This window comes from Kibdelosporangium philippinense (genome assembly GCF_021390435.2).
Classification (GTDB): domain Bacteria; phylum Actinomycetota; class Actinomycetes; order Mycobacteriales; family Pseudonocardiaceae; genus Kibdelosporangium; species Kibdelosporangium philippinense.
This window is the reverse complement of sequence record NZ_JAJVCN010000002.1, coordinates 628,116-740,290: the sequence shown is the minus strand read 5'-3', so window position 1 is coordinate 740,290 and position 112,175 is coordinate 628,116. Positions and strand designations below refer to the sequence as shown.

The window sequence follows — 112,175 nt, the reverse complement described above, 5'->3', positions numbered from 1 at the left end:
GCTGGGCGAGGTGGATCACGAGACGTATTTGGCGCACATCGTGGAACAAGCCGAGGGCCTGAAGGCCGCGGCGATCGAGGCCGGGCCGTCTGCACCGGTCCCCACATGTCCAGAGTGGACGGTCCGCGACCTGGTCGAGCACATCGCACAGGTACACAACATGGTGACCGAGGGCCTGAAGCTGTCGCCGGGAGACCAGCGGCCACCCCGAGCAGACCTTCCCGCTGACTGGGACTCGTTGCTCGCCTGGTGGGACGCCAAACGTATCGAGATGGTGGCGGGGCTTGGCGCGGACGACCCGGCCAAGCAAGCCTGGAGCTTCGTCCCCCACATGGGAACGCTCGCCTGGTGGGCCCGTCGCCAAGCGCACGAGACAGCGATCCACCGCCTGGACGCCGAACACGCGAAGTCGGAAAAAGTCCCGACGCTCCTGTTCAACTCGGAACTGGCCGCGGACGGGATAGACGAAGCTCTGGCGACCATGTCGGTCTACCGAGCCCGGGCCAAACGTCCAGAGGTGACGGTCGCGGGAACACTGCTCGTCCATGCAGCCGACGCAGGCAGAACCTGGCTGCTGCGCGCGTATGACGGAGTAGTCGAAGTCGGCCCAGTCGAAGATGCGGCAACCGACGCCGACGCAACCCTGGCAGGAACAGCGGACGCGGTATACCGAGCGGTCTGGAAGCGCCCAAGTCATGCGATTTTCAACGGCCGCTCCGACATGATGCAAGCAGTGAACGGAGGCTGAAAGAATCTCCGGTCATGACCCAGCCTGAACGCCGGTACGTGATCACCTTCGGCTGCCCGGACAGGACCGGCATCGTCGCGCGAATCTCCCAGTTCCTAGCGCACGCAGGCGGCTGGATCGTGGAGGCGGCGTACCACACGGACCAGGACACGGGCTGGTTCTTCACCCGCCAGGAAGTGCTGGCATCCTCGCTGCCGTTCGGCATGGACGCCCTTCGTGCCCAGTTCGCCGAGGTCGCCGCGGAGCTTGGTGGCGAGTGGACCGTGACCGACACCGGAGAGCGCCGCCGGGTGGTGATCCTGGTGTCGAAGGAAGCCCATTGTTTGTACGACCTACTGGGCCGGGTGGCGTCCGGGGAGCTGGACGTAGACATCCCTGCCGTGATCGGCAACCATGCTTCGCTGGCAGGAATCACTGAGGCGCACGGGATTCCGTTCCATCACGTCGAGTTTCCCCGTGATGGCAAGGAAACTGCTTTCGCTGAGGTCTGTTCCCTTGTAGCTTCACATGATCCGCACGCGATCGTGCTGGCTCGGTTCATGCAGATCTTGCCTGTGGAGCTGTGCACGGAGTGGGCTGGGCGGGCGCTGAACATCCATCACAGCTTCCTGCCTTCTTTTGTTGGCGCGAAGCCTTATCACCAGGCCCACTTGCGCGGGGTGAAACTCGTTGGGGCCACTTGCCATTACGTGACCGCGGAGTTGGACGCGGGGCCGATCGTCGAGCAGGACGTGATCCGAGTAGGCCACGCCGACAGCATCCCCGACATGGTCCGAAAAGGCCGCGACATCGAAAAGGTCGTCCTGGCCCGAGGACTGCGCTGGCACCTGGAAAACCGCGTCCTGGTCCACGGAAACAAAACCGTCGTGTTCTAGCAGGTCAGCCCTCGTGAGTGGTTAGCAGGGTTAGAACACGCGTAATCACTCACGACAGGCCTTAGGTGGGTTGACCCACCGGGCGGGCGGCCAACCGGATTTCACGTCCGATCATGACCCCACGCTATCCAGCCATTCCGCAGTCCGCAGCACTGTGTTCGTCAGGCTGCCCACATTCTCGATCCGGATCTCCACGGTGTCGCCGGGCGCCAGGTTGAAGTCCAGCTCGGGCACAATCCCGGTCCCAGTGGAAAGCACCACACCATCCGGGAACCGCATGAAAGACGTCAGATACGGCACCAAGCCCGCAGCGGGCCGGTGGAACGACGAAGTCGACGTCCGCCCCTCAAAGACAACCGCTCCCGCCCGGTACACCCACATCCCGATCTCCAACGCGGCAATGTCGGTCAACCACACCGGCACGATTCCCGAAGACACCGAGCAGCTGCCCGCATAGATCTTCGCCTGGGGCAGATACAGCGGATTGTCACCTTCGATCGACCGCGAGCTCACATCGTTGACCACGACATACCCAGCGATTTCACCGAAAGCGTTGATCACGAGCCCGAGCTCCGGCTCCGGCACGTTGATCGCCGAATCCTCACGGACCGCGATCGGCTGTCCATCAGTCACCACACGCCATGCCGGTGCCTTGAAGAACAACTCGGGACGTTCGGCCTCGTAGATGCGGTCATACACAGTCGGCTCGGTGGTTTCCTCAACCCGGGCGTCCCGTGACCGCGAGTAGGTCACGCCCGCTGCCCAGACTTCCGTCAGGCCGTCCAGTGGGGCGAGCAGTCGGACACTTTCGGCGGGAATCTCGGCGCTCGCCGTCGCCACCATCTCGCGCATAGTGTCCACTCGGACCCGCAGCAGGTCCGCGATGCGCCACTCGCCGGGCAGGCGCTTGATCACCTCGCCTTCGTCGAGTCCGATGTGGATTTGACCGGTCTGATCGGTGAACCTGACCACGCGGGTGCGAATGTTCTCCACGTCGCGAGCGTAACGTGAAACTTTCCCGCAGCGCCCCGCTCGCAACGGCCACATATGGACGTGACCAGCGTAGAGGGGGTGTCCGTGCGGGTGCCGACCGATCATGCGGCCGTACTCGACAGCGGGCTGTGGCAACGAGGGGACGAGGCCGCGTTCGGCGTGCTCTTCGAACGCCATATCCAGGCCGTCTGGAACTACTGCTACCGGCTGACCGCCTCTCAGTCACTGGCCGAAGATCTTGCCGCGGAGACGTTCTACATCGCCTGGCGCAAGCGCTCGGAAGTCACGTTGGTCCGCGACAGCGCGCTGCCTTGGCTCTACACGGTCGCCGCGAACCTGGTCCGCACGGAACGCCGCAGGTTGGGGCGGTTCTCCCGGGCCGTGCGCCGGGTGCAGCTCGAAGTGGTGCCTGACCATGCCGATCTCGTCATCGATCAACTGGCCGACACGCAGCGGCTGCGCGAGGTTCTGCAAGCGATCGCCAAGTTGCCTCGGGCTGAGCACCGCGCGGTCCAGCTTTGTCTGTTGGGCGACGTGTCCACGGCGGATGCCGCTGAAGTCCTGGGGGTTACCGAGTCCACGGTCCGTGCCAATCTCACCAGGGCGCGAGCGCGACTGCGGGCGACGCTGGAGGAGACGTCATGAGCCACATCGACCTGCCGCCATACGGGCCGATTCCCGATGACGTCCGTGACCGCATCCGCCGCAAGGTGCAGCGCCGGATCCGCAAGCCGCGGTACCGCACACCGGTTGGCGTCGCGGCTGCCGTCACGTTGCTCGCGGCGGGCGCGCTGGTTATCACTGACAAACCCGACGGTCCAGTCGAACTGGCCATGCCGACGCCCGAGAGTGTCGCGATGGACCGTTGCTGGGCCGCGATCCAGAAGTCCGGTGAGACCGGCCGCTACCCGCACCGCGACCAGTGGCGCGTTGCCGTAACCCACGCCTCGGTGAACAGTCCGGTCACGGTCGTTGGCATCACCAGCGACGCACCGCCGTTCTTCTGCCAGACAACGGAAACGACCGTCACGGTGTCGGCTCCAACGACCGAGCCGAGGTACGCGAAGGGCACCAAGACAGCCGCTCTGCTTTTCGACGCCAACGGGATCGTCGCCGGTGTGATGGGCCCGGGTTGGCCTGCTGCCCGCATCTACCAGCCCCCGCGCCCGCCCGGGTTCGTGCTCAACGAGCAAGGCATGTTCATTTACCTCGCTGCGACGCATCTGGACGGTCCGGTGCTGGTCAAGCGGGCTGAGCGGGACAATCGTTTCCCTGAGGGCGAGCCGCTGCCGGACATTGAGCTGCCGCTGCCGCAAAACCCCGCCGTGACCGTGGTCGACCGGCCCGCGCCTGCCAAGGACCGCACCTCGGAACGAGGTGCGGAGCTTGACCAATGTCTCGCTGAATCCACGAGCAGCGGGCTGCAGAGCGCGGGATCCTTCGGCCCGGGTGCGCAGGTGACCAGGGACGGGGCGGTTCAGACGATGGCCCGCAGTGAGACGTGGATCGCGAGCTGCTCTCTGCAGGGTGTTCGTGAGGCTGGCTCGCACACCGGCCGTTTCCTGCTCGGCGCCCCCTTGTCGGTGATCAACCCGGAGGTGCCGATCGGGGTCGACACCGGTTTCCTCTACACCGGGAACAAGCCACTGGCGACATTGGGCGGAACTGTGCCCGCGCGCACCAGGAGGATGCAGATCGACTGGGACGGCAAGGCCACGGCATCGGCCGACATCGCCAACGCGACATTCCTGGTGATCGTGCCGGATGGGGTGCCTGCCAACAGCCGCACCCCACCGACGGTGCAGCTGTTCGACATCAACGAAACGATGTTCCACTCCGGGCCGCTCCTGCGCTACCTGCAGCCGAAGTAAGCTGCGCCAATGCGGACCGAGATCACCGACCTCGCCACGTTGCGCGAACACCGTGCGGCCGGGCTTGACCTGCGCGATGTCGTGCTCATCGGGCTGGATCTGACCGGTGAGGACGATCTGCTCCGTACTGCGATGGACGGCGCCGTGCTGCTGGGGTGCGAGCTGTCGAGCAGGACGCGCCGCCAGGCTGAAGCGGCCGGAGCGTTGATTTTCCCGGACATCCCTGACCTGCCGTATCGCGTCTACCGGACCACGCTGTACACCCCGGCCGAGCTGTTCGCTGGCTTCGACCCGGCGCGTCCTGAGTCCTATGCGGACACTCCGGACGCGCGGATCTACCAGCACAGCAGGGAACAAGGCCGCCTGCCAGATCCCTTGCACGCGTTGGCGGAACGGCTGCACGACCATTCGATCACGTCAGCGCTCGGTGAAACGCTTGCGGCGCAATCGAATCCGCCAGTCGCAGTGATGGGTGGACATGCGCTTGCTCGTGACTCCGCTGGCTACCTCGCCGCGATGCGCCTAGGCGCCGCGTTGGGCCGCGCGGGATTCACAGTGCTGACCGGCGGCGGTCCCGGTGCCATGGAAGCGGTGCCGTACGGCGTGCGCGCGCCGGACCACATCGACGAGTTGCACGCTGAGCTGGCCAAAGCGCCGCGGTTCGGCGAGGGCGCCGGAGAGATCGGCCGATGGCTCGCCGCCGGGCTCGCCTGCGAGGTTCCCGATTCACAACCGCTGACCATCGGCATCCCGACGTGGTTCTACGGGCACGAGCCGCCGAACCCAGCATGCCATTGGCACGCCAAGTACTTCGCGAACTCGGTGCGTGAAGACGGCTTGCTGACCGTGGCGACTGGCGGAGTCCTGTACACACCGGGCAGCGCGGGCACGGTCCAGGAGGTTTTCCAGGACTACACGCAGAACCACTACATGTCGGTCGGTCCTGCGGCGCCGATGGTGTTCCTGGACAAGGATTTCTGGACCTCGGACGTGCCCGCCGCGCCGTTGGTGCAGCAACTGGCGCGCGGGCGTGACGCGGAACAGTGGATTCTCGTCACCGATGACGTCGACGAAGCCGTGGATCTGCTCCAGAAGTACTCAGCGGCCTAGGTTTTCGACAACCTCGGCACCGGTCAGCTTCGCGAGCACGTCGCCGGGGATGAGCAGCTTGCTGCCCCGGATTCCGCTGCCGATCACGAGTTCAGGCGCGGCTGCGACGGCCGCGTCGATCAACAACGGCCAGCCGTCCGGCAGGCCGACTGGCGTGATCCCGCCGTACTCCATGCCGGTCAGCTCGACCGCGGTGTCCATTGGCGCGAACGACGCTTTGCGCACGTCAAGCCGCTTGCGCACCACTCCGTTGACGTCGGCACGGGTCGTCGCGAGCACGAGGCACGCGGCAAAACGCTCCTCACCTGCGCGCTTTCCTGCGACGACGACACAGTTCGCGGACGCTTCCATCGGGGAGCCGTAGGCCTCGCAGAACTGCGCGGTGTCGGCGAGGTCCGGGTCGATCTGCACGACCCCGACGCGGGCGACGTCGTTCGGGTCGAGGGCAGCGAGCGCGGTGGCGACGGGCGCGGCAAGCAGATCGGTCCGGTCAGTGGCCTTCTCGACCTGCAACGAGCCCGCGATTGTCCAAGTCATGCCCGCCAGGCTACTTGCAGCAAAGCACGCAGCTGAGCCCGGTGAGTGATCAACGGCGCCGTCGAATCGAACACTTCGAGCTGTCCCTTGGCGAACGCGGCCGCCACCTGTTCGGCGATTTCAGCCGGGTGCAGCGGATCGCCAACCGCGCTGATCACCAGGGTCGGCGCGGTGACGTGCCGCAACGCTTCCCGATCGACAATGGGGAACTGCGGCGCCAGCTCGTCGATCGCCGTGGTCAACCTGCGCATTGCCTTTGCCCGCGCTTGCACGTAGTCACCCAGTGCGTAACCGGTCGGCAAAGTTTTGGCGATCTCGTCCTCGCTGGTCTGCTTACGCAGCACCGCTTGCACCTCGGCCGCGCGTGGCTGGTCGAGAACAGCGGGCAGCAGCAGGGCGATCCGGTCGAACCGGTCCGGATTCTCGGCCGCGATCCTGGTCAGGACGGCCGCGCCGAGCGAAACGCCAATGGCTTTCTGGGCTTTCACCTCGTCGGCGATTTTCAGGACGTCCGCGGCGATGGTTTCGTAACGCCAGTAGCCTTCCGGCGCGTCCGGCTCATCGCCGTGCGACGGCAGCGTGACCACGACACGGGTTCCGGGCAGGCCGGACGCGGGAATCCGCGCTTCTCCTGGTGTCGCGCCAAGACCTGGGACGACGATGGTGACCGGGTTGCCCGATCCGTATGCCTGCCAGCTCACCACCGGTTGCCGCGCTGCACCTCGATCAGCCTCGGCCGCACGTCCACGATGTAGACCAGCACCGCGACAAGTCCGGCGATCCAGAACATCATGGTGAAGTCGGCGAACGAGAACAGCGCGAGCGCCACCGCGCCACCGCCGGTGATGCCGAGCCATGCCGGTTTCGTCATCCGGTCGATCGCCTGGAAGGCATCGGCACGCTGGAGCAGGGCGTGCACGAACGCGAACACACCGACTGGGATCGCTGCCCAGTTGATGGCCATCACGATGTAAAGGGCAATGTTCGGCACGTTGTCAGACTACGTTGCCGCGCGACGCTATGACCACATGGTCAAGACTTGGCAAAGGCCACCCGGATTTCCACTGAGTGAATTTCTTCGCGTTCGTCCAGGTCAGACCAGCGGCCAGCGGTAGCCTCCGGCGGGTTCGTCGAGCCAGAGTTCCTGGTGTTCGCCATCCACTGAGACGCCGAACCGGGCGCGCCGCGGCTCGCCCAGCGTCTGCCACAGGTCGTAGGCCTGCTCGATTTCGTCCCACAACCTGCGCGGGCCCGACTGCACAACGTAATCAGTCTCGTGCCGTACCCACGAGCCGTCCGGATGCGTCAGCAGCACGCATCTCGCGGCGCCAGCGGCGTGTACATCGGGCAGCTCCAGACCCGCGAAGAACTCGAACGGGCTGGTCGGGCTGATCACCCCGGCAGGCAAGGCCGTGGACCGTGAACTGCCTGGCGCGTCGGGCTCCGGCCACGCGACCTCGTGGGTCTGCGGCGCCCTCAGCGGCATGAAACGACCGTCGTCAGCAAGCACTTTGCCTTCGCCTGTGGCTCCTTCGCCCGCGATGATGCGCACCAGCCCAGCTCCGAGCGGACGGCTGAGCGTGGTCACCACGATGCCGCCCGGACGGGTTTGTTCGAGCCACGCCAGCGGGATTCGCGGGACCGCGCACGTGCACAGGACGCGGTCGTAGGGCGCGCCTTGCGGGTAGCCGTTGACTCCGTCCGTCACCGCACAGGTCGGATGCAGACCGCATTCGGCAAGGCGCCGTTCCGCCGGTCCGGCGAGCGACTCGTCAATGTCTATTGTGGACACAAGGTTGTCACCTTGGCGTACGCACAGCAGCGCCGCGTTGTAGCCGGTGCCGGTACCGACTTCGAGAACGCGGTGATTTTCCTCGGCCAGCAAGGCTTCCAGCATCACCGCCATAATGGTCGGCATACTGGAGGAACAGGTCGGCGCGCCGTAGACAGGCCCGTCGTTGCGCGCGGCCGCCCACCTCGAACTGTCGCCGTCGAGCTGCGTGACGAGCACGCGATCGGCGTAGATCTGAGTCAGCCAGTCCTCGTCACCTTCCTCGACCGCCTGCCATCGACCGGCTCGCGCCTGGAAGTAGCGCGGCAGGAAGGCGTGCCTCGGGACGGTCAGGAAGGCGTCCCGCCAGCTGACGTCGGTGAGCGTTCCGTTGCGGATGAGCGCACGGACGAGCCGGCTCCGCAGTCGCGCCGCGGTGCCTTCCACATCCGCTTTCACGCTCATCGCCCCTCACTGTAGCCCGGTGTGACCGACCCCACCGATGAAGTGCAAGCACCCCGCTTGCAATAGCTAGCACTCCGGCCTACCGTGGGATGTGTCGAGAGGAGGTGGCCAGGAGTGACAGACGAACACCAGTCGCCGATGGACAAGGTCGCCGATCTCGGCCGGGACATCGGTGAGTACATCAAGCAGCAGCGCAGCAACGCGAAGATCTCGTTGCGCCAGCTCTCGAAGCTCGCCGGCGTGTCGAACCCGTACCTGAGTCAGATCGAGCGGGGCCTGCGCAAGCCAAGCGCGGAGATCCTGCAGCAGATCGCCAAAGGCCTGCGGATCTCGGCCGAGGCGCTGTACGTGCAGGCAGGGATTTTGGACCTGCCGACCGGGGGCCCGGTCGCCGACGCGATCAGGGCCGACGAAGAACTGAACGAGCGTCAGAAACAAGTGCTGCTTGACGTCTACGAATCCTTCCGCAAGGAAAACGCAGCACTGCGTTCAACAGCTTTGGGGTCCACAGTGGATAAGTCCGATGTGGACAATACGAAACCCACTGAGGAGTGAGTGACATGACCCGTCCGAACGCTGAAGACGTGCGCAAGGCCGTCGAGCCCGTCCGCACCTCGCTGCTCGCCGCCGTTGGCGCTGGCGACCTGGTGGCCAAGACCGTGATCGACGCCGTCGGCAAGGCCCGCTCGGGTGCCGAGGCCGCCGCCGAGCAGGCCCGCGAGGCCGTGCAGAACGTGCCAGGCGACGTGAACTCGCTGCGCTCGAAGCTGGAGCCGGCCGAGCTGCGCAAGGCGATCGAGGAGTACACCGAGGCAGCGGTGAACCTCTACAAGAAGCTGGCCGAGCAGGGCGAAGAGGCCGTCGCGAAGTTCAAGGACCAGCCGCAGGTCAAGAAGGTCGTCGACCAGCTGGAAGACGCCATCGCCCAGGCTCAGGCGCGCGCCGGTGACGTCGCGACGGATGCCCGCGAGCTGGCCGAAGAGGTGCTCGCCAAGGTGACCCGCAAGACCCGCTCGGTCGGCGAGAAGACCGCCCGCGAGGTCCAGAAGTTCGCCGACGAGACCGCCGAGGCTGTCGAAGACCTGGGTGACGAGGTCGCCCACGAGGTCCGCAGCACCAGCCGGAAGGTCGCCAACCGCACCGCACCGGCCCGCAAGCCGGCCGCGACCCGCAGCACCACGACCACCACGAAGACCAACGCCGCCAGCAAGACGACCCAGAAGTAATCCTGGCGAGTCAGCAGAGCGTCACACGATCGGAAAGCCCCGGCTGCCCCTCGGCCGGGGCTTTCCGCACGTCAACCCTCGTGAGTGGTTATCCGCGTTCTAACGCGGATAACCACTCACGAGTCGCACGCTGGGAGTTTCCCCCGGACCCAGTCGGCCACTTCCCGAGCTGTCTCCTCGACTGGTTTGCCAGTCGTATCAAGCAATCGCATGGGCGGCTTCATCGTCGCTGCCTCGCGCCGGACCCAGTCGTTGAACTCGAGCATCTCGTCGATCCGAGGCTCGTCCCATTCGCGCCAGGCCGGGCGCGCCCGCAAGCGCTCGCGCATCACCGCCCGGTCGCAAGTCAGCGCCAGGTAATGAATGTCCCCGATCAACGGCCGCTCAGGAATTTCCTCGAACTGCACGGGGACCACCGTCCCGCACAACACAACCGGCCTACCGCTCTGATGGATCATCCCGACCATTCGCAGCCATGTTGACCGGAAGAGCTGGAAGTCGTTGTGCGGGTCGCGCAGACCAGCCGTCCACAGGACGTCTTGTTCCAGCACAATCACTTGGTCGCCGAGCAGGGGCGTGAGCAGACGGCTGACCGTCGACTTTCCTGTCCCGCTCGGGCCAGTCAGGGCGAACATCGGCAACCGCAGGAACGGTTGCCGATGGCCACATTCCGCGCAGACCAGCACAGCTTCATCGGCCTGGACCGCGGGCGCGTCCATTCGCGCGCCGCAGCCCATGCAGATTTTCAGGTCCACCGGCGCTTTGATCAGTCGAACAGCTCTTCCAAGAAGCTCTTACGCTTGCGCTTGTGCCCATAGCCGTGGCCACCGTGACCGCCGTACGGCGGCGGCGAGTCGCCGCGGTGTCCGTAGCCGCCGCCGTAGGGCGGTGCCGAGTCTTTGTAGCCTCCGTGACCACCGCGGTAAGGCGGGGCCGAGTCGCCGCGGTACATGGGCGGCGGGGCAGCGACGGGCGGAGGCGCCGCGTACTGCTGCTGATAGCGCTGTTCGGCGGCGAGGATCTGCTCCAGCTCGCCACGGTCGAGGAAAATCCCCCGGCAGCCCTGGCACTGGTCGAGGTGGACGCCACCACGGTCGACGGTCTGCATCGCGTTCTGACACTTCGGGCAAATCACACCGCCCACACTACTTATGGTCGAAGCCGCATGCGCGATCCCGGCCACAATCCACACATAGATGCAGCAGGTTGTGTGGTCAGCGCACATGGCCCTCACCCCGTGGGACACCTAGCGTGAACAGGCATGAGCAGTGGCGTACCTCACACAGCGCTCGTCACGGGCGGGGCACACGGGATCGGTTTGGCGTGCGCCCGTGCACTCGCCGCCAATGGCGCGAAGGTGCACATCGCTGATCTTGACGGGCGGGCGGCCAAGGCCGTCGCCGACGAGATCGGCGGCGAGGCGCACGAGGTCGATCTGGCCGAAGGCGTCGATGACTTGCCCGAAAACGTCGACATCCTGGTCAACAACGCCGGCTTGCAGCACGTCGCGCCGATCCACGAGTTCGATCCCGCGAAGTTCGCGCTGCTACAGCAAGTCATGGTCACCGCGCCGTTTCTGCTGATCCAGCGGTCCCTGCCGCACATGTACGAGCGCGGCTGGGGCCGGATCGTGAACATCTCCAGCGTGCACGGGGTGCGGGCGAGCGCGTTCAAATCGGGTTACGTCGCCGCCAAGCACGCTCTGGAAGGGCTGAGCAAAGTCGCTGCCCTCGAAGGCGCGCCGCATGGCGTGACCAGCAACTGCGTCAATCCCGGCTTTGTGCGGACTCAGCTGGTCGAAGGCCAGATCGCCGCGCAGGCGCAGACACACGGAATCAGCGCGGACGAGGTCGTCGAGCAGGTCATTCTCGACCGCACCGCGATCAAGCGCCTGATCGAACCGCAAGACGTCGCCGACGTCGTGCTCTGGCTGTGCGGCCCGCACTCCAGCCACGTCACCGGCACCTCCATCGCGATGGACGGCGGCTGGACCGCCAGTTGAGGAAGGTGTGGCCAATGACGACCACCAGCCCTGGCTCGTTACGCAAGATCATCGGCGCCAGCATGATCGGCACCACGGTCGAATGGTATGACTTTTTCCTGTACACCTCGGCCGCGACGCTGGTCTTCAACAAGGTGTTCTTCCCGACCTCCAACCCGACCAACGGCATCCTGCTGTCGCTTGGCACGTACGCGCTCGGTTTCGTCGCCCGGCCGCTCGGCGGGCTGGTGTTCGGCCATTACGGCGACCGGCTCGGCCGGAAGAAGCTGCTGGTCATCAGCCTGCTGATGATGGGAGTCGCGACCTTCCTGATCGGGCTGCTGCCCAGTTACGCCACGATCGGCATCGCCGCGCCGATCCTGCTGACGGTCCTGCGACTGGTACAGGGTTTCGCGATCGGTGGCGAGTGGGGCGGCGCCGTGCTGATCGTGTCCGAACACGGATCGGCTGACCGGCGCGGCTATTGGTCATCCTGGCCGCAGGCAGGCGTTCCCGCGGGAAACCTGCTGGCCACGGCCGTACTGGCGATTCTGGCCGCGACGCAGTCCGACGAGGCTTTCCTGGCCTGGGGCTGGCGGATCGCGTTCCTGCTGTCCGCTGTGCTCGTGCTGATCGGGCTGTGGATCCGGATCAGTATCGAGGAGTCGCCGATTTTCCTTGACGCACAAGCAAAAGCGGGTGACAAGCCAGAGAAGGCGCCGATCGTCCGGGTCTTGCGGCACAACTGGCGCGAGGTGCTGATCGCGATGGGCGCCCGGATCGCGGAGAACGGCACGTACTACATCATCACCGGATTCCTGCTGGTGTACCTGACAACCGAGCTCGGGATGTCCCGGTCCACCGGGCTCAACGCGGTCGTGATCGCGTCGGCCGTGCACCTGGTCTCGATTCCCGTGTGGGGCGCGTTGTCGGACCGGGTCGGCCGCCGTGGCGTGTACCTGTTCGGCGCGATTGGCCTTGGTGTGTGGGCGTTTGTGTTCTTCGCGATGCTGGATTCCAAGTCGTTCTGGGTGATCGCGCTGGCCGTGACGCTCGGTCTGTTGTTGCACGGCGCGATGTACGGGCCGCAGGCCGCGTTCTTCTCCGAGCTGTTCGACACCCGTGTGCGGTACTCGGGCGCGTCGATCGGGTACCAGCTCGCGTCACTCGGCGCAGGTGCGGTGGCCCCGTTGATCGCGACCGCGTTGCTGGTCGATACAGGTTCGGTGCTGCCGGTTTCGATCTACGTCGCGGCGATGTGCCTGATCACGGTGGTCGCCGTGGTGCTCGCCAGCGAGACGCGGGGCAGGCATTTGGGACAGGATGACGTGCGTGCGAGCGTATCGGGAACTGCTTGAGCTGCTAGCCGACAGCGCGGATGGCACTGAGCTGGCCAAGCTCGCCGCCACCCGCGCTGTCGGTCTGTCGCCGGACCAGGCCGCGCAGTGGGAAGCCGCGACCGAGGCCGCGCTGCGCGTCCGGCACAAGCTGCTCGCGCACCAGCGCCGCGAAACCGAACTGTCCGCGCTGGTCGACACGGCCAATGACCTGGCGCGATTGCGTGACCCGGAAGCCGTGTTGCAGCAGATCGTGCACCGGGTGCGGTTGCTGCTCGGCGTCGACGTGTCGTACCTGACCATGAACGACTCCGCTGGCGGCCAGACGTACATGCGGGTCACCGAAGGTTCGGTTTCCGCGCTGTTCCAACAACTTTCGCTGGGCATCGGGGATGGGCTCGGCGGTTTGGTCGCGCAGAGCGGACTACCGTACGCGTCGCCGGACTATCTGTCCGATCCGCGGTTCAAGCACACGAACGCGATCGACACGGCGGTCCGCGAGGAAGGCCTGGTGTCGATCATCGGCGTCCCGCTTACGTTGGGGCGCAGGGTGATCGGCGTGCTGTACGCGGCCGATCGCGCGGCGCGGACATTCTCGCCGGAGGAAGGCGCTTTTCTGTCGTCCTTGGCCGACCTGGCCGCGATCTCGATCGACAACGCGCACCTGCTGGCCGAAACCCGCAGGGCCAACTTGTCGATCAGGCGCGCCGGGGAGGTCCACGACCAGCTCACGGCGCTGGTCCTGCGTGGCGCGGACTTCCAGTCGGTCGCCGCGGCGGTCGCCCAAGTACTCGATGGCGGGATCGTGCTGCACGACGCGGCCGGGGTCGAGCTGGCGTGCGTCGGCATGTCCGTCGCCCCGCCCGCACAAGCGACAGCTCGGGCGCACGCCAGTGGCCGTGCGGTGTCCCAAGGGGACATTTGGGTGTGCGCGGTCCTGGCCGGACCGGAACTTCTCGGCAGTTTGGTACTGACCCGGCGGCCCGCGTTGAGCGACGAGGACCGGCTGTTGTTCGAGCGCGCGGGCCAGGTGACAGCGCTGTTGCTGCTGCTCAGGCGGTCCGTCGCGCAGGCGGAGGAGCAGGTGCGCGGCGAGTTGCTGACGGACTTGCTCACGGCGCCCGACCGTAATCCTGGTGCCTTGATCGCGCGCGGCCGTCGGCTTGGCGTGAATCTCGCCGCGCCGCACAGCGTCCTGATCGCGCATGCGGACGGCGTCTCCCGCGGTCGTCTCGCCGCAGCCGCAACGGGTCAAGCGGCATTGGTAGGTGTGCACGCGGAGCAGGTGGTGTTGCTGACGCCCGATGCCGACCCAGACAAAGTCGCGCAAGCACTTACCGCGGCCGTTGGATGCCCAGTGACCGTCGGCGCGGCCGGGGCTGCGACCGGACCCGTCGAACTGGCCGCGGCCTACGCGGAAGCCGGTCGTTGCTTGCGCGCGCTGCGCACGTTGGGGCTGGACGGAACCGGTGCTTCCTTGTCCGGCTTGGGTTTCGTCGGGGTCCTGCTCGGCGACCGGGCCGACGTCGCAGGATTCGCCCAACGCACTTTGGGTCCCGTGCTTGACTACGACGCGCGCCGCGGCACCGAGCTGGCCCGGACCCTGCGAACGTACTTCTCTTGTGGCTCAAGCCTGACAGCCACGAAAGAGGTGTTGCACGTACACGTGAACACGGTGGTGCAACGGCTCGACCGGATCGCGTCACTGCTCGGGCCGGATTGGAATACACCCGACCGCGCGCTGGAGATCCAGCTTGCCCTGCGGATACTGACAATCAGCCGGTGAACGTGTACTCAGTGGACATCGTGCCCATCTTCATGGTGTAACTGCCGTGCCCCTTGGCGTTTTCCAGCTCGCCGGTGCCCGTTGCCGGCACGATCTCGAAGGTCCCGGTGACGCCTTCGGCGTTGAAAGTGTTGGTGGTCCGCAGGATCACGGTGCCCTTCTTGCCATCGATGGTGCCGGTGAAGAGCTCGGCCCCGGTCGCATTGCCGGACCCGTCGGCCGTGTACATCAGCAGACCGGCGGATTTCCCTTCGCCGTCAAGGATTCCGGCGTACCGGAAGGTCATCTTCGCGTCGCCGATCTTGGCGCCGTCCTCGGCCCCGGCGTACACGCTCTCGTCCCATGCGGTGCATTCGAAGGTGTTCATGGGGTTGAGCATGCCTGCCGTACCTGACAGTTTCTGTCAGGTACCTTGAAGTTTCTCGATGGATATTCGTGCGGCCTCACTGCTGCGCTGGGTGTACTCGAGGATTATCCGCAGCTCAGCGTCGGTGAAGTGCTCGTAGACCGCACGCCACGGCTCGGCTGGCATCAGAGGTGCGATCCGGTCTATGGCCTCTTGGGTGTGCCGCACGATCGTCCGCCGCCGGTCGCCGGGGTCACGTTCACGCTCGATCAACCCGGCCCGTTCCATCCGGTCGAGGGCCGCGGTGATGGCTCCGCCTCTGGTGAGGCCCGCGCGCTCAGCCAGTTGCCCGGCGGTCAGCGGGCCAGCCAACTGCAGGATGTTCAGGCAGTTCAGGTCGGATGTGTTGATGCCAAGCCGATTGGCAACGGTTTGGCGGAAAAAGACGCCTCGACCAGCGGAAATGCGTGCGGCGTTCTCGATGGCGCGTTGGATCGCCTGATCGTTCCGTTCCACCTGCCCATCCTCTCTCGTTGACACGATCCCTTCCTCCGCTTAATCTCTCGACTAGCGAGAGGTTTACTTCCTAAGCAACTCTAATTTAGAGTCAAGTCTATGCGCGTACTCATCGTGGGAGCGGGAACCGGCGGCCTGTGCCTGGCGCAACGCCTGCATGGAGCGGGAATCGACGTGGCCGTGTTCGAGCGCGACCGCACCAGAACCGATGGCCTGTTCGGCTACCGGGTCGGGATCTCCCCGGACGGTTCACGTGCCCTGCGAAGTTGCCTGCCCCGGCCGCTGTTCGAGACCTTCAAAGCGACCGCGGCCATCACGCCGAAGTACACCAACTTCGTGACCAAGCAACTGGGCGAGTTGTTCTCGGCAGGCGGCCCGGCGGACGAAGACCTGCTGGCACCAGTGGATCCGGAAGCAGGCGAACGATCCGTGAGCCGGATGACGTTACGCCAGATCCTGCTGAGCGGCCTTGATGTGCACTTCGACAAGAAGTTCCAGCGATACACCCAAAACCCGGACGGCACCGTGACCGCGCACTTCGCCGACGGCACCGAGGCCACCGGCGACCTGCTTGTCGGCGCGGACGGAACTTCCTCCAATGTCCGCAAGCAATACCTGCCGCACGCCAAGCTGGTCGAAACCGACCTGTTCGGCGTAACTGGAAAGCTGCCGTTGAACGACGAAACGCGCGCATTGTTGACGCCGCAGATGCTGCGCGGAGTGACGATGGTGTTCGCACCCAAGGGGATCAACGCGATCTTCCACGTGATGGAGTTCGAGTGGCAGCGCGGCCAAACCGATCCCGAACTGGTCAAGGCGTGGCCGGGGATGACGTTCGACAACACGCGTGACTACATCATGTGGGGCTTCGGCTCACATCGACGGCTGCTGCCGCCGGAATTCATGTCCATGCCCGGGCCTGCTTTGCACCACCTGGTGCTGCAACGAACGAAATCCTGGCACCCGAACCTGCGCACGCTGTTCGAGCTGGCCGACCCAACTTCTTGCTTCCCCTTGAACATTCGTATGTCCGAGCCTGTCGAGCCGTGGCCGAGTTCGACCGTGACCCTGCTCGGCGACGCGATCCACACCATGACGCCTGGGCTTGGCGTTGGCGCGAACACCGCCCTGCGGGACGCTCAGATCCTTGGCGACAACTTGGTTCGTATGCCGGTTCTTGACGCAGTCGCCGACTACGAGCGTCAGATGCATGGCTACGCATGGGATGCAGTCGTGAAGTCACGCGCGCGGTTCAACGGGAACTCGCTGGCGTACAAACCGGTCATTGGCCGTGCGGGATTGGCCTTGATGCGGACCGGAATGCGGGTGGTGAACCATGTCCGGCCGTTGAAACGCAGGATGCTGCGGGCGGAACTGAAGAATCGTGACCATGCGCGACAAGAGGCCTGATCAGGTGACATGTCTGGCGGGTCGCGCGTCAAACGTCCAGCCTGAAAGACATGAGGGAGGTATTGGACGAGCTGGGGGTCTCACCAGAGGCGCTCGTGCAACAACACGGGGCGGATCTCGACGAACTGGGGTACTGCAGGTTCGACGAGTTCATCGACGCGCGCGTGACCGGGGAGATGATCGGGGCGATCACCCGGTTGCTCGAAGGCAGCAGGCAAGGCGGCACGCTGCACCTCAAAGGCCTGCTCGACCAGGGCAGCCTGTTCGACCCGCTGTGGCTGCGGCCCGCGCTGCTCGCCGCCGTCACGCACCTGCTCGGGCCGGATTTCCAGATCAGGGAAATGCACTACCGAGCAGGCAAACCCGGGCACGGCAGCCAAGCACTGCACATGGACGCCAGCGATCGCGCAGGCCCAGGGCAATGGCGGGTGTGCACGGCGATCGTCGCGCTCACCGATTTCACCTCGGCGAACGGCGCGACCCGCGTCGTGCCCGGGTCTCATTTGGACCAGAACTTCAAACCACCGCACGGACACCGTCCGCACCCGGACGAAATCTTGCTGACCGGCCCGGCCGGAACCTGCTGGCTGTTCAACAGCCACCTCTGGCATTCCGGCACGCGGAACAATTCAGCCGAACCAAGGCACGCAGTCCTTATCGCGTTCCACCGAAGAAACAGCGGCCCGACACTGGGCTACGAACCACTGCCGTCCCACGAGACCGTGCTCAGATTGGGCAACGCGGCCTACCTGCTCCTGTAACGTGGCCGAGTGAGTGATCAAAAAGAGCGGATGCTGCGCGGCGAGTTGTACAAGGACAGCGACCCGGTCCTGGTGGCGGAGCGCAAGCGTTGCGGGGAGCTGCTCGACGAGTTCAACGCGACCAAATCAGCCGACGACGCGCTGCGCCAGGAAATCCTGTCGCAGCTGCTCGGCTCACTCGGCGAAGGTTCGTGGATCATGCCTCGGTTCCAGTGCGACTACGGCTACCTGATCCGCATGGGCAGCAACAGTTTCCTCAACTACGACGCCATCCTGATGGACTGCGCGCCCATCACCATCGGCGATGACGTATCCATCGGGCCCCGCGTGCAACTGCTGACCGCGTTGCACCCCATGCAAGACCACGAGGCCCGCAGGCAGCGCTGGGAAACCGCCGCGCCCATCACCATCGGGGACAACGTATGGATGGGCGGCGGCGTCATCGTCTGCCCCGGGGTCACCATCGGCTCGAACACCGTCATCGGCGCAGGTTCCGTCGTCACACGAGACCTGCCAGACAAGGTCTTCGCCGCCGGAAACCCTTGCCGCGTCATCAAGACCCTCGTGAGTGGTTAGGCGTGTTCTAACCCTGATAACCACTCACGAGGGTCTTATTCGTTGCGTAGGGCGTTGAGGCGGGTGGCGCTGCGGAGAGTTGGCAACGTCAGCGCGGTGACCAAGACGGTCAACGCTACCGTGACGCCAGTGAGCACACCGATTGTCGGCCAGTCCATTGTGAACGGATTACGCATCAGCCATCCGGCGAGGGCCGCGAGGGTGACTCCGGTCGCCACCGCGGCCACTATCGCGATCAGCATGGGGATTGTGGTCTGCCACAACAAAGATCGGACCAACGTGCTGACTGGGACACCGGTCGCGGACAGCGCGGCGATCGAGCGCCGACGTTCCCGGGTTTGCTCGACAGCCATGACGAGCAGGCTCAACGCGGCCAGTGCCAGAATGATCACCGAGCCGATGAGCAGGCCCTTTCGCATGTCGGCAAAGGTTTTCAGCGCACCCGTGTAACCGCCTCCGCTGTAATCATCAACCTGTACGACCGAAGGCAAGAAATCCACCGCGTTGCGAACATGCTCGATCGCGTCAGCGTCACTCGTCCTGAAGGTGGCCGTGACCTTCATCGGGACGTCCAGATTCGCCGCTGATGTCAGCATAATGTCCTGCGCGAGCGAGTAATTAGCCGGGTGGGCTTGCACTTCCCGGATGTTCGCTGGGATCTGGAGAGGTCCGGCGCCAACGACGGTGACGGTTTCCCCTGGCCGAACGGCAGCCATAGGTCGCATGAAGGCGTCGCCGGTCTGACAGTGCTGAATGAACAGCACTTTCAGTGCCGTCGCACAATCCATCAGCGTCGCCCACCGGTATTCGCCGTGCATCGAGACGGCATCGCCGTGCTTCGAAATGGGAAAGGTCCGGGCGACGCCATGGATTTCGACACCTGGCACCGACCGTACGGCCGAAACGGCGGCATCACCAACCACAGAGTCGGCTTCCAGAACGTTGTACACCTCAATCGGAGTGTCTTGCGGCCACGTATATCTGGCGCTTTGCCCAGCAAGGACAATCTGCAACGCGATCGCACCGGCGAGCACGACGGCGACGCCGCTGACCACCCGTGCGGGCGTGCCTGCGTCGAGTTGCAGCCGCCGTGTGGCCAGCTGCAGCGCCGGGGTGCCCGAACCCCTCATCCGGGACATCAATAGTTCCATCAGCCACGGCAGCAAAGCCGGACCGCTGGCCAGAATCAGCACCGCACCGGGAACCAGCAGGAAGGGATTCGGTTCCGCCGGGTCGAGCGACAAGAACAGTGCCGCGCCAACAACCAGCACCAGGATTCGCCATGCGACCCTGCGACGAACTGGTGTCGTTTCCCTGACTACGCCAAGCGGTTCGATCATGGTGCGGCGTAAAGAAAATTGAGTTGCCATAAGCGCGACCGCCGGGACCGCGAGCACGATCAACAGCACCAGCGGAGGTGACGGAACGAGGTCTTCGGGAAAGAAGCTTTCGTTGCCTATCACAATATCCGCAGCCATCGACCTGACCGCTAAGAACAACAATCCGCCGAGCACCAGGCCAGCGGCTGCGCTCACCAACGACTCCGCGGCGGCGATTCGCCGAACCTGCTTGATGTCCGCGCCGACCAGACGTAATGCCGCGAGCCGTCGATCCCGTTCGGCGCCTGCGATCCGTGAACTGCTCGCGATGAAGATGAATACGGGCGTCAGCAAAATGACCAACCCGAGTACCAGGATCACGTACAAGTCAGGCGTGAGCTCAGGTTCGCCGCCGCTCCAAGCGCCGAATCCGTAGACCTCGCCGCCGTTCTGGTAGGACGGTGGCGCACCGATCACCGCGATCAGGTCGGTCGGGTACACCATCGCCGCGACGCCTAGCTCCCCGACGACGCGCTCGCTCAGCCGTGGCTGGAGCAAATGACTGTCTGATTCGGACAGTAACTCCGCGAGTGCCGGTGACACCAGGCTTTCACCGGGTGCAGGCAACCGGTCAACGCCCGGCGGCAACGGCGCATTCGGGCCACCAGCACGCACGTACCTACGCTCAATATCAACACCGCGGAACTCGGTGTTGCGAAACCAGACGTACAGCGGATCAACGCCAGGACGCTTGCCCTGCGCCATCATGGTCCCGCCTGCCCGTTGTTCACGCGAGTCTCTGGCGTGCCCAACGGACGCTGCGACAAGGAGGACGACGACCGCGAGGCCCACGCCAAGCGCGCCGAGCAGTAATCGGACCAACCCGGCCTTGGGAGTCCGGCCACCCCCGACAGCCAGCCGGACTCCCAAAAAAGATCTCTCACGGCCGCACCGCCTGGGTGAAGGAAATGGTCTTGCCGTCCCGGACCGTCACCTCGCGGTCCGAATACGCCGCGACGCGGGCTTCATGCGTGACAAGGACAACCGCAGTCTCGGTCTCCTTCGCCGTCACGGTAAGAAGGTTCATCACGCGTTCGCCGTTGAGCGAGTCAAGCGCGCCCGTGGGCTCATCAGCAAACAACACACGCGGTTTGGTAACCATCGCACGCGCGACAGCAACGCGTTGGCCTTGGCCGCCCGAGACTTCACCCGGACGCTTGTCCGCTGCGTCCTGCACCTGGAGACGGTCGAGCCATTGGCGCGCTTGGTCCTCGGCAACCGACCGTTTGACTCCGGCCAAACGCAGTGGCAACGCGACGTTTTCCAAGCACGTCAGCTCGGCGACGAGCTGTCCGAACTGGAATACGAAGCCGAACTCCGTGCGACGCAAGGCACTGCGCGGACCGTCCGGCATGGTCCCGATGTCACGGCCGTCGTAAGTCACCGTGCCGCTGTCGGGCTGGATGATCCCGGCGAGGCAATGCAGCAGCGTCGACTTTCCCGACCCGGACGGGCCCATCACGGCGACGACTTCGCCGGGCCAGATGTCCAGACCGGCACCGTCGAGCGCGGTGGTCTTGCCGAACGTCTTGCACAGGTTGATACCGGACAGAAGCGGCGTCATGAGGCCACCTGCTCGCGCAGTTCGTCGAGACGTGCCGCAGTGAGCTCCAGCCAGCGCAGGTCTGCTTCGAGGTGGAAAAGGGCATGGTCGCAGATCAGCTGATCGGCCAGGTCACCGGCGGTTTTCCGCTTGGTCAGCTCACGCATCGCGCGCAGGTGCGCCGATCGCTGCGAGTCAAGGATCTCCGTTGCGCTCCGTCCGGACAGCAGCGCTAGGACAACCTTGGTGTACAGCGTGTTCTGCAGATAGGGCGCTGGATCCTCCGGCGAGGTCAGCCATGTCTCCAGGTTGGTGACGCCCTCGCCGGTGATCGCGTACCGCTTGCGCTCCGGCCCACCACCCGGCTCGACGCCGCTCTCCTCGACCAAGCCGTTGCGCAGCAGGCGCGACAACGTCGAGTAGACCTGCCCGTAGTGCAGCGGCCGGTCGCGCCCGAAGCGCTCGTCGTACGCGTGTTTGAGGTCGTAACCGTGTCTTGGGCCTGCTTCGAGCAGGCCGAGCAACGCGTTGCTGATCGTCACCCAACCGACTATACACAGGAGGTATACACGTAGTGAATAGTTACGTGAACAGGTGCGCGATCGTGTAGATCAGCAATCCGGCCAACGCACCGACCACGGTGCCGTTGATTCGGATGAACTGCAGGTCACGGCCGACTTGGAGCTCGATCTTGCGCGAGGTCTCCTTGGCGTCCCACCGGTCGATCGTGTCGGTGATCAAGGTCGTGATCTCGTCCCGGTAGTTCAAGACGATGTACGCGGCCGCGTCCTGTACCCAGGTGTCGACCTTGTTGCGCAGCGCGTCTTCGCCGGTCAGCCGCGTGCCAAGTGAGACAAGGCCCTCGCGCACACGTTTGCGCAGCTCCGACGACGGGTCTTCGGCCGCGTCCAGCAGCAGGCGTTTGACGTTGGTCCACGCCGAGCCGATCACGTTCTGCACCTCGCGGTGTTCCAGCACCTGGTGCTTGACCTTCTCTGCCCGGCCCATCATCTCCGGGTCGTGCTGCATGTCCTCGGCGAAGCCGATTAGGAACCGGTCGATGGCCTGCCGCATCTGGTGGTTCGGGTCGGTCCTCAGCGCCCACGCGAACGACATCACCTCGCCGTAGATCCGGTCAGCCACGATCGAATCGACGAACTTCGGCGACCACGACGGCGCCCGCTCCGAGACGATGCTGATGAACTTGTCGTGGTTCTCCTTGACCCAGTCGTACGCCCGGTCACAGAGCAAATCGACAAGCTGTCGATGCGTCCCGTCAGCCAGGACACGTTCCATCAGCTTGCCCAGCGGCGGCCCCCATGGCACCGACACAATGCGCTTGGTCACGGCCTGCTCGAACACGGCCTGGACGTCCTCGTCACGCAGCACGGTGACCATGCCCCGGACGACCGTGGCCAGCTCCGACGTGACGCGTTCGGCATTGTCGGGCTGAGCGAGCCACTCGCCGAGCCGCTTGGTGACGTCCACCTTGGCCAGCCGCTCGCGTACGACCTGCTCAGACAGGAAGTTCACGCCGACGAACTCACCAAGGCTGTCGCCGAGCACATCCTTGCGGTTGGGGATGATCGCGGTGTGCGGGATCCGAATGCCCAGCGGATAGCGGAACAGCGCGGTCACCGCGAACCAGTCGGCCAGCGCGCCAACCATGCCAGCCTCCGCGGCTGCCCGGACGTAGCCGATCCAGGGCGGTCCGCCGTTGGCCTCCCAGGCCCAGGCCAGCGCGAAGATGACCGTCGCGCCCGCCAGAAATGCGAGCGCCACCAGCTTCATCTTGCGCAGCGCGCGCTGCTTCTCGGCGGCCCGGGGAACGGCACCCAGTTGCTCCACACGTCCATTGTCCGTGAGGATGACTCTTCGTGCGTCGTCCTGCTTTGACACCCCGGCTCCAGCCGTTCACTTCGACGATCTTCGCGGAGATGACCGCGCTGGCCGTGCGGACCAGTGCTGTCAACCTCGGCCAAGGCTTCCCGGACACCGACGGACCTGCGTCGATGCTGGCCGAGGCGCAAAAAGCGATCGCCTCGGGGATCAACCAGTACCCGCCAGGCCCAGGCCGTCCAGAGCTGCGCCAGGCCATCGCCGAGCACCGGACCCGATACGGAACGCAGTTCGATCCGGACACCGAGGTCCTCGTCACGGTCGGCGCGACGGAGGCGATCGCCTCGGCGCTGCTCGGCCTGGTCGGCCCCGGCGACGAAGTGCTCCTGATCGAGCCGTACTACGACTCGTACGCCGCCTGCGTGGCCCTGTCAGGCGCGACTCGCCGCGTGGTCCCACTGGCCGAAGACCCTGTGACCGGCAGGTTCGCGCCGGATATCGAGGCCATGCGGGCGGCGATCACGCCGAACACCCGCCTGATGTTGATCAACACCCCGCACAACCCGACCGGCACGGTGTTCACCCGCGCAGAGCTGACCGCGATCGCGGAGTTGTGTGTGGAACACGACCTGATCGCCGTGACCGACGAGGTCTACGAAGACCTGATCTACGACGGCCTGACCCACGTGCCACTGGGCTCATTGCCCGGCATGGCCGAGCGAACGTTGACGATCTCGAGCGCGGGCAAGATGTTCAACTGCACGGGCTGGAAAATCGGCTGGATCTGCGGCCCAGCGGAGCTGGTCGCGGCGGCGAAAGCGGCGAAGCAGTTCCTGACCTTTGTCGGCGGTGCGCCATTCCAGCCGGCCATCGCGCACGCTTTGCGGCACGAAGGCCCATGGGTGGTTGGTTTGCGTGACCAGCTGCAGTCCAAACGAGACCGCCTGGTCGAAGGCCTGAAAGAAGCTGGTTTCGGAGTGCGCCCAAGCCAAGGGACGTACTTCGTGTGCGCGGACGTGCGGCCGCTTGGTTTCACGGACGGTTTCCAGCTATGCCGGGAACTGCCGGAGCGAATCGGTGTGGCGGCGGTGCCGGTCCAAGTCTTCACGGACACGCCGGAGAACTGGCAACACATCGTGCGGTTCGCGTTCTGCAAGAAGGACGAAGTGCTCGACGAGGCGGTGGCCCGTCTGCACAAACTCACCCCGAACCCCAGCAACTAAAGCCAAGGTGCCCGTACTTCGCCTGTGCATCCGCCAGCGCCCGGGCGGGCCCTTTGCTCAGGTTCTGGTGGAACTCGACCATGAGGCCAACGGCGGAATCATCTGGCACGGGCAACGTGCTGGCGATCAAGGCCTGGCCGCCCCGGTCGAGCAGGACGTTGGCGAAGACGTCGGCCCGTGCGACTTCACAGGCGGACAGCACGAGAATGCGCGGGGCCCGCTTGAGTTTGACGAGGTCGTAGCCGTAGAGCGGACCGTCGTGCAGGCGAAGGCAGGAGAACATCGGGGCGTCGCGGCGAAAGGTGCCATGGGCCGCGATGTGCACGATGTCGGCACCTTCCATGTTCCGAAGCACATTGTCCACTGTGGAATTCCCGATGGGATGGCCGAGAAGTTCGACCTCCCGTTCGGCGTGAGTAAGACCCGGCCCGGCTACCGTGAAGTTCCTGCCTCCCCGCATTGCTTGGGCAGCCGAGAGCCATGCTGATGCAGATGGCGCAACGGAAACAGGCCGCCCGACGCAAGAAGGAAGTGCGGCCCAGACCACGTCGGCCATCCCGCCCGCCGGAATGATGACGAGCGGCCGGTCGCCGAGCCCGAGTGGCGCGAGGAGCCGCGCATCCAGGTGGGCCGAAAGCTCTGCGGAATATGCGAAATGGACAGGATCGACTGGTCCAAGGTGATGGCGGCGGATCCGGCCATCGGCCACAGTGCAGGCCAGCAGATCACTGCCGTTCATGAAGTAGTTGATGAGCACCCGTTGACCAAGGGCCTCCTTGATGCGTTCGACCCTGTCCTGTCTTCGGGTGACTCTGATGCGTCGGCGCAACCGATCCTCGAACCGAGCGGCCGTCCTCACATCACCATCCGACTCTGCAGCTCGGAGCTGCACAAGGTCAGAGGTTTGCGCTTGCGGCAACACAATGATCCTCTGCCTTTCAATCCACTCGAACGCCACAGCCGCACTACTGGCCTTCTCAATCACCACGCTCGCCAACTCGGCCGCGAGTTCACTCGCACCGGCGCCCATCGCTGACGCGTACTCCGCAACAACCCGCATCCCCGCACGACAAGCCGCCGCCCTCGCCTGACCCGACTTCGCAAGTTTCGCCCTCGCCAACCACCCGATCACCCGCAACCGCGCGGTACTCGCGTACCTCTCACCCTCCACCTTGGTCAGCAACTCCGGCGCGACTTTCGCCGCATCCAACAGAAGTTCTGCTGCCTCCGTACGTTTTCCCCACCGCAGACAGCGATCCGCCACTCTCTTCGCCGCACCCACGTCCACCAGTCCCGCCCGCAATGCCAATGCATCAGCCGCGGCGATCCACGCAGGTCTTCGCTGCACACGAAAAAGTTCTTGTGCCCGCTTGGCTTCGTTCGCCGCGTGATCGATGTCGCCAGCCCGCAACGCGCAATAACCCGCCGCCAGCACCGCTTCCGCCAACCGGCTTTCCCGCCCAGCCAACAACGGCTCCGCTTGCGCCAACAGCGCGCTCGCGTCCCTCGTCATCCCTGCTGCCAGCAAGGCCGACGCGTGATCGATCAACGCTTCCGCCCGCCCAGCCTGAATCCCACCACTTGCCTGCTCGAACAACTCCAAGGCCGCAGGCAGGTCACCCGCTTGCAACGCAACGAAACCGCGGTTATGAACACACGTTGCCACCCGTTCGTGCTCCCCCAACTGGGTCAGTATCCGCGCGGCCTCGGCGAAATCCCGGTCCGCCGCGCTCAGCTTCAGCAGGTAGCCGCGTGCCACACCACGTCCGATCAACGCATTGCTCAACCATTTCGGATCGTGTTGCAGGAACTCCGTAACCGCCGACAACTCCTTGACCGCTTGCTCGTAGGCACCGATCGCGCACAGCCGCAGGCCGTCCAAACACCGTGCTCTGGCTGGGCAAACACCGAATTCCCTTGCCTTACGCAGTTCTCTCGCGCAGCCTCTCGGATTCCCTCGCTCCAGCTCGATCCACGCGAGAGTGAGCCTGATCTTCCCGCTTTCGGCGGCGCTGCTCCGATCGAGTGCTTTTCTGGCCTCTGCCAACGCTTGCGGGTAGTCGCAGCGCTCAACCGATTCCAGCGCCTCGGTATGGCTCACCGGACGAACCAGTCCGTCACGACACCGTCGATCGCCAATCGCGTCGGCCCCAGCGGAACGTCAGCTTTGAACAATCCATGCCGATCGACGTGCACGCTGACCATTCCCGCGGGCCACCACACTTGGACGTCGGCGCGCGGCATCACCATCCCGTTGAGCATGGCGCCGATCTCCACCTTCACCGTTCGCTCTTGATGCCCGAATGTCAGTGAGGCGCCAACACTTCGGGTCATTTCTTGCGGCAACGTGGTGTATCGAGGACCGGTCTGCCGCGGCACGGCGATCACTTGAGGCATTGGGTCAACGTGATCGAAGAGGCTTTTGTCGAGGCGCCCTTTCAACTCACGCAGGCATCTGCCTTTGGTCTGCCCGACGCTGTCGGTACGAACCCCAATGGCGTCGGCAAGCTGGGCGTAGCTGAATTCCGGGGCGTAGACGTACAACCGGAGAAGGCGTTGGCAGCGGTCGGGCAAACTGCGGAACGCACGCCAGAGCTGCCGATCCCGTTCGTCTCGCAGGACCTCGCGCTCGACGTCATCCTGGACGACTTCCGGCTGCCAGCGCACTGGCAAGGGTCGCCTTACTGACAGAAGTCGGAGGCATTCCCGCTTAGCCGCGGTAGCCAACCACGAGGAAACTCGCGTCGAATCCCGAATATCCTTCAGATGCTCAGCGAGATTGAGCCAAGTTGTCTGAAAAACATCATCGGCATCCTCATCGGACAGCCGGTAAGCCCGCGCAACAGCCCAAACCTTGGGCCCATGCAACGCAACAAGCTCCCGCCAGCCATGCTCATCAGGTTCATCCATGCCCCCTCAGACGACCCCACCCCCACCCCGGCTCCAAAAAATTTCAATCCCACCCAACCGGGTGACCCCAACTACCCACAGCGATTCCCCACCCACCCCAGAACCAAAGACAAGAACAACACCAGCGAGAAATGGAAAGCCAGAGTGATACACCCGAACTGGAACCAAAGAAATAGGAGAAGCAAGTGCGACACGCTTTAACCAGAGCTGGAGAAATAGGGAAACAAACGGAAGACACGTACCCAGAAAACGAAGACAATGCGAAGACTGCCCCAAAAATACCTCACAACCAAAGAAGCGATGAGAAGCGGTAAAGAATAAGAAAGATAGAAGGTGGCACCAAGAAAGTGGCAGAGCAAATCAGTAAAAAGAGGGCGCGAAGCGCCCGGTGCAAGTAAAGAAAAACGTGCCCAGCGCTGGAAAGCAAGGAGCACGCACCGTGGGGGGTTTGGGGGGCTCGGCCCCCCAAAATAACAATCGTCCGAACCCAGGGAGCCGAGCGAAGCGAAGGCGACCAGGGTGCGGATGTAAGGACGTCCCCGCTCGACCCGGCTGGGGGTCCCGGGGAGCGGGGACGTTTGGCTCGCCGAGGGGGAGGGGGCGAGCATCCATAGAGTAGCGCGTCGGCGACTGTGCGTGCCAGTGGTCGTTGCTAAATCGCGTTCACAATGTTGGCTGGCCGAGTGAATGCCTGTCGACCGCGTCGGCCGGGCTGTACCCGCTGTGGAGGAGTTTCGCCAGGTCAGCGGCGATGCTGGGGGCCGCGAAGCTGGTTCCGCTCCACTTGGCTGTGCCGTATTCACGTTCTTCTGTCCCTGGGGCGACACCTTCTGTGCCGGTTTTCAACCGTACGTAGCTGGATGTGATGTCTACGCCGGGCGCGATGGCGTTGACCCAGGGTCCTCGGTTGGAGAATCCCGCGATTGTGCCGTTTTGGTCGGATGCCGCTACCGCTATGACCTTGTCGACTGCCGCTGGCCAGAAGGGGCGGCTGCTTCCGCCGTTGCCCGCGGCGGCGACGATCACTGTGTCGGTGAACTTGGCTAGTTCGTAGGCGAGGATCGGCGGGCATTGGTTGTCCGCTGTGTAGCAGCCTGAGGTCAGCAGGATGATGTCGATGTGGCCTTTTTTACGTACTGCGCGCAGTGCCGCCGCGACTGTTGTGTCGTCTGTGAGGCCCATTGATGACAGGACTCGGTGGTGCCGGATGGTCACGCCGGGCGCTTTGCTGATCAGGACGCCAGCGACGAATGTTCCGTGTCCGCCTTGCCAGTCGTGGTTTCCGTCGACGTCGTGGTCGAGGACTTCGGGTTGGTGTCCCCATTCGCCGAACCAGCTTCGTCCGGCGAACCATGGGTGTGGGTCGAGTCCGGTGTCGAGTACGGCCACTGTGACCGGTGGATCCCATGTTTCCGGTGTTGGTGGCCTCGGCTCGGGTACTACGTCGATTTCCGGGCCGCCGATCCATGTCGGTGTGCCGTGCATGATCGGGCCGGCTATGTGGACGTGATTGGGCGCTACTCGCCATCGGCTGCTGACGTCTGCCGCCACTTCTACCGATCGTTCACGCAATTCGTCGCGCAGCATGATGCGTCCACTTGGGTCAATCCGGTCGACCCACCGGCGCAGTTCTTGACAGACCGGTTGGACCGTGTCGGGTTCGGCGACCAATTGTCCCGCCCGGACAAGGCATTCACGCGGGCCGTCTGGATCGTGCAAGACGAGGTCCGGCATCCGCCATTGCCATCTGCTGACCCATTCGGACAGCCGCATCGTGCGTTGAGTGTCCACGAAGGACACATTGGCCGGATATCCGCGCACTCGCCCAGTCGCACTAGAAGGATCACCCAGTTCGGTGAATACGACGGACCGTGATCATTGCCGAATGGACACACCGGGGTCAGACAACGAGATCCGCCTTTCCGGGCGGCGCTTACGAAGCTAGGGTGCAATCGGCGATGCGAGTGCGCGGGCAAGAGTGTCATCGCCGATGTGTCCAAGGCACGGTAAGCGGAAACGGTGGTGGTCTTGGTGACCGGCTCGGGTCAGGCGCGGGGCGCCTTGCCGAGGCTGCGTCGCTTTGCCATGCGTTTTCTCCTTGTTGCCGGGTTCACCGCGGCAGGCTGGCTGGCCAGCGTTCTGCTGACAAGTGGGACGGCGTCTGCCGATCTCATCAAGTTGCCGCAGATCCCTGGTGTCACGTCCCAGCAGTCGACCGACAAACCGGTGGCGAACACCAACAAGAACCTCGGTCTTGTCGACGGCTTGCTCGGCGGCGTCACGTCGACGCTCAACAACACGCTGAACACTGTGGGCACCACGCTCAACAACACTCTCGGCGCAGTGGACAACACCCTCAACAACGTCACGAAGACCGTCGACGACGTCGTTGACACGGTGACCGACCTGCCGCCGAAGGTCTTGCCGCCCGCGAAGGACGGCGGTTTGCTGCCCAAGCCGGTCGACGATCTGCTCGGCCCGGGCGACAAGTCCACCAAGGACACCACGCGCGAAGTCGTCGAGACCGCGCCTGCCGCACAGGAAGCGGCGCCGCCAACGGCTGAGCCGATCGCCGAGGCGCCCGCCCCGACAGCCGATCGCCCGCAGCACGACGCGCGCCGACCAACGCAAGCAGTCGCCCATCCGGTCCGGGTGGGTTCAGTTCAGGAGAAGGCAGCGCCCGCCGACAACACGCCCGGCCCGATGCCGGGTCCGTCTGGCCCGGTTGCTCCGGCCGCTCCCGCGCCGACCGCGTCGGCCGGTGGCAATGGCGGCTGGGACGCGCGTGGCATGCTCGCCGTCCTGACTCCGCAGACTTCGCTGGTTCCGCCGCATGCAGGCTCCCTGCCCGCGACGGACAGTTTCACCGAGTTGGGCCGTTCGGCGGGCCTGCCCGCGACTCCGCCCGACTGATTTCACTTTTTCGCGGCATAACTCTGCCCTGACCGAGTCTCACCCATGGGCGAGGAATGTCTTCCGGGGCCTTCCCGCGCCCACGCACGACCTCCCAGAGCCACCCGACCTGCCGACCGCGCCCGGTCAGGTCGGGACCTGGGCCCCGGTGCCGCGATGCCCCCGCGGCGCCGGGGCTCCCCAACTGGCTGCAACGCCTGGCCGGCACAACGAGGGGCTGTGCCGACCACTCGCAGGACGAGCGGCCAGAGTGTCCGACCGGGTGTGATGGAACCCGAGACGACACGGCTAGTGCGCCGGATGGATACGCAACGACCAACAGGTCGAAGCGGTTACGCCATCCGGCGCACTGCTTTTTACAGCGTATGAGGGCACGTTGACTACCCCTGATCGGATGGAACTACCTGATCAAGGCCCTGAGCAGCAACAACCGTGGATTGGGAATGCGCATCACGACGCCAGCCGCTCGCTGATCGCTTGGTACGTGACGCCCTTGGCTTCGAGGGCCTGCGCGGCCAGCGTCGGCCGGGACAGCAACGCCAGCAGCAGGTGCTCCGAGCCGATGTGCTTGTCCTTGCGACTCACTGCCTCCCTGAGGCTTTGCGCGATCGTCCATTTGGCCTCTGCGCTGAACGGGATGTGCCGTTTGGACCGTGTGGCCGGAGCCAGCGCGTCCTTGCCGAAGGACGCCTCGACACTCCGGACGACGTTCTCGACGTCAACGCCGACCGCAGCCAACGCGGCCGCGTCCTCGTCGGTGAGCCCGCCACGCCGCTTCACGCGCTCGAAGTCCTCGGTCAACCCTTCGACCGTCAGGTCATGGCCGTCGAGTAACCGGCTGGCGGTCTCGTCCCGGCCGCGGATCAGGGCGACGAGCAGCTCAGCGCTGCCGATCTCGCCGGTTCCCGCCGTGCGCGCCTCCAGCTGAGCGCCGATGACGACGTCACGGGCGGTCTTGGTGAATCGCTCGAACATCAGCCTCTCCCGTGTTTCTTGTGCACCGCCTGCCGGCTGACGCCGAGCTCGTTCGCGATGTCCTGCCATGACCACCCGTTGGCTCGCGCGTTGCGGACCTGGACCGCCTCGAGCCACTCGAGCAGTTTGCGCAACGCCGCGACCGCACGCAGTCCCACCTTGGGATCTTTGTCGCCGGCGGCGGTCGCCAGCTTGGTCGCCTCACTCATGACGTCAATCTAGGTTGACATCAGAGCCCGTGTCAACCTGGATTGACATGGCAGGTCACGGCCTGTTCCGAGTTCTGTTTGTGACCTAGGAAGCACCGACATCGGCAGGTGCCAAGCGTCTTGGCCCAATAGGCTGACTTTGTGGGAAGTCTGCTATGGCTGGCGCTCGCCCTGGCAATCGCCGGGGCGGTGCTCAACGGCCTGGGGGCGTTGTGGCAGAACACCGCGGTCCGCGACAACCAGAACGGCAAGCTGGTCAGCATCGCCGCGTTAGTTCACCTACTACGCAACCGCCGCTGGCTGATGGGCCAGCTGGCGGTGGTCGTCGGAAGCGCGCTGCACTTCGGCGCGCTCGCGTTCGCACCGGTCACTGTGATCCAGCCGATCGGTGTCCTCGGAATCGCGGTGACCACAGTGGCCACCGCGAAACGAGACCGAACCCAGCTGTCCGTCGGCACCTGGCTGTCCCTGGCCGCGATCGTGCTCGGAGTAGGCGGCTTCACGTCGCTCGCGGCATCGAACGCCCAGGTCACCAGGGTCTCCGACGAGCGCGCGGTGCTGATCGCCATGATCGTCGGCCTGTTGCTGATGGTCCTCGGGTTGATCGGCAGCGTGGGTCACGGCCTCGTCCGTTGCCTGGCGTTCGCCGCGGGTGGCGGCGTCGTGTTCGGCTTCGCTTCGGTCGTGATCAGGCTGGCGGCGCTCAGCGTTGAACACGGCAACCCGGCCGACTTCCCCACGGGTTCGCTGATCGGCGCGGTGCTGTCGATCCCGGTGGCCGTGTGGTTTATCCAGCAGGCGCACGCGAGCGGGCCGCCCGACCTCGTGGTCGCCGCGTTGACTCTGGCGGATCCGATCGTGGCGATCGGCATCGGGTACGTGGCACTCGGCGAAGGCGCGAAGACTTCGACCGTGGCGACGGTGGCCGAAGGCGTGTGCTTCTTGGTCGCAGCCATCGGAATCGTGATCCTGCCGCGCACCAAGAGGTCGCGCGACAAAGCAAGCGGGAACCTGCAGGCCCAGTTCTCCGAGACCTCGTGAGTGGTTAGCCGTGTTAGAACGCGGCTAACCACTCACGAGGGTCTTGCTCAGCCGGTCACGGTTGCGTTGGCACGCGTGAATTCCCACTGGCCCTGGCTGATGCCGCCGCAGTTGTTGCAGTCACGGTTCAGTGCCCAGAAGGAAACTCGCGCCAAGTGGACCGAGTTGGCCCAGCTGACGATGGAGCGGAAGTTCGCCGCCGTCACGATCTCGCCGGTGTCGGTGCGGCCGTTCATCGATGAGAGGCCCGATCGGCGCCATGCGGCGTCGTCGGACAGGCCGTAGACGGCCTTCACGCGGTTCTTCAGTCCGGTCACCGAACTTTGCGTCATCGCGACCATGTTGCCGCCGGAGCTGAAGTTGAAGGGCATGACTGTCCACACGTCCACGGGCGCCGCTAGGTCACGGGCGCGCTGGATCAGCCTGTTGCCCCATGTCTCTGGTCCGTTGACTTCGGTGGGGATGGTGATGACGATCTTCACCGCTGGCCGTTGCTGGCGCACGATCTTGAGTGCGTTCAGGATCTTGTCCTGCACGGCCGCGTTGGAGAATTCGTCCGTGTTCTCGATGTCTAGGTCGATCGCGGTGAAGCGGCCCGCGTCGATCACCTTCACGTAGGCGTCGGCCAGTGCTTGCGCGGTTGAGCAGTAGGTGCCGAGTTTTCTGCCTGACCAGCCACCGATGGATGGGATGGCGTCGCCACCCGCGGCTCTGATCTGGTTGACGCGGGTGATGTCGGCTCCGGTCAGCGACCGGTTTCCGTCCCACATCGGGTTGCAGGTTCCGTTGGACAGGATGAACGCGAGGGTGAACGCCCGGATCCCGGTCTGGGACATGACAGTTGTCGGGTTGGGCGGGCTGCTCCACTGGTACAGGTATGGAGCGGCGAGGATGGGATTCGCTGCCACGTTCACCTCGGCCTGTGCCGTGCCATTCAAGCCAGGCGCGAGACCGACAGCCATACTCACGGCTGCCGCCGCGACAAGAATCCGCCGCGTGATCTTCATTTGTCCTCCAGCATGCAGGGGTGCGGAGCCCACCTCCGACGTCTTAGGCGGCGGTGTCGGACCGGAGGCGGCCGACTACAGTCAGCGCCTTTCACGGTGGACTAGACCAAATGAGGCTGTCAAGGGGTAATACCCGGCCCGTTGCTCCGATACCCGAGTGGACAGCTCGCCGCGAGAAGGGCCATCGATGCCAGCCAAGGTCATCAACCTCACCGTGCACGGCATCGGGAAACCGCCACGGCACCTGGAGCCCGGCGAAGACGGCACATGGGTCACCGTCGAACAATTCGAACAGGTGCTTGACGCTGTTATCGGCCGCCCGGAAGTGCGCATCACCTTCGACGACGGCAACTCCTCCGACATCGAGATCGCCTTGCCCCGCCTGCTCGAACGCGGCCTGACCGCCGAGTTCTTCGTGCTTGCCGGGCTGCTCGGCGAACCGGGCCGGTTGGATCGCGCGGACATCCGCGAACTTGAGGCGGCCGGGATGAAGATCGGTTCACACGGGTGGTCACACCGGGACTGGCGTCGGGTCGACTTTCCCCAAGCGGTCGAGGAAATGGTTACCGCGCCACGACTTCTCGCCGATGTCATCGGTCACCCGGTCACCAGGGTCGCGGTTCCGTTCGGCTCATACGACCGGCTGGTGTTGAGCCGATTGCGTTACGCGGGCGCTAGGTTGGTCTATACGAGTGATGGTGGTGCGGCGAAGCCGGAAACGTGGTTGCAGGCAAGGACCAGCCTCCGGCACGACATCGATCCATCTTGGACAGCTGATGTGCTCGCCGGTCAGCCTGGACCGCGTCGAGCGGTGCGCAGACTGGCGGCGGGACTGGTGAAACGCGGTCGTGGCCCGGCGCGATGAGCTTCTTGTGAGAGTCGCCGTCGTCATTGTGACGTACAACAGCGCTGACGCTCTCGGCTCGTGTCTCGCCTCGCTTCCCGATGGACTCGACGGCGTCGACCTCACCGAGATCGTGGTCGCTGACAACGCTTCCCGGGACTCGACGTGCGAAATTGCCAAGAACTTCACCAAGTTGCCGGTGCGCGTCGTCGATCTGGGCCGTAACGCGGGATATGCGGCCGGGATCAACGCTGGGATCGCTTCCCTTGGCTCCTATGACGCCGTCTTGGTGATCAACCCGGATGTGCGGATCCGGCCAGGCGCGGTTGCCAAGCTTGCTGAGGTTTTCCGGCGGCCTCGCGTCGGGATTGCCGCGCCAAAGCTGGAAAACACCGACGGTTCCTTGCAACCGTCGTTGCGGCGCCCACCAACTGTGCTGAGGGCGTGGGCCGAGGCGTTGATCGGCGGGAATCGGGCTGGGCGGTGGGGCACGCTCGGCGAGCTGATCACCGATCCGCAGCGTTATGACCTCGCTGGTCCTGCCACTTGGGCGACTGGTGGCGTGCTGATGATCTCGGCTGAAGCGGTACTGACCGCCGGGCGTTGGGATGAGTCTTTCCTTTTGTACGGCGAGGAAACAGACTTTGCGCTGCGGGCAGGGAGCCTGGGGCTGATGACCTGGTACACGCCGGATGCCGTGTTCGAGCATGACGGCGGAGAATCCGGGACCAATCCCATGCTGTGGGCGTTGCTCACGGTCAACCGGACGCGCGTTGTCCGGCGCCACTACGGTTTCTGGGCATGGGCCGGGTATTACGCGGCCGTTGTCGTCGGCGAGGGAATCCGTGCGGCGTCCGGCAGACCTACTGCCAAACTAGCGCTTGAATGGTTGTTGAAGCCGTCAAGGAGACTGCGGGTGCTTCCCCAATGAGACTTGTCCCCTTTGGCGCACTGACCGACGACGATTTCGCACTATGGCGGGCAATCCGGGACAGTGACCCCCGATGGAACAGTCCCTATTTCACACCCGAGTACATCGCCGCCGTCCATAATGGACGGCCAGTCGAAGTAATGCTCGGCGACGGCTTCGTCTGGCCGCTGCACAAGTCCGGGAGCGCCGCGAAACCCGCGGGATCGCCTGGCGCCGACTTCCAAGGGCCCCTCGTCGAACCAGGTGTCAGGTTCTCGCCACGAAGTTTGCTCGCGTCCGTCGGCATCCGGTCACTCACGTTCGACCATCTGCTCGACGGTTATCAGGATCTCGATCCCTGGACCGAGGAGAAACGAGTCTCGCCGTTCATGGACGTGACCGGAGGTCTTGACGGATACACCAAGCGGGTGGACAAAAGCGGGCGGGACAAGATGTCCGAAGCCCGCAGGCTCACCAACAAGGCGGCTCGCGATCTCGGCCCGGTCGAGTTCACGGTCGACGCGCGCGATGGACTGGACCATGTCATCGCCTTGAAACGCGAGCAATACGCGTCAACAGGGGCACGAGACCACTTCGCCGACCAGGTGAACCAGGACTTGCTCTATCGCTTGTTCGACTCCGACCTCGGCCTGCTGTCCACTGTGTACGCAGGTCCGCACCTGCTCGCCGCGCACTTCGGGATCCGTTCCCAAGGCGTCCTGCACTGGTGGTTTCCAGTGTTCAACCGGAAATACGGGAACTACTCGCCTGGCTGGATCCTGTTGCGCGAGATGGTGATCGCCGCGCCTGACCTCGGTATTACCAGGATCGACCTCGGCCGGGGCGAGGACGAGTACAAGCGCCGTGCGATGACTGGATCGTCCACTGTGTGCATTGGCGCGGTCACTTCTGGCATGCGGACTTCGGCCCGGCGGATGAGCCGGGCCGCTGTCGCTGCTGCTAAGGCGTCACCAATCGCGCCTCAACTCAAGGCGCTTGTCCGGAAGTTTCGCTAACGCCCGAGGCCGGTCCAGGTGAAGCCCGCACGGCCAAGTACGTCCTTGTCGAGCAGGTTACGAGTGTCCACAACGACCGGATTGCGGACCACCGATGCCAGCTTCGGCCAGTCCAACGTCCGGAACTCCGGCCATTCGGTGAGAATCACCAACGCGTCGGCTTCCTTGCCAACCAGGTAAGGGTCGTCGACCACGGTCACCGAGCCGATCTCCGGCCGGAGACTGTCCGAACGCACCGCCGGGTCGTACGCGACGAGCTCAGCGCCCGCTTGGCGCAACAATGCCGCGACGGCAAGAGCAGGCGAGTCACGCAGGTCGTCGGTGTTGGCCTTGAACGTCAGTCCAAAAAGGCCGAGTCGCATATGCGACAGTGAGCCGCCGCGCTTGCCTGTCACGGCAAGGCGGATCTTGTCCACGATCCGCTGGCGCTGCCGCTCGTTGGTGTCGATCGTGGCCCGCAGCAGCCGGAACTCGAAGTCGGCCGAGTCCGCGACCTGCAGCATCGCCGAAGTGTCCTTGGGAAGGCACGAGCCACCCCAGCCGGGCCCTGGCGACAGGAAAGCCTGTCCGATCCGGCGGTCGTAGCCCATTCCCTCGGTGACGTCCGCGATGTTGGCGCCAAGGCGTTCACACAGCTCGGCCATAGCGTTCACATAGGACAGTTTCATCGCCAGGAAGCAGTTGGCCGCGTATTTCACCAACTCCGCGCTCGCCGCGTCGGTCAGCACCGTCGGTGCGCCAAGGCGTGCGAAGAGGGCGGAAACGCGTTCGGCGGCGTCCTGTTCGTCGCCACCGACCACAATCCGGTCGGGGTTGAGGAAGTCGTCGACCGCGGAGCCTTCACGCAGGAACTCCGGGTTGCTGACCACGGAGACGTCCGCGCGGTTGAGCAGTTCCTTGGTGCGCTGGGCGGTACCCACCGGGACAGTCGATTTGTTGACAATGACCGTTCCCGGGTTGAGCAGGCCACGGACCTCGTCGATCACCGACTCGACTGTGGACAGATCGGCGACACCGCCGACGCCCATCGGGGTCGGTACGCAGAGGTAGACGATCTCGGCGCCTTCTTCGTGTCCGGTGATCGCCGCCTGCGCACCGACCACGAAGGACAGTCGGCCGGCCGCGAGGCCTTCGGCGACGAGCTCGGCGAGGCCGGGTTCGAGGATGTCCACCTCGGCCCGTCTCAGTCGGTCGATCTTTGCCGGATCAACGTCGCCGCACACCACCCGGTGGCCGAGCGACGCGAGGCAAGCGCCGGTGGTCAGACCGACATAGCCGGTCCCGACCACCGCGATGCGTCTGGCGAACATGTGCTGGATGCCTTTCAGACAACGGCCGGCCGTGACGGCGTCATAGAGACGCGCGGCTCGATACCGAACAGCGATTCGTATACCCCGACGTAGGCCTGGGCCTGCGGACGCCAGTCGAGCACCTCTTCGGCACGGGTGCGTCCCGCGGTACCGAGCTCCTTGCGCCGGGTGGGGTCGTCGAGCAGGTCGATCACGGCCTTAGCGAACCCGTCGGCGTCGCCCGGCTCCAGATACACAGCGCAGTCGCCTGCTGACACGACTGTCTCAGTGAGACGGTAGGCCACTACAGGCAGCGCGTACGCCATGTATTCCATTGTCTTGTTCATTGTGGACACGTCATTCAACGGGCTGAGCGGGTCGGCCGACAGCCCGAGTGACGAAGTGGACAGATAGTCGGCGATTTCCTTCGGCCCAACGCGTCCCGTGAATGTCACGTAGTCGTCGAGGCCAAGTTCGGTGCACTGTTTCTTGAGATCCTCAAGGCAGTCACCGAAGCCGAGCAACGCGAACTGGACGTCTTCACGCCCGTGCTCGCGGACCACCTTGTGCGCGATCTCAAGCACACCGTCGACACCGTCCTGCGGGCCCATGATTCCCAGCCAGGACACCAGGTGTTCCCTGCCGTTACGCAGTTCCGGCTTTGGCTCGCCAGGCTTCATCACAGTCGTGTCCGGCCCTGACCGCACCACAGTGGTGTGCTCGGGTGGTACGTCACCGCGTTCCCATGCGATCCGCTGGTAGGACTGATTGGTCGAGATGACCCGGTCAGCGGTGTGAAAAGTCTTACGTTCCAGCCAGTACAGCCCGGCAAGCTGGGCCCGTCCGGCAAGGCCGTTCGGCTCACCGAACCGCGACCGGAACACCTCGGGGTTCAAGTCGTGGTGGTCGAACACGAACTTCACCCCACGGGCCCGCCACAGCCGGGCGAGCGCCCAGTATGTGTCCGGCGGATTACAGGCCTGCATCACGTGAAAAGGCGCCCTGTGCCAGACTTTCAACGTCAGCTTGGCGGTACGCAGCCAGCAGTAGACGAACTCGAGCAGGTAGCCCAGCGCCCCGTTCGCCTGCGGCGGCGGTGCGTACTTGTAGATATGAACGCCGGATAACTCCTGATAACCAGGGTCGTTCGGCCCTTTAGGACAGATCACCGACACGTCGAAACCGGCTGCGGTGAGCGCCTGGCATTCCAGCCAGACCCTGCGGTCCAAGGGAACCGGCAGGTTCTGGACGATGATCAGTACATGCCCACGTGTCACCTTGGCGCCCTCTTCCTCTCCTACAGGCCGACATTCCCAATGTCGTTGCGGAGCGGGCAGGGGTTACCGGTTTGGCGAAACAACAGCAAATGCGTCCGTTCGGGCAAGTAAGCCGGTCACCACGAGCGGTACCGAGTCGTGAATTACCGTTGCGGGGTAGGCAGAATGGCCTAACGGGAACTGCGATCAGCCGACCACGCCGCGTCGGTGCCACGGATCTGCCGCCACCGTGCGACGAGTTTGTCGGCTAGCAGAACCACCAGGAAACACAAGGCATCCAGCACACCGACCTGCCGTTGCCGAACCAGCGTTACCAACTGGCCGAGTCCCAAAGATGGCTCATCAGCCTTACGCCCCAAGAGGTCCAGCTCACGATTGCCCAACCGGACACGGGCCCGCCGACGGATCACCGCGCCAACCGTACGCGCCGGTCGCACAACAGAGCGTGCATCCGCTACAGACCGGCGCTCGCTCGCGGAGAACGAACGATGCACCCAGCCGTCGTCCGACATCACCACTGGCAACGGGAAAACTCGCCCGTGGCCTTCTTTGCCGAGCATGTATGCGCCGGTGCCCGACAATCCACGCCGCCCAGCGAGCAATCGGTCGAACACCCGGTGAAATCGCGCGGCGACACCGGAAACGCCGTGCAGGTCGTATTCCGGAACGGGTGAACACGCGAGCGCGCCCCGGTCGATCGCGGTCAGCATGCGGCGTAACGAAGTCATGTCGAGGTCGACGTCGGCATCGAGGTAAAGGCGTGGGAACGTCCGGCATTCCGCGTCGCCGAGGACGAGCGCATGCGCTTTGCCCGCGATCGGTGTTTCCACCACGCGGGCGCGTTCGGCTCTGGCGATCTGTGCGGTCCGGTCGCTGCACGCGTTGGCCACCACGATGATGTCCAACTCGCCCGGTTTCGCGCCATTCGTCAGCGATCGCAGACAACGCGCGATCACTGCCTCCTCGTCGTGTGCCGCGATGACGACACTGACCACAGGTTCACCCACAGCCCCCACTATTTCACCGATACCGGCGAAGCGGCGTTATCAATCTCCGGACGGGCAGGCGCGGAGGCGTCCGCGGGCACGAAGAACAGCGTCGCCTTGTTCTCGTTCTTGGCCATACCGAAAGCGAGAGTCTGATCGTCGATCCATGCGGCCTGGTCATCGATCCCGGACGTGCCCGGCAGCTCGGTTTCCTGGTTTGTCCGCAGGTCAAGCACGGTGAGACTCCACTTGTCCAACAAGGTCGGCCGCTTCTTGTACGCGACGCGCGTTCCGTCAGGCGACAGTGACGGGCATTCGGCGTTCTGCCGGACGCTCTGCACGGTCTTGGCCTTGAGATCGCCCTTGACCAGCCAGTTCAGCCCGGCGGAGGCAAGCGTGGCGTAGAAGGTGTTGTCGTCCGCGCCGACCGTGATGCCCCAGAAGTTGACGTCGGCGGCCTTCAACGGCCGGTTCCGGACCGTGGCCTCGAAGTGCTCGATCGACTCGGTCACTTCGCCGGTCCGTACGTCGAAAAAACCGGTACGAGTCGAGAAACCGCCAGGCACGGCGTACGAGTCACCGGTCACGAAGGACGTCCAAGACACAATGTTGCCGGACGCCGAGACCCGCGCGCGGCTCGGAATTCCAGGAAGCGAAATCGTTTTTATGACAGTGTTATCACTGGCCATCACGGCTGCTTCGTAAGTGGGGCCAGGCCCCGCGAGCCGCAGACACACCGAAGTTCCGCCCGCACGGTAGAAGCGCTGGCATCGCAGCGCGCTCGTGGTCCGCTTCCCGTCCGGAGTCCGTGTGGTCACGCGATCCTGACCACCCGAAACATCGATGAACATAATGTCGCCCGCAACCGGTTTCGGCGCGTTCTGACTGACTGCCGGTTGCTGAACGGCAGTCCACGCCACATATCCACCGCCACCAAGCACAAGCAGCACGATCGCGACGACACCGACAAGAACCCGATGCCCGGAAACCCAGGTTTTCAAGCGGACCTCACAAGCAACGCGACCACGACCAACGCCAGAACCAACACGACCACCAACGCGATGACAGCCGTGGACATCGCCATCACTGTGAGCATCACACCGAACGCGACCGACGACACCATCCGCGTCAACGCCTGTCCGGTTTGGATGGTCGCGAGCCCGGTCGCCCGCAGATCCGCAGGCACGAACCCGCTGGCGTAAGCAGACAAAACGCCGTCGGTGCATGCGTAGAACAGACCGTGGGCAACCAACGCAACCGCCACAGCGGTGAATCCACCCTGTGGGACAAGCAACATCGAGTAGGTGACGAGCAGCAGTACGTGCCCGACGAAGAACACCCGCCAGCGGCCGACGCGATCCGCCATTCGGCCGATCGGTGCGGCGGCAAGCAAGAAGATCGCGGCGGTCCCCAGCGGCAGCAACGGCAGCAGCCCGACCGGAATGTCCGAAACCTTCTGCAGCACGACGAAGACGAACGCGTCACTGATCGTGACCAGTCCGAGCAAGGCGGCCGCGATCGTGGCCCGCCGGAACTTGGTGTCCCGCAACAACCCGAGACCAGCCTTGAGCGAAACCCGTTTGCGCTGAACCCGTCCACGGTGTTCGCGGACGAAGGTCAGCAGCACGACCAAGCCGATCGCGGCGAAGACGAAACTCACCACGAACACCGGGCCCGCGGCGGTACCCATTTGGTACAGGATCAGGAAAGTAAGCAACGGACCACACAGCGCACCGACCGTGTCCATCGCCCTGTGCACACCGAAAGCCGAACCGAGCTGGTCCGGCGGCGTCGCCAGGGAGATCAACGCGTCCCGCGGCGCGGTCCGGATCCCTTTACCCGCACGGTCAGCGGCTAGCACGCCACCAATTCCCACACTCGATGCACCGACTAGTGGGAAAATCAGCTTGGTGAGCGCGGAAAGCGCGTAGCCGAAGACCGCGACACGTTTTGGGCTACTGGTCCGATCGGAGACGAAACCGCCGACCAGACGGAGAACCGCGGTCGCGCCGGTGTACAGCCCGTCAAGCAACCCGAACTGCACGTAACTCATCTGCAGCGTGTAGATCAGGTAAACGGGCAAGAACGCGGTGACCATCTCCGCGGAGATGTCGGTGAGCAGACTGACGGTGCCGAGCGCGAAAACCGTGCTGGGTAACCGGCCTGACACGCGTGGTGTCCTACCTGGACTGCGCGTCGAGGCGACGTACATGAAGGCGCCACCTCTCCGGCTCGGGCCTGGTCACTGCCAACGACATCGCCCGACAACCACAGCCTGTTAGCAGCCATCCCCCGAGCGAAGGAGCCGATGCCCAAAGGTGCATTCGCTGGAACCTGGGACAGAGCGTGAGGGGAACATTTGCGGCGTCCAACGCCGTGAGGGTGACCTTCACGGCATTCCGGGGGATGACAACGCGTAACAGAAAGCCTGGTCATGCAGATTGCTCGGGAGAGGGCAACGCTGGGCCGCCGCCGATCGGGGACGTGATGGACTTCTGGAAGACGATCAAGGTGCTGCTGCGCCGCTGGCGCGTCGCAGTGCCGGTCTTCGCGGTGTCCATCGGCCTGGCAGCGGCTGTCTACGTCTCGGTCGACACGGAGTACGAGTCCACCGGCTCGCTCGTGCTGACGTCACCGACCGATGGGGCCAAGGTCACCGAGGGCCAGCAGGGACCGGCCGACCGGGTGAATCCGTTGCTGGCGTTCGACGGCAGCCTGAACACCTCGGCCACGATCGTCATCCAGAAGCTGCAGGACCCCATCGTCCAGGAGCAGTTGACCGGCGGTAGCAAGGAAATCGGCTACGAGGTCGGCAACGGCCAGCTGACCGGCCCGTTCATCGTGGTCGTCGCCCTCGCGCGGACACCGGACGACGCCAAGGGCACGGTCACCAAGGTCCTCGACCGGGCCAAGGCCGAGCTCAAGGCGAGCCAGGAGGCCTTGAAGGCCCCGGCTTCCACGTTCATCGCTCCCGTCGACATCATCATGCCGACCAACGCCGAGCCGAAGACCGGCGGCAAGGTCCGGTTCGCGGCCGTCGCGCTCGCGCTCGGGTTCATCGCGAGCCTGTCGTCGGCGTACGCGATGGAGAGCTTCACCCAGTCGCGTAAGAAGAAGCGCAGCCGGGAACGCGCGCAGCAGGAATGGCAGCAGCAACAAGGCTCGTTGGAGCAGAACGGATCTTCAGGCGAGACGGTGCGAATGCACCCTGTCACGCAGAAACCCGGCTAACCGTGCCAACTCAGCGAGCCGACGGCGCGACTTTGGTGTGCGTCTTCCTGTTGATGCTGCTGATGATCCCGGCCCGGTTGGTGATCAGCGGCATTCCGATGTCCATCACCCCGGCCACACTGGCCGGGCTCGCGCTCGGCGTGATCTGGTTCTGCTGTCAGATGGTGACCACGCTCGGCGTAGCGAAAGGGCGGAATCTCGCCAGGACAGCGCTTTTCCTGTACGCGATCTCGCAGTTGGCGACATACGGCTACGCGACTCGCAACTACCTCCCGATGGACGAACTGGAAGGCGCTGACCGGACGATCGTTGTGGTGTTCGGCACGATCTGTGTCGGCATCGCCGTGTGCGACGGCGTGAAGAACCTGATGCGCCTTGACATGCTGCTGAAGGTTATGACAGTCCTGATCGGAATCGTCGCGTTCATCGGCTTCCTGCAGTTCGCCACCGGCTTCGACATCACCAAGTACCTTGCCGTTCCTGGCCTTCGGCCGGTGACCGATGACGGTTTCGTGTTGGAACGGGCGACTTTCCGCAGACCTGCCGGGACGACCGGGCATCCGATCGAGTTCGGTGTGGTGTGCGCGATCGGTGTCCCGTTCGCCGCGCACTACGCATATCGGGCAAAGGAAGCCGGTCTCAAGGCTGGCAAGTGGTGGTTCTGCCTCGCGATCATCGCGGCAGGCGCGGTGGTCTCGTTGTCCCGCTCAGCGATCCTCGGCATGTTGCTCGGCGGCCTGGTCCTGTTGATCGGTTGGACGGGCAAGCGGCGGGTGCAGGCGTTGATCGCGGCGGCCGGGTTCCTCGTCGTGCTCAGGTTGGTCGTGCCCGGTCTGATCGGCACGCTCTACAGCCTCTTCGACAACATCGGTGACGATCCGAGTATCGAGGGCCGGACCGATGACTACGAGTCAGCAGGTGCGCAGATCGCCAAACACATGCTGCTCGGACGGGGCAACGGAACCTATCTTTCGGAGAAGTACGGTCCGCTGGACAACCAGTATCTCGGCACGCTCGTCCAGAATGGCTACATTGGACTGATCCTGCTGGTTTTCCTGTTCCTCGCCGGGATGTACTCGGCCGCCAAGGTCCGGGCGATCAGTCCGGACCCGGTCGTGCGTGATCTGGCGCTGTCGTTGCTGGCGGCGCAATCCATCGTGGCGCTCGGGGCCGCCACGTTCGACCTGCTGTGGTTCTCCACCGCGACCGGCCTGACGTTCGTCCTCGTCGGCGCGAGCGGTGCGTTGCTGCGTGCGGTCAAAGCACAAACCCCTGTCCTGCCACCAATGTGGGAAGCAGTCCGATGACGCAGTTGGCTACCCGCCGGTCGACCCTGGTGTTCGACTGGCTCAGCGCTCGAAGCAAGCAGATCGCCATCGCCGCGATCGGACTGAGCCTGTTGCTGGCCGGTGGTTACGGAATCATGCTCGGCAACGAGCTACGTTACTCCGACGAGCACATCTACCTAGAGCTGACCCAGTCACTTGTAGACGGCCGCGGCTTCGCGTTCGGCACCGACTCGACAGCATACCGGCCACCGGGATATCCGTTCCTGCTGCTGCCTTTGCATCTGGTGAGTGGCGGCAACGTGTTCGTCATGCGGCTATTGGGAATCGCGTGCCTCGCCGGTGCGGTGTGGTTCGGCTATCTGCTGGCGCGGCGGATCTCGCCGGTCGCGGGTGCGCTCGTCGCTGTCGTGACCGCGGCCTACCCGTTGTTCGTGTACACGGCGACTGCCCTCTATCCGCAGATGCCCGCACTGTTCCTGCTGCTGATGACGCTGGAGTTCGGCGTGCGCGCCAGGGATCGTTGGGTGTGGGCAATCCCCAGTGGACTGTCGGCCGGATTCCTGACGATCACGGTTCCGTCTTTCGCTCCGACCTTGCTCCTTCTCGCGATCTTCATCGGGTGGCGGGCGAGGAAGTCGATCGCGGTGCTGTTGGTCGCGGCGGCCATCATCCCTGGGCTGTGGTGCATTCGTAACGCCGTGGTGATGGGCGCGTTCATTCCAGTGTCCACAAACAACGGCGTGAACCTGTTGCTCGGCAACAACCCCAGTGCCACCGGGAGCAGTGGGACCAGTGTGGACGTGGTGGCGTACGAACAACGGGCCAAGGAGCTGAACCTGGACGAGGTCGGGATCGACTCGTTCTACAGCGAGCAGGCGGTCGAGTGGATCACTTCGAATCCCGCTCAGGCGGCCGGGTTGTACGTCGCCAAGGTCGCGCACAACTTCGCGTACAGCGACACGCTGAAAACCGAAAGCCAGGGCGCCTCGGATCTGCTGGCCGCGTTGAGCTACTACCCACTGCTCGCACTGGCAGTACTCCGGATCATGATCTCCAAACGCTTCCCGCTCCGCGGAGTGGACAAACTCTGTCTATGGGCAATCGTGCTGAACGTCCTGTTGCTGGCGGTTTTCTTCACCAGGATCCGGTTCCGGGTTCCGCTGGATGAACTCACGATCATCCTCGCGGTGTCCACTGTGGTCGTCTGGTGGGACAGGCGGCGAATCGCGTGACCACGACCAAGCCTCCGATCCGCAAAGCACTGCGGATGAGCCTGCTCAACACCGTAGTGGGCAAGCTCGGCACGTTCGTCACCGGGATCGTGCTGGCCAGGCTGCTCACGCCGCACGACTTCGGTGTGTACGCCATCGCGTTCGTCGCGTTGATCGCTTTGCTGTCGCTGAACGAACTCGGCGTGAGCCTGGCGATTGTCCGCTGGCCCGGTGATCCGGAACGCATCCGGCCGACGGTCACCACGATCTCGGTCGTCACCAGCGTGTTCGTCTACGCGATGTGCTGGTTCGGTGCGCCTGTCTTCGCGGCAGCGATGGAAGTCCCCGAAGCTACTGGTGTGGTTCGGGTCTTGTGCGTCGGTGCTTTGGTCGACGGTCTCACGTCACCCGTGGCACAGTTGATGAACCGCGAGTTCAAGCAAGGGCTGCGGTTGTTTGTGGACCTGTCGAACCTGCTCGTGACGACTGGGCTAACCGTGTCTCTGGCCGCGACTGGGCATGGCGCGTGGAGCCTGGCGTGGGGTCAGATCGCCGGTAACGCCGTTTCGTCACTGGTGCTGTTCTCGTTGAGCCGTAAGTGGCCGAAGCTTGGTTTCGATCCCAAACTGGCTCGCGAGCTGATCGCGTTCGGCTTGCCGTTGGCCGGTGCCAGCTTGCTGATGATGGCAATGTGGAACGTCGACAAGGTGTTCACCGGACCCATGCTCGGCGCCATCGCCCTCGGCCTTTACCTGCAGGCGTTCAACCTGGCTTCTTGGCCGGTCAACGTGTTCTCGGTGGTTGTCCGGCGGGTGTCACTGGCCGCGTTCGCGCGTGTGCAGGAAAATCCAGCGGAACGCCAGGCTGTCTTCGCCAAGATGGCCATGCTTCTGGCCATTCCAACGCTGCCGGTGTGCACGGTCCTTGGTTTGCTGGCGTTGCCCGTCGTGACCACTTTGTACGGACAGCCGTGGGCCGGTTCGGCGGTTGCCTTGCAGTTCCTCGCATTGCTTGGGGTTGTCCGGGTCGCTTCGGAGCTGGCGTACGATTTCCTGGTGGCCCTTGGCCGTTCTCGCACGACGTTATGGCTTCAGGCGGGGTGGCTTGTTGCCCTCTTGGTGTGCCTGCCGATCGGCGCGTGGCTCGGTGGCATCGAAGGTGTAGGCATCGCGCACGCTGCCGTGGCGCTGCTCGTGGTCCTGCCTGCGTACGCGATGGCCGTAGCTAGGACAGGGATTTCGGTCCGGGCGCTGGCCGCCCCTCTCGCGCGGCCAGTGCTCGGTGCCGTGTGCATGGTCTTGGTGATCCTGGTGATCCGCTGGTGCACCGAACCGTCCGTGCTACAACTACTCCTTGGTGGCGCCTTGGGATTGCTGGCTTACCTGCCCGCAGTCTGGCCGTTGCGCAAAACGCTCGGTGCCCTCAAGTAGGAACTCGGTGGCCGCGGCGGTCGTACATGGATCGTCGGTGAACATGTAGACGCCATGGCCTGCTTGATCGGCAGTCACCAACCTGGCGCCCAAAGCCTTGCTCATGGCTTTCGCACCACGCAACGGCGTCGCGGGGTCCTTGGTGTTCTGCAGCACCAAGACCTTCGACTGCGCCCGGCGAATCTCGACTGGTTCGACGGACGGCACTGGCCAGAACGCGCACGGCCAGATATTGGCCGACAAGCCGTTGGCGATCGGGTATCGCTGCATCGACAACAGCACATCCCGTTGGTACTGCGCAGGATCACGCGGCCACTTGCCTTCGTTGCAGGCTATCGCCCACCACACCGCTGACGACGTGGCGCTCTTGAGGCCCGGCGGCCCAACGTTGCCGGACTTCAGAAGTGCCAGCAGGTCCGGATACCCTTGCTCTGAATACAGCATGCTGCGCACCCGGCTACGGAACGGATTGCCCAACTCGGTGGCGAGCCGCAGATATGTCTCGCGGACGGGGATCCCGGCCCACTGTTCAAAGTGGTCGAACGACTCCTCGATAGCCGGTCCCCACGACTGAAATGCCGTACGCCATACAGCCCCGGGATCAACCGCACTGTCGAGCAGGAACCGATCGGCACGACTGGGAAACAGGGTGGTGTAGACCGCACCGAGGTACGTGCCATATGAGACACCGAGGTACGAGATCTTGCGTTCACCCAAGGCGATCCGGATCCGGTCCATGTCCCGGGCGGTGTTCTCGGTAGTGATGTGCGGCAGCACGTTGCCGTCGTGCTCGAAGCACTGCTTAGCCATCTGGCGGGCGTAGACGACGTTCTGGGAGATATCGCCGTTCGAAGCCGGGTAGGGAAAGACTTTCACCGCCTGCCGCTGCTCATCCGTCAACCCGCAGGTCACCGGCGCACTGCGGCCGGTGCCACGGGGATCGAAGCCGATCAGGTCGTAGCTTTCCGCCAGCCTCGAATGCTCACTGACCCAGGCCGGCTCCGCCAGCCCAGCGTCTCCAGGTCCGCCTGGGTTGAGCAGCAGAACTCCACGCCTGACGTGAGTGGCCTTCTTTCGGGACACCGCTATGTCGATCTTGGTACCGGACGGTCTGCGGTAGTCGAGCGGGACGCTGACCGTCGTGCATTCGAGGTCGCCGAGGCACGGCTGCCAACGCTGGGACGCGTGGGCAGTCCCGGTGACCAGCCGCGCGACCAGAGCCCCCGCTATCAACGCCTGGATTATTCGCATGACCCCGAAGTGTTCCGGCTGACAGGAGCACAGTCAGTAATGCTGAACTGTCGGCTCGTGGTGGACCTAAGCCCACCCGCGTTGCGGTTTCAGCAACAAAAGTTGCTCGTCTGCCGTGGGCCGACGCATCCTCGAAACCATGGGACACGATGTGATGGACGAGGCCTTCTGGGACGACATGTACCGGGAGACCACCCGCAAATGGAGTGGCAAGCCCAACCCGCAGCTGGTTGCCGAGGTGACCGACCTCAAGCCTGGCACCGCGCTTGACGTCGGCTGCGGCGAAGGCGCTGACGCGATCTGGCTGGCCGAACACGGCTGGCAGGTGACCGGCGCGGACGTCTCCAGAGTCGCTTTGGAACGTGCGGCGGAACACAGCGATGAGGTCAAGTGGCTGTATCTCGACCTGACCAAGGAAACCGCACCGGACAAGTACGACTTGGTGACTGCCCACTATGTACACCTGCGGCCCAAAGTGGACATGGAACTGGTCTACCGGCGAATCGCCGAAGCCGTCGCGCCCGGTGGCACGTTGTTGATCGTCGGGCATGACAAGCAGGAGACGCACCGGCACGAGATCGATGTCCCCGACGACATCTTCTTCGACGCCGAAGACATCACTTCACTGCTGGCACCGGACGAATGGGGGATCGAGGTGGCCGAGACCCGCAAGCTGGCCAACCCGGATCACCGCATGTACGACTTCGTGTTCAAGGCTTCCCGCGTGAAACCACGATAGGCGTGGCGTTGGCGTCGTCGGTCAGTGCCGTCCCACGCCATCTCTGGTACTTGGTTCGGACCTTCGTCGCCAGGACGCCGCTGCCCGAACGGACGAGCTCGGCCGCGACCGCACCGGTCGCGGGCCTTGTCCTGGCAGCGAACAGGTATTCGTCCTCCTGCACGCGGGCGGCGCGGGTCAGCGCGAACCGGTCGACGACCAGCTCACGGGCGAACTCACCGAGCAAAGCTCGACGGTCACGCGAATCCAGCAGCTGCCCCAAGTGCTTGCGCAGATCCGGTACGCCGTTGCCGCCAAGGCCGTACCAACCCTGCTTGAGGAACAGCGGCGCGGTGTCGGACGTCAACAGCTCGCTGAACCCTTGCTCACCCACAACCACAAGTGGCTTCCCGAAGGCCATACCACGCAGTGCCGAGCCACCTTGCCCGACGATCACATCGGCGGCCGCATAGGCGGGACGCGGATCTGGAATCTCGCCGGTCAGCCGGACAACCGTACGCCCGGCCAGCGCGTTCGCTCTGGCAGCACGAGCTTCGATCTCACCGCGGGACCTGCCGTCCCCGACCAGGACCAGCTGCACCTTGTGGCCTGCCGCGGCCAAAGCGCCAACGGCGTCACAGGCCGCGAGGAGGCCTTCGAGTTTCAGCTCAGGCACAAGTCGGCAGATCATCGCGACGAGCACTTCGCCCTGCGGGATTCCATGTTCCTTGCGGAACGCGCGCCCGTCGACCGAGGGATGGTCGGCGTCTGTGTCCACAGGCGGCTCCAGCAATGTCACGCGGTGGTGCCCTGTCGCCAAAGTGGCTTCGCGGATAGCTTCGGTGCCCACGACCAATGGCACGGTCCTGGGGAAGAACGGGACGACGGACATCGACATCACTGTGCCGACGACCGGCGTATGCCAGCGCAGGCCTGGCCCGAAGAAGGCTTCGATGACCGGCGGCCATTCGTAGCCGTGCACGACATGGATTCGTCGCTTTTGGACAGTACGGACCAGGGTGGCGAGGACTTCCGGTGAGGGATTGCGGCGGTTGCGCGGGATCTCGATGTGTTCGAGGCCCAGGTCGTGCACCTTCTTCACCAGCGGACCTGGTTCGGAGAGCACGATCACCTCATGCCCTCGGTCGCGGACCGCACCGGCCAGCTGGATGGCGTTGAGCTGCGATCCGCCGATCTCCATGGCGTGCGGGTAGACCAGGATCCGCATCAGGGCATCACCCACCGCTCGTCCGGCAGCAGAACGCGGTCCCGCACGCCCGGCTCGCAGGCCACCAGGCCAGCTTCGGGCAGTTCGTAGACCAGGTCGATCGCACCGAGGACGGGCACGCCGTCCACGTCTTTGCCGTGCAGAGCGGGGTCGTCGTCGAGGAACCCGACCGGAATCCACGCGTATGGCCGCCGTCGGACGGCTGCTAACGCCGCCCTGGCGCGGTCACCTGCGCCAAGCAGGAGTATGGGAGCCACGCCTTGACCATCGTTGGGACAGCCCAGTTTCTTACCGCTCATCGGACTAAACCGGCCAGTCGGGTGAAAGTCTCCGCTCTTGCCGCCCAGGAATGGCTTGCCGCAACGGAACGTCGCTGGCCGACCACGTCCGGCGACGCCCGGTCGATCGCCGCTTGCACCACGGCGTCAGCGAATTCGGCCGGGTCACCGCCGATCTGGATGCTGTCCGTCTCACTGGCCAAGCGCTTGCTCGCGGGCAAATCCGTACTCACCACGGGAAGTCCAGCCGCGAGGTACTCCAACGTCTTGAGCGGGAAGGAAGCCCGGTTGAAGGCGGTGTCCGCATAAGGCGTCAGGCCGACATCGATCCTGGCGAACCATTGCGGCAACTCCTCGAACGGCACCGCGTCCACATGATGCACGTTCGGCCGGTTCAGCAAACCGTCCGATCTGCCCGGTTCCCAATCAGGCTCACGTGGACCGACCAGCAGCAGTCCCAACCCGGTGTCCGCCACCGCTTCCAGCAACGAGATGTCGATCCGGTCGCTGAGTTGCCCAACCAGCCCGGCAATCCGCGCGGGGAAACCTTCCGGAACTGGTCCAGGATCGGACAACACCTGATACGGCAAGGGGTCGCAGCCATTGGGAAAGACGATCGGATGTGCCCCTAGTTCACGCCAGCGCTCGGCCAGTTCCGGGCCGACGGCGAGCACCAGATCCGCGCGGGCAATTGCTTCCCGCTCTTCCCTCAGCACGAAGTGCGCGTCCTGGTTCATCAAAGACGCACCGGCGACCCAGTCGTCCGTGCCGTACAACACGTCCACAACACGATCTCCCCACCTGCCGAGGAGATCGTGTTGCGTGCACGCGATGAACACGTCCGGCCTGCGCCGCGATTTCCGTAGCGCCCACCCGATCTGGGCCCGGACCATCGGCCAGGTCAGCGACCTGATGCCTGGTCTGGTCCAGCCGGGCGGGCCGACCGGCGTCAGCCGGGCGATCCGGGGAGTGAGCGGCCGCAGTCGCGGCCGCCACATCCTGCCTGCCTTGCCACGGAACCGGTCCGGCGTCACCGGGGACACCGGCGGATCCACCCAGAGCACGTCGGCGTGGCGGGTCAGGGACTCGGCCAGTTGCCGTTCCGAGCCCTTGACCCCATCCCACGTCACTCCGGACGCGACGACTACCAGTGGCCTCATGGTGTGAAGACCACGTCCACCCAGTAGTTGCCGCCTTGGTAGGTCGATGTCGGGAAGCCCGGCCCGACCTTGTAGACACCGTTGGCGTTACCCGGCCCGGTCAGTGGCGAGCTCAGCGGGACACTCGTCACCGCGGTCCGGTTGAAGTAGCCGCCATCCGCCGCGTACCGGCCGTTCGGCGCGGTGTACGAGGCCACATAGCTCTGTCCAGCTTGGACTGCTACCGGTGTCGCGAAGGTCAGGGTCTGCCAGCCCGTCGCCGTCTCGTTGGTGAATGTGCCGGTGGCCAACTGCTGGCCGCCCGCTGTCCACAACGAACCGGTGTGCGTGCCGGTGTTGCCCGTTCCCTTGTAGAACTTCACGGCCGTGATGAACCCGTTCGCCGAGGTGCTGAACCTGACACCGAGTTCGTAGTTGCCCGGGTCGTTCTCCGCGGTGACCGTTGGCACGGTCGCCTCACTGAACAGGGTGCACGGGCACGTCTGCGTGAGTGTCGTGGTGAACGACCATGTCGTGGCGGTCGGCATGATGTTGCCGTTCACGTCAGCGATCTTGAGGCTGGCCGTGTACGACGCACCGGCTGTCAGGCGGGCCGCCGGGGTCCACGAAACTGTCTTCTGGTCCGCGGACAACGACAGCGTGCCGTTCAGCTTGGCGCCACCGGAATCCTTGACGGTGTACTGCGCCGTCGCCAGATCCACTGGCTCATTCAGGGTCGCGCTGACCGGAGCTGTCAACGAAACACCCGTACCTGCGTTCGGCGGGTTCGTGCTGGTGACCGTCGGCGGTGTGCTGTCGCCGTTGGCACCGGCCTGCCAGATCACGTCGACCCAGTAGTTGGTGTTGCCGTATGAGTTGGTCGGGAATCCGCCGCCGGAACCGTAGCGATACACACCGTTGCTGCCGTCAACACCGCTTGGCAACGCGTGCATTGCTCCGTAGTCGGCGCCTACTCCGTTGAAGAAGCCGTTCGTGCCGGAGTACCGGCCGTTGGGCGCGTAGTAGGAGACAACGTACGTCGTTCCGGATTGGACACTCACCGGCGTGTTGAACAACAGCGTCTGCCAGCCGCCGCCCGACTCGTTGGTGAACGTGCCGGTGGCCAGGCGTGTCCCGCTGGCGGTCCACAATGAACCGGTGTGGGTGCCGGTGTTGCCTGGTCCCTTGTAGAACCGGATGCCGTGCACCATGCCGCGGCTGTCGAAGCGAACCTTGGTACCCAGCTCGACCGCGGCCGGATCGTTCACCGCAGGCGTTGCCGGAGTGGCGAAGTCGTCCCAGATCGTGCACGGGCACTGCGCCGGGCGCGGATTACCTGTTGTGAACGACCAGTTGTACGGCGGGTTCGGGATCGAGTTACCCGCGTTGTCCGACGCACGGACCGAAGCGGTGAACGTCGTTCCCGACGCCAACGGCTGGTTCGGCGTGAACGTCGCGATCTTGCCGTCCCCGGACAGTGCGTACGTTCCTGGCACGGTGCCGCTCGGACCCGTGAGGGAGAACTGCAGCGATGCCGGGGCGAGCGGTTCGTCGAAGCTGATCGTCGGCTTGACATCCAGTGCGACGCTGCCGCCGTTGGTCACCGGACTGTTCGACGCCACAAGCGGGGCGCGCGTGTCCGGGCCGGGGTCGTAGCCGTACACGACGTCGACCCAGTAGTTCGCGTTCTGGTAACTGCGGTCCGGGAAGCCGGACGCGCCCACCTTGAACATGCCGTTCGGATTGGTCTCGGTGCCTTGCAAGGCAGTCAGCGGTTCCAAACCGGTCGACGAGTTCGTGAAGTAGTTCGCGTCAGCCGCGTAATGCCCGGTATTCGTGTGGTACGAGGCGATGTACGTGGTGTTGGCGTTGATGGCGACCGACTCGGGGAAGGCCAGCGTCTGCCAGCCCAGCGCGGTCTCGTTGAGGAAAGTGCCAGTCGCCAGGAGCGTGCCGGTCGTTGTCCACAGTGAACCGGTGTGCGAGCCGGTGTTTCCGACTCCCTTGTAGAACCGGACACCGCGCACGTAACCGTTCGAGGCTGCCTGGAACTTCACGCCCAGCTCAAGCGCTGTCGTCTCACCGGAGTCCGGCGTCGCGGGAACGGCGTTGTCCGGCCAGATGCTGCACGGGCACGCCCGCGGGTTGACCGTGACATTGCGGGTGGTCTCACCCGACAGGTTCGCCGAGTCGTCGACCGCACGGACCCGGAAGGTCGCCGGACCGGACTTCGACGGCGTGTAGACGTAGTTCCATGTGGATGATCCCGCCAGCCAGCTGGCCGAGTGCCACGAGGTTCCGTCGACCGAGATCTCGACACCGGCAGGCCTGCCGCCCAAGTCGCTGACGGTTCCGGTGATGGTGTACGGCGTACCGACGATCGGAGACAGTGTTGCTCCAATAGCGACAATCGGTGCCGTCGTGTCGGTCGTCATCGTGGCTGGTGTGATGTCTCGTGGCGTACGCGGCTGGACGTTGTCCATGTCCGCCAGCAGGTTCGCGGTCGCCTGCCTGATCCGCGGATCGGCTGTGTCGCCGCGGTTACGGATGTGCTTGTTCTCAAGTCCCCACGACCACTGCACCGACCCGGCGGCGAAGATCAGCGCGCCGCTGGACTGGTGTTTGTAGAGCGTCAACGCGTGGGTCTTCGTGCCAGGAGCGTAGACATCGCCCTCGTTCTGCAGGACGTAGTTCCCGTCGTTCATGGTCACCGTCGTCCGGGAGAGCTGCGCGACACCCGGCGGCTGGAAACCGTTCTCCTCAACGGTGTCCCACTCGTACCCAAGGGTTCCGGGATTGAAGACGTACGCCTCGTTCGGCTGGGTTCCCATGGGCGGGGTGTTGCGCCACAAGCGTTGTTGACGGTTTCCTGCTGGGACAACCAACTGGTCCCAGCGTTCACCGTTGACCGTGAAGATCTGGCCAAGCAAGGCGTTCTCCGGCCTGCCACCATCCTTCGGCGGGCTCTTGCGGCCGTCGCGCCACGTTCCGGTCCACTCGGTCGGGTGGGGATCGACCTGGCCAGGCTTGGTTTCCTTGTAGCAGACCAAGGTACGCCAGTTCGTGGCCGGACCGGCCTGGCTCTGCTCCCACCTTGTCTTCCAGAAGATCTCGTTGCCGGTCATGAAGGCCATGTTCACGCCGTTGTTCCTGGCGTCCTCGACGGCCGCGCGCTGCTCGTTCGACCAGTACTCGTCATGGCCGACCGGCATGTACACCTTGTGGTTCTTCAGCAGATGGCCGCGCCGGGACATGTCCACATTGGTGGTGTAAGTGACGTCGTAGCCGTTCTTCTCCAGCCACAGCAACATCGGGTACTCGGCGTTGAAGAAGAAGTTCTCCTGCTCGCCACCGATCACCGGGCGGTTGTAGCTGACCTTGTAGGCCGAGCCGCCGTTGCCCTGTGCCGTTCCACTGTAGAAACTGTTGCCCTTGCGCGATTCGTTCGGGCTCGGCCGGTTGCCGAACGTGTTGTACGCCTGCCAGGTGGCGTCCGCGGTCTGGAACATGATGTCGGATGTGCTCGCGTCGTCACGCACGACGAAGACAATGTCACTCTCGCCGATGACACCGTTTCCGTATTCACGGCGGAGCACGGTGTAATAAACTCCGGAAACCATTCCATTGGGCACAGTCCAGGTCATCGACGTGGACCAGTTTCCACAGTCGACAATTCCGGTGTCCTGCCCGACAGGGACATTGTCCTCGTAACAGTTCGGCTGGTCGATCGTATTGACGACTTGAACGTTGTCCACGATCTTCCGGGCACCGGCGCCGCCGTAGTAACCAAGCCGGTAAATGTCGTACCGGAACGTCGGCGCATCGGTATCGACCTTGAATCTGACCGTTTCACCGACGGTGTAGCTGATGTTGTCGGTGAACCCGACGATCGTGTCGTCGATCGCGGTGATCATCCAGTTGCCGTCGTTGTTCGGCGCTTTGAGGTTCTCGCAGGCAGCCGGGTTCGGCGGCGCGGGCGGCGGCGCGCACGGCGCGGGTGTCTCGGCGACGGCCGTCGCGCCGGTCAAAACGCCCAGGGCGGTCACATTGGCGGCGATTACCGCGACACCGACAAAGTGCGCGATTCTTCGCCGCGATCGTCTGAATACCGAACGCATTGTTCCGCCTTCCAACCCGCACCTCTTCACCCCTGTTGTCGTTCAAAAAATCGGCTGTCCGGCAGTTGATGTTACGACTTTCGGGGTAGATCGCCCCAAAGGGTGGTCAAGCTTTGGTCACAGTGCTTGCGTAAAGAAACTCGTGAGGTCACCGAATGGCGAACTCACGAGTTTCTTTCTGCCGCGGCCGGGGGTCAACCGCAGCTGACCAGTAGCGGGGTGAGCACCCTGCACGTGGTCGACGCCGAATCGTTGGCGCTGTTGGGATCATTCGGACTCGACGCGGTCCTCGTTGCCGAGAACTGATACGGCAGTCCGATGTAGAGCAGTCCAAGCGGGACGGAGAACGTGGCCGTCGCGCTCGAGCCAACGGCGAGTTCGCCGAACGTGCAGACCGGAACCGATCCGCCCGTGCAGTTGGTGCCCGCGTTCGACGTCAGGCCACGGGTGAGCGCGCCACGCACCTCGGCGGAACGCAACTTGCCCGGCCCCTTGTTGGTGACTCGCACAGTCACGTCGACCTTCGGTACCAACAGGCTTTGCTTTGGCGTCGCGGTGATCCCGACCGCGACATCGGCCTGGTTGAACACGGTCAACGTGCCGAAGTCAACAGGGAAGATCCCGTAGTTGCGCCCGAAAAGCTGGGCCTGCAACGTGTGCGTGGCATCAACCGCACCTGGCTTGACTCTCAGGGTGAACGTGGCAGTCTGCGATTCGAAACCACTCATCGCTTCCGCAAGGATCGCCTGGTATCCGATCGGTCCACTTGGACCATCCAAAGTGGCACACGAGGCCACCATCACACCGGTGCAGCTGACCAACTCGGCGTAGTCGGTCAACGCGGTCGGCGTGCTGAGCACCCGGATGGTCGGGTTGAGAATGCTGAACGAATGGATGTTGTGGACGGTCTCGGTGATGGTGAAGGTGTCACCCGGTTGGACTTCGTTGGGTGACACGGTCGCTTCGACCTCGACTGGATCCGCGTACGCGGGCGTCGCCGCGGACAACGCGGTGATGACTGCTGCGACAAGCAGAATGGGCCTGATCCTCATTGGCGAGTTCCCATCTCAGTAGGCCCCCTGCCCGGTTACCACGGCCCGCACCGTCTTCCACAGGATCACTGCGTCAAGGGTGAGCGACCAATCCTCCACGTACCGCAGGTCCAGCCGGACCGATTCCTCCCATGGCAGATCACTGCGGCCACTGACCTGCCACAGGCCAGTCATCCCCGGCTTGACCAGCAACCTGCGCCGCACGTCCGGACCGTATTTCTCGGTCTCCTCCGGCAATGGCGGCCGTGGCCCGACCAAGGACATCGACCCGGTCACGACGTTGAACAACTGTGGCAACTCGTCAAGCGAGTACCGGCGCAGCACCGCGCCGACCCTCGTCACCCTTGGGTCCTTGCGCATCTTGAACAACGGGCCGAAGCCTTCGTTGGTGAGCGTGCCGCGCATCTTGTGCGCGTCCTTCACCATCGTCCTGAACTTGATCATCATGAAGGTCTTGCCGTCCTTGCCGACCCGGCGCTGGCGGTAGAACACCGCGCCACGGCTGTCGAGCAGGATCAGCAGGCTGATCAGCAAAACCAAGGGAGAGAACAGGGTGAGCAGCAAGGCTGAGCCGACCCGGTCGACGATCTCCTTGACCACTCGGCGTGCACCGGAGAAAACGGGCGCACTGACACGTAACAACGGCATCCCGAGCACCGCGCTGACGTGTAATCGCGGGCCGGCGACTTCCATCAGCACGGGCGCGACGACCATCTCGGCCTCGCTGCCTTCGAGATTCCACGCCAGCTCCTGCAGCCGTCGCGGGGTCCAATATGGATCCGACGCGATCGCGACGACGCGGTAGCCACCACGCCGCACGTGCTCGGCAAGATCCTTCAACCGCCCGACAACGGGAACGCCTTCGAGATCGGCGCCGTCACCCCGACCGTCGAAAGTGCAGACTGCCTCGACACGCCAGCCGATATGCGGTGTCTGTTTTGTACGCACGATCAGGTCACGCGCGGTTTCCGTGCTGCCAGCGACCAGGACCGGCAGCATGTACTTGCCTTCTTTGCGCGACTTGTGCAAGAACCGGCGCAAAAGATAGCGCTGTGGGAACGAAAGCAGCGCGATCGCCGGGATCGCTACGAACACCCAAAGCCGGATGTTCGTCGAATCGACCGCGAGGCCGCCGAGCGCGAGCACGACAGCGGCGGAGAACAATCCGCGACCGAGCCTGCCGAACTCGTCCGCACCGTGGCCAAGAACATTCGGGCTCCACGCCCGGTTCATCAACAGGGAACACAGGACCAGCGCCACCGTGGTCACGCCGAGCACGATCCACAAGTGTTGCCAGTTGTCGGAACCCCGCGCACCGAACAGCAATCCCACCACCGTGACGGAAAGCACAGTGGCCAGGACGTCGCTGAGCACAACCGAGCGGCGGTATCGCGGCTCCCAGGCCGCGATCGGCGCCTGACCGGGCTCACCAATCGGCAGCACGCGCCGCACCCTGTCCGGCGACAGGCGGCCGTGCACGCCATGGCGAGTCGGGCTGGCTTGCTCACCCATCGTCAGATCCCCCCGGCGTTCGGGTTCGGGCAAAGGCTTTCCCGACGGACGATCCTGAGGATCACCCGCTGGCGTTCGCAAAATCATTGGTACGTAACGAATCAGTGTCGGCGCTGCGGTGCGTCGCCAAACCATGAGTCGTTCGGCCAGTTCCGGCCGTTACGCACTGGGTTAACCGGTTTTTTCGGTGCGGCGGCACGAGTCTGGTCAGTGACTTGCCGACTGATCAACTCGACGGCGGCTCGATTCACCCGAAACGGTAAGAAAAACGGGCAAATGGCCCGCACACCCCCGGCGCGGGGTAGGCCGAATGGAGCCATGGATTACCAGCGGTGTTCATCGCGACACCGCGTGACGGCGGCCGAATACGCCCGTTCGTGTCAGTGTCAACCCGAGAATATTTACCTTTGTCATGTCTGCTGTTGGGACGAATGGCCGCGCGCCAACCGGCGTGGTGCCGCGTACCGCCGCAGCGCCGGGGCAACCGGGCGGCCGGCGAGCAGACCGGTCACGCTCCCGGCCTCCAACGCCTTGCAGTAGACCGACAACGCCTCGGCGGCAGCGTCCACTGTGTGCTGAACGTCCGCCGCGGTGTGCGCGGCCGAGATGACGAACGACTGCCCGAGCACCCCACGGCGCAACAACTCCTGGAGAAACAGTGTCCGAAACGCCTGGGACGGGTGCCCTTCGTGATCCTTGGTCGTGAAGATGAGGCAGGATGGCCTGCCGATCACCGAGACATGATCGGCAATGCCGAGTTCAGCCGCTGCTTCGTTGACCCCTGAGGCCAGCGCGGTGCCCGATCGTTCCATCGTTCCGATCGGATCCTCGCCCGCATATACCTTGACAACTGCCCGAAAAGCCGCGAGCGACACCGATTCCGGCCCGTGCGTGGTGGACAGCAGGAACACTCTCGGCTCACCGGTACGCAACCCGCCGAGCTCCATCAGTTCCCGTTTGCCAGCCAGCGCGGAGATCGGGAAGCCGTTGCCCATCGCCTTGCCCCAGCAGGACAAATCGGGTGTGACCCCGTAACACTTCTGCGCGCCCGAAGCCGACCAGCGGAAACCAGTGATCATTTCGTCGAAGACGAGCACGGTCCCGTGTTCGTCGCACAGTTTCCGCACGCCTTCCAGGAAACCTTCGCGTGGTTCGGCCAACGCGGTCGCCGCCTCGAGCACCACGGCGGCGATCTGTCCACTGTGTTCGGAGAACAGCGTTCGCAGCGATTCGAGGTCGTTGTACCGGAATCGACGGATTTGCCCGACCGTCGACTGTGGTATCCCCGCGTCCATAGCGGTCGTTCCGATGAACCAGTCATCCACGGAGTAGAACGGCTGATCGCAGATCGCGATCAGCTCACGCCCGGTCGCCGCACGGGCCAGCCGGATCGCCGCGGTCGTCGCGTCCGACCCGTTCTTGGCGAACTTCACCATGTCCGCGCCGGAAACCAGGCCAAGGAAGTCCTCGGCTGCCTTGAGCTCGAGTTCGGTCGGCCGGGAGAAGCTCAGCCCGTTGGCGAGTTCCTCGCGCACGGCCTCGATGACCGGCTCGTAGGCGTGTCCAAGCGTGACACTCCGCAGACCCATGCCGTACTCGACATAGGAGTTCCCATCGACGTCCCACACGGTCGCCCCTTTGCCCCTTGCCAGAACCGGGGCCATGCCGTCCGGATACTGGTCGGCACCGCGCGCATACGTGTGCGCGCCGCCAGGCACGAGATCGTGCAGGCGTTCCTGCAGCTCGTTGGACCTGCGGAAATCGTGGTTCACGTGCACAACCTCCCACACCTGGTAGCCGGGCTGACACTGAGCGGTAGCCTGCCTGCGTGGCAGAGCGGCGCGTACCAGTTGGCACGGTAGTGGTCGACGCCCTTACCGAGGCGGAGGTCGTCCACCAGGTGCGAGAGACCTGGCAGGACGGCGGCTGGATTCTCACGGCCAACGTCGACATCGTCCGCGCGATCAGCCGCGACCGTTCCCTCGCCGGGCTCGCCTCGTCCGCGACGCTGACCGTCGCCGACGGCATGCCACTCGTCTGGGCAGGCCGCATCGCGGGCAAAGAAATCCCCGAACGTGTGACCGGCAGCTCATTGGTGCACACCCTGAGCCACGCCGCCGCCCTCGACGGCAAGTCCGTCTTCCTGCTCGGCGGCGCCCCTGGCGTTGCCGAACGCGCAGCCGCCGTGCTGCAGTCGCAGTCGCCCGGGCTGAAGATCGCCGGGATCGCGGCGCCGCCCGTCGGTTTCGACCAGTGCGCGGACAGTCTGCAGTCGGTGATCGACTCGGTCGTGGTCGCCCAGCCGAGCCTTGTGCTGATCGGGATGGGTTTCCCGAAGCAGGAGAAGTTGATCCAGCGGCTGCGTGCGGTGATGCCGAACGCCTGGTACGTCGGGTGCGGCGCGGGCATTCCGATGGCGTCGGGCGACTCGCGGCGTGCGCCACGTTCGATGCAGAAGCTGGGCCTTGAATGGCTGCACAGGTTGGTGATGGAGCCGCGCCGGCTGGCCCGTCGCTACCTCAAGGACGACCTCCCTTTTGCGGTGCTGCTCCTAGCGAGTGCTGCCCTGCGGCGCGTTAGAGGGTGAACAGCCTGTCGTGAGTGGTTACGCAAGTTAGAACGCGCTTAACCACTCACGAGGTTTGACGTGGGGTTTGTCGCTCTGGGGTGCGTTCGGCCTTGACTGATCCGATACTCGTGATGTGCGGTTTCTTGGCCATTCGACGGTTCGGATCGAGCTCGGTGGCCGAGTTGTGCTCACCGATCCGGTCCTTACGCCCCGCGTCGGGCCACTTGTCCGAGTTGTTCCGCCGCTCGATCCCTCCGCGTGGGCTGGCGTCGACCTCGTCCTGATCTCCCATCAGCATGGGGATCACCTGCATCTGCCGTCCCTACGGCTGGTTCGCGACGCCCGGATCGTGGTTCCGCGTGGCGCGGGTGCGTGGCTTCACCGGAAGGGGTTCCCGCACGTCGAGGAACTGGGCATTGGCGAGTCGTTGACGGACGGCCAGCTGACCGTCACCGCCGTGCCAGCCCACCATTCCGGACATCGTTGGGGCCCACGGCTGACACATGGGCCGCATGCCCCCGCAGTCGGACATATCCTCGAGGCGGAGAAGCGGATCTACGTCGCGGGTGACACCGACCTGTACGACGGCATGGCTGAGCTTGGGCCGGTGGATGTCGCGTTCCTGCCGGTGTGGGGCTGGGGAATGACGCTGGGGCCGGGTCATCTCGACCCGATCAGGGCCGCGGCCGCGGTCGACCTGGTCAAACCGAGGGTGGCGGTGCCGGTGCACTGGGGGACGCTGGCGTTACCCGGGTTGGCCAGAACCCCGCGCATGCGGCGACTACTTGCCGAACCAGGCCATGAATTCGCTGCGGCCGTGCGTAATTGTCGAGTCGTCGTGACGCCACCAGGTACCGAGGTGATGCATGAACCAAGCGCTTGATCTGACGGCGACGTCGTCGATCGGTTACCCGGTGATCTTCTTCGGTGTCCTGCTGGGCTCGATCATCCCGATCGTGCCCACCGGTGCCGTTGTGGGCGCGGGTGCGGCCGTCGCGATGACGACCACGGGTCTGTCGTTGCCGTTGGTGCTGTTGCTGTCGACGCTCGGTGCGTACGTGGGCGACGTGGCCACGTACACGATCGCGCGTCTGGGGGGCGACCCGGCGGTGCGGTGGCTCGCGCGTCACCAGCACGCGGATCGCGTGGCCAGCGTTCGTGACCAGTTCTCCCGGCGCGGCTGGCAGATTCTGGTCGTCGGCCGTTTGTTGCCCGCCGGGCGTATCCCCGTGTTGTTGGCTGCGGGAGCACTGACATATCCGTGGCGACGGTTCCTGCCGACGGCGTTGATCGCCTCGCTCATCTGGGCTGTCGCGTACGCACTGCTGGGTGTGGCGAGCGGTGGCATCTTCGACTCGCCGTTGGTCGCGAGCCTTATCGCGACGGCCCTCGTACTCATCGTCACTGTCCTTATGGCCGTCATCGCGCGCTATCAGCATCGCGCTCCCGACGCGGGCAGGTTGCTGCGTGGCGGTCGTGCGACGGCACGTTTGTTGCTCATCTGGATCATCGTGACCGCCGCGCTGCAGGCGTTCGACGCGCTGCTGCCTGGGTTCACGATGACGCAGTGGTGGCAGCCGACCGTCTGCGCGTTGATCCTCGGCTTGATCGCCACGGTCGTCTGGCCGCTCATCTTGCGGATAGCGTTGCCGTTCGCGCTGTTCACGCTGGGTCTTGGCAGCTTCATCGTGATCGGTGCGGGTGCGTTGGCGATCTTCAACACGGTGCCGGGTGTCGAGATCGAGAACCTGCGCTCCGCCGTCGCCGTGACGATCGGGATGGCGGCTGTCGGTGCCTTCCTGAGCAGCGTGCTCGCGATCGACGATGACGAGATCTTCTTCCGGCGCATCGCCCGGCGTGGCGGCACGCCAAAGGAAATGCCGGACACGCCACCGGGCGTGATCTTCCTGCAGATCGACGGGCTTGGTTACGACACCGTCCGCCGGGCCGTGCGCGACGGCGACATGCCCACGCTGGCCGCGTGGGTCAGCGAGGACACCCATCGCTTGACGACGTGGCACACCGACTGGAGCTCGCAGACCGGCGCGAGCGTGTCCGGGATCCTGCACGGCGACAACCACGACATCCTCGGATTCCGTTGGTACGAAAAGGATCGCGATCACGTGATGGCGTGTGCGCATCCGAAGGACGCGGCCGAGATCGAGCGGCGCCACTCCAACGGCAAGGGCCTGCTGTCCGGTGGCGGCGCGGGTCACGGCAACCTCTTCACCGGCGACGCGGACCACGTCACCCTGACCATGAGCGCGGTTCCCGTGCTGGGGAAGGGAGTTCGCCGCGGCAGGCACGTGAAAACCGGGGACGGCTACTACGCGTACTTCGCCAGGCCGGTGAACGTTCTGCGCACGTTCGGCTCCGCGATCGTGGACATCATCCGGGAAATCTGGGCTTCGACCAGCCAGAAACGCCGTGGGGTCAAGCCGCGGATCAAGCGCGGCGGCTTCTACCCGATCGCCCGCTCCGGCACCACGGTGATCACGCGTGACGTCGTGGTCTCGGCGATCATCGAGGACATCCTGGCTGGCCGTCCCGTGGTGTACGCGGACTTCCTTGGCTACGACGAAGTCGCGCACCACTCCGGGATCGAGCGCTTCGACGCGTTGGCTGTGCTGCGCGGAATCGACCAGCAGATCGGGCGTCTGCAGCGCGCGACCCGACTCGGGCCGCGGCAGTACTACCTGGTCGTGCTCTCGGATCACGGTCAGACGCAGGGCTGGGCGTTCGCGAACCGATTCGGCGAACCGATCGAGAAACTCGTCGGCAGGCTGTGCGGCGGCGAGCCATCGGACATCTCGAAGGTGACGAAGCCACGTAACGCGGCCGAAGGCTGGCAGATGAACGCGGCACTGGCCGAAGGTGGCCTGATCGCGCGTCGGCTGCGTGGCCGTGTCGAGCGAGCCGGGGTCAGCCCAGAGCTGCATCGCGCTCCTGGTGGCGAGCCCGGCGAAGTCGCGCGGGTCGCTCCTGGCGTGGTCGTTGTGGTGTCCGGACACGTGGCGATGGTGTCGTTCATCGATCACGAAGGCCGGGTGCCGCTGGAAACCATCGAACGCGAGTACCCGGAACTGTTGCCACAGCTCGTTGATCACGCGGGCGTTGGCTTCATGCTGGTGCGTAGCTCCGAATTCGGGCCGGTCGTGCTCGGCCGCGACGGGCTGCACCGGCTGGCCACCGGCGTGATCATCGGCGAGGACCCGCTGAAGGACTACGGCCCGCACGCCGCCGACCTGATCCGGCGGACCGACTCGTTCCCGCACTGCGCGGACATCATGATCAACAGCCGGTACGACCCGGAAACCCAGACCGCGTCGCCGTTCGAGCCACACGTCGGCTCACACGGCGGACTCGGCGGGCCTCAGGTGCACGGATTCCTCGTGTACCCAACGGAATTCATGCCCGTGGACGGTGTCGTCGGGGCCGAGGCGCTGCACCAGTTGTTCCGCTCATGGCTGACCGAGCTCGGGCATCCCGCGCCCGCCGAGGCGCCTTCCGAGGAGCTAGTCAGCGAGGCCGTGCCACTTCCTTGATCACCTCAGCCAGGTGCTGGGCCTGGACGTCCGTGGTCAGCTCGCGTTCCAGCCTGGCACGGCCTGCCTTGCCCATCGCGTCGGCGCGCTCGGGATCGGCCATCAGCGCGCCGACCGCCGACGCGAACATGTCCACATCGCCTGGCGGTACAACCAAACCGTCGTGACCGTGCTTGAGGTATCCGTCGAGGCCCGCGCTCGCCGTCACGACATACGGCCTTCCGCACGCCATAGCTTCGAGGATCACCGACATGCCGGAGCCGTGGATATTTGGCTGCGTGGCCACTGCGACCACGTTCGCCTGCCCGTAGAACTGACGACGCTTGCGGCCGAGGTGTCCGCGGTGCAGGACGCCCAGACTGCCAGGAAGGTCAACGTCCAGCTGGGTCGCGAGCTCCAACCGGGTGCCTGGGACGCGGCGGCGCACGTCGGCGACGGCCTTGATCAAGGTCTCGTGGTCGCGGTGGGCGTCGTCACCGACGCTGGCCACCAAGGTGCGGTCCACGTCCCCGTCGATCGGCCGGAACCAGTCGCCGTCGATGCCGAAGGGCACGAACCTCAGCTTGCGCTCGGGCACGTTCCATTCGTCCCGCATCACCGGGATCATGCCCTTTGCCTGGACGAACACCGCATCCATCCGGTCAAGCGCCTTCCGTGCGCGCCGGAGGAACTCGGGCGTCCGCGCCTCGGGGTCGGTCAGCAGCTGCACACCGCTGATCACCGGCGGGCCACCGGGCAACGAAGCCGCTGGGATACCGGTGTACTCGTCCCAGCACAGCACGACATCCGCGCTTCGCCGCAACGGGTTGTACTGGGACGCAACGGCTTCGAACCATTCCAAGCCTTCAGCACGGTCACGCACCCTGCGGGCGATCGCGTTCGGGATCCGTCCCTTGAGGACTTGGCGGAACGCCACGTCCACCCCGTGCCTGCTCAGCTCGTCGATGCCGAACGGGGTCACGTTCGGGACCTCGCCGGTCGCGTTGCGCGCTGGCCATTTGGCCGCGTCGAGGTAGTGGATCAGTTCCACCCAGGCACGCACGCGCGACACAGTGACGACTCCTGATTCAGATCGTGAGCATGAGCTCCGCCAGGCGAGCGGCTTGCAGCTCGGTCGAGAAATGCTGTTCGACCTTACGGCGTGCGGCCTGGCCGAGTTCCGTGGCCATCGCTTCGTCGGTCAGCAGCCGGTGCACGCATTTCGCCAGCGCATCCTCGTCGCCGACCGGGTAGATGAGTCCGGTTCGCTCGTTTTCGACGTAATCGGTCAGACCGGGAGTGTCCGGAATCACTACCGGACGACCACTAGCCATACCCTCAAGGGTGACAGTCAGGCCGGAAGCATGGACGTTCGGCGTTGTCGCGATCGCGATCACGCTCGCCCGTTGGTACAGATCCCGCACCTGGCCTTCGTTGAGCCCGGTGCGGGCGTAGTTCTGCGGAATCGCCAGCCGGGTGGCGATCTCGAGGCGCGCGCCGGGGACTTTGTTGATCGCACGGATGAGCAGGTGATGATCGCGGTGCCGGTCGTTGCCAGCACTGACAACCAGGCGTTCCTCGGTTTTCGGGCGTTCGCGGAAGAAATCCACATCGATGCCGAGCGGGATGTGATGCGCTTTTCTGACGCCCCAGTCCCGTTCGAGCCTTGGGATCATCGCACTCGACGACGCCCAGACCCTGGCCGCCCTTGGCAAGGCGCGTTTCGCGAACCATGCCGTGGTCTTGTCGACTTCGTCGGTCAGCCAGACCACTCCGGTGATCACCGGCTTGCGGCGCTGGCGTAGCGCGGCGGGCACTCCAGAGTACTCGTCCCAGCACAGGATCACGTCGCCGGTGGTGCGCCGGAACGCGTCGGCCCACTCGTAACCACCGAGTCGATGCCTGGCCGCGCGGCCTATGCGTTCGATGACGCGCCCACGGGCCGGAATTCGCATGATCGGCTGCACTCCGTGGTTCGCCAGCCGGTCGAGTCCATACGGCCAGTGATCAGGAACTTCCCCACGGGCGTGTCGGCTACTCCATTCGGCGGGATCTAGACCGTGCGACATCTCGAGATAAGCGCGCACAGTGTCGACCTCCACCTCGCTGGTACACCGCATGGGATCTGCGGCAACGCGAAGTTACTAGACTACGGCCCGTGTCCAGGGCGGCGGCGATCGCGCGAGGGGTCGCCCTCCAAGTAGTGGCGAGGGTGACGGCGATGCCGCTCGCAATCGTCACTCTAGGTATCGCCACCCAGTACCTCGGCCAGCACGGCTACGGCGTGATGACGACCGCGATCGTGTTCGTCGGCCTGTTCGAGACCCTGACCTCCCAGGGCATCGGCACAGTGATCGTGCGAAGGGTGAGTGGGCGCGAAGGGGCATCACTCTCCCGGCTGATTGGCCTGGATCTGACGTTCTCCTTGGTCTACGCGGTGCCGTTGGCATTGACCGCGGGGGCCATCGGGGTGCTGACGTACTCCGATCCGGAAGTCCAGTCAGCCCTGTTGGTCCTGTCCGCGGGTTTGGTGTGCAGCGCGATCGCTTCGTGCTTCGACGCGGTGTTCGACGTCCATGTCCGTTACGGCACGGTCGCGACGGCCGAGTTCTTCTCCCGCGTGATCACTTTGGCCAGCGCGGCCGCCATCGCCTTCACCGACGCCGGACTGCTGGCCATGTGCGCGGTCCAGATCATGCCCCAGTTGATCAAGATGGTCGTAACCGGTTTCGCAGCACACAAGTTGACGCCCCTGCGACCCGTTGGCGACGTGAACGGCATCATCAGCCTGGTCAAGGAGAGCATCCCGTTCACCCTGATCATGCTCATCGCGGTGATCTACTGGCGGGTCGACGGCGTGTTGTTGTCACTGCTGGCCGAGACGCGCGATGTGGCCGCGTATGGCATCGCGGTGCAATTGGCGTTCACGCTGAACATGCTGCCCCAGGTCTTCTCGCGGACAGCGTTGTCAACGATCAACGAGGGCTACGCGACCGACCCGGAACGGTTCAGACGAGCGGTCGCAAGTGGATACAGATTCCTGTTGCTGTTCGCCACACCCGTTGCGGTACTTGGCATCCCCTTGGCCGAACGCCTCGTGACCGCGGTCGGGTCGGAGGAATTCGCCTCTGGCGCGACCCCGGTGCTTCGGCTGTTTTTCATTGCCTGCGCCATCAGCTTCCTGACGTCGATCATCAGCGATGCGATGGTCGCCGCCCATCAGCAACGGTTCCTGACGACTTTGTCCCTGGTGAACCTGGTCGTGAACATCGCGCTGAACATCGTGTTGATCCCGATGTATGGAGCCGTCGGCTGTGGCATCGCGCTGATCGTCACGGAGTTGTCGGGGGTTGTGTTCACGCAGATCCGGCTTCGCAAGGTCGGGGTTGATCCGCTACCGCTGTCGTACATCGTGCGCCTGGTGCCGGGTCTGAATCTGTCGCTGCTGGCAATGTTGCTGACGTGGTCCCTGCCGCTGATCGTCCCCCTCATCGCCGGAATGATCGGCTACTTCATCGGCGCGTGGCTCGGCGGCGCCATCCCCGACGAGATGCGCGGCGCCCTGCTCGGCGCCATGAAACCCGGCCGCAGCAGCGCCCCAGCCTGACACCCCGGGCGTGTCCACCGTTCCCGAACACCGTGTCCACCGTTCCGACACACGGAGTTGACCGTTCCAGCACACCGAAATTCCCTCTCGACCTCGGCTTCGGGTTTTCGGGAATTTCACTGTGCTGGAATGTGCAACTCGGTGTTCCGGAATGGTGGACACACCGTGCCGGAATGGTGGACACGATGGGCGTGGGTAAGGTGACGGCGTGATCGACGGTCAAGCTGCTCGTCCGCTCTCCGTGCTGGTCGTCAGCTACCGGCGGGCGGATCTGCTGCGGCGGTGCCTTGACAGTGTCCACAAGCACCTGTCCGGCTGCCGGGTTCTGGTGTGGGACAACCTGTCTGAGGGCAGCCTGGCTATCCGGGAGCTGCAAAGTGAGTATCCCGACGTGGACTGGGTCTTCTCGGACAGCAACGTCGGGTACGCGGCCGCCATCAACGGCTTGGCCGAGCGGACCGAAGACGACATGTTGCTGCTCAACCCGGACGCCGAGCTCACCGGACCGCTCACGAAGTCACGTGCAGCCCTGAGCCAGGGCAAGGTAGCCGCCGTGTCGCCGAAGGTGCAGGACGACGCCGACGGGCCGGACTGGGACGTGGCCAGGCGTAAGCAGACCGTCCTACGCAGTCTTGTCAGCCATTCGGGTTACGGGAAACGCCTGCGGGGCAACGCTCTCTCCGACTACTACCCGCAGCAGCCCGGCGAGGTCGACGGATACCTGTCCGGCTGTTCCCTGCTCATCTCCCACGCGGCGTGGGACGAGCTCGGCGGCTTCGACAACAAGTTCTTCGTCTACGGCGAAGAGGCGGCGTGGCAGCGCAAAGCCCGCGAACACGGCTGGCGGCTGATCCTCGCCGACGAGAACGACGTCCGGCACGCCGCGGCGGGCACGATGGCAGGCGATCCCCTCAAGGAGCGCCGGGCCAGGGATTTCCTCAGGGCAGGCCAGGCCGAGATGCTCGGCATGAGCAACTACGGACCGGGCGCGATCTTCACCGCCGGGCTCAATCTTCTCGACCGCGTGCAACGGTCCCACCGGCAGGACCGGAGCAAGGAAAAGGCGGCGGCCCGGGCGAAAGCACAGCCTGGCAAGCCGAGCATTTTGTTGACCAGCAACGAATTGTGCCAAGGCGGCGCCGAGCGGCAACGTGTTCTGCTGGCCAACGAGCTCAGCCGGAGGGGCTACCCGGTCACGTTGGCCTGCCTGCAGCATTTCGGGCCGCTCACCCCCGAACTCGATCCGAGCGTCCGGCTCATCCTCACCCCTTGGTGGCAGCCGCTGGTCGATCTGCCGACCAAAGATGCCGTTCTCATCACCGGTGTGACGAACACCGAAGCCGGTTTCGCCGCCGGATGGAAGGCCCTGAACCGGCACGGCAAATGGCTCGCCGCAACACACGAGCCAGCGGAAGAGAACAAGCCGACGTACGGCGACAAACTGGCCAAGGTGATCAACCGCAGTGACGGCGTGATCGCCTTGTCCCCACGGCATTGGGACGCCATCACCCGGCATCAGCAGCTGAACGGCAAGCACTTCATCGCCCCCAACGGGGTACCGAAGCAACAGGATCGTGGCTTCACACCGAGCAAGCCCGTCCGATTCGGCATGTTGAGCCGGATCGTCGAGCACAAGAACCCGCATCTGCTCGTCCAGGCGCTCACCGGCCTCGACGAACGAGACTGGACCCTCGAGATCTACGGCGACGGACCTGATCGGGCAAAACTGCAGGCCATGGCCCCCGAGGACAGCCGGGTCCGATGGCATGGCGCGTCGCCAGGGCCCGATCATGCTTTCGGGACATTCGACGTTCTCTGCGTGCCGAGCCGGGCTGAGGCGTTCCCGCTGGTCATTGTCGAAGCTATGGCGCGCGGGCTGCCGGTTGTGTCATCGGCCGTAGGTTCTGTGCCGGATTTGCTGGACAATGGGCGTGCTGGGGTACTTGTCGAGAATGTCACGGCAGCGGCGTGGGCAGCGGCGCTGCGCCCAATCATCGAGGAACCGACCCGGCTCACGGCACTCGCCGCGGCGGGTGCGCGACGGGCCGCCGAACTGTACACAGTGGACGCTATGACGGATGCTTACGAGACCGCGATCGCGGCGGTGCGATGAGAGTTCTGTGGCTGTCACCGTGGATGCGCACGTTGTCCAGGGTGCACGTGGAAGCGTTGCAGGCCGCCGGGCATGAGTGCTTGCTGATCACGTCCGATCAGCATTACGAGAAGATGGCGCCGCTGGAGTACGAGCGCGTTCTCGACCCGCGCCCCAAGGATCTGCGCACGATCGGCCCGTTGCTCAAGACCGTGCGGGAAGCCAAGGCGTGGCAGCCGAGTGTGGTCGTGGTCGAACTGGTCTGGGATCCGCGCTGGCTCATGCTCGCGCGGCTGGCACCAATGGTCCACCTGGTGCATGACGACGCTCCGCACGACGAGACCGAGCAAAGGCCTGCTTGGCAGCGTCAGCTGTTCAGCAGGTTCAGCAACCGGGCGACGCGGGTCGTCGCATTCAGTGACTATGTGGCCAAGCAGTTGCCATATCCAGCCAGTGTTGTCCCGTTGACAAGCGATGTCCGCGAGAGCGATCTCCCGGCGCCGGTCACCGAGCGGCATGATTTCGTGCTCTACGGCCGGATGTCGCCGTACAAGAACGTGCCGGTCGCGCTCAAGGCTTGGGAGAAGCACCTGCTTTCCGGGCAGCACAAGGGCGATCGGCTGATCCTGCTCGGCGACGGTCCGCTGGACGTGTCCGAACAGGACCTTCCGCCGCGCTGCGAGTGGCGCAGGGAGCGTTACTCCTATTCGGACGTTCTGCCGATTCTGGCCCGCGCCAAGGGGTCGATCGTGCACTACCGGCAGGCGTCGCAGAGCGGTGTGCAGCTGCTGTCCATGCAACTGGGTGTCACGCCGATCGTCTCGGACTCCGGTGGGCTCGAGGAATTCCAGCCGCCGGGCGAGCCGGGCATCGGGATCAACGACGCCGATGGACTGGCCGAAGCGTTCGCCGGACTGTCCGATCCGGACGTCGCCAGGCGACGCGGGCAAGCCAGCCGCAGGCATTTCGAGCAGAACTACAGCGCCGGGCTGTTGGCCGAAAAACTCGCCGATGTCCTCGCTCAGGCCGCGATTTATCACCCGTAAGGGGGATTTGACCGGCGAAGGGTTACGACATTCGGCCTAATGTCATGTTTTTATGGTCCGCATGGCTGAGGAGATCGGACGGCGCCGGTTCATCGGGGCAGCGGCCGGGGCGATCGCACTCGGGGCAGCCGGTGGCATCGCACTGAGCCAGCAACAGTGGTTCGGACCTGAGGAAACGGCCGAACAGGAGACGAAACCGGTCTCCGCCGACCCGGCGGCGACCGCGGACGCGCAGGCGTTGTTGCGCTGGTTCAAGCAACTGCCGACCCGCGACTCGCGCAGAGTCGTGGTCGGGCAGCAGATCGACGACATCACCGCGGCGAGCTACGACCACTTCGTCGAGGCGTTGTTCAAACGCACCGCGAAATATCCCGCGATGATCGGCGTGATGGTCCGCGACGCGTGGACGAGATCGGAATCCAGGGTCCTTGTCGACCACTGGAAACGCGGCGGACTGATCACAATGGACATCCATCCGACCAACCCGTGGAATCCGAGCGGCGGCGCGAACTCGGCGTGGGTCAAGGATCCCAAAGCGACAAAGCCGGATCTGCGGACCCTACTGGCCACTTCGGACTCCAGCCCGCAGCGCAACGTCTGGCGCGCGCAGCTGGAGAAGATGGGCGACCTGGTCGAGGAATTGGGTCAGGCAGGCGCTGTCGTGCTGCTGCGACCGTTGCACGAAGGCAACGGGTCGTGGTTCTGGTGGGGCCAGGACATGTCCTCCCGCAAGACCTTCGCGCGCGATCTGTACCGGGATGTCTTCTACTACATCACCCAGACTCGGCGGCTGCACAACGTGTTGTGGGTGTACTCGCCCGGCGCGTCGTGGGATGGGCCCGCGTTGTCGTACTACCCGGGCGATGAGTACGTGGACATGGTCTGCCCGAGCCGGTACGACGACGACATGTACATGTTGGGTGAGCGCAAAGGCGAGTCGCCCAACGACGACTACAAGGACATCGTTTCGACCGGAAAACCGCTCGGCTTCGGCGAATGCGGCCCATCGACCAAACTGGACGGTTCGTGGGACGCACGGACGATCATCAAACGGATCAAAGAGAACTATCCGGCCATGACGTACTTCCATTGCTGGCACGGCTGGGAGAACAAGATCATGGAACTGGCCAGGGACAAGTACGCCGAAGAGCTGATGAACGACCCCTGGGTGATCACACGGGACAAAGTGGACTGGCGCCCAGCCAACGCGCCAACCACCACCTCACCCACCCGCCCAACAACGACCCCACCGCCGCCAACCACACCAAAACCACCCACCACCCCGGCCAACGCGGTCATCCGCCCGCAAATCACCAGGTAAACCCTCGTGAGTGGTTAGACGTGTTCTAACCCGTCTAACCACTCACGAGGGATGACCAGTGGCGGCCTAGGACCTGCATGTAACGGGAGATCTCGTACGGTTCCACTGTGGAGCGTGCGGCCTTGGAAAGGCGGGCTCGCAGGCCCGGATCGTCAAGCAGGGACTGCAAAGCGCGCGTCAGGCCGCCGATGTCGCCCGGCTTCACGAGCAAACCGTTTTCGCCGTCCTTGACGACCTCGCCGATCGAGCCGACGGGAGTGACCACGGGAACAAGGCCGTGCCCCATGGATTCCAGCATCGCCATCGGCAGGCCTTCATCCCGGCTGGGCAGCACGAAAACGTGCGCCGAGCTGAGCAGCGAATCGCGTTCCTCCGGCGAGATCCACGTCCGGATCCGAGCGTTCACGCCAAGCCGCGCGGCCAACGCCTTGGTCTCCGCGACTTCGCCGTCACCGGCCATCACCAGCTCGACCGGCTCAGACAACCCAGCGACCGCGGACAACACATCCGCCGAGCCCTTGCGCTCGCCGAACCGGCCAAGGAACACGATCTTGAAACCGGGCCCTGAAGACACCCGGCGCGGCAGCTCGATCGGATTGCCGAGGTTCACAACCCGTTTCACACCAAGCAAACTCATGTACGTCGTGCGCCACGAAGACCCGAGCACGGCGATCAGATCGGCCTGCCGGAACGTCAAAGCGATCAAGCGCTTGGCCAAGCCAGGCAGACCCTGATACCAGTCGATGAACTCGGCGCCATGGCAGTGCAACACCACAGGCTTACGCAGCAGCTTGGCAACCCAGACAAGCAAGCCTTTCCGGATCACACTGCCCCGCTCGGACACGTGCGCGTGCAGCACATCCGCGTGCGGCAACGACTTCACGACCTGCAGCGTCCCGGACAGCCACAGCCGCAGGCGCATCGCGGCCGGGCCCTCCTTGTGGGTCGTGATCATCCGGATGGCCGCAACGTCGGAACTGTGGCGCAGCAACAGGTTCGTGACGGTCGCCATCCCGCCGCGCTCTGTTGGCGCGGAGCCGACCATCAGCACACGGATCATGGCACCCACGTGTTCTTCTCCGGCTGCGAAACCGGCGGCATCCGGCTGGTCTCCTCGCCGACGGGCTTCTTCTTCTCCGGCCGCACCCGCACCGCCGGGAAACGCTTGGGGTAGAGCCAACGCAGCACGAAGATCGCGACGATCGCGACCACGAGCCCGCCGAAGAACCCGCCGAGCAGCAGCAGCCACAGCCCAGGCGCCGAGCGGGCTGGCGGATTCGTCGGGTCGGTGATCACGTTGACCACGACCCGGGACGAACCACCGGGAATGGTCTCGAGCTTGGTGATCGCGTTGATGAACGACTGCGTCACAGCGACCGCGTTGCGACGCGCTGTCTCCGGGCTCGACCCCGTGACCTGCAACTTCAGCACGGTCGTATCGCCTGCGACGGTCGCCGTGATCTGCGAGGTGAGCGTGCCCGAGTCCGTGCCGAGCGTTTGCGCGGCCGGGCCCGTGACCTGCGCGCTCGACGCGATCTGCGCGTACGTGGTCATCCGCTGGTTCACGTACTGGTTGCTGGTGTACGCGGTGTCCGGCTGGGCCGGGTCGCTCTGCCCGGTCATCAGGACCTCGGCGGACGAGGTGTACACGGCGTTGCTGAGGCGGTTGCTGAAGTACGCGCCACCGAGCAGACCGACCACGACACCAGCCGCGAGCAGCCACTGCCACCACGCTACGTTCTTGAGCAACCTCACCGTGTCATTATCCTTCTCGCTGATGACGGCGTTTGTCCGACCTGTTCGAACCGCGGTCGCCAGCCGACCGCGAGTGCCAGCACTGCCAGGGTAAGCGCGATCGCCACCAATGCGGGACGGTCGATCAGGGTCGTCTGGAAGATCGACTGCAGCGCCATGCACGCCAACCCGAGCGCGGACGCCACGACAGGCACAGTTCCGGGAGCGCCAAGGCGCCAGCTGTGCACGACGGCCGAGGCCACACGGACCATCAGCAACCCGACCGCGAACAGCCCGAACACCCCGAACCAGAGCCAAATTCTCAGGTACTGGTTGTGAATCCACGGCCGCGCCTCGACCACTGTCCGGTCGTGCAGCTCGTCGTACCAAATGATCTCGCCCCCGTAGGGGACCGCGACACCAGTACCCACGATCGGGTGGACTAGCAGCGTGTTCAGGGCCGCGTTGTTCTCCCTGACACGGTCGGCCAGGCTGTCCTCGACGAGCGCCTCACCACTGAAAACGCTGGTCACGCGGCCAGCGAGCGCCTCGCCTGTCTTGCCGAGCGCGCCGCCACTGGCCAGTCCGAGTGCCAACGCGCCCAAAGCCGCGGCGGCGAGCAAACGCTTGACCACGCCCCGGGAACCGAACCTGGCGACGGCCACCAGCACGACGAGCCCGAGCAGCGGCGCCCACGTGGATCGGTTGAAGCTCAGCGCTTCATGCGCGAGACCGGGCAACGCGATCAACAGCAACCGCCAGCGTGGCCTGGCCGGGAAGGCCCCGGAGACCAGCAAGATCAGCAGCGGCCCCCACAACGGCAGGATCGGCGCGGCGAGCCGGGACACCTCGGACGTGTCATCGCCGGTGATCACGGACGTCCGCTCGTCGACAAGCAACCGTTGCCAGTCCATGACCGCCGCGAGCAGTTCGACAGCGCTGGCCACGGCCGCGCCGACGGCCACGAGCGCCACGAGCTGCGGCAGCTTTCCTGCGAACGCGCGGTATACGATCACAAAACCCAACGGCACCAGCAAGATCGCCCGCACGCTGTCGGCGATTTCGGAGAACTCGCCGCCGCCGGTGAATCCGTACGCGCTACCGACCGCGACGGCCGCCACGAAAATCACCAACGGCCACGTGAAGATCGACTTGCCTGGCTTGCGCCATACCGCGATCAGGCCAATGAGCAGGGCGACTTCGAGCACGGTCGGCGTGACCGGGCCGACCTTGACCAATTCCAGCTTCGGCGGGAACACGGACGCGCCAAGGATCAGAAACGCGCCAGCGATCCATCGTGGGTCACGGAAGGCCGCGTACCCGGCGACCAGCAGGATCAGGAACGGCGGTCCGACGGAACCGGTCGCCGCGTACCCAGCGACCGCGAAGAACCCGAGGCCGACCACCAGGAGCCCACGTCGCGTGCGAACAGCCGCCCACAACGCCAGAATCTCGTGGTCAACGCTGGCCGCAAACGCTTCCGCGCCTTCGATTCGTGACCCGCCGTCGGCCACTTGAGCCACCCACCGGCCCGGCCGTCGGAGCGAACAGACAAGCCAGCCAAGCAAAGCGCCGAGCACCGCGCCAAGCAGCGCAGCCCAGATCGCCCAGGCGCGCGACATGTTCTCCGGTTCGCCGCCAGGATCGGACACCACACCAGATACACGGTTGAACTCCAGCCGCGTGACTACGGAGATGACCGTGTTCGCGGCGGCCGTTGCCCGGTCGGCAAGGCCGTCACGGTTCGGGCTGTCGAGTTCGATCCGCAGCGACTGGGCGCCGGAGATCTCGTGCGCGGTAATGGCTTCGCCTGCCGTCAGACGCGCTTCGCCAGCCACAGCGCCACTCGCGGCGATCTTGGCCCAGCTGGGCAGCCGTTGCGAGACGTGCCTGGCGACGGACGCCGTCGCGGGATCGGGCTCGACCTGGGCGGCCGTGAAGACGATCGTCGCGCCGCTGCGGTACACCGACCCGCCGGTCGTGGGTACGGCGAAACCGACCAGCGCACCGAAGACCATGCTGGCCAGGACAATCAGGACGGCCAGGCGGTTCATGACCTGTTGTCACCGGCCAGCCGCGCGGGCGGGATGATCCGGCGCGTCTGCGGATCCTCGGTCGGCACGGGTTCGGCGACCACCCAGCGTCCGGCCAGAGCGGGCAGCGCCGAACGGACCTCTTCCAGCAGGTCGGGCACGAACAGCAGGACCGCGTCCGGCTTCGCGCGTACCAACTCGGCCGGACTGATCACCGGGATCGCGGTGCCAGGCATCCGGCGGCCCCACTTGGCTTGGGACGCGTCCGCGACGCCGGACAGCATGGTGTCGTCGATGCCTGCTGCGGCTAGCAAGGCGACCGCGCGCGACGCGGCGCCGTAGCCGAAGACGCGACGGCCGGTGCCGCGTTGACGCTGCAGCCAGCCGCGCAAGGCGTTGATGCTGTTCTCCGCGGTCTCCTGCAACGAGCGCACGATCCGTGGGTCGTCGACGCCGCTTCCGGTCTCCTCGGCCATCAGTGCGCGAACCTCGGGATCGCTTTGTCCGCCACGACCAGCGGCCAGCAGGACCGTGCCGCCATAGAGCTCGAATCGCCACGCCGTCCACGGGGTCAGACCCGCGATCGCGAGCATCCGGGTCAGCGCGGCCGTCGAGTAGTAGGCGTAGTGCCCGTGCCGCAAGGCGTTCCACTGTCCACTTCGGATGATCGTGGCCAGCGAGTGGTACTGCAGCAGCAGGATTCCCTTGTCGCTCAGCTTCCTTGCCCGCTCAGCGACGGCCTCGTGCTGGTCGGCGCTGTGCATCAGGCCGAAGCAGTCCAGTACGACGTCCGCGGGATCGCTCGGCTGGTCGACCGGCCGCAAGTCGTGCTCGGCAAGCAAAGGCAGCCACGAGCCGCCGTGCGGGCTGCCGTACTCGAAGACTTTGGCGCCTGGCTGGACCAAACCGGACCGCATCACGCGGCCGATCGCGTCCTTGGCCTGCGCGACAAGCGCGGCGGGCTCGACCCCACGCGGTTCTTCAGGCACTGTCGGATCTTCGGCCAGTTGCGCGAGGCCACATTCCGCGCACAACCACATCCGCAGCGGGTAGACGGGGTCGGGGCCGATGTCCGCGACCGGCGGGAAGAAATCGCTCGCGGGCTGGCGGCCGAGGTCGAGCACGACCTCACCGCGGCGGGCCCGGCAGGACCGGCAGATCGGCGTCAGCATGGGGACGCCATGATGGACCGATGCATGTGCGGACTACCCCGATCGACGGCGTCCTGCTGTTCGTGCCCACTCCACACCACGACTCGCGTGGCCTGTTCACCAGGACGTTCGACGCGACCATCGCGGCGGAGCACGGCATCGACCCGAACTCGTTCATCCAGGACTCGCAGTCGCGCTCCAAGCAGGGCGTGCTGCGCGGGCTGCACGGCCGATCCGGGCGTGGCGAAGCGAAACTCGTGCGTTGCGCACACGGCGCGGTGTCCGATGTGGTCGTCGATGTCCGGCCGGACTCGCCGACCTTCGGCCGCCACGAGGTGTTCCAGCTGGACGACGAGACCTTCACGCACTTGTACATCCCGCCGGGCATGCTGCACGGATTCCAGGCGCTGACGCCGATCGCGGACGTCTGCTACCGCATCGACCGGCCGCACGACCCGCGTGAGGACGTCGCCGTGCGCTACGACGACCCGACGCTGGCCATCGAGTGGCCACTGCCGGTCACCGAGATCAGCGCCCGCGACTGTGCTGCTGGTCCCTGGCAGCCCAACTAGGCTCGCCGCCCTCGCGAGGGCCGAGTTAGGTGCGTTGAACGCCGCGAAGGTGGCCTTCACGGCATTTGGTTCTTCAGCCAGGCCAGGCGCGTGAACTTCTGCTCGAAGTCCTCGCGCGTCAGGCCGTACTCGGTGTAGGCCTCGAACAGCTCGACCGCACCCGCCTTGACCGTCCACTGTGCGGTGAACGGCATCGCGGCGCGGATCCGGGAGAAGTCCACCCGGTAGGACCTCGGGTCGGCGCCTGCCTCGCCGGTGATCACGAGCTTGGACCCGGCAACGGCTTCGACCACGTGCTGGGCAATTTGGGCGACGGTGAGGTTGTTGTCCTCAGTGCCCACGTTGAAAGCCTTGCTGTGCACGGCTTCCTTCGGCGCCTCCAGCGAGGCGATGAACGCGTCCGCGATGTCCTGCGCGTGCACCAGTGGCCGCCACGGCGTGCCATCCGACAGGACCTTGACCTCGCCGCTGAGCACCGCGTGCCCGACGAGGTTGTTCAGCACGATGTCCGCCCGAAGCCTCGGCGAGAAGCCGAAAGCCGTGGCGTTACGCAGGAAAACCGGCGTGAAGTCCGAATCGGCCAGCTCGAGAAGATCGTCCTCGACGCGCACCTTGCTCTCCGCGTACGGAGTCACCGGGCGCAGCGGCGCGTCTTCGTCAACCAGGCCATCGCCCGCGGCGCCGTACACGGAACACGTTGACGCGTAGAGGAACCGCTTGACCCCGGCATCCTTGGCCAACCGAGCCAGGGTGACCGAGGCGTGGTGGTTGATGTCGTACGTCAGCTCCGGCGCCAGCGACCCCAGTGGATCATTCGACAGGGCCGCGAGATGGATCACAGCGTCCACACCGGACACATGCTCGGCCGTGACCGCACGCAGATCGACCTGGAAGCCGTCCGGATCTTGCGGCAGGGGCCCGAGAACACAGGGTGCGAACAACCCGGAGTCAAGACCGACGACCTCGTGACCGGCGGCGGCCAACCGTGGCGCCATCACCGTCCCCAGGTAGCCCTGGTGTCCGGTCAGCAACACACGCACGTCATGCCTCCAAGCCAACGATCAGTTTGTCCAGGTAGAACGCCTCGGCATAGCGTGCCCGGCACTGCACGCCGCGAACCCTCGCCAGCCCCAGGAAGGTCTCACGGTCGAACCAGTACCGCCCAGACTGGGTGGGGTAGTACCGGAGCAACTTCTCTACCTTGGCCTCAGCGACCTCATCCGGCAAGGGCTGGTACACGGTCGGGGCACCCAAATCCCCCTCCCACTTGAGGATCTCGTAGCCGAGCGTCAAGTGGTCACGGAACGCGGTCGGCACGAGTTCGGCCAGTGTGCGGTGGTCCTGATGGGCGTCACGCGCGTGCGGACCGATCACCAGATCCGGCTCGGTGCGTGCCCGCAGTTCCTCGACGGCCTGCTTGGCCCGCTCCCAGTTGGCCGGAAAACGGCCGTCTGGCAGATCGAGGACGGTGAGCTTCAACTCCGCGTCAGGGCAGAAGGACTGCAGCGCCGCGTGCTCCTCGGCCTCTCTCGGCGTGTCGCCTCCGCTCAGCACCAGCGCGTCGACCCGCAGACCGGGCCGGGATTGGCACAGGGTCAGCAGCGTCCCGCCAGCGCCGATCGCGATGTCGTCGCAGTGCGCGCCGAGCAGCACGACACGGTCGATCCCATCAGGCCGGAGCGCCCGCATCGTTCTCCCACAACATCCATGGCCGGTCGCCCTGTGCGTACGCGGCGTCGAGAGCAGCCCGCTCCTTCACCGTGTCGGCGGGCTGCCAGAAACCACGGTAAGGGTAGGCCAGCAGCCGCCCTTCCTTGGCCAGTTCCCCGCAGGCGTCCTGAACCAGGTCGCCACCGGCAGGCAAGTGGTCGAACACGTCCTGGCGCAACACGAAGTAGCCGCCGTTCTCCCACAGCGGCAGGTTGCTGACCGGTGTGATCCCGCTGACCCTGCCGTCCTCGCCCATGTCCACACAGTGGAATGACGACTGCGGCGGCACGACCATCATCGACGCGCCCGCGTCGCTGACACTGAACCGGTTGACGATCTCGTCGAGTGGCGCGTCCGTGAGCACGTCGGCGTAGTTGGCGAGGAACATCTCCTCGCCTTCGACCAGGTGCCGCACGCGGCGAAGGCGCTCGCCGATCGGCGAGTCCTGACCCGTGTTGACGAACGAGATCGTCCAGTCGCTGATGTCCGTGGACAGCAGCTCGACCTTGCCGTCCCGCAGGACGAAGTCGTTGGACGCGGTCTCCTGGTAGGTCAGGAAGAAGTCCTTGATGTGGTGCGCGCCATAGCCGAGGCACAGGACGAACTCGGTGTGGCCGAAGTGGGCGTAGTAACGCATCACGTGCCACAGCAACGGCCGCGGCCCGACCATCTGCATCGGCTTCGGCACGTCGTCGGCCATCCCGTTGCGCATGCGCATTCCGTAGCCGCCGCAGAACAGCACGACCTTCACGGCTTGACCTCTTCCAAAGTCGGGATCGGGAACACCAGCCTGCCGCCCCACTCGCCCACATAGGACAGCTGCTCGGTCAGTTCCGTGCGCAGATTCCACGGCAGGACAAGGACATAGTCCGGTTTGTCCTCGGCGATCCGCTCGGGGGCGTGAATCGGGATCCTGGTGCCGGGCGTGAACTTGCCGTGCTTGTACGGATTGCGATCCACTGTGTACTTCAGGATGTCCGGCCGGACGCCACAGTGGTTCAACAACGTGTTGCCCTTGCCAGGCGCGCCATAGCCGACGACCGTTTTACCGGTGGCCGCCGCGCCGAGCAGGAACCTCAGCAGGTTCTGCCGCACGCTGTCCACGTTGCGCGCGAAGTCCTGGTAGCCGGACAGGTCGTGCAATCCGGCCTTGCGTTCTTCCTCGAGGACGAACCCGACGGCCTTGCCTGGCTCGGTTTGTACCGGGCGCGCCCAGATCCGGATCGAGCCGCCGTGCGTCGGCAGGAGTTCGACGTCCACCACGTGCAGGCCATGCGAAGCAAGCGCTCGCTGGGCTGACGCGACGGTGTAGTACTGGAAGTGCTCGTGGTAGATCGTGTCGTACTGGTTGTAGCGGACCAGGCTGAGCAGGTGCTGGACCTCGATGGACACCCAGCCGTCGTCCTTGACCAGTTCGCGCAGGCCCGCGGTGAAACCTTGGATGTCCGGGATGTGCGCGTAGACATTGTTGGCGACAACGAGATCCGCAGGCCCGTGTTCGGCGCGGACCGCGGCACCGGTTTCCTTGTTCAGGAACGCCGTTTTGGTCGGGACGCCCTTTTCCCGTGCCGCCTCACCGACATTGACCGATGGCTCGATGCCGAGGCACCGGATTCCCTTGTCCACGACGTGTTGCAGCAGGTAGCCGTCGTTGCTCGCGACCTCGACGACGAACTGCGGGTTCGTCCGCTCGATCGCCTTGTCCACGAATTTGCGGGCGTGCTCGACCCACGACGTGGAGAACGACGAGAAGTACGCGTACTCGGTGAACGTGTCCTCCGGCGTGATCAGCGGAGGAATCTGGGAGAGCCAGCAGGTGGTGCAGACACGCAGGTGCAGCGGGTAGGTCGGCTCCGGCTCGTCCAGCTGCGCGGCGGCGAGAAACCGCTCGCACGGCGGCGTTGCTCCCAGGTCGACCACGCTCTGAAGCTCAGTCGAGCCGCAGAGTCGGCAGATCATCAATACGCTCCTTGGCCCTTCAACACGGCGCGAACCGTTTTCCACAGGATCAGCGCGTCCAACGCGAGCGACCAGTCCTCGACGTACCGCAGGTCGAGCCGGACGGCTTCTTCCCACGGCAGGTCACTGCGTCCGCTGACCTGCCACAACCCGGTGAGACCCGGCTTGACCAGCAGCCTACGTCGCGCGTCTGAGCTGTAGCGCTCGGTCTCCTCAGGCAGCGGAGGCCGCGGCCCGACCAGCGACATCTGCCCGCCGACGACATTGAAAAGCTGAGGCAGCTCGTCCATGGAGAACCGGCGCAGAACGGCACCGATCTTGGTCACCCGGGGGTCCTTGCGCATTTTGAAAAGCGGCCCCTCGGCCTCGTTCACATGCAGCAGCGCGAGACGCTGGGAATGGGCGTCCGGCACCATCGTGCGGAACTTGACCATCGTGAACGCTTTGCCGTCTTTGCCGATCCGGCGCTGCTTGTAGAACACCGACCCGCCGTCGCCAAGTTTGACGGCCAAGGCAACAGCCGCGAGGAACGGACTCAACAGTCCAACGAGGATCGCGCCACCGACACGGTCGACGATCTCCTTGACGACACGGCGTGCACCCGTGAAGACCGGCGCGGACAACTTGAGCAACGGCATCCCGAGCACACCGGTGACATGCAGCCTTGGGCCCGCGACCTCCATCAGCACAGGCGCGACGACCAACTCGGCGGACGTGTTCTCCAGCTTCCAGGCCAGGTGCTGCAGGCGCGTTGGCGTCCAGTACGCGTCAGCCGTCACCGCGACGATCCGGTAACCACCGCGCTGCACCTGCTCGGCAACGTCTTCAATGCGCCCGACCACCGGCACGCCGTCTACGCGCCCGTCGGGGCCCGTACCGAGACCGTCAGCCGTACAGACCGCTTCGACACGCCAGCCTTGGTGCGGCGCTTTGCGCGTGCGCTCGATCAGGTCCTTGACCGTGCCAACCCCACCGGCCGCGAGCACAGGAAGGAGGCAACGGCCTGCTTGGCGGCGCTTGTGCAGCACGCGGCGCAGGAGATAGCGGACCGGGAAGTCAATGATCGCCATTGCCGGTACGGCAAGGAAAACCCAGGGGCGCAGGCCTTCGAGGCTGAGCGCGTACCCACCGATCGCCAAGATCACGAGGGCCGTGAACAAGCCCCGATAGAGGCGCCTGAACTCCTCGGCGCCGTCACCGAGCGCCGCGACGCTCCAGGCACGGGCACCGCTGAGGCCAACGAAAACCGCGGCGAGCGTGAACATCGCGAAGATGCTGGCGTGCAGCGCGGTGACCGCGCCGATGATCGCGTTGACGGTGATGACCACGCCGAGAATGACCGCGAGATCCGCACCGATGACCGCGAGCTGATATCGAGATTCCCAGGCGGCACGGATGGGCCGGGCCGATTCGGGCATATGCCGCTGGGTGGCAGGAGGAAAACGACGCACTGACCCGGCCCGTTCTCTCATGCAGTCTCTCCTGGTGTTCAGCCATGGGTGGAGCGGCGAAAAAGATGATCAGACCCGCGCTCACGATGGGAGTCGTTCCATCTTCGGACACCGTTACCGCCTGCAGAACATTACGAATGGCGCGTGTCAGCCATTCCACGGGGGTCACCGTGAAAAAGGCACTCACTGTGACCGCCGACAGCAACTATCACCCGGTCGGCCCAACATCATCGAACGAAGTGGTCACACACCATGAGATCGCTCGTCCGTTCTGGTGAACGACCCTAGACCATTCGCCGACACGAGCCTCGTCACACGAATCCCCCACACGGGTTATTTCACCCAATCGAACAAGCCGACCACCCGACCGAGCGACATTCACGGAACCCGATAGCAAACTGGCAAATGTGAACACAAGCGCAATGCGCAAAAGGAATACCTTAAGCCGTAGAAAAAGGCATAGACGCAGGTCAGCAACGTTTCCCGAAACCTAGCACGAAGTTGACAAAGTCGGAGCACGCATGTGCCCACTTCCACAGCCGCGCGGACCCGGTGGACAACCCTCCGATGTGGATCTCGCGGAACCCCGCCTTGTCGGTAGCCCTCGCTAGGCTGGATGACGGGGGCCGGAGGCCGAGGTTTCATCCGCAGCCGCCAAAGCGGACCGGCGGCCCCGCCCTTGGACACGTGACCTCCCGGCGAGCCCTGAAACCCCTCACCGCACGGGCGATGCCACTGACTTAAATTAAGAGAGCTCTCGCACTTCAGCGGTGTCCTGCGGGCGTGGGGCGCGAGGTTGATCTTGAGAGGCGCGGAACGCGAGTGGCCCAGCCCGCAAGCACGGCGTACCCGCGCCACCGATGGACGGGACTGTCCACAGTGGCCTTCATTCAGGTCCGCCACGGTCCGCGAGGGGAACCTTTGGCGCGTTGGACGCCGCGAAGGTGACCTTCACGGCACCAACCCGGGTAACAGGAGTATCGCGCGGGGTGCGTGAGACTGATGTGACGATCAATCGTCCATTGTGGACACCAATGCCACAGACAATCGGCCCTGAGCCGCTTGCGACCAGCCAGAATGCTTGAGTCAGCGGCATTGCCCCCATGAGCCCCAGGACACACACCGCCACGACCTACCCCAAGCCATGAGCTCTCCTGGCGCTCAGGGAACGTGCGCTATGCCTAGGACTTGTGGTCACGTGGCACTACCAGTGGATCGTCGTGAACGAGTTCCTGCCGCAGATCATCGGTTACGGCCTGACGCAGGACATCCTGCGGCACGGTCGAAGGCACTACCGGCCGGCCGCGGGCCAGCACTTTATGCCAGTGGAGTTCCAGGGCGCGGTGTACCGCTTCGGACACAGCATGGTCCGCCCGTCCTACCGGGCGAACCTCGCTGGCGACAACGGCAACCCGTTCTTCGAGTTCATCTTCGACCCAGCCGGACAGGGTCAGTCGGATCCGGTCGACCTGCGTGGCCGTGGACGCACGGCGCCGGTTCATCGGTTGGCAGACGTTCTTCGATTTCGGTGACGGCCAGGTGCGTCCGAACAAGCGGATCGACACAAGGATCTCGACGGCCTTGTTCAACCTGCCGCTGCAGACCACCGCGACCGGCGACCCGCCGACCGCGTTGCCGCAACGCAACCTGCTGCGCCACGTCACGTGGTCGCTGCCGTCCGGTCAGGCGATCGCTCGCGCGATGGGCATCCCTGTCCTCGGCCAGGACAGCTTCCCGGAGCTGCGCCAGTTCAACGTCGGCTTCGACGCGAACACCCCGCTTTGGTACTACATCCGACTGCCCGAGGGCTACAACGCGTACCACAACCGGCGCGACAAGAACAGCAACGGTGACAACCCAGAACACCCATCCCCAAAACCCACGGACCCCCAACTCCCGCCGAACAGCGAGGTTGAGAAGAAGAGCGAGCGCGCCAACGATCGCACCGCCAAAAGTAGCGAAAACAGGGGCGAACCCGACTTCGTCCGAATCAAGGGTCCGCGCCCCTACCTCGAAACCCCGTGCAAAACACTCAAAACAGCAGAAACCACCGGATAAAAAGCGAGAAGAGCGAACACCCCATTCCGAACAACCCAAATCCCAACCCACCAAGCCCCACGCCCCACATCCCCTCCAATGAAGAACGGACCGTTCCCTAACAAGACCCGAACCTGTTCTCAACCCGCAAACCCGTCAGATACCAATGGCCCCAGGGCTCACAAAGATCGGCACATTCACCGAACGGTATCTCTCTTTGTCCGCGAGCCGGCGTGTGTCCACCATTCCTTCACGGTGAGTCAAACTGCTCGACTCGCTACCAGCCCCGCTGGTACCCGCCGTGCGCCGCTCGCGCGTTCAACTCACCACAAGGAATGGTGGACACACGCGCTGTCGCGTCGTAACCCGTCGCTTCGCTCCGGGGGTTGGGCAGGGCAATGGCAAGCGCGAAGTGGGTATGGCCTTAGAGGCCGCGACCAAGGCGGGCAAACCAAGAAGGCCAGCGCAAGGTGACCAACCGGTAAGGCCACCGGGAGGTGGGATAGCCAATCAGTAAAAGAGGGCGCGAAGCGCCCGGTGCAAGTCAAGAAAAAAGCACCCAGCGCTGGGTCAGAAGGAGCACGCACCGTGGGGGGTTTGGGGGGCTCGGCCCCCCAACATCATGGAGGAGATCCCCCGGCGAAGCCGCGAAGCGGCGAGCAGAGGGGACCTGATCGACGTGGCCAGGGACGGGGTCGAACCGTCGACCTTCCGCTTTTCAGGTCTCGGGATAGCCGTTCGGGGCAGTCTGTAGCCGTACGTTTGCCCTGGTCAGTGAGACAGCTGGAACAGTAGGGGGTGGTTCGGACGCGGCCGGACTGAGACGGGAACTGAGACGAGGTCCCGGACGGCCAACGGACGAGATGCCCCCGCCCGGCCACGCCCCCAGCGGGGGGCATCTCGCCCGCAGGGGGAGACAGTCAGGTGGATGAAGGCGGGATGAGTTCGCGAATGAGTTCAGCCCGAGCGAATGAGTTTTTTCATTCGCGGATGATGCGGGCTGACCTGCACAAATGAGCGAAATGAGGGGAATGAGTGCCTGCCACAGCCCCCGGCCCGAGACCCTGTTTCAGGCGTGTGCGGACTGCGGCAGGAGGCTCATTCGCTCTGAGCGGTTCTCGAAGTGACGAACGTACCCCGGCCGTGCACGACCGTGAGCAGACTTCGTTCGACCAGGGCAGCGATAGCCCGGCGAACGGTCGGCCTGCTCACGCCGTACACGTCATCCGCCAACACCTGCTCCGACGGCAAGCGAGAACCGGACGGCAACGCGCCGGACTCGATATCGGCCGCGATGTCGTCGGCAATCTGCTGCCACACCAGGGCAGGCCCATCACGATCAATGCGGTCCCGCCTGTCCTCCCATGCCACCAACTCAATGTAGACACCACCTGACCAGTACAAATGACGCTTTACGTCACATGACGTCATGTGACGTACGCTCACATCATGGCGACATGGGTAGCGCTGAGCAGGGACAAGTACCGCACCACGCACAACGGCGAGACCTGGTACCTCACGGCCACGCCGAACGCTGACAAGCCCTGGCTGCTGCACACCGAGCAGCGGGACCGGACTCAGGAGATCGGCGCGCCCGAACCGCTCGCGGCACGGCACGCAGCCGACGTCTGGCTTGAGCTCGGCGAATACTTCACCGATCGGGGCTCCCCCGGCGACGCCAGGTAGCCCTCTCCCTCTACTCGGGTAGACCCCCGCGACATGGGCCGTGACCAGCGCGGTAGTGGGGTAGACACCCGGCAAGGGGGGACGTGACACGGCCAATTCCCGGGCCGGACGCAGAATGCTTCCGCTGACGGACGCTGAGCGCCAGACGTCCCATCCACCGGGCGAGTTGAGATAGACGCTCTGCGGCCATCTCAGAGCGCCCCCACTGCCCCCCCCCCTGTTCCAGCCGTCCTCCGGCCACTGGCCGACCGGCGTTCGCCCGGGTGGCGGGGGCGCGTGGCATCGTGACGAACTTGACGAACTTACGAACTTTGCCTTTGACCTGCGGTTTTGCCCGGGGCAAAGTTCGTAGCTGACGAACTTTGGTCCGTGAGCCCCCTCCGTCATGTCGTTGACCTGCGGTTTTGTCGGGAGAGCAAAGTTCGTCTGGCCGGAGCACAGCGGCGGCACCCCGTACGCTGCTGGTCATGGCTCAGCCTGACGACCTGGAAGCACGCGTAGCCGCACTGGAGACCCAAATTCGGGACCTGGCCGACCGCGTACGCCACAGCGAGCAGGACGCGGCAGCCGCCCGCGTGCTCGCAGGCGGAGCGGACCGCGACGTGGCCGAGATTCGCGAGGAGATCCGGGACTTTCGCCAGGCGACCACGTCCAGCTTCAACGCCATGCGCGAAGACCTGACCGACCTCCGCCAGCGGATCGACAACGGCCTTGCCGACGTGCGCAGCGAGATGCACCAAGGATTCGACCAGGTCGATCGCGGCTTCACCGAGATGCGCGGCAAACTGGACGCTACCGCCGCCGGACAACAGCAGATTGTGAACCTGCTGAATACGATCATCAGCCAGGGCGAACAGCCGGACGGCCAGTAAGCCTCTCACCTACTGGCGAGTGAGCAGCGTTTCGAGCGTCTCGGCTGGCGTGGCACACCGAAAGCCTGTGTCGTCGTCACACATGCTCTCGGCTGCGTCGTTGAAGGAAGACGGCGTAGCACGATTGAATGGACTGGTCCAAGCGCCGCCTTTGAGCTCACGTCGCCCCGGCCGGGACTCGGTAGAACACCACTCCCAGACATTCCCGCACATGTCGTACACACCGTATGGGCTTACGCCGCTCTGATAGCGATCACCCGGGGTGGTACTGCCGACGCCGTTCTCACGTACATTGCACTTTGCCGGAGTTGGCTGGTCGCCCCATGGGTACACCGCTCCCCGAGTTCCACGGGCGGCTTTTTCCCACTGCTGACTGCTGGGAAGGTCCTTACCGGCCCAGGCCGCGTACGCCGCCGCGTCGGTCCAGGTGACAAACACAACCGGATGGTCAGCAACGTCGTCGGCAAACAAGCCGTCATTCTTCCAATGCCGGGGTACTTCCCTGCCGGTTGCCGCAACGAACAGCGCGTATTCGGCATTGGTCACCGGGTGCACGTCTACGTAGAACGAAGGCAGCCACATGGGGTCATTGCTCGGGCCGGAAAGGAAAACGCTTCCATCCACCTTGACCATGGCGCGACCGTCTACCGGGTGGCGGACCTGACTGCCGCCTATTGGCTCCGTTGAAGCCGCAACATCATCGCCCTTGGGAACCAACGAATCGCCTGTGAGATAGGCGAAACGCGCCTTTGTGTCAGGGTCCGACCGCGTCAGGCACGTGTCCAACGCGGCCTGATTGACTGGCCGTGGCGTGATGTTCTCGCGTCCTGCCTCCCATTTCGAGATCATGCGTTCACTGACACCGAGGTGCGCGGCAAACTCGCGGATGCTCATCCGCTTTGCATCGCGCAGTGCCCGCACCTCGACACCAGACCAGCGTTGAACTGTCGTCACGTCGCTGCTCTCCCCTTGTGATCTTCCTGAGGGCGAGCGTAGCTGGATCTTGACGGCCGTCACAGGAGTTCGGCAGGAATGTCCGCGTACAGCTCGCGCAACTCGCGCACCACCTTGTGATCACTGGGCCACTGGTGTCCGTCCACGGCGATGACCGACCTGACTCCCGTCGCCGCGTTCGTCGCGAACGCCGCGTCCATATCGCCCAGGTCGGCGGGAGTCAGTGGCTCGGTAACCACCTGCTCATCCAGTGCCTGGTGAAGCAGCGTCATCGTGATGCCAGCAAGGTACTCCGCCCGGGGCCATACGATCTGTCCATCTCGGACAAACCCGATGTTCGAGGTAGCGACCTCGCTGATTGTCCCGTCCGGGTTCAGGAACAGCACGTCGTCGAAGCCGTCTCGCTGGGCAACCCGGCGGAGCCTGAGCGCGCCAAACAACCCGATGTGCTTTACCGCCGGAATTTCCCGGCGGTAGGAGACGGCCTGTAGGCGCCATGGTTTGGGTTCCCCCTGCGGCGGGGCGGACCGCGTGGTGACGAGAACCTTTGGTGCGGCGTCGGTGCCGATCGTGCCCAGGTCAAGCGCCGGGTCGTAGACGGTTACTCGCACAACGACCGGTTGAGTGCCGTCGTCGACAAGGGCTTGCCGGATGTAGTGCCGCACCTGGTCGACGTCCAGCTCTGCGTTGAAAATCTGCCGAGAGTCTCGGGCCAACCGTTCCATGTGGAGGGACAAACCCCGGACACGTTTCCCCTCCACAAGCATCGACGTGAAATGCCCGAAGTTGGTCAGCGCTAGGGCCTTGATCTGCTCAAGCGTGGCAGGCTCGCCGTTAAGTTCCATGCCCCCAGCTTCGCACTCATTAGGGATTCGCTGAACCTTGGCAGGCCCTAAGTTCAGTGAAAGTTCAGTGGTGTTGTTCAGCACAAGTTCAGGGCCTTGGTTCAGGGAAAGTTCAGCGGCGAGGGACGCAAAGGGCAGTTCTCACCGGCGGCGATAAGCCGCAATCTAGATACATGAGCAACACCGGGAACTTGGGAAGCCACAGCGGCGAATCTGCCGTCCAAAGTGGTCACTCCCCTGGTGAGTCAACCCTCCGAGACGATTGGGAGACGCTTCTCAAGCGCAGCAAGCCGATCGCTGATCTCGGTCAGCAGTCGCAACGCTTCCTTGAGGTCCGTCGCCCGGACCGTGACGAGCTGGTCTGCCGTGGCGTCAATCTGGTCCGGGTCCAGGTCGGGATGGACGAACGAACCAGTGCCGTGACGTGTCGAGATCAGCCCTTCCTGTTGCAGGGCACTGTAAGCGCGCTTGATCGTGCCTACGGCCACGCCCCACTCCCCTGCGGCGGCGTCATAGGTAGGGAGCTTGTCGCCAGGTGCGTACACACCGTTTGCAATCTCCCGGCGAAGCCCGTCGGTGACCTGCACGTACGGCGGGATCGTGCTACTCGGGTCCAGTTTCGGCATGAACGCCAGCCTACGGCAGAGTCAGTCAAGAAACTCGCTCAGACAAGTCTGCTGACTCTCTTGTCTCTCTCGGCTAGCGTTGCTCATGTCGCCGAGATCGCAGATCTCACACAGACAGCAGAAAGCCCCGACCGGTGTTCCAGCACCAGCCGGGGCGCACATCGAAACCTTGGAGCGGTGAACGATGCAGTTCGAGGATAACCGGGTGTACCGGGTCAAGGCAGTGGCTGAAGCCCTGGACGTTTCCCCGGCCACGATTTACCGGGCGATCGAGTCCGGCGCGATGGACGCGTACAAGATCGGCACCGGCAAGGGCACGCTGCGTATCCCGGGCCGGTCGGTCAACGTCTACCTGAACGAATGCGGTGAGGCCGCCTACCAGGCGTATGTGGTCAGCGGCCAGTCGCCCGCAGCCGACGACACCGACAACGTGAACAACACCGCGGCGGGGGTGGCCTGAGATGACTACATACACCGCAACCGCACCGGCCGAGATCAGCTACCGCGTGGACTGCGAACGTCGCTACCCGGGCCGGGGCTCCACGTGGGTGACGTTCCGTGCCGCTGACGGCACCCGGGTCACGCTGGGCGCGTCCGCGTTGAAGATGGCACTGCACCTGTCCGGCGTGGACCTGCACCGGCAGATGACCCTTGCCGAGATCGCCTGGGCGTGCGTCGCGGGTGTTCGGTTGGGTGGCGGACCGGCCCAGGTCGAGAACCTGGACGCCCGTGCCCGGCAGATCGCGCTGAACAACGTGGCCAACGGCACCGACTACACCAAGGACCCGGAGTACCGGCGGCTGTTGCCGACCGGCAAGCGCTACGACCTGTTGTTCAACCTGGTCCATCACCGGCTGCTCTGGCAGATCCCGGACGGACGGGACATCGTGGTCGGCGCCGGACCGGACGCCCTGGCCGGGGCGGAGGTGGCCTGAGATGACCAGCACCCTTACCACCCGAATCGGCTACGCACCGGCCTGCCAGCCCGGCACGGTGAAGGTGTTCCGGCCGGCCGATCGCGCCGAGATGGACCAGGCCGCGCAGGCGATCCAGGCCGGGGACCTGGCCCAGTGGACCATTCTCACGGTGGTCAGCCCGGCCCAGGCGGCCATGGCACTGAACCTGTCCCCGGTGCCGCTGGACGACCAGATGGACGTGGACGACATCGCCGCCGCCGTCTTGGCCGCTTACGACCGGACCGGCAGTGCCGAGATCGAACATGCCGCGTGGCTGGACCAGCACGCAGCCCGTGCGACCGAGCGACGCGCAGCCGCGCGGCTGTGGCCGACTCCGGCCCGGCGGCGGCAGTGCCGGTTGCTGGCGGCGCGGCTCGAACTGGCCGCCCGTAGCGCAGTGGCGGAGGTGGCGTGATGGCGTTGCGTCGCTTCGAGTTGGCGCCGTTGGTGGCCGCGCTGTACGCCAGCCCGTACACGCCTGCCGACTTCGCGCAGCTGCGCGACCGGTGCGGCACGGACCTGCCCAGCGTGGCCGCTGACCTGACGGTCCTGTTGGTCACGGTGTACCGGGACTGCCCGGCATTGGCCACCGAACGCGCCACCCTGCACACCACCGACACGGCCGACACAAGCCGCGTGGACGCCTGCATCACCACGGCGGCCACCGTCATTGCCGCCGCGGACCGGGCGAACCGCACGGGCGTGCAGGACCAACCGGGTTCCTGAACCCCGCTCAGCAACCGGCCCGGCGGTTCCGACCCGCCGACGCTCCCGGGCGTTTATGAACGTGCCCGCCGGGCCGGTCTCCCATCTCACACCACGCCCCGTTCACGAACCTGGGTTTCCGCTGTTCCCGGGCCGTTCCCAGCGTTCCCGTGAACCCGGGTCTACACCCCGCTTGTAGTGCCGATTCGGCACCCACGAACCCACCTGTCGAACCCGTCGAAAGGGTCTGCTGTGCCTGCCATGAACACCCTCATCAACCCGCCCGCCGGGCCGAGTCTGGACCTGGCGACCGTGGTCACGGTGCTGTACGTCAGCCCGTTCACGCCTGCTGACTGGGACCGTGTCGGACCCGCCCGGCTGGCGGCGTTCGTGACCGCCACCGTCGCCGACCCCAGGTGCCGGGTGCCCGAACTGGTCGCCCTGCTCACTGCCGCCTGCGCCGTCGGCAACCTGCCGCCCGTGGCGAGGGCGCACCTGGCCGCCGCACAGCGGCACGCGCCGCGCGTGCTGGCCGCGCTCACCAACTGACACCACTGGCAAGGGAAGAGGCACGCCGTGACTCACGCCAACACCACCCCGCCGAACCTGCTCGGTTCCGGCCCGACCGGTACCCGGCGGCTGTACCCGGTCCGGGTACCGGAGCCTGCGGACGCGGATGTCCTGGCGACCCGGGCAGACGACCTGGTAGCCCGTGCCCGGTTGTGGCTGCCCCCGGCGGACCCGGCGGTGTTCGACTGCTACCTCGGACGGCTGGCCGCCCAGCTGGACCCGGGCACCGAAGCGGACCCGATCGGCGTCATGGTCTCGCTACTGGCCGCCGCCGGGGTGCACCTCGGGCCAGGGCCACACCTGCAAATCGGCTACGAACGCCACCCGTTGCTGGTCTGGCCGATCCTGATCGGCCAGACCGCACGTGGCAAGAAGGGCACCGCGCATAACGCGGCGATCGAACTGCTTACCCACGCGGACAACGAATTCGTAGCGTCAAACGTCCAATCGGGATTGTCCAGCGGGGAGGGTTTGGCGGCCGTGTTCGCCACCGATCCGGACAGCGGGAAGTCGGGCCGGGCGCGGTTGTTGCCGGACGGGGACTGCCGACTGCTCGCGTACGAGCCGGAATGGGCGTCGGTGATGGCCCGGATGAAGCGGGAGGGCAACACGCTCTCCGCGACGCTGCGTGCCGCGTGGGAGGGCGGGAACCTGTCCACGTTGAACGTGGACGCCCGGGTCGCCCGGCGGGCGCACGTCGGCATCCTGGCGCACATCACGCCCAAGGAGTTCAAGGCCAAGGTATCCGCGTCCGACATGGCCGGGGGCACCTACAACCGGTTCCTTCCAATCGCGGTCGCACAGTCCAAACTCCTTTACACCCCAACGGTTGCCGACCCTGCCCTGTTGGTAGATCTCGGCGCATCCCTGGCCGACCGGCTACGACACGGCGCCCGGTTCGGCCCGGTCGGGTTGAGCCACGCCGGAACCGCGCAATGGCGCCATATCTACCTCGAATTCGCCGACCACCCCGAGGAGGAAGATAGCCAGATCACCGAATTCATCTCCCGGGCGGCGCCGCAATGCCTGCGCATCGCGGCCATCTACGCCGCGCTAGACCGCACGGACCAGATCGGCCCGGATCACCTCACGGCCGCCGCCGCGCTGGTTCGCTACGCCATTGCGTCCGCTACGGCCGTGATCCGCCCGAACGCGGCACTGCGCAGCCTGTTCGCCTACATCGCGGACGCCGGGCCAGAGGGACGGACCAAAAAGGACATCACAGCCGGGCATTTCCGGGGCAACGCCAAGCGAAACGGGATCGACCCGGACGCGTTGCTGGACGAACTCGTCACAGCCGGGCGGATCACACGCGACGAACGCCCCCGACCCGGCGGCGGCAGGTCAACCGAGGTCTACACCGCCGCCGGGCTGACCTGACGAACTTACGAACTTTGCCCGCGACCAGGGCGAACACCCGGACCAAAGTTCGTTACCTACGAACTTTGCCGCCACAAAACCGCAGGTCAGAGCAAAGTTCGTAGTTCGTCAGCCACACAGGAGACAGACCGATGCTCAACCCGATCCACACCCCAAAGTTCGTCGGTGACGAACTTTGCTCTCCCGACACAACCGCAGGTCAACGACATGACGGAGGTGGCTCACGGACCAAAGTTCGTCACCGACGAACTTTGGTCCCGGCAAAACCGCAGGTCAACGACAAAGTTCGTAAGTTCGTCAAGTTCGTCACGATGCCACGCGCCCTAGCCACCCGGACGAACGCCGGTCGGCCAGTGGCCGGTAGCGGCTGGCGCGCTACCGGTAGCGGCTGCGCTACCCGTGCCGCTACCCCGGCTACCGGCCCTGAGCAGGCCGTATATCCGCAGGTAGCGGGTAGCGCCTCCACTCGCACCCCGGCCGACACGCGCCCAGGAGGCCATCCACGCTCACCGCCCGCGCTACCGCCACCGACCAGGCGCTACCCCGTCCGGGGGTCGCCGACCAGCCACCCGGCACGCAGCCAGGCAGACGAGATGCCCCCGCGCCGGGAGGGGGCATCTCATCCCCGCAGCTGCGGGACAACGGGGGTCTAGGTCTAGACCCTCTGCCCTCTAGACCTAGAGGCGCCTCTAGAGCCCTGCACCCCGGATGACCAGGGCACTAGGGCCTAGACCCGCCGCCCCCTCCGGCTACAGCCCTCCCGGTTGTGGCTGTAGCCGGAGGGGGAGAGCCAACACCACCACGGATACCCCTGCCCTTTTCCAGCCCCGCAAGGGGACGTGACACACGGAGACAGTCAGATGAACCGCACCGACACCGGCCCGGCCAACGGCGCCACCCGGCTTCTGCTGGACGTTCCAGCCGCCGCCCGGCAACTCAGCATCAGCCGGACCACGATGTACGCCCTGCTGAAGTCGGGCGAGATCGAGTCAGTGAAGATCGGCACGCTCCGGCGCGTGCCCCTCGCGGCACTGGCCGCCTACACCGCCCGCAAAGCGTCCGAACAGCGGGCAGCCGCGTGACCACCTGGGTTAGGTCGGGGCGTCCTGTCGCACGCCTGCTCTCAGGGCCGTTTTCCTGCCCCATTGGCGACCGACCTAACCCACCTAACTCCCTAACTTCTCCCAGGTCAACGGCCCAACAGACGGGCTAACCCGGCGAGTTAGAAACCTAACCCCGTCACCCGGATCTAACCCGGGAGCTAACCCAATCGGAGATCATCAGCATGGGACGCAAGAAACGCCCCGAGGGCACACGCGCGCCAAACGGCGCCTCCTCCATCTATCTCGGCAAGGACGGCAAGTGGCACGGCCGCGTCACGATGGGCGTCCGGGACGACGGCAAGCCCGACCGGCGACACGTCCAGCGCGCGACCGAAGCCGAAGTCATCAAGGCCGTTCGCAAGCTCGAACAGGAACGCGACAGTGGCACGGCCCGAAAGCCCGGCCGGACACAGAAGGTCGAACAGTGGCTGCTGCATTGGCTGGAGAACATCGCCCGGCCGTCCGTGAAGTACAAGGCGTACCGGGCCTACAGCACAGCGGTTCACCGACACCTGATTCCAGGCGTGGGCAGCCACCGGTTGGACACGATCGAGCCGGAACACTTCGAAAAGCTGTACGCGCGGATTCTCGAAGGCCGGAAGCTCAAGCCAGCCACAGCTCACCAGGTACACCGGACGGCACGGACAGCCTTCGGTGAGGCAGTGCGCCGGGGCCATATCAACCGCAATCCGGTCGCCCTGGCCAAAGCGCCCCGAGTCGAGGAAGAGGAAATCGAACCGTTCGACATTGAGGAAATCCAGCGGCTTATCAAGATGGCGCTTACGCGCCGAAACGGCGTGCGATTCGTACTCGCTCTGGCACTCGGCACGCGCCAAGGCGAAACCATCGGGCTGAAATGGTCACGTTTGGATAAGCGGACCAAGACGCTCACAATCACCCGTCAATTGCAGCGTCGAACATGGGAACACGGCTGCTCCGATCCGCACGAATGCGGCGCGAAATACCACAAGGTGAAGCCGTGCAAGAAATCCTGTAAGCGGCACACCCGCGCCTGTCCGCCGCCCTGTCCGCCGGACTGCACTAGCCATGCCCGCTGGTGTCCGAAACGACACGGGGGCGGCCTGGTGGAAGCCGACGTGAAGTCGAAGTCTGGGCGGCGAGTTATCGGCCTGCCGACTCAGCTCTACACGCTGCTGGAAGAGCACCGCGCCGCGCAAGATACCGAACGCGAGCACGCGGCGAACGAATGGCACGACGGCGGTTGGATGTTCGCCCAGCCAAACGGACGGCCGATCGATCCCCGGCAGGATCACGCCGAATGGCTCGAACTGCTGTCAGCCGCCGGGGTGCGCACGGCCCGGCTTCACGACGCGCGCCACACGGCGGCCACCGTGCTTCTGCTGCTGGGCGTCTCGGAGCGCGCCGCGATGGACGTGATGGGCTGGTCCCACAGCGCCATGGCCAAGCGGTACATGCACGTGACGGACGCTCTTCGGCGCAGCATCGCCGACCAGGTCGGCGGGTTGCTGTGGGGTACAACTGAGACAGGAAATGAGACGGGCGAGAATGACGAGTAGATCACTACGCCTATTTTCCCTGGTTAATCGGGGTGGCCAGGGACGGGGTCGAACCGTCGACCTTCCGCTTTTCAGGCGGACGCTCGTACCAACTGAGCTACCTGGCCGTGAAGGTCCGCTGCTTGAGCGGACCTTCGGTGGCGACCCAGACGGGACTCGAACCCGCGACCTTCGCCGTGACAGGGCGACGCGCTAACCAACTGCGCCACTGGGCCTTGCTTTTTCAAATATGTTACCGCGTGCTCCCAACGGGATTCGAACCCGCGCTGCCGCCTTGAAAGGGCGGAGTCCTAGGCCGCTAGACGATGGGAGCCAGTCCCTTTGGCTTGCCGCTGGGAGCAAGGAGAACTATAGGGCACGGCCCATGGCCGTACAAAACGGGTTACCCGAAAGACCACTACCTGCGAAAACCGTTGCGGAACCACTGGTTTTAGGGCCCATGGGCGCCCCTTTGAGCCCATGGGCCACTTTGGTGGCCCTCGTCACACCTCTGCGCGAGGTCGTCTGTTCACGCCCCCAGCTGGTCCCTATCGGCTGACTGGGGGCAGTCCGTCTTCACCCGGCACGAGGCCGAGCATGTCCAGGAGCAGTCGGCAGTCCTCGGCGTCCAACGCGCTTGCGGCTACGGCGAGCCGCGCTTTACGGATTTGCTCGTCGGTGACCCGCGAGGTTTCTCCGCCGCGCTGGGCCGGGACGCCGCCGGTGAGCCCGGCTCCGTTCCCGGTCATCGTGTCTTGCTGCATCAAGAAGTTCCGCACTTCGAGGGACCCGCTCATGACGCCTCCCCGGCTCGGCTGTGGCCGTGAGGTTATGGGACTAAAAGCCCTGCACACAGCCCCCCGCAGAGTGAACCGGGAACGACGGTGGGTAGTCATTTCCACACGTTTGACGCGTGCGGCGACGGGTAGTACGCGCCGTGTCGACGTCCGGGTAGAGCCATTCGGGTGAGTGCGGTGGACGATATTGTGTACACAAACCGCCGCGTTACCTCTACCCCCTACGGGTATCAACCCGTCGCGAAGGGACTTCGAGTTGCAGACCACCTACACCGTCACCGGCATGACATGCCAGCACTGCGTCGCATCCGTGACCGAAGAGCTGTCCGAGATCGCCGGTGTCACCGATGTTGCCGTCGATCTGGACACCGGCGCGGTCACCGTCACCAGTTCGACATCGTTGGACGACGTGGCCATCAAAGCCGCCGTTACCGAAGCCGGATACGACTTGGCCGGCTAGAACGTGTTCTAATCTTTTGTTGGGCGCAAGCGAATCTTGTTGCCTAGAACAACAGACAACACACTTCCCCAGCCGTTCACCAGGCAGGGAAACATCAAGTGAACAGTTCCCTGGAAAATTTGGGCGCAGACATCTCGCCTACGACAGGTGAGCGTGCAACAATCTAGGAGCTGACACACCCCCGGTCAGCGCCTGTGGAGATCCCCTCCGGCCCCCGCGTTCCTCCCCCTGGCGCGGGGGCCTCCACAGCTGTACTCGACTCCTCCGTCGTCTTCGCTGTGGCCCCCGCGGATTATTTTGGGGGGCCGAGCCCCCCAAACCCCCCACGGTTTGGCTTTCTTTCTTGCCAGCCTGGCTCTTTGAGGTGGGGTTAACGCAAACCTTTTGCAAGAAACGCTTTATTGCGAGAATTTGCGTTGTTGCTAGGTGTTACGCGCGGTGGTGAAGTTGTGGGTTCTGTTGTGTGTTCAAGTTTGAGTTGACCCTTCAATACCGTTATGGCGTGCGGTTTTTCGGGGCCGATGGTATGGACATCACCTTATCGGGTGATCACTGTGGGCGTTCACTTGGGGTGTCACCCATGTGAACGGCTCTGTGATGCCGCGCATGCTCCGTCGGGCACCGCAGCGGTTTACCTGGGGTTATGACGCTTGAGGCGGGGAATGGTTGCACTCAGTCGGTGTGTCGCGGGTCACATCAGCTAGGTTGGCGCAACCTAACCGTTATCGTGTCCGGGTGCCTTTGCCATCACTGGGACGCAGCCGCAGCAAGAGCGCCAACACCCGGCGCCCGGCAGTCGACCAGCTCGCCCCCGACACTGAGCTGGAAAGCTACCTGGCCGCCATCGCGCCCGAGGCCGACGTGGAAACCACCGCGACCGGCCGTCGCTTCGGCAATGCCGAGGTCTACCAGCTGCGCCTGTCCCTCATCGCGAATGAGCAGCTCCGTGAGCTGGCCGCGCACCGCCAGACCTCCCCGCACGCACTGGCCCAGGAGTGGGTCATGGAGCGGCTGTCGTGGGAAGCCCAGCAGTTGCCGCGTTACCCGCAGAGCTGAGACACACAACCCCGAGAGAACAACAAAGGGCCCTGGACGGAAAACCGTCCAGGGCCCTTCGCTGTCAGGTCAGATTGGCCGCACGTTCGTGGCCTGCGGGCCCTTGGTGCCCTGGCCGACCTCGAACTCGACGCGCTGGTTCTCCTCGAGCGTACGGAAACCCTTGCCCTGGATCTCCGAGTAATGCACGAAGACGTCCGCCTCACCGCTGTCGACCGCGATGAAGCCAAACCCCTTTTCCGAGTTGAACCACTTGACAGTGCCCTGAGCCATACATCTGCCTCCGTCGCCGGATCAGCTTGGGATTACACCGTGCAACCCCGGCCGTCCCGGGCGTCGCCCTTCGCTAACCGTCAGCGAGAAAGCAGCACGCCCGCGTTTTGTTCCGCGAGCGTGATGGAGCACGAACACAGAAACTTACGGCCTGCGCGAACGAGCCTATCGCCTGCAAAGTCGCTGCACTACTGCCATAAATCAGTATCCGCTGGGCCGTTCGTGTGATCCTCCGCCGTTACCGAACGTACCGATGTGCACGCTGCCTGCCACAATCTTTCGGCTGGTGACCTTCGCACCAATCCATCACCCACATGTGATGTGAGTCACAGTGACAAGTTGTCAACGTGGGTGCCCACAACGGCGTCGTGATGGGTGTGAGGGACGGGGGCAAGAAAATGACCAATCGACGCGGTTTCAAGCTGATCGCCAGCCTGGCGGTCGTTGCGGCGCTGGGGTTGACCGCGTGCAGCGGAGACGACAGCGGCTCGAATGCCGGACCGGCAACGGATACCGGTGTCGCGCCCGCTGCGGCCGCCACACCACCGACGGTGACGACGCAGCCGGCCAACGGCGCGACCGACGCCAGCCCGGGCACGGCCAACGGCATCAAGGCAGCGGTGGAAAACGGCACCATCAAAGACATACGGCTGACCAACCCGGACGGCAAGGAAGTCACGGGCGACTTCGCCGCGGACAAGAAGACCTGGACCGTCAACCAGGACCTCGGCTTCGGCAAGACCTACACCTGGTCGGGTACCGCGGTCGGTACCAACGGCCAGGAGACGCCGATCAACGGCTCGTTCACCACCGTGAAGCCGAAGCGGACCCAGTCGGTCAAGATCAACGTGGATGATCACAAGACCTACGGCATCGCCATGCCGACCAAGGTCTACTTCACGAACGCGGCAGGCGACGAAGTCGCGATCAAGGACAAGGCATCCGTGGAGAAGGCGCTGAAGATCGAGGCTTTGCCGCAGACCGAGGGGGCTTGGGCGTGGCTGAGCGACGGCGCTGTGCACTGGCGTCCCAAGGAGTACTGGAAGCCGAACACCCAGGTGAAGGTGCACGCAGATCTGTCCGGCGTGTCATTCGGTGACGGTGTCTACGGCAGCAACGACATTTCGGTGTCGTTCTCGATCGGCCGAGAGCAGACCGTCGAGGCCAACACCCAGACACACCGGTTGATCGTCCGGCAGAACGGTCGGGAGCTGCACAACTTCCCGGCCAGCTACGGCCTCGACTCCGACAAGCGGCGCGTGACACCGAGCGGCCCGCACGTCGTGATGTCCAAGCAAGAGCAGTACACGATGCGCAACGACACCTTCAACTACACCGCCGATGTGACTTGGGCGGTCCGGATCTCCAACAACGGCGAGTTCATCCACGCCTACGACAAGACGCGTGCCCAGCAAGGCAACACGAACGTCTCGCACGGCTGCGCCAACCTGACGACCGAGAACGCGCGGACCTACTTCCAGGGCGCGATGGTCGGCGACCCGGTCATCGTGACGGGCAGCTCGGTGCAGATGTCCGACACCTCGAAGGACTACTTCGACTGGGCGGTCACCTGGGACAAGTGGCTCACCAAGTCGGCGCTGCGCTGACGCTTGCCCCTGAGGATGGTGGCTGCCCAGCCGGGCAGCCACCATGACGAACGTGATCACCGCGATCAGCCATGGCATTCAGGGAAACGATGTTTGACGATCGTCGCGGCCCACTTCACCCATGCCACGCTTTCCTTCTCCGGCTTGGCCTTCTTGAGCAAGAGCGGTAGCACTGTCAGTGATACCAATGCACTCGTGGCTGTCACGATCATCCCGGCGACGCCGAGACTGCGCATGACCGGTGGCTGTGATCGAGGTCCGCGACACCGGGCCGGGGATTGCCGATGGGGATCGTGTTTTCGAGCGGTTCTACCGGGCCGCAGATTCACGGACCCACGGTGGCGCGGGCCTCGGACTGTCCATCATGGCTGCCGCGGTGCAGGCGCACCGCGACCAGGTGACGGTCAAGCTGCCCACGCCGATCACGTGAATATCGGCGTGAAAAGCCAGCGGGCGAAGCATGTTTCCTCGTCCGGTTCCGTCATCCACCGAACTTGCAACACGTAGTCGCCACGGGGCACGTCGAACCGCAGGCCACTTGGCGCGTTTGTGGCAGGCTCCCAGCTGGCAGGTGCCTTGCCGGGCTTGGCTTTGGGCCAGTCGCCGTCGCCACCGAGCACTGACGAGAAGAAGTACATGTCGCCGCTGGGCACCGGGACGATGTCGCCGACGTGGTCGCCGTCGGCCGGGTATTCCAGCGCTTTGCCCAACGCCCGGGAGTATGGTTCGCCGAGGGCCTGCACGATCGCGATGGTCTTGCGGTTCTTGAAGACTTCAAGCCAGCCTTCTTGTTTCACCGCGCCGTCGACCGCGACCACCGCGGCCATGCCGGTGCCGACTTCGGTCGCGGTCTCCGACCAGTGCAGATCCGCGAGAGCGTCGACCTGGTCCTGCTCGCCTTGCCAGGCGTACAGGAAGTATCTGTCCATGACCAAGAACTGCTCACCGTTGGTCCACACGCGACCTATATGTCTCCACATCAGGTAAGCGTCCTCGGGCGGATGGCGTTGGCGCGGTCGACCAACTCGTGCCGTTGCTCGGGTGTACCGGCCAGCCGCGCCAGAGCGCGGTAGCAGCGCTCCAGGCCAAAGCGTAGTTCACGCTCGGAAAGGTTGCAGCCCAAGACAGTTCCGGTCGCGTGACCACCACCCGGACGGCCCGCTTTCACCCACCCGTATGCCGCTTCGAGCACCTCGACCGACAACTGTGTGCGACGTTCGGCGTCCAACGCCAGTCGTTCGAGTCGGCGTGCCGCGTCGTACAAGTCGGGCTCGGCGAGCTTGGCGACTTCATGGGCGCGTGCCTTGATCTTGATCGCGGCAACCTGTGCCGTGACATAGTGGCTTGAGTTGTCCGGAACGGACTCGAGCACCTCGATCGCGCTCGCCCTGGCGCCTTGCGCGAGATACACGCGTACCAGGCCGAAGGCCGCACTGACATACGAGCGGTCCGTACGCCAAACCTGCTCGTAGAAGCGCGCGGCGCCGAAGTAGTCCCGCAGGTATTCGAGGCTGATTCCCAACGCCAGCTTCGGCGCGGCCTCACCTGGCAGGGCGTCGTACACGACGTCGAACGCGGCACGCGCCTCGTTCGGCCGCCTCATCGCGAGCTCAAGCAGGCCGCGATGCCAGTGCAGGCGCCAGTCGTGCGGGTCCGTCGCCAACCGTCGCGCCAGCTCCAACTCGCCGGAAGCGCGTGCGATGTCGCCGAGTTCGGTACGGGCGCGCAACATCCGCAACCGTACCTCGACCGAGTTCTGCGGCGCGTGGGCAAGCGCATCGGTCAGTTCGTTCAGGTCCGAAGAAACGGTCGCGGCGAGCACACCGGCCGCCGGGTCGTCCGTGTCCACTTGGGGCACCGGCAAGGCGCCGACCACTTCGGACGGATCCGGAACGGCAAGGGAGAGCCCACGTTCGGTCTGCACGGTCGCGCCGAATGTCCTCGGCTCCGGACCGAACACTGTGGACACGCCGGGACGCGGCCGGTTCGTGCCGAGCGCCATTACTTCACGCAGCACGCCGGTCAGCTGCTCGGCCATGTCCTCGGCCGTCGGGAACCGGCGGTCCGGGTCGGGATGCGTCGCCCGCTTGAGCACCCGGTAGAACGAGTCGAAGAGCTTGAACAGCGGCATCTCGTCGGGACCCGGCAACGCATGCTTGTACTTGCCGGTGTACCCGGCGAACTCGATCGACAGCACAGCCAGCGTTCGGCCGACGGTGTAAATGTCGGACGCCACCGACGCGCCACGTTCGGACAGCTCAGGCGCGCTGTAGCCGAGCGTGAAAAACAACGGGCTCTCGTAGTCGTCGTCGCGCCGGACCGCGCCGAGGTCGATCAGTTTGAGCGTCTCGTTGGTCTGGATCACGTTGTCCGGCTTGAGATCGCAGTACAGCAAGCCGATGCTGTGCAGGTAACCCATGGCGGGGAGGATCTCAAGGCCGTACGCGATCACCTGGCCGATCGGCAACGGCTCGGCGCGGCCGAGCGTCCGATGGTGCTCCAGCGCGATCTGCCGCAACGACTGGCCGCCGATGTACTCCATCACGATGTACCCGACCGAAGTGCCGGTCGTCGGATCCGGCGCCTGCACGAAGTTGTAGATCTTGAGGATGTTCGCGTGCTCGACCTGCGCCAGGAACCGCTGCTCGGCGACGGCCGCGGCAACCGCGGTCGGGTCACCAGTGTCGATGAGGCCCTTGAGCACGACCCAGCGGTCGCTGACATTGCGGTCCTTGGCCAAGTAAATCCAGCCGAGACCGCCGTACGCCAGGCAGCCGAGCACCTCGTACTGTCCACCGAGGACATCGCCGTACTTCAGGCGAGGCTTGAAGGAGAACCGCACGCCACAGTTCGGGCACTCGCCTTCCGCAGCTCCCGGTTCGCCACCGACTCCACGGCCGACGGCAGTGCTGCAGTTGCCGCAGAACCTTTTGTTCTCGGCGACGACAGGGTCGGTCATGACCGCCGACGTGGGGTCGCGGTAGGGCACGGGTGGAACGTCGACCAGTCCCGCACCGAGGCCGCGGCCTCGGGCGACTCGGGAACTTGTCCGCCTCGAACCCGTGCCGCGGCCAGGTCCTGGGAACGGGACCGAGTCGCTGCGTGGCTGGGAATCCTGCGAGGGTGGCGATTCTTCGACTACTGGTTTCGGCGGGACGATGCTCTGGGTGGGTTCCGCTGTTGCCAGGACGCTTGTCGGCTGTGGCACATCGGCGAGGGGGGACTGCGGTTGCTGCGGCTGGATCTGGGCCCATTGACCTTGGGGCGGCGTGACCGGCTTGATGATCACGGTTTCGTGGTCAGGCTTGGGTTGTGACTGAGGCACTTGCTGTGACTGAGTTCCTGGCCGCGGCGGCTGTGGTGGCGACGGGAACTGCTGCGACGGCTGCGGCCCTGGTGGTGGCGTGGGCTGCTGAGGTGGCTGTTGGTGAGCCTGTGGTGATGGCAGCTGCTGCGATGGCTGAGGCCCCGGCGGCGCGGGCTGCTGTTGTGCGGGGTGCTGCTGCGGGAAGGGATGCGATGGCGGGTGCGAGTGCGCCGCTGGCGGCTGCGTTCCCCATGTGGTGTTCGAGGCCTGCGGTTGCTGCGGCTGTGCTGATTGCGCCCGCAACGTTGCATCGGGAGCGTGCTGCTGCGGTTTTGGCGGCGAGGGCTGCGAGCCACTCAGCACATCCGGGTGCTTGAACCATCCCGTCCCGGCTTCGTCCTCACTCCGCGCAGCCTGCTGCTCCCGCACCTCCGGTGGCAGCCATGCGTAATGGTCCGGCGCCCCGCACTCGGTGCACTTGCCGAACGCCGTCTCGCCGCCACATCCCGGTCGCTGACACTTGGCCATCGTGCTTCCCCTTGTCAGTCCCGGTATTTCGGCGCAGGCGGGGTCGCGGACTCGCCGAGCCGCTCAGCCACCCACCGGTTGTAGCTCTGCTGCCAAGACCCGTCGCTGCGGCTGCGCTCCAGCACAGCGTTGACGAACTTGACCATGTCGGTGTTCGCCTTGGGGATGCCGATGCCGTACGGCTCCTCGGTCAGCTTCGGCCCGACGATCTTCACGGCCGGGTCCTGCGCGACCATCCCGACCAGGATCGGTTCGTCCGTCGACATCGCGGCGACCTGGCCCTGCTGCAACAACACCAGGCAGTCCGACCAGTTGATCACGGTCCACGGGATCGGTTTGGCCGGATGTTTGATGATCTGCGCGAGCGATGTGGAGCCCGCGTTCGCGCACACCTTCTTGCCCGCGAGGTCGTTCATGCTGTTGACCGCCGCGGCTTTGGGCACGAGCACCCGTTGGCCGGTCAGGTAGTACACGGTCGAGAACGCGACTTTCTGCAGTCGCTCGCAGTTGATCGTATACGTCCGGACGACGATGTCGACCTCGCCCGACTCCAGCACCTTCTCCCGGTCACGCGAGCTGATCACCTTGAACTGGATCTTGCTGTCGTCGTTGAAGATGGCCTTGGCCACCTGCTTGGCCATGTCGATGTCGAAGCCTTCAAGGGCGTTCGTCGCCGGATTGCGGAAGCCAAACAGATAGGTGTTCTGGTCGACACCCGCGATCAACCGGCCGCGCGCCTTGATCTTGGCCATCGTCGAATCGGCGCCGATGCCCAGACCGGCCGGACGCAGGCTCGCTGTTGGATCGCCGCAGTCAGGCGTCTGCGTGCTACCAGCATTGGCTTGCCCTGGACCAGATCCTTCCGGTTCCGGGCGGTCGGCGGACGTCACAACGGCGAGGTCGACGGGCCGCCCCGGCCCGCCGCACGCGGTCAGCGCCAATGCCGCCGCCAGCAGCAGTGCGACTCGTTTCATCACCGGTACTCCCGCAGCCGTTGCCGAATCCCCACCAAGGCGCCGCCCGCGCCGATCAACGCGAGCACCGCGACGCCGGGCACGAGCCCGATCAACGCGTTCTCGGCCGAGGACGTCGCCTCGACGAACTTCTCCCTGCCTTTCTGAATAGCACCGGAGAGGTTCTCGTCCAACTTGTTGAAGGCGACGGCAGCGCTGTTGTCCTTGTTGCCGATGGCCATGTCGACGGCCTTGTCGTACTGGCCGCCGTCGTCCAGCTCGCGCAGCTGGCGGTGCGCCTCCTGCCAGGCCTGCACGTTGTCGATGGCGCCACGGACCTGGCCGCTGATTGCCGAGTCGGTTGCCGCCTCACGCGCCTTGACCAGTAGGTCCGCGTCGGCGTTGCCCTTGCCGGAGATCGTCGGTGCGAGCTCCTGCCATTCCTTCTCGTACATCGCGCCGTCGCCGCGGGCGACCAGCGTAAGGGTCTCGTCGGCACGGCACTTCAACGCCACGATCCTGGCCTGCACCAACACATCCACCTGCTGCGAACCGTCGTCACGCGCGCTGCCGACAGCCGCCGCGGACACCCAACCAGCGGCAACGCCCCAGATCAACCCAATGCCGACGGCGATCGTGGAGACCAAGAGCCCGACGTTGATGAGCCGGTTGGTCTTGCGCGTGAGATGTACTTGGGTCGCGATCAACGCGCCAAGCAGGATGAGCGTGAGCGCGACGGTCAGCCACGGGAAGCTCGTCGCGTCGTCCTGTTCGTCGGTCAACCTGCCGACGTCGATCCGGTAAAGCTCCTGCGCGGCAGGCAGAAGCTTGGTCCGCATCAGCGTCGACGCTTCACGCAGGTACGCCGCGCCGACCGGCAGACCGAACCGGTTGTTCGTGCGTGCCGTTTCGACGAGGCCCGCGTAGACCGGCAACTGCTGACCGAGCGTGTCGACCTGTTTCTCGGCTTCCGGAATCCCGCCGATGTCAGACGCTGCCTTGGCCAACGCGGCGCCCGCCTGCGCCATGTCGACCTCGTAGCGTTCCCTTAGCGCGGCCGGTTCAAGGCCGCCGGAGAGGAACGCGCTTGACGCGGTCGCGTCGGCGTCCGACAGCGACCGGTAGATCTGTTGTGCCGCAGCGGCAAGCGGTTCACGGTGGTCAGCGAGGTTGCTGATGGTGTTCTGTTTCGTCTGCAGCGCCAAGGCCGCGACAAAACCCGTCAGCACACTCAGCACCACGAGCGCGCTCGCGATGATCCCCAACCGACCTGGCGTGGTCCGCGCGGAGCGAGCCATCCGTCGCACGGAGTCACCCCGTTGCGTCGGTGGCGCACTGACCGGAGCTCCCATGGTCACAGAGTCAACACCACACCCGTCGGGCTACGTGCAAATACCGGCATGGAGTAACCGCCCTGTGATCCGTCACGACGCGTAATCCCCCATGTGGGACATTCAATCGCCTGATTGCCCGATGGTCTCGACCATAGGGGCTCTGCTTTGGTTGCTCGTTGGAATTTTCGCCGCACCCAAGGACGGCAAGGACAATGGAACGGATCGCCACCTTCTGCGGGCAGTGCAACTGCGGCTGCCCGGAACTGTGGATCGACGCCGACGCGACGGACGAGCAGCGCGTCGTGATCACCGACGACTTCGGGCAGCGCATCCAGATGAGCCTCGCACAGCTGCACGTGCTGGTCAGCGACGTGAAAGATGGCGCACTGGACGCACTGCTGGCGACAACGACCTCCTCGTAGCACGGGGGCGTGGCCGGCCCGATCTGGATCCGGTGGCTGCTCACCGCCGCGCTACTGGCAACCGCCGGCTTCTACATACGCCGCCTGGCCACAGCCGGGCGGCAACCCGCCTATCCCGACCGTGACCGCGCGGCCGACGTCGCCCACATAGTCATGGCCACAGGGATGGCGGTGATGTCGTCACCCATCGGCGGGCCCCTGTCACCCGCCAGCTGGCTGACGCTGTTCTGCGTGCTCACCGCGGCGGCCGCGGTGCGCGGCCACCTGGATCTGGCAGTGGCAAGCGCCGCGATGGCGTACATGCTGGCTGCGGGTACTCACGACGCCCACCACATGTCCGGACCGTGGGTGATCCACCAGCCCGGCCTGGCCCTGCCGTATGTCGCCTGGGGCCTCGCCGGGTACTTCCTGGCCTACGCGGTGTGGTGTGCGACACGCCTTTCGTGCGTGCCGCGCGTGGTCATGGCGCTGGGGATGAGCTACATGCTGGTCACGGCTGTATGAGGCCTCCTCGATACTCGGTCGCGCGACTAGGTAGGCTATGTGTGGCTAGGGCCTCTAGCTCAATTGGCAGAGCAGCGGACTTTTAATCCGCGGGTTCGGGGTTCGATCCCCCGGGGGCCCACTCGCTCAGGGCGACCCTGCTCGGTTGCTTCGCAACCTCGCCGGGTCGCTCGTCATAATTTTGGGGGGACGCCCCCCCAAACCCCCCGATGCCCGGCCACCGTGGACGGTGGCCAGTTGGCTCCCGTCGATCGGGTCTGGGCGGTTGCGCCGGGTTCGCCCGTTGGTTGCCGCTTTTCCGTCAGCAGGTCCCGAGCTTGATCGAGGAAATCACGTCATTCGGGTTGCGACCTTCAGGGGTATTCCATCCTGGGTTGGCGAGGTTTTCGACAAAGTCTCCCGGTGTGACTGTCCACCGCCCACCGATGGACTTGTTGAAGTCGTAGCCGTCAAAAAGGCACCAGGTGCCACCCGACACGTGTAGACTGCTGATCTTGTTGTCCATGTCCTCCCACAACAAGACCGCCAACAAGCCCGGTGAGCTGCGGGTTCTACCGGCCCACCAGCCACCTGTGGCTCCGTCGTTACTTGGGCGGACGAGTGGTCAGTCCATCCAGAGAACAACCAAGATGTCGACGCGGCGGTGGTCATCCAGGATGAGATACACGATGTCTCGCTGACCAACCGGGCCAAACGACAGTGCCCGCATTGGGCTGTCTGGCTTGTGCTGGAAGTCGCCCCGTTCCACGGGGCGACTTCCAGCGTCGTGCGTGCCTCGGCGAAGGGCGCTAGCGCCTTGGCGGGCAGTGCGTCGATTTGCTGTTGTGACTGATCGTCGGACGTGACTGTGTACAAAGGATTACAAGCCCAGTCGAGCCTTGGTCTGCAGTAGCGGCTCGTCGGCCGGGATGTCCTCGCCAGTCAGCTTGGCGGCGGCGCGGCGGTACATCGCTCGGTGCGCCTCGGCACCGTTCACAGCGGTCAGCCGCGCGACCCGACGCCATGACTCCAGCGTCTCCAGCACTTCAGAGAGGTCCAGCGTCTCGGTAGCCCTGGCCATCACGTGGCGCCACTGCCGCTCGAACTCGGCGGCTTCTTCTGGGATCAGCACAGTGCGAATCTCCGCCGCGGTGGCGTCGGAGAACAACGGCCCGTGGCGGTCGTGCCGTGGCCCGGGAGTCGCTGCGGCAGTCACAGCCAACATGGTAGCTGCCAGCGTGGATAAACGCGGAACCCCGACGTTCGCCCGTGCTTATATGGGTGCGCCCGGGGTCGTTGGACTTTTATTCCGCGGGTTCGGGGTTCGATCCCCCGGGGGCCCACCGAACGCCGAGGTCAGACGGCCAAGGCAGTTTTTTGATCGCGTCTACCTTCCGCTTACTCACCTGATTCGATGACTCCGGTGCTCTGGCACGCCGCCAGCCTCCACTGGCCCTCTTCCTTGGACATCACGAACAGCGGCGTGCCTTCACCCTCGTCTTCGGACGGTTGGCCGTTGGTGCTCGTGTACACCTGACGGACCCTCACCGCCGCCACGTCAGGCCGGATGAACAGCACATGGGCGACTTCGAGCGAGATCGCCAGGCCGCAGGTAACACCTGCCGGGTGAAGGCCGCGATCTCGTCACGGCCGAACAAGCGCTTGCCCCCACCCGTTGTCCAGATCGCGTCGGCTCTGAACAAACCGATGAACTCCTCGGGGATCTCGTTCTGCTGAGCGCAGTGTCCGCAAGGGTCTCACGGTGATGTGAGCGGTTCATTGTCGTAAGCCTGGTGCAGCAGTCGCAAGAACGAGTCAGACACGGGCAACGAGACATCGCCGATCCGGTTGACCACGACACCCGGCGTCCACGAGTTCATCACCACCGCTCCATCCAAAGTGGACACATCGGTGACCGCCTGAACACGTTGCGGCACACCGAGGCGCTCAAGCTGCCTGCGCACGATCTTCATCGTGATCCCAACGAGAATGTCGGCCTCGGGCCACACGACCGCGCTGCCGTCCCAGAAAGCCAGGTTCCAGATCGTCGCTTCGCTGAGTCTGCCGTGCCGATCGACGAACGCGGCATCGTCGAAACCCTGCTTGACGGCCTCGCGCATGTACAGCGTCTTGGACACCTCGCCGACGTGTTTCACCGCCGGGAGCGCCCTTTCATGCTCGACCGTGGTCAACGCCAACGGCCCCTTCGGCCCAGCGGACGGCGGTCCGGTCCGCACCAACATCTCAAGCTCACGATCAACCGCGGTGAACTCGCCGACCGACTGGAACACGAACGCTGACAGGGACGCATCGGCCGCGTCGATCGCGGCCCGCAGGTTGGCCAGCACCACCTCGTCGGGCAAAGCCTTGCCGTACATGACATGTGACGAGTCCCGCAGGCGTTCCAGGTGCAGGTCCAGGCCACGGATCTGGCCGCCACGCACCTGCATGGCCGAGAAGTGGGCGTATCCAGCGAATGCGAGTGGTGCCAGGTCGTCGGAAGTGGCGGGGTGGCCATTGCGTTGAACGGTCATAAATCGACCGTAGCCACACGACCCGCCTTGGCGCCGCGCGCAAACGATCACGCGCGGCGCATGTCACGTCAGTTGTTGCGGTTGACGGCGATGACAGGGATCAACCGCTCGGTCTTGCGCTCGTAGTCCGCGAAGCCGGGCGCACGCTCGACCATGCGGGCGAACAAGGCGTCCCGCTCGGTTCGGTCGGTGACAACTTGCGCCTTGGCCTCGTACTTGTCCGCGCCGACCTCAATGGTGACGACCGGGTTGGCCTTGATGTTGTGGTACCAGGCCGGGTTCCGGTCGGCGCCTCCGTTGGACGCGATGATCACGATGCGGTCGCCGTCCGGCAGGTACACCAGCGGGCTGCTCACTGTCCTGCCGGTCTTGGCTCCCGTCGTGGTCAGGATGAGCATGGCCGAGCCTTCGAACATGCCGCCGACTTTGCCTTCGTTCGCCCGGAACTCCTCGATGATCTGGGTGTTGAAGTCAGACATCGGTAATGCCCCCATTCATTTCACTAACCTTCTCAATCGAGAACATCTTAACTAATCCGTTTTGTTCCCTCCGACGGCCCTTGTGGGCAGTCGTTCGGCCGGAGCGGTAACGCAGAGCCAGGGGAAATCGGACCTATCGGGTACAGCCCCCGACCGGAAGCGAGCCATGAAGACCACTTACGCGCGGCTCCGCAGAACCCTTGGCCAGTTGGCGTACGAGAAGCGGTACGGCGTGCGCACCGCGGAACTGATCGAGCTCGACCAGCTCGGCATCGCCGGTGAACAACGCGGCTACTACGTCGCTGCGAGCTGGCGGACCCTGCGCCGCACCTTGTCGCGCAAGGAGGTCACGGCCCGTGACGTGTTCATCGACTTCGGTTCGGGGATGGGCCGGATGGTCCTCGAGGCAGCGAGGTTCCCGTTCGGCAAGGTGATCGGCGTCGAGCTGTCCGACGAGTTGCACGAGATCGCCAAGGACAACGTCCAGCGCACCCGGCAGCGCCTGCACTGCCGCGATATCGAACTGGTGCAGACCGACGTGCTCGAATACGAGATCCCGGATGACGTGAGCGTGGTGTTCTTCAACAACCCGTTCCAGGGGCCGGTGTTCACCACCGTGATCGAGCGCCTGGTGGCCACGCTCGACCGCAACCCGAGGGAGCTCAAGATCATCTACTACAACCCGGTGGAAGAGCAGACGATCATGGCAACCGGTCGGGCCACGATCGCGCGCAGACTCGTCCACGCCAGGCGCCGAACGGCTGGCTCGCCGTTCGGCGTGACGAAGGTTTTCGTACTGCGTTAGGCAGCGTCGACGGTCAGCGTGAACTGGCCGAGCGTCGCGTACCCGGAGTAGCCGGTGTTGGCTGGATTGCCCGCACCGGTGCCTTCGACCTGGAACGTGTACCGGCCAGCGGCCAGGTTCTGCGAGAAGTTCGCGTCCAACCCGGTCGCTTCATTCGTGTTCACACGCTTGACCGGCGGGTCGATGGTCGCGACGACCGTGCCGTTCGCGTCACGGACCGTGAGCTTGATGTCCAGGTCGGGCGCAAAGACCGCAGGCAACGCGTTGGCGGTCAACGTTCCGCCCGCGTGCTGGATCGCGAACACGTCCGCATCGGCGTCCGTGCTGATGATGCCGGTGACGGGCGTGTTGTCGGTCAGCGCGGTGGCCGAAGCGGGGTCGTTCGGGAAGTCGTCGGCCAATGTGGGGGCGCCATTGGCTGGGATGACTACCAGATCGTCCTCGTTGTTGTTGGCGTTGGTGTATTCGCCCTTGCTCCACTGGGTGACGGGCTGGCCGTAGCCGACGCCCATGATCGGCGCCCAGTTGGTGTGGCCGCCGTAGTACTCGGTGCCGCTGGTCGTGCCGTCGTGGTTGAGGCCCAGGTTGTGACCGGTTTCGTGGGAGACGATCTCGGCGATCGACTTGCCGTCGTAACCGCCGTTCGCGTACGCCCAGGCTGGCTGGTAGTTCGCGTGCCGGTTGGCCTCGTCGAACGTGCCGATGTACGCCTGACCACCACAACCACAGTTGGTGACGTCCTTTGGCGTGATCACCGCGCGAGTGCCGAAGACCTGGTCGGCCGTACCGGCCCTGGTGATCTTGTCCTCGGTCGGTTCCTCGGTGGTCACGTCGACGTTGAACGAGCGGTAGTCCTCGGACACAGCGAGAAATGCCTGGTAGATGGTTTCTCGCTCGGCGTCGCTGAAGGACGCCGGGTTGTTGTCCGAGTCGTACGCCGGGGCGTCGATGCGGGCGCCGCCGTTCCACGCGGTGCCTTGGACGCTGTGA

General features: G+C 64.9%; 112 protein-coding genes and 4 tRNA genes (1 of these 116 only partly in view). 53 read left to right on the top strand and 63 right to left on the bottom strand.

All coding sequences use genetic code 11. The features are described from left to right. The first annotated feature begins 10 nt into the window (after positions 1-10). Both LWC34_RS22420 and purU read left to right on the top strand, forming a co-directional pair. Positions 11-748: a maleylpyruvate isomerase family mycothiol-dependent enzyme gene (locus LWC34_RS22420; RefSeq protein WP_233727131.1), complete on the top strand. Its 738-nt coding sequence runs from the start codon at positions 11-13 to the stop codon at positions 746-748. 14 nt (positions 749-762) lie between these two features. After that, positions 763-1,623 (top strand): formyltetrahydrofolate deformylase, encoded by an 861-nt coding sequence (purU, locus tag LWC34_RS22415; RefSeq protein WP_233727130.1) that lies wholly within the window; start codon positions 763-765, stop codon positions 1,621-1,623. A gap of 111 nt (positions 1,624-1,734) precedes the next feature. Here the strand turns inward: purU and LWC34_RS22410 are convergent, their stop codons facing one another. Beyond that, a complete protein-coding gene (locus LWC34_RS22410) occupies positions 1,735-2,616 on the bottom strand; it encodes a fumarylacetoacetate hydrolase family protein (protein ID WP_233727129.1) in 882 nt (293 codons plus the stop codon). Positions 2,617-2,676: 60 nt separating this feature from the next. Here LWC34_RS22410 and LWC34_RS22405 point away from each other — a divergent pair, with 60 nt between their 5' ends. From LWC34_RS22405 to LWC34_RS22395, 3 genes are read left to right on the top strand one after another with little or no spacing between them, the layout of a single operon-like run. Beyond that, entirely contained in the window at positions 2,677-3,261 is a 585-nt protein-coding gene (locus tag LWC34_RS22405; protein ID WP_372496566.1) for an RNA polymerase sigma factor, read from the top strand. After that, positions 3,258-4,487, top strand: coding sequence for a hypothetical protein (locus LWC34_RS22400; protein ID WP_233727128.1), 1,230 nt, complete (start codon positions 3,258-3,260; stop codon positions 4,485-4,487). Before LWC34_RS22405 ends, LWC34_RS22400 begins: the two co-directional genes overlap by 4 nt. 9 nt (positions 4,488-4,496) lie before the next feature. Next, positions 4,497-5,597: an LOG family protein gene (locus tag LWC34_RS22395; protein WP_233727127.1), complete on the top strand. Its 1,101-nt coding sequence runs from the start codon at positions 4,497-4,499 to the stop codon at positions 5,595-5,597. Here LWC34_RS22395 and LWC34_RS22390 read toward each other — a convergent pair. From LWC34_RS22390 to LWC34_RS22375, 4 genes are all read right to left on the bottom strand, one after another. Then, positions 5,586-6,134, bottom strand: a complete 549-nt coding sequence (locus LWC34_RS22390) for a YbaK/EbsC family protein (protein WP_233727126.1) — start codon at positions 6,132-6,134, stop codon at positions 5,586-5,588. The genes LWC34_RS22395 and LWC34_RS22390 overlap by 12 nt on opposite strands. Next, positions 6,131-6,838: an alpha/beta fold hydrolase gene (locus LWC34_RS22385; protein ID WP_233727125.1), complete on the bottom strand. Its 708-nt coding sequence runs from the start codon at positions 6,836-6,838 to the stop codon at positions 6,131-6,133. The genes LWC34_RS22390 and LWC34_RS22385 overlap by 4 nt, the downstream gene beginning before the upstream one ends. Next, on the bottom strand, positions 6,832-7,125 hold the full coding sequence (locus LWC34_RS22380) for a DUF2516 family protein (protein WP_233727124.1): 294 nt from the start codon (positions 7,123-7,125) through the stop codon (positions 6,832-6,834). The genes LWC34_RS22385 and LWC34_RS22380 overlap by 7 nt, the downstream gene beginning before the upstream one ends. Before the next feature lie 102 nt (positions 7,126-7,227). After that, complete coding sequence (locus tag LWC34_RS22375; RefSeq protein ID WP_233727123.1) at positions 7,228-8,370, bottom strand: methyltransferase domain-containing protein; 1,143 nt, start codon at positions 8,368-8,370, stop codon at positions 7,228-7,230. Between the two features lie 138 nt (positions 8,371-8,508). Here LWC34_RS22375 and LWC34_RS22370 point away from each other — a divergent pair, with 138 nt between their 5' ends. Both LWC34_RS22370 and LWC34_RS22365 read left to right on the top strand, forming a co-directional pair. After that, positions 8,509-8,925, top strand: coding sequence for a helix-turn-helix domain-containing protein (locus LWC34_RS22370; RefSeq protein ID WP_233728820.1), 417 nt, complete (start codon positions 8,509-8,511; stop codon positions 8,923-8,925). A 5-nt stretch (positions 8,926-8,930) separates the two neighbouring features. Next, a complete protein-coding gene (locus tag LWC34_RS22365) occupies positions 8,931-9,596 on the top strand; it encodes a hypothetical protein (RefSeq protein ID WP_233727122.1) in 666 nt (221 codons plus the stop codon). A gap of 116 nt (positions 9,597-9,712) precedes the next feature. Here LWC34_RS22365 and LWC34_RS22360 read toward each other — a convergent pair whose 3' ends face one another. Both LWC34_RS22360 and LWC34_RS22355 read right to left on the bottom strand, forming a co-directional pair. Beyond that, the gene (locus LWC34_RS22360) at positions 9,713-10,333 is read right to left on the bottom strand and encodes a P-loop nucleotide/nucleoside kinase family protein (protein WP_233728818.1); all 621 of its coding nucleotides are present in this window, start codon (positions 10,331-10,333) and stop codon (positions 9,713-9,715) included. Between the two features lie 29 nt (positions 10,334-10,362). Then, positions 10,363-10,731 (bottom strand): TFIIB-type zinc ribbon-containing protein, encoded by a 369-nt coding sequence (locus LWC34_RS22355; RefSeq protein ID WP_233728817.1) that lies wholly within the window; start codon positions 10,729-10,731, stop codon positions 10,363-10,365. Between the two features lie 126 nt (positions 10,732-10,857). Between LWC34_RS22355 and LWC34_RS22350 the strand changes: the two genes are divergently transcribed. Genes LWC34_RS22350 through LWC34_RS22340 form a run of 3 tightly spaced genes read left to right on the top strand, consistent with a single transcriptional unit; the run spans position 10,858 to position 14,700 of the window. Further along, positions 10,858-11,598: a 3-hydroxybutyrate dehydrogenase gene (locus tag LWC34_RS22350; protein ID WP_233727121.1), complete on the top strand. Its 741-nt coding sequence runs from the start codon at positions 10,858-10,860 to the stop codon at positions 11,596-11,598. A gap of 14 nt (positions 11,599-11,612) precedes the next feature. After that, positions 11,613-12,935 (top strand): MFS transporter, encoded by a 1,323-nt coding sequence (locus tag LWC34_RS22345; RefSeq protein WP_233727120.1) that lies wholly within the window; start codon positions 11,613-11,615, stop codon positions 12,933-12,935. Further along, entirely contained in the window at positions 12,901-14,700 is a 1,800-nt protein-coding gene (locus LWC34_RS22340) for a helix-turn-helix domain-containing protein (protein WP_233727119.1), read from the top strand. The genes LWC34_RS22345 and LWC34_RS22340 overlap by 35 nt, the downstream gene beginning before the upstream one ends. Here the strand turns inward: LWC34_RS22340 and LWC34_RS22335 are convergent. After that, entirely contained in the window at positions 14,690-15,067 is a 378-nt protein-coding gene (locus LWC34_RS22335) for a DUF3224 domain-containing protein (protein WP_233727118.1), read from the bottom strand. The genes LWC34_RS22340 and LWC34_RS22335 overlap by 11 nt on opposite strands. A 36-nt stretch (positions 15,068-15,103) precedes the next feature. Beyond that, positions 15,104-15,562 (bottom strand): MarR family winged helix-turn-helix transcriptional regulator, encoded by a 459-nt coding sequence (locus tag LWC34_RS22330; RefSeq protein WP_233727117.1) that lies wholly within the window; start codon positions 15,560-15,562, stop codon positions 15,104-15,106. A gap of 99 nt (positions 15,563-15,661) precedes the next feature. Between LWC34_RS22330 and LWC34_RS22325 the strand changes: the two genes are divergently transcribed. Genes LWC34_RS22325 through LWC34_RS22315 form a run of 3 tightly spaced genes read left to right on the top strand, consistent with a single transcriptional unit; the run spans position 15,662 to position 18,309 of the window. Continuing rightward, a complete protein-coding gene (locus tag LWC34_RS22325; RefSeq protein ID WP_233727116.1) occupies positions 15,662-16,972 on the top strand; it encodes an FAD-dependent oxidoreductase in 1,311 nt (436 codons plus the stop codon). Positions 16,973-17,022: 50 nt separating this feature from the next. Next, the gene (locus LWC34_RS22320) at positions 17,023-17,733 is read left to right on the top strand and encodes a phytanoyl-CoA dioxygenase family protein (RefSeq protein ID WP_233727115.1); all 711 of its coding nucleotides are present in this window, start codon (positions 17,023-17,025) and stop codon (positions 17,731-17,733) included. Between the two features lie 9 nt (positions 17,734-17,742). After that, entirely contained in the window at positions 17,743-18,309 is a 567-nt protein-coding gene (locus LWC34_RS22315) for a sugar O-acetyltransferase (RefSeq protein WP_233727114.1), read from the top strand. 35 nt (positions 18,310-18,344) lie between these two features. Here LWC34_RS22315 and LWC34_RS22310 read toward each other — a convergent pair whose 3' ends face one another. From LWC34_RS22310 to LWC34_RS22295, 4 genes are read right to left on the bottom strand one after another with little or no spacing between them, the layout of a single operon-like run. After that, complete coding sequence (locus LWC34_RS22310; RefSeq protein WP_233727113.1) at positions 18,345-20,558, bottom strand: FtsX-like permease family protein; 2,214 nt, start codon at positions 20,556-20,558, stop codon at positions 18,345-18,347. A gap of 10 nt (positions 20,559-20,568) precedes the next feature. Next, the gene (locus LWC34_RS22305) at positions 20,569-21,252 is read right to left on the bottom strand and encodes an ABC transporter ATP-binding protein (protein WP_233727112.1); all 684 of its coding nucleotides are present in this window, start codon (positions 21,250-21,252) and stop codon (positions 20,569-20,571) included. Continuing rightward, positions 21,249-21,773, bottom strand: coding sequence for a PadR family transcriptional regulator (locus LWC34_RS22300; RefSeq protein ID WP_233727111.1), 525 nt, complete (start codon positions 21,771-21,773; stop codon positions 21,249-21,251). Before LWC34_RS22300 ends, LWC34_RS22305 begins: the two co-directional genes overlap by 4 nt. A 40-nt stretch (positions 21,774-21,813) precedes the next feature. After that, complete coding sequence (locus LWC34_RS22295) at positions 21,814-23,022, bottom strand: DUF445 domain-containing protein (protein WP_233728815.1); 1,209 nt, start codon at positions 23,020-23,022, stop codon at positions 21,814-21,816. 86 nt (positions 23,023-23,108) lie between these two features. Between LWC34_RS22295 and LWC34_RS22290 the strand changes: the two genes are divergently transcribed. Beyond that, positions 23,109-24,293, top strand: coding sequence for a pyridoxal phosphate-dependent aminotransferase (locus tag LWC34_RS22290; protein WP_233727110.1), 1,185 nt, complete (start codon positions 23,109-23,111; stop codon positions 24,291-24,293). Here the strand turns inward: LWC34_RS22290 and LWC34_RS58125 are convergent. From LWC34_RS58125 to LWC34_RS22270, 3 genes are all read right to left on the bottom strand, one after another. Further along, a complete protein-coding gene (locus LWC34_RS58125) occupies positions 24,271-26,394 on the bottom strand; it encodes a CHAT domain-containing protein (RefSeq protein WP_233727109.1) in 2,124 nt (707 codons plus the stop codon). The genes LWC34_RS22290 and LWC34_RS58125 overlap by 23 nt on opposite strands. After that, positions 26,391-27,203, bottom strand: a complete 813-nt coding sequence (locus LWC34_RS59405; protein ID WP_504924954.1) for an RNA polymerase sigma factor — start codon at positions 27,201-27,203, stop codon at positions 26,391-26,393. Before LWC34_RS59405 ends, LWC34_RS58125 begins: the two co-directional genes overlap by 4 nt. A gap of 663 nt (positions 27,204-27,866) precedes the next feature. Then, entirely contained in the window at positions 27,867-28,994 is a 1,128-nt protein-coding gene (locus LWC34_RS22270) for a S8 family peptidase (protein ID WP_233727106.1), read from the bottom strand. A gap of 240 nt (positions 28,995-29,234) precedes the next feature. Here LWC34_RS22270 and LWC34_RS22265 point away from each other — a divergent pair, with 240 nt between their 5' ends. Next, complete coding sequence (locus LWC34_RS22265) at positions 29,235-30,116, top strand: hypothetical protein (protein ID WP_233727105.1); 882 nt, start codon at positions 29,235-29,237, stop codon at positions 30,114-30,116. A gap of 450 nt (positions 30,117-30,566) precedes the next feature. Here the strand turns inward: LWC34_RS22265 and LWC34_RS22260 are convergent, their stop codons facing one another. Both LWC34_RS22260 and LWC34_RS22255 read right to left on the bottom strand, forming a co-directional pair. Then, complete coding sequence (locus LWC34_RS22260; RefSeq protein WP_233727104.1) at positions 30,567-31,091, bottom strand: Clp protease N-terminal domain-containing protein; 525 nt, start codon at positions 31,089-31,091, stop codon at positions 30,567-30,569. Continuing rightward, positions 31,091-31,300: a helix-turn-helix domain-containing protein gene (locus LWC34_RS22255; protein ID WP_173138032.1), complete on the bottom strand. Its 210-nt coding sequence runs from the start codon at positions 31,298-31,300 to the stop codon at positions 31,091-31,093. Before LWC34_RS22255 ends, LWC34_RS22260 begins: the two co-directional genes overlap by 1 nt. 141 nt (positions 31,301-31,441) lie before the next feature. Between LWC34_RS22255 and LWC34_RS22250 the strand changes: the two genes are divergently transcribed. Further along, positions 31,442-32,341: a DMT family protein gene (locus LWC34_RS22250; RefSeq protein ID WP_233727103.1), complete on the top strand. Its 900-nt coding sequence runs from the start codon at positions 31,442-31,444 to the stop codon at positions 32,339-32,341. 47 nt (positions 32,342-32,388) lie between these two features. On the opposite strand, the gene LWC34_RS22245 is transcribed toward LWC34_RS22250, so the two are convergent. Next, positions 32,389-33,348, bottom strand: a complete 960-nt coding sequence (locus tag LWC34_RS22245) for a glycoside hydrolase family 18 protein (RefSeq protein ID WP_233727102.1) — start codon at positions 33,346-33,348, stop codon at positions 32,389-32,391. A gap of 187 nt (positions 33,349-33,535) precedes the next feature. Between LWC34_RS22245 and LWC34_RS22240 the strand changes: the two genes are divergently transcribed. The 3 genes from LWC34_RS22240 to LWC34_RS22230 are packed head-to-tail and all read left to right on the top strand — an operon-like array spanning position 33,536 to position 36,118. After that, positions 33,536-34,213, top strand: a complete 678-nt coding sequence (locus LWC34_RS22240) for a polysaccharide deacetylase family protein (protein WP_233727101.1) — start codon at positions 33,536-33,538, stop codon at positions 34,211-34,213. 7 nt (positions 34,214-34,220) lie between these two features. Next, positions 34,221-35,123: a glycosyltransferase family 2 protein gene (locus LWC34_RS22235; protein WP_233727100.1), complete on the top strand. Its 903-nt coding sequence runs from the start codon at positions 34,221-34,223 to the stop codon at positions 35,121-35,123. Continuing rightward, complete coding sequence (locus LWC34_RS22230; RefSeq protein WP_233727099.1) at positions 35,120-36,118, top strand: GNAT family N-acetyltransferase; 999 nt, start codon at positions 35,120-35,122, stop codon at positions 36,116-36,118. Before LWC34_RS22235 ends, LWC34_RS22230 begins: the two co-directional genes overlap by 4 nt. On the opposite strand, the gene LWC34_RS22225 is transcribed toward LWC34_RS22230, so the two are convergent. The 5 genes from LWC34_RS22225 to LWC34_RS22205 all read right to left on the bottom strand — a co-directional run bounded on the left by LWC34_RS22225 (position 36,115) and on the right by LWC34_RS22205 (position 41,882). Further along, a complete protein-coding gene (locus LWC34_RS22225) occupies positions 36,115-37,428 on the bottom strand; it encodes a UDP-glucose dehydrogenase family protein (RefSeq protein ID WP_233727098.1) in 1,314 nt (437 codons plus the stop codon). The two genes, LWC34_RS22230 and LWC34_RS22225, sit on opposite strands and share 4 nt — an antisense overlap. Positions 37,429-37,442: 14 nt before the next feature. Beyond that, positions 37,443-38,684, bottom strand: coding sequence for a glycosyltransferase family 4 protein (locus LWC34_RS22220; protein ID WP_233727097.1), 1,242 nt, complete (start codon positions 38,682-38,684; stop codon positions 37,443-37,445). Positions 38,685-38,854: 170 nt separating this feature from the next. Beyond that, complete coding sequence (locus LWC34_RS22215; RefSeq protein ID WP_233727096.1) at positions 38,855-39,691, bottom strand: glycosyltransferase; 837 nt, start codon at positions 39,689-39,691, stop codon at positions 38,855-38,857. Between the two features lie 8 nt (positions 39,692-39,699). After that, entirely contained in the window at positions 39,700-40,671 is a 972-nt protein-coding gene (locus LWC34_RS22210) for a hypothetical protein (protein ID WP_233727095.1), read from the bottom strand. After that, on the bottom strand, positions 40,668-41,882 hold the full coding sequence (locus tag LWC34_RS22205) for an MFS transporter (RefSeq protein ID WP_235729624.1): 1,215 nt from the start codon (positions 41,880-41,882) through the stop codon (positions 40,668-40,670). The genes LWC34_RS22210 and LWC34_RS22205 overlap by 4 nt, the downstream gene beginning before the upstream one ends. A gap of 275 nt (positions 41,883-42,157) precedes the next feature. On the opposite strand from LWC34_RS22205, the gene LWC34_RS22200 reads away from it, so the two are divergent. The 4 genes from LWC34_RS22200 to LWC34_RS22185 are packed head-to-tail and all read left to right on the top strand — an operon-like array spanning position 42,158 to position 46,831. After that, complete coding sequence (locus tag LWC34_RS22200) at positions 42,158-42,901, top strand: hypothetical protein (protein WP_233727093.1); 744 nt, start codon at positions 42,158-42,160, stop codon at positions 42,899-42,901. 2 nt (positions 42,902-42,903) lie between these two features. Beyond that, positions 42,904-44,208 carry an O-antigen ligase family protein gene (locus LWC34_RS22195; protein WP_233727092.1) on the top strand — a complete coding sequence of 435 codons (1,305 nt, stop codon included), beginning with the start codon at positions 42,904-42,906 and terminating at the stop codon, positions 44,206-44,208. Next, the gene (locus LWC34_RS22190; protein WP_233727091.1) at positions 44,205-45,422 is read left to right on the top strand and encodes a glycosyltransferase family protein; all 1,218 of its coding nucleotides are present in this window, start codon (positions 44,205-44,207) and stop codon (positions 45,420-45,422) included. The genes LWC34_RS22195 and LWC34_RS22190 overlap by 4 nt, the downstream gene beginning before the upstream one ends. Continuing rightward, positions 45,419-46,831, top strand: a complete 1,413-nt coding sequence (locus LWC34_RS22185; RefSeq protein ID WP_233727090.1) for a lipopolysaccharide biosynthesis protein — start codon at positions 45,419-45,421, stop codon at positions 46,829-46,831. Before LWC34_RS22190 ends, LWC34_RS22185 begins: the two co-directional genes overlap by 4 nt. Here the strand turns inward: LWC34_RS22185 and LWC34_RS22180 are convergent. Beyond that, positions 46,748-48,082, bottom strand: coding sequence for an alpha/beta hydrolase (locus LWC34_RS22180; protein ID WP_233727089.1), 1,335 nt, complete (start codon positions 48,080-48,082; stop codon positions 46,748-46,750). The two genes, LWC34_RS22185 and LWC34_RS22180, sit on opposite strands and share 84 nt — an antisense overlap. A 139-nt stretch (positions 48,083-48,221) precedes the next feature. Between LWC34_RS22180 and LWC34_RS22175 the strand changes: the two genes are divergently transcribed. Beyond that, positions 48,222-48,821 carry a class I SAM-dependent methyltransferase gene (locus LWC34_RS22175; RefSeq protein ID WP_233727088.1) on the top strand — a complete coding sequence of 200 codons (600 nt, stop codon included), beginning with the start codon at positions 48,222-48,224 and terminating at the stop codon, positions 48,819-48,821. On the opposite strand, the gene LWC34_RS22170 is transcribed toward LWC34_RS22175, so the two are convergent. The 7 genes from LWC34_RS22170 to LWC34_RS22140 all read right to left on the bottom strand — a co-directional run bounded on the left by LWC34_RS22170 (position 48,793) and on the right by LWC34_RS22140 (position 59,899). Next, positions 48,793-50,028, bottom strand: coding sequence for a glycosyltransferase family 4 protein (locus LWC34_RS22170; RefSeq protein WP_233727087.1), 1,236 nt, complete (start codon positions 50,026-50,028; stop codon positions 48,793-48,795). The genes LWC34_RS22175 and LWC34_RS22170 overlap by 29 nt on opposite strands. Beyond that, positions 50,028-50,285 carry a nucleoside-diphosphate sugar epimerase/dehydratase gene (locus LWC34_RS22165; RefSeq protein ID WP_233727086.1) on the bottom strand — a complete coding sequence of 86 codons (258 nt, stop codon included), beginning with the start codon at positions 50,283-50,285 and terminating at the stop codon, positions 50,028-50,030. Before LWC34_RS22165 ends, LWC34_RS22170 begins: the two co-directional genes overlap by 1 nt. Before the next feature lie 38 nt (positions 50,286-50,323). Continuing rightward, a complete protein-coding gene (locus tag LWC34_RS22160; protein ID WP_233727085.1) occupies positions 50,324-51,466 on the bottom strand; it encodes a glycosyltransferase in 1,143 nt (380 codons plus the stop codon). After that, on the bottom strand, positions 51,463-55,563 hold the full coding sequence (locus tag LWC34_RS22155) for a DUF4082 domain-containing protein (RefSeq protein ID WP_233727084.1): 4,101 nt from the start codon (positions 55,561-55,563) through the stop codon (positions 51,463-51,465). The genes LWC34_RS22160 and LWC34_RS22155 overlap by 4 nt, the downstream gene beginning before the upstream one ends. A 194-nt stretch (positions 55,564-55,757) precedes the next feature. Continuing rightward, entirely contained in the window at positions 55,758-56,615 is an 858-nt protein-coding gene (locus LWC34_RS22150; RefSeq protein ID WP_233727083.1) for a COG1361 family protein, read from the bottom strand. A gap of 15 nt (positions 56,616-56,630) precedes the next feature. Then, positions 56,631-58,127, bottom strand: coding sequence for a sugar transferase (locus LWC34_RS22145; protein WP_233727082.1), 1,497 nt, complete (start codon positions 58,125-58,127; stop codon positions 56,631-56,633). A 410-nt stretch (positions 58,128-58,537) separates the two neighbouring features. Further along, positions 58,538-59,899 carry a glutamate-1-semialdehyde 2,1-aminomutase gene (locus LWC34_RS22140; RefSeq protein WP_233727081.1) on the bottom strand — a complete coding sequence of 454 codons (1,362 nt, stop codon included), beginning with the start codon at positions 59,897-59,899 and terminating at the stop codon, positions 58,538-58,540. A 56-nt stretch (positions 59,900-59,955) separates the two neighbouring features. Here LWC34_RS22140 and LWC34_RS22135 point away from each other — a divergent pair, with 56 nt between their 5' ends. From LWC34_RS22135 to LWC34_RS22120, 3 genes are all read left to right on the top strand, one after another. Further along, positions 59,956-60,714, top strand: a complete 759-nt coding sequence (locus LWC34_RS22135; RefSeq protein WP_233727080.1) for a WecB/TagA/CpsF family glycosyltransferase — start codon at positions 59,956-59,958, stop codon at positions 60,712-60,714. Positions 60,715-60,829: 115 nt separating this feature from the next. After that, on the top strand, positions 60,830-61,579 hold the full coding sequence (locus LWC34_RS22130; RefSeq protein ID WP_233727079.1) for an MBL fold metallo-hydrolase: 750 nt from the start codon (positions 60,830-60,832) through the stop codon (positions 61,577-61,579). Further along, positions 61,563-64,241: a VTT domain-containing protein gene (locus tag LWC34_RS22120; RefSeq protein ID WP_308200127.1), complete on the top strand. Its 2,679-nt coding sequence runs from the start codon at positions 61,563-61,565 to the stop codon at positions 64,239-64,241. Before LWC34_RS22130 ends, LWC34_RS22120 begins: the two co-directional genes overlap by 17 nt. Here LWC34_RS22120 and LWC34_RS58120 read toward each other — a convergent pair. Beyond that, a complete protein-coding gene (locus LWC34_RS58120) occupies positions 64,216-65,283 on the bottom strand; it encodes a glycosyltransferase family 4 protein (RefSeq protein WP_233727078.1) in 1,068 nt (355 codons plus the stop codon). The genes LWC34_RS22120 and LWC34_RS58120 overlap by 26 nt on opposite strands. Before the next feature lie 25 nt (positions 65,284-65,308). Then, on the bottom strand, positions 65,309-66,175 hold the full coding sequence (locus tag LWC34_RS22110) for a glycosyltransferase family 4 protein (protein WP_233727077.1): 867 nt from the start codon (positions 66,173-66,175) through the stop codon (positions 65,309-65,311). A gap of 203 nt (positions 66,176-66,378) precedes the next feature. Here LWC34_RS22110 and LWC34_RS22105 point away from each other — a divergent pair, with 203 nt between their 5' ends. The 4 genes from LWC34_RS22105 (at position 66,379) to LWC34_RS22090 (ending at position 72,286) form a co-directional block, all read left to right on the top strand. Further along, a complete protein-coding gene (locus LWC34_RS22105) occupies positions 66,379-67,827 on the top strand; it encodes a flippase (RefSeq protein ID WP_308200126.1) in 1,449 nt (482 codons plus the stop codon). A gap of 208 nt (positions 67,828-68,035) precedes the next feature. Continuing rightward, the gene (locus LWC34_RS22100) at positions 68,036-69,940 is read left to right on the top strand and encodes a glycosyltransferase (RefSeq protein ID WP_233727075.1); all 1,905 of its coding nucleotides are present in this window, start codon (positions 68,036-68,038) and stop codon (positions 69,938-69,940) included. Further along, on the top strand, positions 69,937-70,965 hold the full coding sequence (locus LWC34_RS22095; RefSeq protein ID WP_233727074.1) for a glycosyltransferase family 4 protein: 1,029 nt from the start codon (positions 69,937-69,939) through the stop codon (positions 70,963-70,965). Before LWC34_RS22100 ends, LWC34_RS22095 begins: the two co-directional genes overlap by 4 nt. Before the next feature lie 61 nt (positions 70,966-71,026). Continuing rightward, a complete protein-coding gene (locus tag LWC34_RS22090) occupies positions 71,027-72,286 on the top strand; it encodes a glycosyl hydrolase (RefSeq protein ID WP_233727073.1) in 1,260 nt (419 codons plus the stop codon). A 34-nt stretch (positions 72,287-72,320) separates the two neighbouring features. On the opposite strand, the gene LWC34_RS22085 is transcribed toward LWC34_RS22090, so the two are convergent. The 4 genes from LWC34_RS22085 to LWC34_RS22070 are packed head-to-tail and all read right to left on the bottom strand — an operon-like array spanning position 72,321 to position 77,225. Then, on the bottom strand, positions 72,321-73,346 hold the full coding sequence (locus tag LWC34_RS22085) for a glycosyltransferase family 4 protein (protein WP_233727072.1): 1,026 nt from the start codon (positions 73,344-73,346) through the stop codon (positions 72,321-72,323). Beyond that, entirely contained in the window at positions 73,343-74,041 is a 699-nt protein-coding gene (locus LWC34_RS22080) for a YveK family protein (RefSeq protein WP_233727071.1), read from the bottom strand. Before LWC34_RS22080 ends, LWC34_RS22085 begins: the two co-directional genes overlap by 4 nt. Next, positions 74,038-76,074, bottom strand: a complete 2,037-nt coding sequence (locus LWC34_RS22075) for an O-antigen ligase family protein (protein ID WP_233727070.1) — start codon at positions 76,072-76,074, stop codon at positions 74,038-74,040. The genes LWC34_RS22080 and LWC34_RS22075 overlap by 4 nt, the downstream gene beginning before the upstream one ends. After that, a complete protein-coding gene (locus tag LWC34_RS22070) occupies positions 76,071-77,225 on the bottom strand; it encodes a class I SAM-dependent methyltransferase (RefSeq protein ID WP_233727069.1) in 1,155 nt (384 codons plus the stop codon). Before LWC34_RS22070 ends, LWC34_RS22075 begins: the two co-directional genes overlap by 4 nt. A 20-nt stretch (positions 77,226-77,245) precedes the next feature. Between LWC34_RS22070 and LWC34_RS22065 the strand changes: the two genes are divergently transcribed. After that, complete coding sequence (locus tag LWC34_RS22065; RefSeq protein WP_233727068.1) at positions 77,246-77,776, top strand: dTDP-4-dehydrorhamnose 3,5-epimerase family protein; 531 nt, start codon at positions 77,246-77,248, stop codon at positions 77,774-77,776. Positions 77,777-77,832: 56 nt separating this feature from the next. Here LWC34_RS22065 and LWC34_RS22060 read toward each other — a convergent pair whose 3' ends face one another. The 5 genes from LWC34_RS22060 to LWC34_RS22040 are packed head-to-tail and all read right to left on the bottom strand — an operon-like array spanning position 77,833 to position 82,863. Further along, the gene (locus tag LWC34_RS22060; protein WP_233727067.1) at positions 77,833-78,816 is read right to left on the bottom strand and encodes an NAD-dependent epimerase/dehydratase family protein; all 984 of its coding nucleotides are present in this window, start codon (positions 78,814-78,816) and stop codon (positions 77,833-77,835) included. 1 nt (position 78,817) lies between these two features. Further along, complete coding sequence (locus tag LWC34_RS22055) at positions 78,818-79,465, bottom strand: PIG-L deacetylase family protein (RefSeq protein ID WP_233727066.1); 648 nt, start codon at positions 79,463-79,465, stop codon at positions 78,818-78,820. Then, positions 79,446-80,237, bottom strand: a complete 792-nt coding sequence (locus LWC34_RS22050; RefSeq protein WP_233727065.1) for a glycosyltransferase family protein — start codon at positions 80,235-80,237, stop codon at positions 79,446-79,448. The genes LWC34_RS22055 and LWC34_RS22050 overlap by 20 nt, the downstream gene beginning before the upstream one ends. Then, positions 80,234-81,448 carry a class I SAM-dependent methyltransferase gene (locus LWC34_RS22045; RefSeq protein WP_233727064.1) on the bottom strand — a complete coding sequence of 405 codons (1,215 nt, stop codon included), beginning with the start codon at positions 81,446-81,448 and terminating at the stop codon, positions 80,234-80,236. The genes LWC34_RS22050 and LWC34_RS22045 overlap by 4 nt, the downstream gene beginning before the upstream one ends. Next, complete coding sequence (locus tag LWC34_RS22040) at positions 81,445-82,863, bottom strand: sugar transferase (protein ID WP_233728813.1); 1,419 nt, start codon at positions 82,861-82,863, stop codon at positions 81,445-81,447. Before LWC34_RS22040 ends, LWC34_RS22045 begins: the two co-directional genes overlap by 4 nt. A 1,223-nt stretch (positions 82,864-84,086) precedes the next feature. Between LWC34_RS22040 and LWC34_RS22035 the strand changes: the two genes are divergently transcribed. Together LWC34_RS22035 and LWC34_RS22030 are read left to right on the top strand one after the other, a co-directional pair. Continuing rightward, the gene (locus LWC34_RS22035) at positions 84,087-84,428 is read left to right on the top strand and encodes a peroxidase family protein (RefSeq protein ID WP_233727063.1); all 342 of its coding nucleotides are present in this window, start codon (positions 84,087-84,089) and stop codon (positions 84,426-84,428) included. Further along, positions 84,370-84,954: a peroxidase family protein gene (locus LWC34_RS22030; RefSeq protein ID WP_233727062.1), complete on the top strand. Its 585-nt coding sequence runs from the start codon at positions 84,370-84,372 to the stop codon at positions 84,952-84,954. The genes LWC34_RS22035 and LWC34_RS22030 overlap by 59 nt, the downstream gene beginning before the upstream one ends. A gap of 1,077 nt (positions 84,955-86,031) precedes the next feature. Here LWC34_RS22030 and LWC34_RS22025 read toward each other — a convergent pair. Beyond that, positions 86,032-86,304, bottom strand: a complete 273-nt coding sequence (locus tag LWC34_RS22025) for a GntR family transcriptional regulator (RefSeq protein ID WP_233727061.1) — start codon at positions 86,302-86,304, stop codon at positions 86,032-86,034. 78 nt (positions 86,305-86,382) lie between these two features. Between LWC34_RS22025 and LWC34_RS22020 the strand changes: the two genes are divergently transcribed. Both LWC34_RS22020 and LWC34_RS22015 read left to right on the top strand, forming a co-directional pair. Next, positions 86,383-86,619, top strand: coding sequence for a hypothetical protein (locus LWC34_RS22020; RefSeq protein WP_233727060.1), 237 nt, complete (start codon positions 86,383-86,385; stop codon positions 86,617-86,619). Between the two features lie 467 nt (positions 86,620-87,086). Next, positions 87,087-87,491 (top strand): permease, encoded by a 405-nt coding sequence (locus LWC34_RS22015; protein WP_233727059.1) that lies wholly within the window; start codon positions 87,087-87,089, stop codon positions 87,489-87,491. A 9-nt stretch (positions 87,492-87,500) separates the two neighbouring features. Here the strand turns inward: LWC34_RS22015 and LWC34_RS22010 are convergent, their stop codons facing one another. From LWC34_RS22010 to LWC34_RS22000, 3 genes are all read right to left on the bottom strand, one after another. Next, positions 87,501-88,445 carry an SUMF1/EgtB/PvdO family nonheme iron enzyme gene (locus tag LWC34_RS22010; protein WP_233727058.1) on the bottom strand — a complete coding sequence of 315 codons (945 nt, stop codon included), beginning with the start codon at positions 88,443-88,445 and terminating at the stop codon, positions 87,501-87,503. 59 nt (positions 88,446-88,504) lie between these two features. Next, on the bottom strand, positions 88,505-89,290 hold the full coding sequence (locus LWC34_RS22005) for an aminotransferase class IV family protein (RefSeq protein ID WP_233727057.1): 786 nt from the start codon (positions 89,288-89,290) through the stop codon (positions 88,505-88,507). A 245-nt stretch (positions 89,291-89,535) separates the two neighbouring features. Then, positions 89,536-89,916 (bottom strand): GntR family transcriptional regulator, encoded by a 381-nt coding sequence (locus LWC34_RS22000; protein ID WP_233727056.1) that lies wholly within the window; start codon positions 89,914-89,916, stop codon positions 89,536-89,538. Positions 89,917-90,100: 184 nt separating this feature from the next. Here LWC34_RS22000 and LWC34_RS21995 point away from each other — a divergent pair, with 184 nt between their 5' ends. From LWC34_RS21995 to LWC34_RS21960, 8 genes are all read left to right on the top strand, one after another. Further along, complete coding sequence (locus tag LWC34_RS21995) at positions 90,101-90,376, top strand: helix-turn-helix domain-containing protein (protein ID WP_233727055.1); 276 nt, start codon at positions 90,101-90,103, stop codon at positions 90,374-90,376. A 1-nt stretch (position 90,377) separates the two neighbouring features. Next, entirely contained in the window at positions 90,378-90,851 is a 474-nt protein-coding gene (locus tag LWC34_RS21990; protein ID WP_233727054.1) for a hypothetical protein, read from the top strand. Position 90,852: 1 nt separating this feature from the next. Next, positions 90,853-91,287 carry a hypothetical protein gene (locus LWC34_RS21985; protein WP_233727053.1) on the top strand — a complete coding sequence of 145 codons (435 nt, stop codon included), beginning with the start codon at positions 90,853-90,855 and terminating at the stop codon, positions 91,285-91,287. Then, the gene (locus tag LWC34_RS21980; protein WP_233727052.1) at positions 91,287-91,598 is read left to right on the top strand and encodes a hypothetical protein; all 312 of its coding nucleotides are present in this window, start codon (positions 91,287-91,289) and stop codon (positions 91,596-91,598) included. Before LWC34_RS21985 ends, LWC34_RS21980 begins: the two co-directional genes overlap by 1 nt. A 240-nt stretch (positions 91,599-91,838) precedes the next feature. Beyond that, positions 91,839-92,126 (top strand): hypothetical protein, encoded by a 288-nt coding sequence (locus LWC34_RS21975; RefSeq protein ID WP_233727051.1) that lies wholly within the window; start codon positions 91,839-91,841, stop codon positions 92,124-92,126. Between the two features lie 27 nt (positions 92,127-92,153). Next, positions 92,154-93,527, top strand: a complete 1,374-nt coding sequence (locus tag LWC34_RS21970) for a DUF3987 domain-containing protein (protein ID WP_233727050.1) — start codon at positions 92,154-92,156, stop codon at positions 93,525-93,527. Positions 93,528-94,387: 860 nt separating this feature from the next. Next, positions 94,388-94,609 carry a helix-turn-helix domain-containing protein gene (locus tag LWC34_RS21965; protein WP_233727049.1) on the top strand — a complete coding sequence of 74 codons (222 nt, stop codon included), beginning with the start codon at positions 94,388-94,390 and terminating at the stop codon, positions 94,607-94,609. Positions 94,610-94,812: 203 nt separating this feature from the next. After that, the gene (locus tag LWC34_RS21960; protein ID WP_233727048.1) at positions 94,813-96,168 is read left to right on the top strand and encodes a tyrosine-type recombinase/integrase; all 1,356 of its coding nucleotides are present in this window, start codon (positions 94,813-94,815) and stop codon (positions 96,166-96,168) included. 33 nt (positions 96,169-96,201) lie between these two features. Here the strand turns inward: LWC34_RS21960 and LWC34_RS21955 are convergent. From LWC34_RS21955 to LWC34_RS21940, 4 genes are all read right to left on the bottom strand, one after another. Next, positions 96,202-96,275: transfer RNA gene (locus tag LWC34_RS21955), tRNA-Phe, on the bottom strand. 31 nt (positions 96,276-96,306) lie between these two features. Continuing rightward, a tRNA-Asp gene (locus LWC34_RS21950) sits at positions 96,307-96,383 on the bottom strand. A gap of 25 nt (positions 96,384-96,408) precedes the next feature. Then, a tRNA-Glu gene (locus LWC34_RS21945) sits at positions 96,409-96,481 on the bottom strand. Positions 96,482-96,695: 214 nt separating this feature from the next. Continuing rightward, on the bottom strand, positions 96,696-96,944 hold the full coding sequence (locus LWC34_RS21940) for a hypothetical protein (protein WP_233727047.1): 249 nt from the start codon (positions 96,942-96,944) through the stop codon (positions 96,696-96,698). Positions 96,945-97,200: 256 nt separating this feature from the next. Between LWC34_RS21940 and LWC34_RS21935 the strand changes: the two genes are divergently transcribed. Together LWC34_RS21935 and LWC34_RS21930 are read left to right on the top strand one after the other, a co-directional pair. Then, on the top strand, positions 97,201-97,404 hold the full coding sequence (locus tag LWC34_RS21935) for a heavy-metal-associated domain-containing protein (protein ID WP_284051635.1): 204 nt from the start codon (positions 97,201-97,203) through the stop codon (positions 97,402-97,404). A gap of 735 nt (positions 97,405-98,139) precedes the next feature. Further along, positions 98,140-98,460: a hypothetical protein gene (locus LWC34_RS21930; protein WP_308200125.1), complete on the top strand. Its 321-nt coding sequence runs from the start codon at positions 98,140-98,142 to the stop codon at positions 98,458-98,460. Positions 98,461-98,529: 69 nt separating this feature from the next. Here LWC34_RS21930 and LWC34_RS21925 read toward each other — a convergent pair whose 3' ends face one another. Further along, positions 98,530-98,733, bottom strand: coding sequence for a cold-shock protein (locus LWC34_RS21925; protein ID WP_037265614.1), 204 nt, complete (start codon positions 98,731-98,733; stop codon positions 98,530-98,532). A gap of 398 nt (positions 98,734-99,131) precedes the next feature. Between LWC34_RS21925 and LWC34_RS21920 the strand changes: the two genes are divergently transcribed. Then, the gene (locus LWC34_RS21920; protein WP_233727045.1) at positions 99,132-100,340 is read left to right on the top strand and encodes a L,D-transpeptidase; all 1,209 of its coding nucleotides are present in this window, start codon (positions 99,132-99,134) and stop codon (positions 100,338-100,340) included. Positions 100,341-100,405: 65 nt separating this feature from the next. Here the strand turns inward: LWC34_RS21920 and LWC34_RS21915 are convergent, their stop codons facing one another. Continuing rightward, on the bottom strand, positions 100,406-100,576 hold the full coding sequence (locus tag LWC34_RS21915) for a hypothetical protein (protein ID WP_233727044.1): 171 nt from the start codon (positions 100,574-100,576) through the stop codon (positions 100,406-100,408). 5 nt (positions 100,577-100,581) lie between these two features. Between LWC34_RS21915 and LWC34_RS57040 the strand changes: the two genes are divergently transcribed. After that, a complete protein-coding gene (locus LWC34_RS57040; protein WP_372496565.1) occupies positions 100,582-100,770 on the top strand; it encodes an ATP-binding protein in 189 nt (62 codons plus the stop codon). Here LWC34_RS57040 and LWC34_RS21905 read toward each other — a convergent pair. From LWC34_RS21905 to LWC34_RS21890, 4 genes are read right to left on the bottom strand one after another with little or no spacing between them, the layout of a single operon-like run. Continuing rightward, on the bottom strand, positions 100,763-101,269 hold the full coding sequence (locus LWC34_RS21905; RefSeq protein ID WP_233727043.1) for a hypothetical protein: 507 nt from the start codon (positions 101,267-101,269) through the stop codon (positions 100,763-100,765). The genes LWC34_RS57040 and LWC34_RS21905 overlap by 8 nt on opposite strands. A 50-nt stretch (positions 101,270-101,319) precedes the next feature. Continuing rightward, complete coding sequence (locus LWC34_RS21900; RefSeq protein WP_308200124.1) at positions 101,320-104,175, bottom strand: serine/threonine-protein kinase; 2,856 nt, start codon at positions 104,173-104,175, stop codon at positions 101,320-101,322. Positions 104,176-104,189: 14 nt separating this feature from the next. Further along, positions 104,190-105,149, bottom strand: a complete 960-nt coding sequence (locus LWC34_RS21895; protein ID WP_233727042.1) for a glutamate ABC transporter substrate-binding protein — start codon at positions 105,147-105,149, stop codon at positions 104,190-104,192. Further along, positions 105,149-106,426, bottom strand: a complete 1,278-nt coding sequence (locus LWC34_RS21890; protein WP_233728810.1) for a GlnX family signal transduction membrane protein — start codon at positions 106,424-106,426, stop codon at positions 105,149-105,151. The genes LWC34_RS21895 and LWC34_RS21890 overlap by 1 nt, the downstream gene beginning before the upstream one ends. Positions 106,427-106,674: 248 nt before the next feature. On the opposite strand from LWC34_RS21890, the gene LWC34_RS21885 reads away from it, so the two are divergent. From LWC34_RS21885 to LWC34_RS21875, 3 genes are all read left to right on the top strand, one after another. Beyond that, entirely contained in the window at positions 106,675-106,884 is a 210-nt protein-coding gene (locus LWC34_RS21885) for a hypothetical protein (RefSeq protein WP_233727041.1), read from the top strand. Between the two features lie 9 nt (positions 106,885-106,893). Then, on the top strand, positions 106,894-107,388 hold the full coding sequence (locus LWC34_RS21880) for a DUF5134 domain-containing protein (RefSeq protein WP_233727040.1): 495 nt from the start codon (positions 106,894-106,896) through the stop codon (positions 107,386-107,388). A 48-nt stretch (positions 107,389-107,436) separates the two neighbouring features. Next, a tRNA-Lys gene (locus tag LWC34_RS21875) sits at positions 107,437-107,509 on the top strand. Between the two features lie 180 nt (positions 107,510-107,689). On the opposite strand, the gene LWC34_RS21870 is transcribed toward LWC34_RS21875, so the two are convergent. From LWC34_RS21870 to LWC34_RS21860, 3 genes are all read right to left on the bottom strand, one after another. Then, positions 107,690-107,893 (bottom strand): beta/gamma crystallin family protein, encoded by a 204-nt coding sequence (locus LWC34_RS21870; RefSeq protein ID WP_233727039.1) that lies wholly within the window; start codon positions 107,891-107,893, stop codon positions 107,690-107,692. A gap of 354 nt (positions 107,894-108,247) precedes the next feature. Further along, positions 108,248-108,583, bottom strand: coding sequence for a DUF6247 family protein (locus LWC34_RS21865; protein WP_233727038.1), 336 nt, complete (start codon positions 108,581-108,583; stop codon positions 108,248-108,250). A 182-nt stretch (positions 108,584-108,765) separates the two neighbouring features. Beyond that, positions 108,766-108,915, bottom strand: coding sequence for a nuclear transport factor 2 family protein (locus tag LWC34_RS21860; protein WP_233727037.1), 150 nt, complete (start codon positions 108,913-108,915; stop codon positions 108,766-108,768). 30 nt (positions 108,916-108,945) lie between these two features. Here LWC34_RS21860 and LWC34_RS21855 point away from each other — a divergent pair, with 30 nt between their 5' ends. Beyond that, positions 108,946-109,104 (top strand): hypothetical protein, encoded by a 159-nt coding sequence (locus LWC34_RS21855; protein WP_233727036.1) that lies wholly within the window; start codon positions 108,946-108,948, stop codon positions 109,102-109,104. A gap of 20 nt (positions 109,105-109,124) precedes the next feature. Here the strand turns inward: LWC34_RS21855 and LWC34_RS21850 are convergent, their stop codons facing one another. Together LWC34_RS21850 and LWC34_RS21845 are read right to left on the bottom strand one after the other, a co-directional pair. Next, the gene (locus tag LWC34_RS21850; protein ID WP_233727035.1) at positions 109,125-109,901 is read right to left on the bottom strand and encodes an aminotransferase class IV family protein; all 777 of its coding nucleotides are present in this window, start codon (positions 109,899-109,901) and stop codon (positions 109,125-109,127) included. Between the two features lie 68 nt (positions 109,902-109,969). Continuing rightward, positions 109,970-110,380, bottom strand: coding sequence for a nitroreductase family deazaflavin-dependent oxidoreductase (locus LWC34_RS21845; RefSeq protein ID WP_233727034.1), 411 nt, complete (start codon positions 110,378-110,380; stop codon positions 109,970-109,972). 166 nt (positions 110,381-110,546) lie between these two features. Between LWC34_RS21845 and LWC34_RS21840 the strand changes: the two genes are divergently transcribed. Beyond that, on the top strand, positions 110,547-111,185 hold the full coding sequence (locus LWC34_RS21840; RefSeq protein ID WP_233727033.1) for a class I SAM-dependent methyltransferase: 639 nt from the start codon (positions 110,547-110,549) through the stop codon (positions 111,183-111,185). Here LWC34_RS21840 and LWC34_RS21835 read toward each other — a convergent pair. Beyond that, positions 111,182-112,175 carry the 3' portion of a zinc-dependent metalloprotease family protein gene (locus LWC34_RS21835; RefSeq protein ID WP_233727032.1) on the bottom strand. Its footprint extends 353 nt past the window's final position, so 994 of the gene's 1,347 nt are visible here — the last part of the coding sequence; its start codon lies off the right edge, out of view; its stop codon occupies positions 111,182-111,184. The two genes, LWC34_RS21840 and LWC34_RS21835, sit on opposite strands and share 4 nt — an antisense overlap.

What these genes read in the sequence shown, in the direction of transcription:
- LWC34_RS22365 (WP_233727122.1), top strand. Translation starts at nt 8,931, where the DNA reads ATGACCCGTCCGAACGCTGAAGACGTGCGCAAGGCCGTCGAGCCCGTC.
- LWC34_RS22340 (WP_233727119.1), top strand. Translation starts at nt 12,901, where the DNA reads ATGACGTGCGTGCGAGCGTATCGGGAACTGCTTGAGCTGCTAGCCGAC.
- LWC34_RS22325 (WP_233727116.1), top strand. Translation starts at nt 15,662, where the DNA reads ATGCGCGTACTCATCGTGGGAGCGGGAACCGGCGGCCTGTGCCTGGCG.
- LWC34_RS22295 (WP_233728815.1), bottom strand. Translation starts at nt 23,022, where the DNA reads ATGAAGCTGGTGGCGCTCGCATTTCTGGCGGGCGCGACGGTCATCTTC.
- LWC34_RS22245 (WP_233727102.1), bottom strand. Translation starts at nt 33,348, where the DNA reads ATGAAGATCACGCGGCGGATTCTTGTCGCGGCGGCAGCCGTGAGTATG.
- LWC34_RS22360 (WP_233728818.1), bottom strand. Translation starts at nt 10,333, where the DNA reads ATGGGCTGCGGCGCGCGAATGGACGCGCCCGCGGTCCAGGCCGATGAA.
- LWC34_RS21840 (WP_233727033.1), top strand. Translation starts at nt 110,547, where the DNA reads ATGAAGACCACTTACGCGCGGCTCCGCAGAACCCTTGGCCAGTTGGCG.
- LWC34_RS21850 (WP_233727035.1), bottom strand. Translation starts at nt 109,901, where the DNA reads ATGACCGTTCAACGCAATGGCCACCCCGCCACTTCCGACGACCTGGCA.
- LWC34_RS21985 (WP_233727053.1), top strand. Translation starts at nt 90,853, where the DNA reads ATGACCAGCACCCTTACCACCCGAATCGGCTACGCACCGGCCTGCCAG.
- LWC34_RS22400 (WP_233727128.1), top strand. Translation starts at nt 3,258, where the DNA reads ATGAGCCACATCGACCTGCCGCCATACGGGCCGATTCCCGATGACGTC.
- LWC34_RS22255 (WP_173138032.1), bottom strand. Translation starts at nt 31,300, where the DNA reads ATGAGTGAGGCGACCAAGCTGGCGACCGCCGCCGGCGACAAAGATCCC.
- LWC34_RS22070 (WP_233727069.1), bottom strand. Translation starts at nt 77,225, where the DNA reads ATGCTGACGCCGATCTGCCGGTCCTGCCGGGCCCGCCGCGGTGAGGTC.
- LWC34_RS22200 (WP_233727093.1), top strand. Translation starts at nt 42,158, where the DNA reads ATGGACTTCTGGAAGACGATCAAGGTGCTGCTGCGCCGCTGGCGCGTC.
- LWC34_RS22005 (WP_233727057.1), bottom strand. Translation starts at nt 89,290, where the DNA reads ATGGAACTTAACGGCGAGCCTGCCACGCTTGAGCAGATCAAGGCCCTA.
- LWC34_RS22345 (WP_233727120.1), top strand. Translation starts at nt 11,613, where the DNA reads ATGACGACCACCAGCCCTGGCTCGTTACGCAAGATCATCGGCGCCAGC.
- LWC34_RS22395 (WP_233727127.1), top strand. Translation starts at nt 4,497, where the DNA reads ATGCGGACCGAGATCACCGACCTCGCCACGTTGCGCGAACACCGTGCG.
- LWC34_RS22375 (WP_233727123.1), bottom strand. Translation starts at nt 8,370, where the DNA reads ATGAGCGTGAAAGCGGATGTGGAAGGCACCGCGGCGCGACTGCGGAGC.
- LWC34_RS59405 (WP_504924954.1), bottom strand. Translation starts at nt 27,203, where the DNA reads ATGGATGAACCTGATGAGCATGGCTGGCGGGAGCTTGTTGCGTTGCAT.
- LWC34_RS22110 (WP_233727077.1), bottom strand. Translation starts at nt 66,175, where the DNA reads ATGCGAATTCCGGCCCGTGGGCGCGTCATCGAACGCATAGGCCGCGCG.
- LWC34_RS21980 (WP_233727052.1), top strand. Translation starts at nt 91,287, where the DNA reads ATGGCGTTGCGTCGCTTCGAGTTGGCGCCGTTGGTGGCCGCGCTGTAC.
- LWC34_RS22065 (WP_233727068.1), top strand. Translation starts at nt 77,246, where the DNA reads ATGCATGTGCGGACTACCCCGATCGACGGCGTCCTGCTGTTCGTGCCC.
- LWC34_RS21965 (WP_233727049.1), top strand. Translation starts at nt 94,388, where the DNA reads ATGAACCGCACCGACACCGGCCCGGCCAACGGCGCCACCCGGCTTCTG.
- LWC34_RS22055 (WP_233727066.1), bottom strand. Translation starts at nt 79,465, where the DNA reads ATGCGGGCGCTCCGGCCTGATGGGATCGACCGTGTCGTGCTGCTCGGC.
- LWC34_RS21920 (WP_233727045.1), top strand. Translation starts at nt 99,132, where the DNA reads ATGACCAATCGACGCGGTTTCAAGCTGATCGCCAGCCTGGCGGTCGTT.
- LWC34_RS22075 (WP_233727070.1), bottom strand. Translation starts at nt 76,074, where the DNA reads ATGAACCGCCTGGCCGTCCTGATTGTCCTGGCCAGCATGGTCTTCGGT.
- LWC34_RS22390 (WP_233727126.1), bottom strand. Translation starts at nt 6,134, where the DNA reads ATGACTTGGACAATCGCGGGCTCGTTGCAGGTCGAGAAGGCCACTGAC.
- LWC34_RS22000 (WP_233727056.1), bottom strand. Translation starts at nt 89,916, where the DNA reads ATGCCGAAACTGGACCCGAGTAGCACGATCCCGCCGTACGTGCAGGTC.
- LWC34_RS21905 (WP_233727043.1), bottom strand. Translation starts at nt 101,269, where the DNA reads ATGGACAGATACTTCCTGTACGCCTGGCAAGGCGAGCAGGACCAGGTC.
- LWC34_RS22040 (WP_233728813.1), bottom strand. Translation starts at nt 82,863, where the DNA reads ATGCCCGAATCGGCCCGGCCCATCCGTGCCGCCTGGGAATCTCGATAT.
- LWC34_RS21990 (WP_233727054.1), top strand. Translation starts at nt 90,378, where the DNA reads ATGACTACATACACCGCAACCGCACCGGCCGAGATCAGCTACCGCGTG.
- LWC34_RS21855 (WP_233727036.1), top strand. Translation starts at nt 108,946, where the DNA reads ATGGGCGACTTCGAGCGAGATCGCCAGGCCGCAGGTAACACCTGCCGG.
- LWC34_RS22335 (WP_233727118.1), bottom strand. Translation starts at nt 15,067, where the DNA reads ATGAACACCTTCGAATGCACCGCATGGGACGAGAGCGTGTACGCCGGG.
- LWC34_RS21995 (WP_233727055.1), top strand. Translation starts at nt 90,101, where the DNA reads ATGCAGTTCGAGGATAACCGGGTGTACCGGGTCAAGGCAGTGGCTGAA.
- LWC34_RS22190 (WP_233727091.1), top strand. Translation starts at nt 44,205, where the DNA reads ATGACGCAGTTGGCTACCCGCCGGTCGACCCTGGTGTTCGACTGGCTC.
- LWC34_RS22370 (WP_233728820.1), top strand. Translation starts at nt 8,509, where the DNA reads ATGGACAAGGTCGCCGATCTCGGCCGGGACATCGGTGAGTACATCAAG.
- LWC34_RS22240 (WP_233727101.1), top strand. Translation starts at nt 33,536, where the DNA reads ATGCCAGCCAAGGTCATCAACCTCACCGTGCACGGCATCGGGAAACCG.
- LWC34_RS22085 (WP_233727072.1), bottom strand. Translation starts at nt 73,346, where the DNA reads ATGATCCGTGTGCTGATGGTCGGCTCCGCGCCAACAGAGCGCGGCGGG.
- LWC34_RS22120 (WP_308200127.1), top strand. Translation starts at nt 61,563, where the DNA reads ATGAACCAAGCGCTTGATCTGACGGCGACGTCGTCGATCGGTTACCCG.
- LWC34_RS22015 (WP_233727059.1), top strand. Translation starts at nt 87,087, where the DNA reads ATGGCTCAGCCTGACGACCTGGAAGCACGCGTAGCCGCACTGGAGACC.
- LWC34_RS21885 (WP_233727041.1), top strand. Translation starts at nt 106,675, where the DNA reads ATGGAACGGATCGCCACCTTCTGCGGGCAGTGCAACTGCGGCTGCCCG.
- LWC34_RS21960 (WP_233727048.1), top strand. Translation starts at nt 94,813, where the DNA reads ATGGGACGCAAGAAACGCCCCGAGGGCACACGCGCGCCAAACGGCGCC.
- LWC34_RS22175 (WP_233727088.1), top strand. Translation starts at nt 48,222, where the DNA reads ATGGGACACGATGTGATGGACGAGGCCTTCTGGGACGACATGTACCGG.
- LWC34_RS21890 (WP_233728810.1), bottom strand. Translation starts at nt 106,426, where the DNA reads ATGGCTCGCTCCGCGCGGACCACGCCAGGTCGGTTGGGGATCATCGCG.
- LWC34_RS22205 (WP_235729624.1), bottom strand. Translation starts at nt 41,882, where the DNA reads ATGTACGTCGCCTCGACGCGCAGTCCAGGTAGGACACCACGCGTGTCA.
- LWC34_RS22155 (WP_233727084.1), bottom strand. Translation starts at nt 55,563, where the DNA reads ATGCGTTCGGTATTCAGACGATCGCGGCGAAGAATCGCGCACTTTGTC.
- LWC34_RS22230 (WP_233727099.1), top strand. Translation starts at nt 35,120, where the DNA reads ATGAGACTTGTCCCCTTTGGCGCACTGACCGACGACGATTTCGCACTA.
- LWC34_RS21925 (WP_037265614.1), bottom strand. Translation starts at nt 98,733, where the DNA reads ATGGCTCAGGGCACTGTCAAGTGGTTCAACTCGGAAAAGGGGTTTGGC.
- LWC34_RS22090 (WP_233727073.1), top strand. Translation starts at nt 71,027, where the DNA reads ATGGCTGAGGAGATCGGACGGCGCCGGTTCATCGGGGCAGCGGCCGGG.
- LWC34_RS22305 (WP_233727112.1), bottom strand. Translation starts at nt 21,252, where the DNA reads ATGACGCCGCTTCTGTCCGGTATCAACCTGTGCAAGACGTTCGGCAAG.
- LWC34_RS22160 (WP_233727085.1), bottom strand. Translation starts at nt 51,466, where the DNA reads ATGAGGCCACTGGTAGTCGTCGCGTCCGGAGTGACGTGGGATGGGGTC.
- LWC34_RS22170 (WP_233727087.1), bottom strand. Translation starts at nt 50,028, where the DNA reads ATGCGGATCCTGGTCTACCCGCACGCCATGGAGATCGGCGGATCGCAG.
- LWC34_RS21940 (WP_233727047.1), bottom strand. Translation starts at nt 96,944, where the DNA reads ATGAGCGGGTCCCTCGAAGTGCGGAACTTCTTGATGCAGCAAGACACG.
- LWC34_RS22095 (WP_233727074.1), top strand. Translation starts at nt 69,937, where the DNA reads ATGAGAGTTCTGTGGCTGTCACCGTGGATGCGCACGTTGTCCAGGGTG.
- LWC34_RS22350 (WP_233727121.1), top strand. Translation starts at nt 10,858, where the DNA reads ATGAGCAGTGGCGTACCTCACACAGCGCTCGTCACGGGCGGGGCACAC.
- LWC34_RS22320 (WP_233727115.1), top strand. Translation starts at nt 17,023, where the DNA reads ATGAGGGAGGTATTGGACGAGCTGGGGGTCTCACCAGAGGCGCTCGTG.
- LWC34_RS21900 (WP_308200124.1), bottom strand. Translation starts at nt 104,175, where the DNA reads ATGGCCAAGTGTCAGCGACCGGGATGTGGCGGCGAGACGGCGTTCGGC.
- purU (WP_233727130.1), top strand. Translation starts at nt 763, where the DNA reads ATGACCCAGCCTGAACGCCGGTACGTGATCACCTTCGGCTGCCCGGAC.
- LWC34_RS22260 (WP_233727104.1), bottom strand. Translation starts at nt 31,091, where the DNA reads ATGTTCGAGCGATTCACCAAGACCGCCCGTGACGTCGTCATCGGCGCT.
- LWC34_RS22225 (WP_233727098.1), bottom strand. Translation starts at nt 37,428, where the DNA reads ATGTTCGCCAGACGCATCGCGGTGGTCGGGACCGGCTATGTCGGTCTG.
- LWC34_RS22145 (WP_233727082.1), bottom strand. Translation starts at nt 58,127, where the DNA reads ATGGGTGAGCAAGCCAGCCCGACTCGCCATGGCGTGCACGGCCGCCTG.
- LWC34_RS21975 (WP_233727051.1), top strand. Translation starts at nt 91,839, where the DNA reads ATGAACACCCTCATCAACCCGCCCGCCGGGCCGAGTCTGGACCTGGCG.
- LWC34_RS21845 (WP_233727034.1), bottom strand. Translation starts at nt 110,380, where the DNA reads ATGTCTGACTTCAACACCCAGATCATCGAGGAGTTCCGGGCGAACGAA.
- LWC34_RS22180 (WP_233727089.1), bottom strand. Translation starts at nt 48,082, where the DNA reads ATGCGAATAATCCAGGCGTTGATAGCGGGGGCTCTGGTCGCGCGGCTG.
- LWC34_RS22150 (WP_233727083.1), bottom strand. Translation starts at nt 56,615, where the DNA reads ATGAGGATCAGGCCCATTCTGCTTGTCGCAGCAGTCATCACCGCGTTG.
- LWC34_RS21870 (WP_233727039.1), bottom strand. Translation starts at nt 107,893, where the DNA reads ATGGACAACAAGATCAGCAGTCTACACGTGTCGGGTGGCACCTGGTGC.
- LWC34_RS21895 (WP_233727042.1), bottom strand. Translation starts at nt 105,149, where the DNA reads ATGAAACGAGTCGCACTGCTGCTGGCGGCGGCATTGGCGCTGACCGCG.
- LWC34_RS22020 (WP_233727060.1), top strand. Translation starts at nt 86,383, where the DNA reads ATGGCGACATGGGTAGCGCTGAGCAGGGACAAGTACCGCACCACGCAC.
- LWC34_RS21915 (WP_233727044.1), bottom strand. Translation starts at nt 100,576, where the DNA reads ATGCGCAGTCTCGGCGTCGCCGGGATGATCGTGACAGCCACGAGTGCA.